Raw genomic sequence first — 109,868 nt, forward strand, 5'->3', positions numbered from 1 at the left:
GTGACCAGGCATCGCGCTCGGTAAATTCCGGCACCAGCAAAAGCACCACGATGTGGACGATGCCGGCGCCGAGCAGGCCGAGCAGGATGGCGTGCAGCAACCTACGCATTGCAGCCAGCCTTGACGATCCGGGGCAGCGACACGTCGGAAAGGCCGGTGCTTGAGGCAATCGGCGTGTCGTAGAAGGTGAGCACGAAATACATCCGGCCAAAACCTTCGGTCAGAAGCCAGTTGCCGGGGGCCGGACGGTTGCCGACGGCGATGATCACCGAATTGTCGGGCTGACGCAGCACCTGGTAGGATTGCAGCGCCGCCAGCCTCGGCTTGCCGGTGTCGACCACGCCGAGCGATTGATCCGCGGCATAGAGCGTCCAGAACCGGGCTGTGGGGAAACTGCCCTCGATCCTGTAGTCGCATTGCCGCTGAAGCTCATTGCCGGCCGCATCGCGCTCGGCGATGAAGGACAAGCCCTCGGCCTTGCCGAGCGCCAGCACGCCTTCACGCGCCACGCGCGCCTTCGAATAGGGGTCGGCATCTTGCGTGCCGATCTCGGGAAAGGCGGTCCATTCGCCGATGCTGATCGCGCCGACGCCGCTCTGCGCCTGCAGCGCATACCAGACGCTGCCGCCGCCGAGGCCGATGGCTATGGCAAGCGAAAGCAGCGTGAAAAAGGCGGTCTTGAGCATGAAGAACCGGGACGAGTGAATTATCGTTGGGGGATATAGCGGGGCAGGCCGCAGAGCAAGCAGCGCTGTGGAATCAAAGCGCCGACAGGGTCTCCGGTGTCTGCGGCGAGCCGAGCACGGGCGCGGCCTGGAACACCTTGGTCATCTCGCGCAGCGTCTGTGTCGTGCGGCTGGACAGCACCGCCGGGCGCTCGGCCGCGGCATCCGCTGCTGCCTGATCGGCATTTTTCTTCTCCGCTTCCTCGGCCTTGGCCGCGATCTCTTCGTCGACGAAGGGTTTGTCTAGGCCGGGGATCGGCTTCAGGTCGATATTCTGGTGCGCGTAGACCATCAGCCGCTGCCACACCATCGCCGGCAGCGTGCCGCCGGTCATGTTGCGGGTCGGGGTGAAGTCGTCATTGCCGAGCCAGACGGCAGCCGTGTAGTTGCCGGTGAAGCCGACGAACCAGGCGTCGCGGTAGGATTGCGTCGTCCCCGTCTTGCCAGCGACGACGATGTTGGGCAGCTGCGCGCGCCGCGCGGTGCCGATCGCCGGCACCGCAGCCAGCATGGTGTTCATGTATTTCAAAGCCTGTTCCGACAGAACCCGATGCGGCGCCGGCGCATCCTTGGCAAAGTCGTAGACGACATCGCCGGTGCGGGTGACGAGCTGGGTGATGCCGTGCCGCGAGCCGGCGAAGCCGTTCTGCGCGAACACGCTGTAGCCCGTCGCCTGGTCCATGACCGTCATGCCCGATGTGCCGAGCACCATGGTCTTGTGCGACTCCAGCGGCGATTCCACGCCGAATGATTCGGCCATCGCCTTGATCGGGCCGATGCCGAGATAGTCCTTGGCCAGCCGTACCGGCACGGTGTTGATCGATTTGGCGATCGCCGTGATCAGCGTCACATTGCCGGCCGAGCCGCCATTGTAATTGTGCGGTGACCAGCCGCCCCAGCTGATCGGCCCGCCTGAGACGACGGAGTCCGGGGTGAACCCGTGCTCCATGGCGGTGGCGTAGACGTAAGGTTTGAACGAGGAGCCGGTCTGGCGCAGCGCCTTGGTGGCGCGGTTGAACTGGCTTGCGCCATAGTCGCGGCCGCCGACAATGGCGCGTACCGCGCCATTGGTCTCGATCACTACAACGGCGCCCTCGGTGACGTTGTATTCCTTGCCGAACTGGCGGAGATGGAATTCGACGGATTCCTCCGCCGCTTTCTGGATGTTGGCGTCGAAAGTGGTGTGGGCGACCAGCGAATGCTGGCCGGGCTTGGCGATTTTCTTGACCTCATCGAAGGCCCAGTCGAGGTAATAATCCGGGCTCTTCTGCTCGCCGCGGTCGACGATCTCGGCTGGATGCAGCCTTGCCTGCAGCACCTGGCCTTCGGTCATGAAACCGGAATCGACGAGGTTCGACAGCACCACATTGGCGCGAGCACGGGCGGCGGGCAGGTTGATGTGCGGGGCGTATTTGGTCGGCGCCTTGAACAGGCCGGCCAGCATCGCCGCCTCGGCGAGGTTCAGATCCTTGACGCTCTTGCCGAAATAGAAATCCGCCGCCGCCTCGATGCCGAACGTGCCGCCGCCCATATAGGCGCGGTCGAGATAAAGCTGCAGGATCTCCTTCTTCGACAGATTGGCCTCCAGCCACAGCGACAGGAAGGCTTCCTTGATCTTGCGTTGGAAGGTCCGCTCATTCGACAGGAACAGGTTCTTGGCCAGCTGCTGGGTGATGCTGGAGCCGCCCTGGACGACGGAATTGGCCCGCACATTCTCGAAGATGGCGCGCGACAGGCCGAGCACGTCGATGCCGTAGTGCTCGAAGAAGCGCCGGTCCTCGGTCGCCAGCACTGCTTTGATGACATGGTCCGGCATCTCGTCGACAGGCACGGAATCGCGCTGGATGATGCCGCGCTGGCCAATCTCGTTGCCGTAGCGGTCGAGGAAGGTGACGGCGAAATCGCCCTGACTGCGCCAGTCGCCGGTGGTGATCTGGAAGGCCGGCATCGCGAGTGCGAGCAGCACGACGACGCCGCCGGCGCCCATCGTAAAACCTTCGCTCAGCACCTCGATGATGCCGCGTCGCCAGCCGGTGACTCGGAAGCGCCGCGAAAAAATGGTCGCCGATTCCCAGAACTGGCCGGCCTTGAAGCCGATTTCGTAGAGCGAGGAATCGATCCACGCGTCCACCGCCAGCAGTGCGGCGGCGATCGGACCTCTTCGTCTTGGACGTCGTTCTAAAGGACTGGCCATTCCCGAAACTCACCCCACCCACCTGAGAACCGCAAGCGGGCAATTTCAGGGCGGGCATACCCGGCGAAGACTATTCTTCCATTTCAGCCCGGCTCACAAGGGCAGCCAGGCCACACCGCACGGTTTGTTGAGCGCCGCCCGGATCGTGACGCTGGAGGTCGACGCCGTCGATGCCGACGCCAGTGGCTTCGAGCCAGTCTGGCACAAGGGCCGGCGCGTCGGCTTCGTCGCCTCAGCCGGCTATGGCTACACAATAGGCAAAAGCGTCGCGCTGACGTTGCTGGGCGACGAATTCGCCGGGGAGGGGACCGCGCTTTGGGTGCACATTGTCGGCGTCGAGCGGCCGGCGCGAATTATTCCGGCCTCGCCATACGACCCCGAGGGCAGGCGATGCGGCAATGAGGAGTTTTGGCCATGGTCGATGACATTATAAGGGAGACCAGGCGCGAGCGCCGGCGCGGGCACACCGGTGAGGCCGGCAGCGGGTCAAGCCGCCACCCGAACTATCGCTCGCTCAAGAACCCGTTCCTGCCGCAGCCGGTGTTTTCGGACGACCAGGTCGCGGCCATCCACGACACGGCGTTGCGCGTGCTGGAAGAGCTCGGCATCAAGGTGCTGCTGCCGGAGGCACGGGCGATCTACGCCAAAGCCGGTGCGCTGGTCGACGAGGACAGCCAGATGGTGCGCATCGGCCGCGATATTGTCACTGCGGCACTGGCCTCGGCGCCGAAATCCATCCGGGCGCTGGCGGGCAACCGTAGCCGCGATCTCATGCTGGAGCTCGGCTCGATGACGTTCCTGGCCGGAGCCGGGGCGCCCAACGTCACCGATCTCGAACGCGGACGGCGTCCGGGCACGCTCGCCGCTTTCGAAGAACTGACCAAGCTTGTTCAGAATTTCGACGTGCTGCATATGCTCGGCCCCTGGATCGAGCCGCAGGATGTCGACAACCATTTGCGCCACTATGCCGTCAACCGTGCGCAGCTGACCCTGTCGGACAAGTTCCCCTTCGTCTTCGCCCGCGGCACGCCGCAGGTCGAGGATGGGTTCGAGATGATCAGGCTGGCGCGCGGGCTCTCGCAGGACGAGTTCCTGGCCGGCGTCCATTGCTACACCGTGATCAACACCAATTCGCCGCGCCAGCTCGATATCCCGATGGCGCAAGGCATCATCGACTTCGCCAGCGCCGGCCAGGTCTCTGTCATCACGCCCTTCTGCCTGGCCGGCGCCATGGCGCCGATCACCGTCGCCGGCGCATTGACGCTGCAGCATGCCGAGGCGCTGGCTGGTCTCGCGCTGGCGCAGATGGTGCGGCCGGGCGCACCGGTGGTCTACGGATCCTTCTCCTCCAATGTCGACATGAAGTCCGGCGCACCGGCCTTCGGCACGCCCGAGCACGTCAAGGCGACGCTGGGCGCCGGCCAGCTGGCGCGCTTCACCGGCCTGCCTTGGCGGTCCGGCGGCGGCAGTGCGGCCAACATTTCCGATGTGCAGGCGGCGCACGAGACGCAGTTCGCGCTGTGGGGCTCGGTGCTTGCCGGCGCCACCGTCTGCATCCATGCCGCGGGCTGGCTGGAGGGTGGCCTCAGCGTCTCCTACGAGAAGCTGATCACCGATATCGAGGCATTGCAGACGGTTGCCGAACTCTGCGCTACGACCCCCGGCGACGAGGATTCGATCGGCTTCGAGGCGATCGCTGAAGTCCAGCCGGGCGGGCATTTCTTCTCCGCCGGCCACACCATGACGCGCTACCGCACCGCCTTCTACGAGCCGCTGGTCGCCGATTGGTCGAATTTCGGCAGCTGGACGCAGTCCGGTTCGAAGTCGGCCACCGAGCGCGCCACCGGCATCTGGAAGCGGACGCTGGCCGACTTCCAGCCGCCGGCGTCGGCCGTTGCCACATCCGATGTGCTCGACGAGTTCATTGCCCGCCGCACCGAAGAGGGCGGAGCGTTGCCGGTGTCGTGAGGTTGGCAGCCGTCACGTCGGCCGCTTGTCGCCGGTCTTCGACGGCTCGCGGCGAATCGGCCCGGCATCGGCCTGCCTGTGCTTGTCGGCGGCAATCCGGCGGATGCGATCGAAGCGGCTCTCCTCCGCCGGCTTGGTCGCGGATACAGCGTTTGGCTTCGGGGCGAATGTGATCATCTGTCGATCTCCCTGTCGTTGATGACAGTCTTGACTGACTGACGGAAATTCCTGGCTCGCCGGGGAAATGTCCCCGGCAGCCTGTTCTGATTTATGCCCGCCCAGATTCCAGCGGGCAATTTTCGGGCGATGGTCAGTAGCCGCCCATGCCGCCACCGCCGCCCGCAGGCGCCGCATCCTTGGCCGGAACGTCGGTGATCATCGCTTCGGCGGTGATCAGAAGGGCGGCGATCGAGCCGGCGTCCTGCAACGCGGTGCGCACCACTTTCGCCGGGTCGACGATGCCGGCCTTGATCATGTCGACATAGACCTCGTTCTGGGCGTCAAAGCCCTGATTCTGGTCCTTGCTGTCGGACAGCTTGCCGACGACGATCGAGCCTTCGACGCCGGAATTCTCGGCGATCTGGCGGATCGGCGCTTCAAGCGCCCTGAGCACGATCGAAATGCCGGCGGTCACATCGTCATTGGCGCCGGTCAGGCCGGCCAGAGCCGATCTTGCGCGCAGAAGCGCCACGCCACCGCCGGGCACGATGCCTTCTTCCACCGCCGCGCGCGTCGCATTCAGCGCGTCGTCGATGCGGTCCTTCTTTTCCTTCACTTCAGACTCGGTGACGCCGCCGACGCGGATCACGGCGACGCCGCCGGCGAGCTTGGCCAGCCGCTCCTGCAACTTCTCCTTATCGTAGTCGGACGTGGTCTCCTCGATCTGGCCCTTGATCTGCGCGATGCGCGCCTGGATGGTCGCCTTGGTGCCGGCGCCGTCGATGATCGTGGTGGTGTCCTTCTCGATCAGTACGCGCTTGGCGCGGCCAAGCATCTCGATGGTGACGTTTTCGAGCTTGATGCCGAGATCCTCGGAAATCATCTGGCCCGATGTCAGCACGGCGATGTCTTCCAGCATCGCCTTGCGGCGATCGCCGAAGCCCGGCGCCTTGACGGCCGCGACCTTGAGGCCGCCGCGCAGCTTGTTGACGACCAGCGTCGCCAGTGCTTCGCCTTCGACGTCTTCCGAGATGATCAGCAGCGGCCTGCCGCTCTGCACCACCGCCTCGAGGATCGGCAGCATCGCCTGCAGATTGCCGAGCTTCTTCTCGTGGATGAGCACGTAAGGCTCTTCCAGCTCGACGCGCATCTTGTCGGCATTGGTGACGAAATAGGGGCTGAGATAGCCGCGGTCGAACTGCATGCCTTCGACGACGTCGAGTTCGGTGTCGGCGGTCTTGGCCTCCTCGACGGTGATGACGCCGTCATTGCCGACCTTGTCCATCGCCTTGGCGATCATGGCGCCGACGCTGGCATCGCCATTGGCGGCGATGGTGCCGACCTGCGCGATCTCGGCCGACGACTTGACCTTCTTGGCCTTCGCCTTGATGTCCTTGACCACGGCGGCGACAGCCTGGTCGATGCCACGCTTGAGGTCCATCGGGTTCATGCCGGCGGCAACCAGCTTGGCGCCTTCGCGCAGGATCGATGCGGCCAGCACCGTGGCGGTGGTGGTGCCGTCACCGGCGAGGTCGTTGGTCTTCGAAGCCACTTCGCGCACCATCTGCGCGCCCATGTTCTCGAACTTGTCGGCAAGCTCGATTTCCTTGGCCACCGTCACACCGTCCTTGGTGATGCGCGGCGCGCCATAGGCCTTGTCGATGATGACGTTGCGGCCCTTGGGGCCGAGCGTGACCTTCACCGCATTGGTGAGGATCTCGACGCCGCGCAGCATGCGGTCGCGCGCGTCGGTGGCGAATTTGATTTCCTTGGCAGACATTTTTTTCAATCCCGTTGGTGTGGTGAAGCAAGCGGCTCGCCGGAGCCTGGCAAAGCCAGGCCGGTCAGGCGGCCTTCTTGGCTTTGACGCTTTTCTCGGTGACGACCGTCCCGCTCTTGCCGATAGCGGCCGTCTCGCTCTTGTCGATGACGCCCATAATGTCGGCTTCCTTCATGATCAGCAGGTCCTCGCCGTCGATCTTGACCTCGGTGCCCGACCATTTGCCGAACAGGATGAAGTCGCCGGCCTTGACGTCGAGCGGGACAAGCGCGCCGTTTTCGTCGCGTGCGCCCGGCCCAACGGCGATGACTTCGCCTTCCTGCGGCTTTTCCTTGGCATTGTCGGGAATGATGATGCCACCCTTGGATTTGACATCGCCTTCGGCGCGCCGGATGACGACGCGGTCGTGGAGTGGCCGAAACTTCATGAGAACTTCTTTCTGGGGCCGGCATAGGCGACCGCGCCGTTCTTATAGGCGTGTTGGCACTCGATAGATAGGAGTGCCAAAAATTATTCGTGGCCAAAATTTAATATTAAAAAGTATTATGATGTCTGCCGGGTTCGAAACGTCGCGAGGCGCCTAGATATTTCGAAAAATTGAATTTCGAGGCCAAAGCGACTATTTATATCGTAAGTTCGATTTCACAATTTCAGGCACGAGGAGATTTATGCGATGGCCGAAGGCAATCAGAGCATCATGGAAAAAGCTGAAGCCCGCTTCATGGACAAGCAGAAGAAGACGGCCGAGCGCAACAAGGCAACCTCCGACTACATGTCCGAAGCGAGGGCCAGGGAGATCAAGACGGCAAGGCTCAGGGAATTGCGCCTGGAGAAGGAAGAGGCCGACCGCGTCGCGGAAGCCTTGAACCCGACACCGAAGAAGAAGCGGGCTACCGTCAAGAAAGCCGCCGCCGCGCCGAAGGGGGGCACGTCATGAGCCTGACATTCCCCAATCCAAGCCGCTTCTATGACGAGGCCGGCAAGCGCATCCGCTTTGTCGGCCATGACGGCATGTTCCAGATTTCCTTCTCTGTCGCCGCCGATGCCCTCTCGAAGGCGCCATCAGGGACGGCGACCGCGGAAGCCACCTATCTGGCGGCCTTCGACACCGCGTCCAGCTCCATCCATGACATTGCCAGCAAGGCCTACGCCCGCACCCGCAAGAGCATTTATGTGCTCACAGCCGCGGATTTCGGCTAGCGCGCGTTCGTCTTGCATCAGAGCGGCTGAGATCAGCGTGCGTCAGGACTTGCGGTCGGCTTTTGCCCGCCGCTTGACGTCCCGGCTGTTCAGGCGGTCGGCCATCGCTTCCGCATCCCGCAAATTCATGGCCACCATTACCTGTTGCTTAAGCTCGACAGGCTGGCCGGTGAAGATGTCGAAGATAGTCCAGCTCTCGGGCTCGTCCATGCGCAACGCGTAGCGGTTTGCCATATCGGCATCAGGCCCTTGACATGAAAAATGCCGCCGCCAGGATCAGGATTGTCCAGGCCACCACCGACAGCTTCAAGGCCAGGCCGCCATGCATTGAAAGTATCTCGCGCATGCGCAGGGCCACGGTCCTCTTCGACAGGCGGGTGCTGCCGCAATCGCGACCGGGGGCTTGACGCCAAGCTTTCCAAAAGCCGGCAGCAGCGGTGGCGTTCGCATGAAATGACCTCGAATTGCCGGAGAAAACAGGGCTCCTCATAACACCCTTCTTGAAACTCCCCGCATGCCAAATAGAACCCGGTCCGTGAAAGGGCCATGCCGCCCGATTCGCCGCCTTCCATCAGGCGGATCGTCATCTGGCGAAATCCGTGCAACGCGGTTAGGTTGCGCGCGAAACTGAGGTTGTTCAAAGCGTGACAGGCGAACGGAGACGACGATGACGGCGCCCGGCGATTTGCTGCAAGCCTTGTTCATGAGATTGAAGAGCGATGCCTCGCTGACGGCGCTGCTCGGCGGCGCCGGGTTGCGCGAGCAGGCGGCCGACAGTGCCGCCTTCCCTTATGTGACCTATGGCAGGACCAGCGCATTCGATCTGGACACCGGCGCCGACAATGATGACGACCAGCTCATCACGCTGCATGTCTGGTCGAAGGCGCAAGGCGAGGCCGAGACGCGTCTGATTATGGACAGCATCCGGGCGCGCCTTGACGGCGCCGCTTTCGCCACCGGCTCGCGCGACCAGACCCGCCTGTCGCTGGAGTTCGCCGAGGCCCGCTACGACGAGGACCTGGCGCTCTACCACGGGGTGCTGCGGATACGCGCTCTCACCGAACAAAGTGATTGAAGCAACCTAGATCTGCGCCTGGATCTCGGCCTTGTCGATGACTGACCACACCTCGCGGATGCGACCCTCTCCGAATTCGTAGAAAACATTCTCAGCGAACGACACGCGCTTGCCGTTCACCGGCAGGCCGAACAGCACGCCCTTGGGATGACAGTCGAAATGCAGGCGCGCCGCCACGCGCGGCGGCTGGCAGACCAGCAGTTCGATGTTGAAGCGGAGGTCGGGAATCGCCTCGAAATCGCCTTCGAGCATACGGCGATAACCCGACAGGCCCAGCATTTCGCCATTGTGCTGCACCTCGTCGCCGACAAAGTCTCCAAGTTTCGCCCAGTCCTGGGCATTCAGGCAAGCGATATAGCCCCGGTAAAGGTCGGCAAGGTGTTTATCCGTCATGGCGCACTCCGATGATTTGACGTTTTCCCGCGCTATTTAGGGCGGCCCTTCAGAATGGTCTCGCCTTGACCTGTTCCCAATTTGGCTGCGAATTGAGAACCTGCGCGCAAAAACCATAGCCGCGCAGCCGGTTTTCCGGTTATGAATCCATTGCCCGGTCTGAGGGACTGGGCGGTAGGATCGCATTCATTCGTTGCGCGCGCAGGGGGTATTGCGGGGATGGATTTTCACCCGTTCACCGTTCACTTCACGTTCAGCACAGTTGCGTTACAACGCCGACCATGAAAACGCTTCGCTCTCATGTCAGTATCGCGATACTGGCGCTCACAGCGGCCGGCCTGTTGGCGTCGCAAGCGACGCCGGCAGCCGCGGCGGATTGCTACGCGATCGGCCAGCAGGTTGCCGAGCAGAATGGCGGCACGCTGGCCAAGGCTTCGCAGACGACGCGTGGCGGCCAGGAGGTCTGCGTCATCGTCGTGCTTGTGCCGGGCAAGGACGGCCAGCGTCCGCGCCGCTCCGAGATCGTCGTCCCGGCGAACTGATCCAATCTTCCCCCTTGCAGGGTCGTTTCCCAGACCACCGGAATCGGCCTATAGCTGACACATCAACAGGCCTGACCGATCATGCGCGTACTCGTCGTCGAAGATGACAAGGATCTCAACCGGCAACTGGCCGACGCGCTGGTCGATGCCGGCTATGTCGTCGACCGCTCCTATGACGGCGAGGAGGGGCATTTCCTCGGCGACACCGAGCCCTACGATGCCGTCGTGCTCGACATAGGCCTGCCGCAGATGGACGGCATCAGCGTCGTCGAGCGCTGGCGCCGCAACGGCCGCAAGATGCCGGTGCTGATCCTGACAGCGCGCGACCGCTGGAGCGACAAGGTGTCGGGCATCGATGCCGGCGCCGACGACTATGTCACCAAGCCGTTCCACATCGAGGAGGTGCTGGCCAGGGTGAGGGCGCTGATCCGCCGCGCCGCCGGCCATGCCTCGTCCGAGCTCACTTGCGGGCCGCTGCGCCTCGACACCAAGGCCTCCAAGGCCGATGTCAACGGCGTGCCGCTGAAGCTGACCTCGCATGAGTTCCGCCTGCTGGCCTATCTGATGCACCATATGGGCGAGGTGGTGTCGCGCACCGAGCTGGTCGAGCATCTTTACGACCAGGATTTCGACCGCGATTCCAACACCATCGAGGTCTTTGTCGGCCGGCTGCGCAAGAAGATGGGCATCGACATGATCGAAACCGTGCGCGGCATGGGCTATCGCATGCGTGAGCCGGAGGCGTAAGGCGGAACCGCTCCCCATACCAGCAAGGAAGCCTTTTTCGGCGCGGCTCTGGCCACGCTCGCTGGCCTTCCGCGTCATCGGCTTTTCCACGATCTGGGCGATCCTCACCCTGATCGTCATCTTCACTCTGATCACCACGCTCTACCGCCAGGCCAGCGAGCGCGGCTTCGACAGCCTGCTGTCGGCGCATCTGTTCAATCTGATCGGCTCGGTCGGCGTTTCCGAATCCGGCCAGCTCACCGGTGCTCCCGACCTCGGCGACCTCCGCTTCTCGGAGCCGAATTCGGGCTGGTACTGGTCGGTGGAGCCGGCTTCCGAAGGTGTGCACGGCGACCTTCATTCGTCCTCGATGACCACGACGATCCCGTCGCCGACCGTTGCCGAGGTGCCATTCAATTCGAGCTTCCAGCGTAGCTACTCCACCGACGGTATCGGCGACGAGCAGCTCGAAGTGTTCGAGAGCGAATTCGTCCTCGACGCCAAGAACCGCGCCGCGCGCTTCCGCGTGATGGGCAACAAGACCGAGCTCGAACAGGAGATCGCCACCTTCCAGGGCCGATTGCTGACCTATCTCAGCCTGTTCGGCGTCGGCATGATCGCCATCAATGCGATCGCCATCCTGCTCGGCCTGCAGCCCTTGCGCCGGGTTCGCAACGCACTTGCCCAAGTCCGCGAAGGCACGGCGCAGCGGCTCGATGGCCAGTTTCCCGCCGAGATCGAGCCGCTCGCCAACGAGACCAATGCGCTGATCGAAAACAACAAGCGCATCGTCGAGCGCTCGCGTACGCAGGTCGGCAACCTTGCCCATTCGCTGAAGACGCCGCTCGCCGTGCTGATCAATGAGGGCCGGGCTCTCGGCGGCGCCAAGGGCCAGCTCATCGCCGACCAGGCGGCGTCGATGCAGAAACAGGTCGACCACTACCTGCAGCGGGCACGGGTCGCGGCGCAGCGCGACAGCGTCGTCTACCGCACGCCGGTGACGCCGCTGGTGCAGCGCATGGTGCGCGTGCTGCAAAAACTCAAGCCTGATGTCAGCCTGTCGCTTACGCTGCCGGCGGCCGACATCGTCTTTGCTGGCGAGCGCGAGGATTTGGAGGAACTGCTCGGCAACCTTCTCGACAATGCGATGAAATGGGCGAAGAGCACTGTTGCCGTATCCGTCACGCCGGCCGCAGCCGGCCTGTTCGAGCTATCGATCGAGGATGACGGTCCCGGCATCCCCGAGGACAAGGCCCGCGATGTCTTGAAACGCGGCCGGCGCCTCGACGAGACAAAGCCGGGAACCGGGCTCGGACTTGCCATCGTTGCCGACCTCGTCAACGAGTATGGCGGGGCGCTGGCGCTGGAACGCTCCACGATGGGCGGGCTGAAGGCGGTTGTGCGCTTGCGGAGCTTGCAATGATGTACTGCCCAGGGCCAATCGACACGGCCGAATGCCTGTGTTATGGCGGCCCCTCGATTGCGCAAAAGCCGTTAAGAACGGCCAAATTTCCCCCGATGACGCGGCCCCCAGCGCATCCCGTTCAAGAAAACCGGTTGTTGGCATGAAGATTCGCGTTGCGCTCGTTTCCGCACTGCTCGCTCTTTCCGGCTGCGGAACGCTGGGCAAGGGCAGTGGCCCGGATATCTCCATCACCAACCCGCCCGCGTCGCCTCCTTCAGGGGCCAAAGTCGCGACGACGATCATCTCGGCCATGGCCGGCGGGCTCGTCGGCGGATCGATCGGCAGCGGCCTGAGCAGCACCGAGAAGCGCAAGGCGCTCGAGGCGGAATACAAGGCGCTCGAATATACGGCGAGCGGCCAGAAGGTGACCTGGAAGAGCGACAGTTCGGCTCATTCCGGCGAAGTCGTCGCGGCCCAGCCCTACCGCGTCGGCTCGCAGGATTGCCGCCAGTACACCCATACGGTGTTTACCGGCACGGCCGGCCAGACCGCGCGGGGCACCGCATGCCGCAACGCCGACGGCAGCTGGACGCCGCTGACCTGAACATTGGGCCGGGGTCGGAATCCCGTCAAAGCGTCGCAGCACCCTCATGTTGTGAGAGCAGGGCTCTCGCTCTATTGGAAGAACCATGCTGTTCTGGGTCATAGCCGCAATCCTCACGCTAGGCGCAAGCCTGACGGTGCTGCTGCCGCTGACCAGTGGCGGCAAGGACGCTCCGACCAGCAGCGACCACGACCTCGAAGTTTATCGCGACCAACTGGCCGAGCTTGAGCGTGACGCCGCGCGCGGGCTGATCCAGCCGGCGGAAGCCGAGGAGGCGCGCGCCGAAATCGCCCGCCGCATCCTTCGCCTGGGAGATGTTGGTCAAGCCAATGTCGGTCAAGCCGATGCGCCTGGCACGCGGCAGCCGTCAAAGGCGGCAAGGCTGGTGGCAACGGCTGCGGTACTGGCGGTCCCTCTGCTCAGCTGGGGCCTTTACAGCCAGCTCGGCTCGCCGGATCTGCCGTCGCAGCCGCTTGCCGAACGGCTGGCCAAGAACCCGGCCGATAGTTCGGTCGACGAGTTGGTGGCGCGCGCCGAGGCCCATCTTGCCGCCAACCCTGGCGATGGACGCGGCTGGGACGTGCTCGCCCCGATCTATCTGCGCCTGCAGCGCTTTCCCGATGCCGTGACCGCCTATCGCAATGCCATCCGCCTCGATGGCGACACGGCCGCCCGCGAGGCCGGCCTCGGCGAAGCGATTGCCAATGCGGCCGGCGGCATCGTTTCGGCCGATGCGCAATCCGCTTTCGAACAGGCGCTAAAACTCGACCCGGCAAACGCGAAAGCCTCGTTCTATTTGGCGATGGCGCTGGCCCAGGAAGGCCACATACCCGAGGCAACCACGGCTTGGCAGAAAATGCTCGATTCCCTGCCGCAGGATTCGCCATGGCGCGGAGCTGTCCAACAGGCACTGGCCGAGGCCGCCAACCGCAGCGTCGCGTCAGGAGAGCCCGCCAAAGGCCCCGATGCCGCAGCCGTCGATGCCTCGTCGATGGCGCCGCAGGACAGGCAGGCCATGATCGAAACCATGGTCGCCGGCCTCGACGAAAAACTGCGGCAGAATCCGCGCGACGCGGAAGGATGGATGCGGCTCATTCGTTCCTATGTTGTGCTGGGCAAGGCCGACCAGGCGCGCGACGCGCTGCATCGCGGTATCGCCGTGTTTGGCGCCGACAGTGAGGAAGCGAAGAAATTCACCGCCTTTGCCGCCTCGCTCGGCCTGACGGCGACGGAGTAGGACATGACGCGCAAGCAGAAGCGATTGTCGGTGATTGTCGGAGGTCTGGCCTTCCTCGGCGCCGCCACCGGGCTGACCTTCTATGCGTTGGGCCAGAAAGCCTCCTATTTCTATATGCCCGCCGATCTGACCACCGCCAGCTTGCAGCCGGGACAGCGCATCAGGCTCGGCGGCCTCGTCGAAAAGGGCACGGTCGTGCGCGGGCAGGGCGCGACGGTTGCGTTCTCGGTCACCGACACGCACAAATCGGTCAAGGTCACCTATACTGGCATCCTGCCCGATCTGTTCAGCGAGGAGCAGGGCGTCATCACCGAAGGCAGCTTTGGCGCCGACGGCGTTTTCGTCGCCGACAGCGTGCTGGCCAAGCATGACGAGCGCTACATGCCCAAGGAAGTCGCTGACGGGCTGAAGGCCAAGGGCGTGTGGCAAGAGAGCAAGAGCCAGTAATGGTTGAGACCGGACACTTCGCGCTCGTCCTCGCCTTTGTGCTGTCGCTGGTGCAGACGCTGGTGCCGATCATCGGCGCTCGTACCGGCAACCAGAGGCTGATGGCTGTCGGCGGTCCCGTCACGGTCACCGGCTTCGCGCTCACGGCGCTATCGTTCGCAGCACTCGCCGGCGCCTATGCAAGTTCCGATTTCTCGGTGGCGAGTGTGTGGGAAAACTCGCATTCGCTGCAGCCGCTCATCTACAAGATCACCGGAACCTGGGGCAATCACGAAGGCTCGATGCTGCTCTGGGTGCTGATCCTGACCTTCTTCGGTGCGCTGGTCGCCGTCTTCGGCTCCAATTTGCCGGCGACGCTGCGCGCCAATGTGCTGGCCGTGCAGGGGGCTATCGGCGCCACCTTCTTCCTGTTCATCCTGGCGACATCCAATCCGTTCACCCGGCTCAATCCGGCGCCGATCGAGGGCCGCGATCTCAACCCGGTCCTGCAGGATCTTGGCCTCGCCATCCATCCGCCGCTGCTCTATCTCGGCTATGTCGGTTTCTCCATCTGCTTTTCCTTCTCGGTCGCCGCCCTCATCGAAGGCCGCATCGATGCCTCCTGGGCGCGCTGGGTGCGGCCGTGGACGCTGGTCGCCTGGATGTTCCTCACCGGCGGCATCGCGATGGGCTCCTACTGGGCCTACTACGAGCTCGGCTGGGGCGGCTTCTGGTTCTGGGATCCGGTCGAAAACGCCTCCTTTATGCCGTGGCTGGCCGGCACGGCTCTTCTGCATTCGGCGATCGTCATGGAGAAGCGTTCGGCGCTCAAGATCTGGACGCTGCTGCTTGCCATCCTCACCTTCTCGCTGTCGCTGCTCGGCACCTTCCTGGTGCGCTCCGGCGTGCTGACCTCGGTGCATGCTTTCGCCACCGATCCGACCCGCGGCATCTTCATCCTGTGCATTTTGACGCTGTTCATCGGCGGCTCGCTGGCCCTGTTTGCGCTGCGCGCCTCACGGCTGACGGCCGGCGGCCTGTTCCACCCGATCTCGCGCGAAGGCGCGCTTGTCCTCAACAATCTGTTCCTGACCACGGCCACCGCAACCGTGCTGGTCGGCACACTCTATCCGCTCGCGGTCGAGGCGCTTTCGGCCGGCAAGATCTCGGTCGGCGCCCCGTTCTTCAACCTGACATTCGGCCCGCTGATGGTGCCGCTGCTGGTCGTGGTTCCCTTTGGGCCGCTGCTAGCCTGGAAGCGCGGCGACCTCTATGCCGTCGCTCAGCGCCTGATGGCGGCTTTCGGCGCCGCTCTCATGGCGATGCTGGTCACCGGGCTGTTCATCGACGGCGCGTCGGTGTTCGCCGCCCTTGGTGTCGGCCTCGCCTGCTGGCTGGTCTGCGGCGCGCTTACCGACCTCGCCGTCAAGTCCGGCTTTGGCAATGTGTCGCCCGCCATCATGCTGCGCCGTTTCGCCGGCCTGCCGCGTTCGGTGTTCGGCACTGCACTTGCCCATCTCGGCCTCGGGCTGACGACGCTCGGCATTGTCGGCACGCTGTGCTTCGGCACCGAAAGGATACTGTCGATGCATGCCGGCGAGAGCGTCGAACTCTCCGGCCACACGCTGCGTTTCGACGGCCTCTTCCCGGCGCAGGGTCCGAACTACAGCGAGCAGCGCGGCCGCTTTTCCCTGATCGGCGCCGATGGCGGCGTTTCAGCCGAAATCACCTCGGCCAAGCGCTTCTTTCCGGTGCGGCAGACGACGACGACCGAATCCGGCATCGAGACGATCGGCTTCAGCCAGCTCTATCTGTCGCTGGGCGATGAAGGCACCGATGGATCCGTCGTGGTGCGCCTGTGGTGGAAGCCGCTGGTGACGCTGATCTGGGGCGGAGCTCTGGTGATGATGGCGGGAGCCGCAATGTCGCTGCTCGACCGTCGCCTGCGGGTTGGCGCACCCTCGCGCCGCCGCAAGCAGGCAGCCTCCATGCCGTCGGCAGGCGCGCCGTGAGCACCAGGTCTCTGGCCTCGCTCGTGCTTTTGCTGGCGCTGCTGTTTGCCGGCGCGGCGCAAGCGGTGAAACCGGACGAGGTTCTCGCCGATGCGGCGCTCGAGGCGAGGGCGCGGCTGCTGTCGGAAGGCCTGCGCTGCATGGTCTGCCAGAACCAGTCCATCGACGAATCCGATGCTGACCTCGCCCGCGACCTGCGCATCCTGGTGCGCCAGCGTCTGGTTGCCGGCGATACCGACCAGCAGGTGATGGACTATATCGTGTCGCGCTACGGCGAGTTCGTGCTGTTGAAGCCGCGCTTCAGCCCGCGCAACGCCTTGCTTTGGGGCACGCCGGTGCTTCTGCTTCTGGTCGGCGGCATTTTCATTGTGCTGACCACACGCTCCCGCCGCTCGTTGGCAACCAAGGCGCTGAGCGCCGAGGAACAGGCGGCGCTGGACAAGATGCTGAGCGACTAGCTCGGCCATTCCTCCAAAGGCCAGTCCCGCGACGTGTGGATGGCGCGCAGGATAACAATGCTCTGACGGCCGGCGACCAGGCGCAATTCATAGGCAATGATGTAGGGCAGGCGGCCGATGGGCTTCTCATAAGTGCCTGTTACCCGGCCAGGTAGGCCCGTCGCCATATCACCAAGGCCCCGGCCCATTTCACGGATACGGTCCGCGAGGCGTCGGGCGGCGGCAGGATTGTCCTGAGCGATAAAGGCAACTTGCTGCGTGAGATCGTCCAGCGCTTCTCGCGACCAGGTGACGAACCGCTTCACGCCTTGCCTGCGCGCCTGGCTTTCGCTGCTTCGATCACCGCGTCGAGCTCCGCCATGGCGTCGTCGTGGGGCACGACACGGCCAGCCTCTGCGTCGGCCATGCCACGTTTTATGCCTTCGATGATATCCAGCTCGCGATCGACATAGGCTGAGACCGCCTCGGCGGCGAGGAACGATTTACTACGCCTGGTATCGGTAGCGATCTGCTCCAGCTTCAGCTTGGTCTCGGACGAGACTCGAATGGTCATGGTGGTGCTTGCTGTCATTGTGAAAGCCTTGTGCTGAGTTGTGTACACCATAGGGCAGCAGGCGAGCGCAACCAAGCGATTTGTGCGACCGCCCAACATTACAAAACTTTCATGCACCGGAAATGGCGCCGTAATGTGCGCCTCTCTATTTCTCTTGTCCGAGGATGCTCTGCCTGAGCCGCATCCAGTGAAAAGAGGATACGAGACCCATGACTATCGCCCCCAACCCATATTCCCGCACCCGCAAACGCCTGTTGGCCGCCGCCGCTTCGCTGGCCATTGCCGGCGGCATCGGTTTCGGCGCCGTTGCCACTGGTACAGCTCCCGTTCTGGCCGACGCCGTGCGGGTCGAAGCGCCCCAGGTGCCGGGCTTTGCCGATGTCGTCGAGCGCGTTTCGCCGGCCGTGGTCAGCGTCAAGGTCAAGGCCAAGATCGAGCCTGCCGCCGATGACGGCTCCGACCAGTCCGACGATCCGGACGGCATGAACAACCTGCCCGACAATCCGCAGCTGCGCCAGTTCTTCAAGCAATTCCGCGGCTTTGGTGATCAGAACGGCCATGAGGGCGGCAATCGTCGCTTCAGCCACCGCGACCATAACAACGACCAGCCGCGTCCGGTGGCGCAGGGTTCTGGCTTCTTCATCTCCGATGACGGCTATCTCGTCACCAACAACCATGTCGTCGAGGAAGGCTCCGCCTTCACAGTGGTGATGAATGACGGCAAGGAGCTTGACGCCAAGCTGATCGGCACCGATCCGCGCACCGATCTGGCGGTGCTCAAGGTCGATGGCGTCGGCAAGTTCACCTATGTCGATTTCGCCGACGATTCCAAGGTTCGCGTCGGCGACTGGGTGGTGGCCGTCGGCAATCCGTTCGGCCTCGGCGGCACCGTCACCGCCGGCATCGTCTCGGCCCGTGGCCGTGATATCGGCGCCGGTCCCTATGATGACTTTATCCAGATAGACGCTTCGGTCAACCGCGGCAATTCGGGCGGCCCGACCTTCAACCTTAACGGCCAGGTCGTCGGCATCAACACCGCGATCTTCTCGCCGTCGGGCGGAAGCGTCGGCATCGCCTTCGACATTCCGGCCTCGACCGCCAAGCAGGTGGTGCAGGATCTGATGAAGAGCGGCTCGGTGCAGCGTGGCTGGCTCGGCGTCGAAATCCAGCCGGTTACATCGGACATCGCCGAATCGCTGGGCCTGAAGTCGCAGAATGGGGCTCTAGTTTCGGGCGCCCAGGACGGTGGCCCCGGCAAGAAGGCCGGCATCACCGCCGGTGACGTGATCACCCAGGTCGAAGGCAAGGACGTCGCATCGCCGAAGGAACTGGCTCGTCTGATCGGCGCCTACCCACCCGGCAAGTCGGTCGACGTCACGGTGTGGCGCGACGGCAAGAGCCAGACCATCAAGGTCGATCTCGGCACGTTGCCATCCACCGACAAGCAGGCCTCGGCCGACCCGCAGCAGCCCGCGGCACCGGCAAAGCCCGCCGCGCTGGCCGATCTCGGCCTCACCGTCACCAAGTCGGAAAACGGCAAGGGCCTGGTGGTGACCGATGTCGATCCAGACAGCGATGCCGCCGACCGCGGCATCCAGCCCGGCGATGTCATCACCTCGGTCAATTCGACGGAGGTGAACGGCACCGAAGACGTCGCCAAGGCGATGGCCGATGCGGTCAAGTCCGGCCGCAAGGCGGTGCTGATGCAGATCACCCGCGACGATTCAAACCGCTTCGTCGCGCTGCCAGTCGCCAAAGGCTGACATCACACAGTTTCCAGTGCGGCGGTTTCAACACCCCCGAGCCGCCGCACGGGAAGCAAGGGGCCGAACGCGTTAGTCAGTCATCGTGTTCTGCCCCCGGCGGCAGCGGGCCCCCATCGCCCGCTGCCGCTCTAACATCGAAGCATGTCGCCCAAAAGTGCACGGCGGTTTTGGCAAAACGACATGCTTGAACGAAAGCTTTTGCGCTCATGGCGGCCCCTCAATCTTCCGGCGAAATCGCGTATAACGGCTCTATGAAGATTCTCGTCATAGAAGACGATCGCGAGGCGGCCGACTATATGCAGAAGGCCTTTGCCGAGGCTGGGCACACCGCCCATGTCGCCGGCGACGGCGAAACCGGCTTTGCGCTGGCCGATGCCGGCGACTATGACGTGATGGTCGTCGACCGCATGATGCCACGCCGCGACGGGCTCTCCGTCATTGCCGGCCTGCGCTCGCGCGGCAACACCACGCCGGTGCTGATCCTGTCGGCGCTGGGCGAAGTCGATGACCGCGTCACCGGTCTGCGCGCCGGCGGGGACGACTATCTGACCAAGCCCTATGCCTTTTCCGAATTGCTCGCCCGCGTCGAGGTGCTGAACCGCCGCGCCAGCGCCAGGGAGGCCGAAACCGTCTACCGGGTCGGCGATCTCGAGCTTGACCGGCTGTCCCATTCGGTCAAGCGCGCGGCGCGCGAGATCACGCTGCAGCCGCGCGAATTCCGCCTGCTCGAATATCTGATGCGCCATGCCGGCCAGGTGGTGACGCGCACCATGCTGCTCGAAAATGTCTGGGACTATCATTTCGATCCGCAGACCAACGTGATCGACGTTCACGTCTCGCGCCTGCGTGGCAAGATCGAGAAGGGTTTCGACAAGCCGATCCTGCATACGGTTCGCGGCGCCGGCTATATGCTGAAGAGCGGCTAGAGCATGATCCCAAAAAGTAGGTACCGGTTTTTGGAGAAGATCATGCTCCAACAAAGGGGTAGGTCATGATGAGATTTCAGCCAAATCTCATCATGAGCTAGAACTCGATGGCCCTTTCCCTGCCGGCCATCATGAGGACGACGGCGGCGCGGCTTTCAGCGCTTTATTTCCTGCTTTTCGCGCTATGTGCCGTGTTGCTGGTCTTCTACATGACGTCGTTGTCGGCCCGCATGCTGACCGGCCAGACCCAGCAGACCATCAATGACGAGGTGCTCGGCCTCGCCCGTGCCTATCAGAGCGGCGGCCTGCCGCGGCTGGTGCGCGTCGTCGAGCAGCGCTCGCGCCAGCCCGGCGCCAACCTCTATCTCATTGCCGACGTCAACGGCCAGATCCTCACCGGCAACGTGCAGAGCCTGGCACCGGGGGTGCTCGAGAGCGATGGCTGGACGACCGAACCCTTCTCCTATCGCCGTTTCGGCGAAGGTGAGCTCGAACGGCAGCGCAACCAGGCTTCTGACCCGAATGGCGCGCAGCCCGGCGAGACCGAAATTCAGTCCGAGGGCGAGAAGGGCCACAACGCCATCGCGCTGGTGCTGCGGCTGCCCAACCAGATGATCATGCTGGTCGGCCGCGATCTCGGCGAGCCCGAGCGCTTCCGCGCCGTCGTCCGCCGCGCCCTGATGCTGGCGCTGGGCATGATGGGCCTGGGCGGGCTGCTGATCTGGTTCCTTGTCGGCCGCGCCGCGCTGAAGCGCATCGACAGCGTCTCGGAGGCAAGCCGCCGCATCATGGGCGGCGATCTCACGGGACGGCTGCCGGTGACCGGCGCCGGCGATGAGTTCGACCGCCTGTCGGAAAACCTCAACACCATGCTGGCCAGGATAGCGACGCTCAACGAAGGGCTGAAGCAGGTCTCCGACAACATCGCCCATGATTTGAAGACGCCGCTGACCAGACTGCGCAACCGCGCTGAGGCGACACTTTCGGGCAAGCACAAGACCACCGACTACCGGCAGGCGCTGGAAGGCACCATCGCCGAATCCGACCAGCTGATAAAAACCTTCAACGCCATCCTGATGATCTCCAGGCTGGAGGCCGGCTATTCCTCGGAGAGCACCAGCAAGGTCGATCTCGCCGCCGCCGTCCGTGACGTTGTCGAGCTTTATGAGCCGGTGGCGGAGGAGGCTGGCGTGGTGCTCGAAACTGCCGCGGACGGGGATTTTTCCGTCGATGGCAACCGCGAGCTGATCGGCCAGGCACTGTCGAACATCGTCGACAACGCCATCAAATACTCGACCGATGCGGCGGAAAAGCCTGCCGTGCGCGTAGCCCTGCAGCGCGTCGGTCACGAAATCCGCCTTTCCGTTTCGGACAATGGCCATGGCATCCCCGATGACGCCGACCGCGCCAGGGCGACCGAGCGCTTCGTGCGGCTGGAAAAGAGCCGCTCCCAGCCGGGATCAGGCCTTGGTCTCAGCCTCGCCAAGGCGATCATGACTTTTCACAATGGCCGGCTTGAACTTCTGCCTGCCAATCCCGGATTGTCCGTTATCATGAGCTTCCCGGCGCGGGAGGACCATTGATGGCGGTGAGGATGGCTGCGAAACGGATCGAGACCGAATGGCGCCTGCAACTGGCGGCGCAGCTCGCGCCGCTGGATGAGACTCGCGCCCGGCGTGAACTGTCGGAGATCGCTGGCGATGCCAAGGACGAGAACCTGCCGCGTCTGGCGAAATTTCTAGGGGGCAAGGGCGCCGCACAGGAGTTTCTCGCTGCCGTCTTCGATCTCTCGCCCTTCCTCCGCGATGTCGCGCGCCGCCGGCCGCAAATCCTCGACGCGCTGTTTGATGACGGTGTCGAGGCCAGGCTGACCAGCATTGCCGAAGCGATCGGCAAGGCCGCCTTTGCCGAGACCGTTTCCGAATCCAGCCTGATGATGGAACTCAGGCAGTGGAAGGGTGAAGCTCACTTCCTGATCGCACTTGCAGACCTCTCCGGCGAGGCCGATACCGCGCTGACGGTAAGGCGCCTCAGCAATCTCGCCGATGCCTGTACCTGCGCGGCGGTCGACTTCCTGCTGCGCGACGCGCACAGCCAGGGCAAGCTCAAATTGCCCGATCCCGAAAATCCGTCACGGCAATCCGGCTGGATCCTGCTCGGCATGGGCAAGCTTGGCGCGCATGAACTGAATTTCTCCTCCGACATCGACCTCGTCGTCTTCTTCGATCCGGATGCGCCGGCGATCGTCGATCCGCTGGACGCCACCGAGCTGTTTGCGCGCCTGACCCGCAGGCTGGTCCGCATCCTGCAGGACCGCACCGGGCACGGCTATGTCTTCCGCACCGATTTGAGGCTTCGTCCCGATCCAGGCTCGACGCCGCTGGCGATCCCGGTCGAGGCAGCACTTCGCTACTATGAGGCGCGAGGCCAGAACTGGGAGCGCGCCGCCATGATCAAAGCGCGTCCCGTGGCCGGCGATCTCGATGCCGGGGATGCGTTCCTGCGGGAATTGCAGCCCTATGTCTGGCGCAAATACATGGACTATGCGGCGATCGCCGACGTTCATTCGATCAAGCGCCAGATCCATGCCCACAAGGGTCATGGCGAGATCGCGGTCAAAGGACACAACGTCAAGCTCGGCCGCGGCGGCATTCGCGAAATCGAGTTCTTCGTCCAGACCCAGCAACTGATCGCCGGCGGCCGTTTTCCGGAGCTGCGCGGCCGCGAGACGGTGCCGATGCTGGGTGCGCTGGCCGCGCGCAACTGGATCACCGCCGATGCACGCGACGCGCTCACGCAGCAATATTGGTTTCTGCGCCGCGTCGAACACGCCATCCAGATGGTCGCCGACGAGCAGACGCATATTCTGCCCGACGATGATGAGGGGCTGGAACGCATCGCCCATATGCTGGGCTTTGCCGATGCCGCCAGATTTGCCGAAACCTTTCGCGCGGCTTTGCATGAGGTCGAGCGCCATTACGCCGCGCTGTTCGAGACCGCGCCTGAATTGTCGGCCGGCGTCGGCAATCTGGTCTTCACCGGCGATGTCGACGATCCCGACACGCTGCAGACCTTGCACGGCCTTGGCTTCCAGCGGCCAAGCGACATCTGCCGCGTGATTCGAGGCTGGCATTTCGGCCGCTACCGCGTCACCCAGTCTGCGGAAGCGCGCGAGCGGCTGACCGAACTGACGCCGGCGCTGCTCAAAGCCTTCGGCCAGACGCGCCGGGCCGACGAGGCGCTGGTTCGCTTCGACGAATTCCTCGCCGGCCTGCCCGCCGGCATCCAGCTGTTTTCGCTGCTGCAGTCGAATCCCGCCCTGCTGAAACTAATGGCGACGATCATGGGCGCCGCGCCTCGGCTGGCGGCAATCATCACAAGGCGCCCGCATGTCTTCGACGGCCTGCTCGACCCGGCGCTGCTCGCCGAACTGCCCAACCGAGCCTATCTCTCAGCGCGGTTGGCCGCTTTCATCGAAGGCGACCGGGCTTATGAGGACGTGCTCGACCGTTTGCGCATCTTTGCCTCCGAGCAGAAATTCCTGATCGGTGTCAGGCTGCTCGCCGGCTCGATCGACCCGGCGCGCGCCGGCCGCGCCTTTTCCGATCTCGCCGACCTCACCATCGACGCCGCATTGCAGGCGGTGACCACCGAATTCGCGCTGCGTCATGGCCGCATCGCCGGCGGCACCGTGTCGCTGCTCGGCATGGGCAAACTCGGCAGCCGCGAGCTCACCGCCGGCTCCGATGTCGACCTCATTCTGCTCTACGACCACGACGCGAATGCCGACGAGTCCGACGGCGACAAGCCGCTCGCACCATCGCACTACTATACCAGGATGACGCAGCGGCTGATCGCGGCTGTCTCGGCGCCGACCGCCGAAGGCGTTCTCTACGAGCTCGACCTGCGCTTGCGGCCATCCGGCAACAAGGGGCCGGTGGCCACCCACATCGATGCCTTCAAGAAATACCAGCGCCAGGAGGCCTGGACCTGGGAGCACATGGCGCTGGCCCGGGGGCGCGCCATCGGCGGCGACGCGGCCCTTTGCGCCGAGGTCGAGGCCGAGGTGGCGGCACTTCTGGCCTTGCCGCGCGACGCCGCCAAGGTGAGGGCGGAGGCATCCGAGATGCGCGCGCTGATCGAGAAGGAAAAATCGCCGCGCGATCTCTGGGACATCAAGCTCATCTCCGGCGGCCTCATCGACCTCGAATTCATCGCGCAGGTGGCGGTTATAACCGGGCAGGTCGAAGCCGGCCGCAGGGTGACCGCGACCGGCGAAATCCTGGCGCATCTGTCGCCGGATTTCGCCGAGGCCGACGTCAGGCAGCAGCTTTGCGAAGCCTACCAGCTCTATCTGGCGCTGACCCAGATGACGCGGCTTTGCCTCACCGGCGCATTCGAACGCGATGACGTTCCGCCGGGATTGTCGGATCTGCTTCTGGCGGTGACTGACCTGCCGGATTTCGGTGTGCTGGAAGCACATCTCAAGGAGACGTCGCAAAAGGTCAGAAAGGATTTCGACCTTTTGCTTCGTACGAAACGGTTGTGAGGGCGTGAAGCGCTGGCGGCTGTTTCGGATCGCATCGGGGGTGACGATGCAACAGGAGATACCCATGAGAAAGACAACCGGACTTGCCCTTGCCTTCATCGCGCTTGCCGGCGCCGTCGGCACCACCGCCTATGCCGAGAACAATGCCAGCGCCAGAATGCGCGAGGGCACCATGATGCGCCTCGACAAGGCGATGAAGGATTCCAACGGCACCATCAGCTTCGACCAGTTTTCCGACGCCATGAACGCGCGGCTGAAGAAGCTGGTCGCCGATAATGGCGGCAAGCTGACAGTCGCCCAGCTCGCTGACGCGCTGGAGAAGGCGCGGTTCGAGGAAATGGCCAAGCGCATCGTTGCCCGCTACGACAGCAAGGGCGACGGCACGCTGACCACGGACGACATCACCGGGCGCGAGAAGAAGGTGTTCGCCATGCTCGACCGCAACAATGACGGCAAGATCGAGCGCAACGAACTCCCAAAGAAAGGCCGCATGGGCCGCCACCACCAATGGGACGGCGGCGACGACAGCATGGAGTGAAATGGCGATATGTCTCCGGCGGCGAAAGCCGCCGGAGCCCTTACATGACCGGGGCTACTCAGTCCTTGAACGCGGCGGAGAGCACCGCTCGCATTGGCGGGCCGTCAGGCCGCCGCCTTCACCGCCGGTTGCGCCTTCTTCACCGGGATGCGCACCGACACGATCGTGCCGACGCCTTCGGTCGAGCGGATTTTCAGCGCTCCTCCTTGCAACTCGGCCAGCGAGCGCGAGATGGCAAGGCCGAGGCCGGAACCGGCGTGGTTCTTCGAAAACTGGTTCTGCACCTGTTCGAAGGGGCGGCCAAGCTTGCTCAGTGCCTCCTTCGGAATGCCGCAGCCATTGTCCTCGATGGTCAGCACCAGCGCGCCTGACGTGTTGCGGGCGCGCACCGAGATATGGCCGCCCTGGCCGGTGAACTTCACCGCATTCGACAGCAGATTGATGGCGATCTGCTTGATCGCCCGGCGGTCGGCGAACAGCGTCATCGTATCGGCGATGCGGGTTTCGACCGTGATCGATTTCTCCGCCGCCTGCAGCGAGATCACCCGCACCGTCTCGCGGATCAGCGGGCAGAGATCGATTTCCTCGCGGTCCACCGAGAATTGGCCGGCTTCGATCTTCGACATATCGAGTATGTCGTTGATGACGCCGAGCAGATATTTGCCGCTGCCGTTGATGTCGTTGGCATATTCCTCGTAGCGCGGCGAACCGAGCGGCCCGAACAGGCCTTGTTCCATCAGTTCGGAGAACCCGATGATGGCGTTGAGCGGCGTGCGCAGCTCGTGCGACATGTTGGCCAGGAATTCGGATTTGGCCCGATTGGCGGCCTCGGCGCGCTCGGTTTCCTTCATATATTCGCGGTTGAGCTCGACCAGTTCCTTGGCGCGCTCTTCCTCGGCCCGGCGGGCGAGGCTGAGGTCGTGGATGGTCGCCATCAGCCGGCGCTCGCTGTCGACCAGCTTTTCCTGGTGCAGCTTGATCTGGGTGATGTCGGAGCCGACGGAGACCGTGCCGCCGTCCCGGGTCCTCAGTTCGTTGACCTGCAGCCAGCGGCCGTCGGAGAGCTGCCGCTCGAAGGTTGCGCCCCCTTGCGGCCCGTTGGTGTTGGCCAGCCGCCGTTCAGAGGCGAAGGCCAGCATGCGCTCTTCAAGCACGGCGCGCGCAGCGCCCGGCATGACGTCGCGGTCCGACAGGCCGTTGTCCTTCTGGTATTTGGAATTGCACATGATCAGGCGCTGGGCGGCATCCCACAGCACGAAGGACTCGTTGATGTTTTCGATCGCGGTCCGCAGGCGCAGGTCGGCCGCCTCCGAGCGCAGCGCCAGATGCCGCTGCTCGGTGACGTCGACGGCAATGCCGATCAGCTGGATCTCAGGCGCTTCCGGGTCGATCACCTGGGCCCTGGCGCGCATCCACACCCACTGGCCGTCGGCGTGACGCATCCGGAACACCTGGTCGATATGGTCGATCTCGCGCTCGACGATTTTGTTGGCCAGCTCGAACAGGTCGCCGTCCTCGGGGTGGATGATGTCGTCGACCTCGCCGAACGACAGCATCGAGTTGCAGGGCTCGTAGCCCAGCATGTCGTACATCGAGCGCGACCAGTACATCTTGCCGCGCACCATGTCCCAGTCCCACAGGCCGCAGCGACCGCGAACCAGCGCCATGTCGATGCGCTGATGGGCTTCGAGATAGATGCGGTCGGCTGTCTGGGCGCGCGATGCCTGGCCGAAATAGGCGTAGAGGATGATGATCAGCACGCCGGCTGTCAGCACAAACAGCGTGACGTTGAGCGAGACGGTCTTGCGCCAGTTGTCGAACGCCGCTTCCTGCGGCACCAGCACGGCCGCGGCGTTCTTGCGGTCCCGGGTCAGGCTCACCGCCGCGTACCAGTCCTGGCCGCCGATGCTGACATCCATGACCCCGGCGCGGTCGCCGAACATGAACAGCGGCTGGCCGTCCAGCACCAGGCTGTCCAGCGATCGCCCTTGCCAGCCGGTCGACAGCGGCGACACGGCAATGATCTTGAAGGCGCTGTCGGTGATCACAAGCACATGGCTTCTGCCCATGGCGCCCTGGCGGCTCGTGCTTTCCAGAAGATCAATTGCACCGCTGGATGCCGCGGTCGGGTCGGCCGAGATTGCGTTCGCCATCTGGCCGGCGGCGAGACCTAGCACCGCCTTGCCGTCGCGCTCGGCCTCGTCGCGCTCGTTCATCAGCGACAGCACGCGCAGTGCGGCGATGACGATCAGGAAGATGATGATGAGAGCCGGTATCGAACGGCGCAGAAGGGGTTCGGCAGCCAGGAGCCGCCGGTAGGCTGGTTCAGCGATGAGCCGCGTATTGCCGGCGAGGCCGTCGCCTCGCGCCTTGCGCCGCTCAAAAGCCGTCCCTTCGGGCGCGCCCCACGCGTCCGCCTTGGCCATAAATGGCACTCCCCGAATTTCCGTACGCTTGACGATCCGGCAACACCGCACATCCGAATCGTCTGTAAAGAATCAAAGGTGATTCGCCTTGTCCAGAGGCGCGGCCGAAAAACATTAAAAATTGATTGAAATAACGCTGAAATCCCTCCCCTTGAGGGGAGGGTGGCCCGAAGGGCCGGGTGGGGTCCTCGGCGAAGCGCTCGACTCTCTCAATCACGGTCGAAGTTGGTCGAGGTCGCGCACTGCCGCAACGACCCCACCCGTCCATCCGCCTTCGGCGGCTGTCCACCGTCCCCTCAAGGGGGAGGGATCAGGCCAGCGTTCGCTCCACAATGTCCCGCAAATCCGCCGACAGGTTCTCGGCACCGGCGATGGCCAGCAGCGCTTCCCTGGCCTTGGCTTGCCTGCCCGGCTCCAGCGAGCGCCACGAGCGCAGCGCTGTCGCCAGCCTGGCCGCCACTTGCGGATTGCGTTTTTCAACCTCGAGTACGGTCTGGGTAAAAAACCGGTAGCCTTCGCCATCGGCGCGGTGGAAGCCGGTCTGGTTGGCGCTGGCGAATGTGCCGACCAGCGAGCGCACCCGGTTCGGATTGGCCATCGAGAAAGCTGCGTGACCAGTCAGCTCGCGTACCGTGTCGACTGTCCGGCGTCCCGGCACGCTGGCCTGGATCTGGAACCATTTGTCCATGACCAGCGGATCGGCGCCATAACGCGCCTCGAAATCGGCCAGCGCCTTGATCGCCTCCGGCGAACCGTCATGGCGGTGCGCAAGGACGGTCAGCGCTGCGGCGCGGTCGGTCATGTTGGTCGCGGTTTCGAAATGCCGGGCGGCGAGCGCAGCACCTTTCGGCAGCAGCGAGAGGTAGTCGAGCAGGATGTTGCGCAGCGCGCGGCGTCCCGCACTTGCCGCGTCGGGGCTGAACGGCCCGTCGCCGGCGAGGCGGCCGTATAGGTCGGTGAACGTTTGCTGATTGGCGCGCGCGATTGCCAGCGCCAACGCCTCGCGAGCGGCAAAGATGGCGTCGGGATCGATGTTCGTGCCGATGTCGCGGGCAATGTCGGCCTCGCCCGGAAGTGACAGCGCCAGCGCCCGGTAGGCAGGTTCCAGGGTCTCGTCGCCGGCGATCTTGCCGGCAAGTCCGGTCAGCCTGGCGGTGAAAGCCGGCTTCGCGCCGCCGAGGATCTGGCGGAAGGCCGCTATCAGCGCATCGGTGAGCAGCGTGTTGAACGCCTGCCAGCGCGCGAAGGCATCGCTGTCATGGCCGGCGAGGAAGAACTGGTCGTCGGCCTTCTGCTCGACCGAAAGTGTGATCGGCGCCGAAAAGCCGCGATTGAGCGACACCGCCGGCCGCTCGGCGACGCCTGAGAAGCGCACCATATGTCGGCGCTTGCGGATATGGATGACACCGTCTTCGACGGTGGCGCCTTCGACGCCGCCATAGGCGACCGGTTCGCCGCCGGCGCCGACCAAGCCGAAGGCGAGCGGAATGTGCATCAGGCGCTTGCGGCTCTCCGACGGTGTCGGCGGCACCGACTGCTCGATCTCGAGGGTAAACTCGCGCGTCGCCGGATTGTGCGTCGAACTGACGGTCAGGTTCGGGGTGCCCGCCTGGTGATACCAGAGCGCGAACTGAGACAGGTCGCGCCCGGAGGCGTCCTCGAACACCTTCAGGAAGTCCTCGATCGTCGCGGCCTCGCCATCATGGCGCTCGAAATAGAGGTCCATGCCGGCGCGGAAAGCCTCGGCCCCGAGAATCGTGCGGATCATGCGCACGACTTCCGAGCCTTTTTCGTAGACCGTCGCCGTGTAGAAATTGTTGATCTCGCGGTAGCGGCGCGGCCGTACCGGATGCGCCAGCGGTCCCTGGTCCTCGGGGAACTGGTGCGCCCTGAGCGTGCGCACTTCGGCGATGCGCTTGACCGCACGCGAGCGCTGGTCGGCGGAGAATTCATGGTCGCGAAAGACCGTCAGCCCTTCCTTAAGGCAGAGCTGGAACCAGTCGCGGCAGGTGATCCTGTTGCCGGTCCAGTTGTGGAAATACTCATGCGCGATGATCGCCTCGATATTGGCGAAATCGGCATCGGTGGCGGTTTCCCGGTCGGCCAGCACATACTTGTCGTTGAAGATATTGAGGCCCTTGTTCTCCATGGCCCCCATGTTGAAGTCGGAAACGGCGACGATGTTGAAGACGTCGAGGTCGTATTCGCGGCCGAAGGCCTGCTCGTCCCATTGCATCGAGCGCTTCAGCGCGTCCATGGCGTAGCCGGCAAGCCCCTCCTTGCCTGGCTCGACATAGATGCCGAGTTCGACCTCGCGCCCGGACATGGTGACGAAACTGTCCGCAACCTTGCCGAGATTGCCGGCCACGAGCGCAAACAGATAGGACGGCTTGGGGAAGGGGTCGTCCCAGACTGCAAAGTGCCAGCCGTCGGCAAGCGCGCCGCTTTCGACCGGATTGCCGTTGGAAAGCAACAGCGGCGCTTCGTCCAACCTTGCCTCGATACGCACGGTATAGACCGACAGGATGTCGGGGCGGTCGAGGAAATAGGTGATGCGGCGAAAGCCCTCGGCCTCGCATTGCGTGCAATAGACATTGCTGGAGCGGTAGAGGCCCATCAGCGCCTCATTGCTGGCCGGCGCGATCTCGGTCTCGAGCAGCAGCTGGAAACGGGCCGGCGGCCTCAAAATGGTCAGCTGGTCCGGCGTGGCGAGATACTCGGCCGGGGCAAGCTCGCGACCGTCGATGGCAATGCGCTTGAGCACCAGCCCGTCGCCGTCCAGCACCAGCGACGTCGAGACGGCGGCGCCATCGCGGCGTTCGATCGTCAGCACTGCGGTGACACGCGTTGCGTCTGGCGAAAGGCGGAAGGTGAGGCCGGTTTGCGGGATGGAAAAGTCGTTGGGGCGGTAGTCTTCGAGCTTGAAGACCTGGCCGGTATCGGTTCGCATTCCCTTGGGTTTCCCTGTCGCTATCGGAGCCGCTGACGTGTCCTGGCCCATTAAATCTAAAGTTGCGCGCTCTTTACACGAAACGGTCACTCGACAAAACTGCGCCAATGCCTATTTCGGGGCGTTCCCCTTCCGCCATTATCGTGAGGCCTTGATGACCGTCGTCACATCGAAGTTCGGCATGGGCGCCTGTTTACCGCGTCGTTCGACGCGCATCTCAGCGGAGATCCGGGAAGCAACAAAACAGTGAAAGCCGGCCCTGGAGACGAAGCGGGCGGGAAACTGTCCGATCATCCCGGCGCGCATCGGCCCAATAATCGATGTCGATTTTTGGAAAGCACGATGCGCAGATTTAAAGTGTCAGAGCGTCCTTTACGCGTCGAAGACGACGCGCGGCGCTCTAATGTTCTCACCGGGATCATGCTCAAGGTCATGTCGGTGGCGGTCTTTGTCGGCATGCAAACCTGCATCAAGGCCGCCGGCACTTTGCCGGCCGGCCAGATCGTCTTCTTCCGCTCCTTCTTCGCCATCTTCCCGATCATCGCCTTCCTGGCCTTCAAGAGAAAACTGGGCACGGCGTTCGCCACCAAACGCCCGCTGAACCACATTGCGCGCGGTGTCGTCGGCGTTTGCGCCATGGGGCTCGGCTTCTTTGCGCTGACCCGGCTGCCGCTGCCTGAGGCGATCACGCTGAACTATGCCCAGCCTTTGCTGGTGGTGGTGTTCTCCTCGCTATTCCTCGGCGAAGCCATTCGCGTCTATCGCTGGAGCGCGGTTGCGGTCGGTCTGGTCGGCGTGCTGATCATCTCCTGGCCGGAGCTGACGCTGCTCACGTCGGGCGTCGCGCTCGGCGACCAGGAGGTGCTGGGCGTCATCGCTGCTCTTGTTTCTGCAGCAATCTCCGCCAATGCCATCCTGCTCGTGCGCAATCTTGTCCAGACTGAACGAACAGCGACCATCGTGTTGTGGTTCTCGGCGACGGCGAGTGTCATGGCGCTGCTTACGCTGCCCTTCGGCTGGCAGGCGCTGACGCCGCTGCAGGCCGGTCTGCTGGTCGCAGCAGGGTTCTGTGGCGGGCTGGCGCAGATTTTGATGACGGCGGCGTACCGCCATGCCGAAGCTTCGGTGGTGGCGCCGTTCGAATACACCTCGATGATCCTCGGCGTGGTCGTCGGCTATTTCGCCTTTGGCGATATCGCCACCATCAACACGCTCGTCGGCGGTGTGATCGTCGTTGCCGCCGGCATGTTCATCATCTGGCGCGAGCGCCAACTCGGCCTGGAACGCACCCGAACGCGCAAGGCAGCGCCACCACAGGGGTGAGGAGGTCCGCGGGGTTGGCTCAGTTAGCTTCCGCACGTTCCTTCGCCAGCCGCACCAGCACCGCTCGCGTCTGCTCGTCGGCCGGGAAGAAAGACTCGATCGCCAGTTCCGACAGCGTCACGTCAAGCGGCGTGCCGAAGACGGTGATGGTGCTGATGAAGGACAGCACCTGGTCGCCATGCGCCAGCCGCAGCGGATGGACGATGCCGTTGGGCTCGACCGGCACCGGCCGCGCACCCTTGAGCCCGGACGGATAGGTTCGCAATTCGCGCTCCAGCTCGACCAGGACGGGATCGCCGGCGGCATCGTTCTGGTGTTTCAGCCGCTCCAGCAGATGCGCCCGCCATTCCGCGAGATTGACGATGCGCGGTGCGATGCCGTTCGGGTGCAGGCTGAGGCGCAGCACATTGACCGGCGGCTGGAGCAGCGACGGCTCGGCAACATCGGCCAGAAACGGGCCGATGGCGGCATTGGCGGAAATCAGGTTCCAGTGCCGGTCGACGGCCAGGGCGGGGAACGGCTCATGCCCTTTGAGCACGCTCTCGACCGCGGCAAGCGCCGGCGCCAGCGTCGCATCTGTGAGTGGCCGCTCGCTGAAGCTCGGGGCAAAGCCGGCAGTCAGCAACAGCTGATTACGCTGCCGCAGCGGAATCTCAAGCTGCTCGGCCAGATGCAGCACCATCTCGCGCGAGGGCGCGGCGCGGCCGCTTTCGACGAAGGAGAGATGACGCTGGGAAATCTCAGCCTCCATTGCGAGATCAAGCTGGCTCATGCGCCGGCGCGTGCGCCATTCGCGGATCAGGCTGCCGGCGGAGGTTTGGGCTGTTGTCATGGGGGATGAGTAGGCCGGGGAGAGGCGTATTTCAATTACCTGGGAGGTCATTGGCGCGGTTCTCCCTTCTCCCCCTGTGGGAGAAGGTGGCCGAGCGAAGCTCGGTCGGATGAGGGGTGTTCCAGGGAACGCCAACGTCTCACTCCGCTGGAACACCCCTCATCCGTCTCGGCGCTGCGCGCCGATCCACCTTCCCCCACAAGGGTGGAAGGAAGAGGCGCGCTTCACCCCAGCTCCCGCAACTTCGCCTTCACCTCGAGAAAATCCCGCCACGCCAGTTTCTTGTGCGCCGGCGTCCGCAAGAGATAGGCCGGGTGCAGCGTCGGCATGGCCGGAATGGCAGTGCCCGACACCGTCGTGTGCACCTGCCAATTGCCGCGCAGGCGCAGAATGCCCTCGGTCGTGTTGAGCAGGGTTTTGGCCGAAGGGCCGCCGAGATTGACCAGCACCTTCGGATTGACCAGCTCGATCTGCCGCTCGATGAAGGGGCGGCAGATTTCGGTCTCGTGCGGCGTCGGCGTGCGGTTGCCGGGCGGCCGCCAGGGAATGACGTTGGCGATATAGACCGAAGTCCGGTCAAGCCCGATCGCCCCCAGCATGCGGTCGAGCAGCCGGCCGGAGCGGCCGACGAAGGGCAGGCCCTCAATATCCTCGTCGCGGCCGGGCGCCTCGCCGACCAACATCACCAAACCTTCCGGATTGCCGTCGGCAAAGACCAGGTTCTTGGCGGTGAATTTGAGGTTGCAGCCATCGAACGACGCCATGTGCTGGCGCAGTTCGTCGAGCGTCGAGGCACTTGCCGCCATTTGCCGGGCCAGGGCCGCCTGTGCCTCGTCGGGCACCGTCGCCATGGCCGGAACGGAACGCGCCGGCGCGTCCGGCACCCGGCTTGCGTCCAGCCCGGGGCTGGCGGCGGCTTGTTCCGGAAACTTGTTTTCGCGAGGCGGCGCGGCAGGCGCCGTTGTGCGCTCGGGGCGCTCCGGTGCTGCCCCGGCAAACCGGTTCACCGGCGCGTCCTCCAACGCTTCGTCGACACCGGCAGAGGCGTAGAAGGCGAGCAACTCGGCCAGGTCGGATCGGTTGTTGGGGGAGGCGGCAGTCATGCCGGGCACATTCGTCCGCCGAGAGGTGATTTGCAAGGTTGGGCGGTTAGTAATCTCCCCCTCAAGGAGGGAGATTACGCGCTCGTCGGCTTTCGCCAATCACGAAGGGCATTTCGTGGCGATTTTCACGGCGTCTGCCGCTTACCCCGTCGGTATCCGCGGATCCTGCACCAGATAGAACGTCCAGCGCGGCGTGTAGTCGGTGATCAGAAACTCGAAGCGTCCCCTCTTCAGCGGGTCGATCTGTCCACTCTTGAACAAGAGCCGGTCATAGGGTTCGAAATCGCGGTCGAAATCGGCGTACGCGCTCGACAGGATGTTGTCGGGCGTCTTGTTGCGCTGGTCGAAGGACAGGCCGTCGCCGAACACGCTCGGCTGGTTGAGTATCTCCTGCAGCTCGAACTGGAATTCAACCCAGGCCTGGCCGCTGTTGTTGAGCACCTCGATACGCATGTACAGGATGCCGCTGGCGAATTCGCCGTTGGTGCTGAACGGCTGGATCGGTTTGGTGGTGCGGATGGTGAGCGTCACCGGCGTCGACGAATTCAGCTCCTCGGAGATGACCAACGGATCTTCCTTGGTGCCGGTGCCCGAGGCGCCGGTGATGTGGAAACCGCCAAGCTCGTCGGAAAAGGAATAGGCGCCGGTCGCCCACACCTTCACCGGCTCGGCCTGAGCGCGAACCGGCGTAAGCATTGAAAGGGCGAGAAGGATCGCTCGGCAGGTCCGGCCGGGCGGAAGGGGGAAGCGCGTCAATGAATAGCCGGACGGCGTGCGCATGGAAATAAGTATGGCCGATAAGAGAGCCGTCGAACAATTAAAATATGGGACGCTGAGCGCGGCCGCGCGCAAAACGCTTGCGGCAGAGTTGTCATCCGCGACTTTTTGTCGAAATCGGCATTGTCACGTCAGCGCCGGTTTCCTGTCGCGGATTGATGCGCTATGCAGCGCAGGAGCCAGCAAAATGCCCGGAAACGGTCGGCCAGTGCGGAGGGGTTGATGAGCGAGATCGAACGCGAGAGCATGGAATTCGACGTGGTCATCGTCGGGGCCGGCCCGGCGGGCCTTGCCGCAGCGATCCGTCTCAAGCAGGTCAATCCCGAGCTTTCCGTCGTGGTGTTGGAAAAGGGCGGCGAGGTTGGTGCCCACATTCTGTCAGGCGCCGTCGTCGATCCCATAGGCATCGACCGCCTGTTGCCGGGCTGGCGCGAGGAAGATGGCCACCCCTTCAAGACGCCGGTTACGGCCGACGATTTCCTGGTGCTCGGCCCCGCCGGCTCGTTCCGTCTGCCCAATATCCTGATGCCGCCGCTGATGAGCAATCACGGCAACTACATCGTCTCGCTCGGCAATGTCTGCCGCTGGCTGGCAACCAAGGCTGAAGCGCTAGGCGTCGAAATCTATCCGGGCTTTGCTGCCGTCAGCCTCGTCTACAACGATGCCGGCGCCGTCACGGGCGTCATCACCGGCGACATGGGCGTCGAAAAAGACGGCACACATGGCCCGGGCTTTGCGCCGGGCATGGCGCTGATGGGCAAATACGTGCTGATCGGCGAGGGCGCGCGCGGTTCGCTGTCCAAGCAGCTGATCGCAAAATACAAACTGTCCGACGGCCGTGAGCCCGGCAAATACGGCATCGGCCTCAAGGAGCTGTGGCAGGTCAAGCCCGAGAACCACCGGCCGGGTCTGGTGCAGCACTCCTTCGGCTGGCCGCTCGACCTGAAGACAGGCGGCGGCTCCTTCCTCTACCACCTCGAGGATAACCAGGTCGCGGTCGGCTTCGTCCTGCATCTCAACTACAAGAACCCCTGGCTGTCGCCCTTCGAGGAATTCCAACGCTTCAAGACGCATCCGGCGATATCGCGCACCTTCGAGGGCGCCAAGCGCATCGGCTACGGCGCGCGCGCCATTACCGAAGGCGGCTGGCAGTCGGTGCCGAAACTCTCCTTCCCCGGCGGCGTGCTGATGGGGTGTGCGGCGGGCTTCGTCAACGTGCCGCGCATCAAGGGTTCGCACAATGCGGTGCTGTCCGGCATGCTGGCGGCCGAGCATGTCGCGCAAGCGATCGGCTCCGGCCGCGCCAATGACGAACTGTCGTCTTATGAGGACGCCTGGCGCGCGACCGATATCGGCAAGGATTTGAAGAAGGTCCGCAACGTCAAGCCGCTCTGGTCGCGCTTCGGCACCATTATCGGCGTCGGCCTCGGTGGTCTCGACATGTGGCTGAACACGCTGTTCGGCTTCTCGCCCTTCGGCACGCTGAAACATGGCAAGGCCGATTATGCCACGCTTGAGCCCGCGGCCAAGCACAAGAAGATCGCCTATCCCAAAGCGGACGGCGTGCTGACCTTCGACCGCCTGTCCTCGGTGTTCCTGTCCAACACCAATCACGAGGAAAACGAGCCGGTGCATCTCATCGTCGGCGACATGGAGTTGCAGAAGCGTTCCGAGCATGATGTCTTTGCCGGGCCTTCGACCCGCTATTGCCCGGCCGGTGTTTACGAATGGGTCGACAAGGACGGCAACGCCGCCGCCGATCCGTCTGACAAGGATGTGCGTTTCGTCATCAACGCGCAGAACTGCGTGCACTGCAAGACCTGCGACATCAAGGATCCCAACCAGAACATCAACTGGGTGCCGCCACAAGGCGGCGAAGGCCCGGTCTATCAGGGCATGTGAGCCTCACCGACCGGGGCCGTCTCAACCAGCAAAAATGGCGGCGATGGCCGGGTTTACCAAGGCATGTAAGGCGCTCGGCGCCAAAGATTGTTGAAACCGTCGTCTGCTTGTGGTCTCATTGCCGCGTCCATGGGGAAAATGGCATGCGCGTGGTGGTCTTGTTTTGCGTCGCCGTCGTAAGCGCGGCCTGCGGCGTCGTCGGGACGGCGTCGGCGGGGGTGAAAACCGTCGTCAAGACGCGAACCTATGACATCACCGGCACGACAGGTGCCGGTCTGGTTATCGCCATGAACCGCAGGGGCCCCAAGCACGGTTTCATGACCCACGCCATCGCGCAGACAAGCTACACCGCCGACTGGAGCCTGGACGTGGGTCAGGTCAACGGCGTCTGCCGCCTGCGCCAGGCCAATGGAACGCTCAACATCGCCTACACCTACCCGCGCGTCGCCTCGGCCGTCACGCCGGCGCTGCGCAAACGCTGGAACCGGTTTTTCACAGGCGTTCTCGCTCATGAAGGAACCCATGGCCGTATCGCCGGGCAGATGATGCAGGCTGCCGAGCGGTCGGTTCGCGGCCTGAAATTTGCCAACGATCCGCAATGCAACAAAACGCGCGTCGAAGCCACGCGGCGCTTGCAAGCCACTTCCAAGCTCTATGAGGCAAAACAGATCGCGTTCGACGCGCGCGAGCACAGTGAAGGCGGCCATGTCGAGCGCATCATCGAGGCCTTGGTAGGCTTGTGAAACCGTAAGCCCCGTGGCGTACGATCTAGCCGCCCATGCTGGGCTGGATCAGCGACACAGTCGCGGTAGAATCCTCGTCGACCGGCTTGGTCTCGTCGCGCATTAATGAAAATTCCACCATCACCGGCAGATGGTCGGAGCCGGTCTCTTCCATCTGCGTCGACGACAGGATGGTCACCCCGCCCTTCGAAAACACCTGGTCGATCGGCAGGCCCGCATAGCGCCGCAGGAAATCGGGCAGGGTCCGGTGGATCCAGGTCGGTCCGGCCGACGGCATCACGGTCAGTCCGCCGAGCGAGGCAACGCGCCGTACCGCGGCGCTCCACGGCACGGCGTTGCAGTCGCCGGCCATGATCGCCGTCTCGCCGAGCGAGGTGAGCGTCTCGGTCAACTCGCCGATCTGCCAGTATTGTTCCTTCGGCCACGGCCAGCTCAAATGGATCGCCGCGACATCGACCGGAGTGCCGCCGAAATCGACGGTGGCGGCCGCCATCGCGCCGCGCGGTTCGCAATGCGGCTCGGTGCCGGCCGCAAAAGGTCGCCGGGACAAAAGCGCCACGCCCCACACGCCGTCGGGATGGGCGCACAGGATGCGATAGGGATAAGCGTTCTGGATATAGCCGAGTTCGGTCGCCCACATGGCCGATACTTCGTCGAGCGTGATCACGTCTGGGTTCGTCCTGGCGATCAGCGAAAGAACCTTCTTGGGTGTCGGATTGTTGAAACGCAGGTTCATCTGCAGCAGCCGGTAGACCGGTTCGTTGCCGGGCGCGGCGTCATTGGCGGCCTGCACCGGCCACAGGCGCGGCAAGGTGCTCAACGTGCTGGCGAAGGCGGCCACGGCCAGCAGCAGGCCCACGCCCGCCTGCAGGCGAAACGAGGTGGCGAGCAGCGGCAGCGCAATCAGCCCCATCAGCACGGCAAAATGGATGCGGAAATGGGCGAAGGAATCGAAGGCCGGATGCAGTGCGCCAAAGAACCCGGCTACAAGCGCGGCCGAGAGGCCGAGCATTGCCAGGAACGCCATTGAAGCCATCATCTTTCGCACGCGTGCCATCAGACCGGGTTTTGCCCATAGACCGGGTAATACATTGCCGAGGTATCAGGCCTTTATCGGCTGAAATGCGGCCCAATCAAGATGACGAAACGCCTCGCGGCAAACATTTACGGCAAGCCGGTCTACTGAAAGGCCGTCTCCGAAAAGCTTCTCAGCTTGCGCGAATGCAACCGTTCCATCGGCATTTCCGCCAGCTTCTCCATCGCCTTGATGCCGATGGTCAGATGCTGCGCCACTTGCCGCTTGTAGAATTCGGTCGCCATGCCGGGCAGCTTCAACTCGCCATGAAGCGGCTTGTCGGAGACGCAAAGCAGCGTGCCGTAGGGCACGCGGAAGCGGAAGCCATTGGCGGCGATCGTGGCCGATTCCATATCGAGCGCGATGGCGCGCGACTGCGACAGCCGCTGCACCGGTCCGCGCTGGTCGCGCAGTTCCCAGTTGCGGTTGTCGATGGTGGCGACGGTGCCGGTGCGCATGATGCGCTTGAGATCGTAGCCGGAAAGTCCGGTGACTTCGGCGACCGCCTCCTGCAGCGCCACCTGGATCTCGGCCAGCGGCGGTATCGGCACCCACACCGGCAGGTCATCGTCCAGCACATGGTCTTCCCGGACATAGGCATGCGCCAGCACATAGTCGCCCAGCGCCTGAGTGTTGCGCAGGCCGGCGCAATGGCCGAGCATCAGCCATGCATGTGGCCGCAGCACCGCGACATGGTCGGTGATCGTCTTGGCGTTGGACGGGCCGACGCCGATGTTGACCATGGTGATGCCGCCATGGTTCGGCTTCTTCAGATGATAGGCTGGCATCTGAGGCAGGCGCGGCGCCGCCACGCCTTCGCTGGGTGCGTTTTGCCCTGCCTTGGTGATGACATTGCCCGGTTCGACGAATTCGGTATAGCCGTGGCCGCCTTCAGCCATCTGGGCCCGCGCGCGGGCGACGAACTCGTCGATGTAGAACTGGTAGTTGGTGAACAGCACGAAGTTCTGGAAATGCTGCGGGCTGGTCGCCGTGTAGTGCGTCATGCGGTGCAGCGAATAGTCGATGCGCTGCGCCGTGAACGGCGCCAGCGGCCTTGGTTCGCCGAACGCGACCTCGAAGGTGCCGTTGGCGATCTGGTCGTCGGTGCCGTCAAGATCCGGCACGTCGAACAGGTCGCGGATCGGCCGTTTGATGCGGTCGGCGGCGGCGCCATCGACATGGGTTCCTTCAAGGAACGCGAAATGCAGCGGGATCGGCGTGGTCGATTCCGAAACCGTTACCGGCACACCGTGATTGCGCATGATCAGGCGAAGCTGCTCTACGAGATAGCGTTCGAACAGCACCGGCTGGGTGATGGTGGTCGAGAAATGCCCGGGGGTCGGCATGTGGCCGTAAGCCTGGCGCGAGTCGATCTGGGTGAACGAATTGGTGGTGACGCCGATCTCTGGGTAGAAGGCGCGGTAGCGCTTGCTTTCGTCGCCGCCGGCGGCAAGCGTGGCAAAGGAGTCGCGCAGAAACTTGGTGTTGCGGTCGTAGAGCACCTGCAAGGCGGCCACGGCCTTTTTGGCGTCGTCGAAGCTCTGCTTGCCGAAAGGCTCCGGCATGACGACCGATTCGATAGCTTGTGGGTAGATTCGCTTTTCCATGGCTCAATATAGAGACTTGAGGCCGCACTTGGGAGGGGAGGGTGGCCGCCAAGTGGTCGATTTATTCGTCGACGCCCAAGGTGTGCTGAGATTCAGGTAACGCTGAGCCGGAGTCGAGGACGGGCGCGAAGCGACCAAACTGGCTGGCTTCGAGAACCGGAGCGGAGCGTACTCGAAGCATGTGAGCACCAAGGCCGCCACTTGCAGGCCGGCATCACCTTAATACCGGCACACCTTACCCGCGCTGCAGACTGACCAGCAAGACAAAGCCGACGCCATGCTTCTTCGTCGCCGGCGCGTCGATCGTCGTGTCGGCATTGGCCCGCATCATCGGCATGACCAGGACCGGCGCCGACAGCACGACCAGGACGAGCGCCGCCCGCGGCAGGAGCCGAAGGGTCTGGAGGGCGTTGATGGCGATGCGGTTCATGGCTTTTGCTTTTCTGTTTGGATCTATGTCTTTGTCGTCTCAGGGGCGAAAATGGTTCATGCAATCGAATTGGCAGGAACTGGCTGCATCCCAGGAACGGGCCGGGCGGCCGGCTTCGGCCACGAGGATGGCGAAGAGCATCCCGAACAGGCTCATCAACAGGCAGACGATGGTGAAGCGGCGAGCGAGCATTTGCGTAGTGTCTCCTTGAACACGCCATCAAAATGCCCTGATGCGACTGAACCGGCGCTGATGCCGACGTTCATCTGCGGTTCAAAGTGATTGACGAGGTCTTAGAGAGAGCGTCGGTTCGGGTTTGCGCCGCCGCAAACGGCACGGTCGTCGCTATGGCGCGGACCGTCCTGCAAAAGAAAACGGGCCCTGTGAAGGCCCCGTTGGTCAACTCAAAGCAGCAAGATCAGAGCTTGTGCCAGGTCTGGCTCTTGCAGATCAGCCCGCCGAGCACGCAGCCGCTCATTTTGAGCGAGGTGCCCGACAGTGTTGCCTTGCCCGAATAGGTCTTGTCGTTTGCCGGATCGGTGATGTTGCCGGCATATTTGTTGGCCCCGGCCGCCTTGAGCGAACCGATGGTCTTCCCGGCATATTTGCCGGTCTTCAGGGTGATGGAGAATGAACCGCTGCCGCCGATAACTGCTGTGTCGCCGGCTTGTGTCTTCCAATTGCCTTCGATCGGATCGGCCCAAGCCGCACCAGCCATCATCACGGCGGCCGCCAGGGCCAAGCTCACTTTGCGAAACATATCTGTCCTCCCTGGTTTAGATGGGGCAGCCGCCTCTCTGCCCCTTACGCAAACGTAAGCTAATCCAGCTCCTGGCAAAACAAAAGCGTACCGCCACGGAAGGTTTCGCAATTTTCATGCAGGGTCGGGAGAGTGCAGCCCGTGGAAATGAAACGATCGAGGCGTTGGCTTTGGTTCGCGTGGTTAGCAGAGTGTTGATCGGCGCCTTGCAAATTTTCGTCAAATCGGTCGAGAAACGGCGGGATTGCTGACTTTGTATCCTTAACGAATTTCCGCGTTTACCTCTTGTTTTAGCTTTGTTTTCTCCAAATTAAGCACGCCATTTAACGACGGATTCAAGGCTCGGCCTCATTCTCGGAAGCATCGAAAGAGCGGCTCCCCAGGGAACACCGGGGGACAGAAGAGGCCCGCTCTCGGGAGCCAGACAGGGGACTAAAATGGCACGTTTTGAAATGCTTGAAGCCGGCTTCGGCGCCATGGGGGCAACTGCCCAGGCCGACATTCTTTTCGAACTGGGCATGATGTATGCGACCGGCCGCGATTGCGAGACCGATGTCGTTGCCGCCCACAAATGGTTCAACATCGCCGCCATCAAGGGCTCGGTCCGCGCCGCGGAACTGCGCTCGGAACTGTCGGCCGCAATGTCCAAGGTCGAGATCGCCAAGGCGCTGCGCGAAGCCCGCGAATGGATGACGATGCACTGAGATCGCGAGCAGATTATCGCAGGCAGATTATCGAAAACAGGGAAGCCCCGGGATCAAGACCGCAAAGACGGTCGGAACCGGTGAAACGACAAGGCCGCGACAAGACGGCCGACCATGAAAGAACAAGAACGCGGCAGGCCGGCACGGTCCAGTCGTGCACAATGGGGACGGCGGGCAGGTTTTCGTGGCGCGGGGGCGCATGGGGACTGCTACGAGCAAAAAGCCACGACCGGCCGGAACAGGCTGGCGTGGCTTTTTGCGTTGATGAGGCCCAATCGAGCGGCGCCGATGCGCCTAGACAGGCCCAATGAAGGATGAAATTGTCCCGCCTTCGGAAAAAAGCGCGGCCAGAGCGGCTGCGCGAGTGTGGGAGGAGTTCTATCACCATGAAAAAAATGGGTATTTTGAGCGCGGCCGTATTTGGCCTGATGATGAGCGCGCCGGTTGCCTTTGCCGATGACATCACCATTTCGGTGGTCGGCCCGATGACCGGACAGCTCGCCACGATCGGCGACCAGTTCAAGCAGGGCGCAACGGCAGCCGCCGACGCGATCAACGCCGCCGGCGGTGTCAACGGCTCGATGATCAAGCTCGACATCGAGGACGACCAGTGCGATCCCAAGCAGGCGGTTTCGGTGGCCAACCGGATCGTTGCCAACAGCGTCAAGTTTATTGACGGCCATGCCTGTTCAGGTTCGAGCATCCCGGCTTCCGCCGTCTACGCCGAGGCCGGCGCGCTGATGATGAGCCCGGCCTCTTCAAATCCCGAGCTGACCGATGCCGCCGCCAAGGCCGGCTGGCCGACGATCATGCGTCTCTATACGCGTGACGATGCGCAGGGCGCCTTCATTGGCCCGTGGATCGCCAAGAAATATGCCGGCAAGAATGTCGTTATCCTGCATGACAAGAGCGCCTACGGTCAGGGCGTTGCCGATGCCGTGAAGGCGACGATGAATGCCGGTGGCCTCAAGGAGATCGACTATGAAGGCATCAATGCCGGCGAGAAGGATTATTCGGCTCTCGTCACCAAGCTGAAGGACCTCAAGGCCGACGTTGTCTATTTCGGCGGCTATCACCCGGAAGCCGGGCTTATCCTGCGTCAGTCGGCCGAGCAGAGCGTCAAGTTCCAGCTGATCATGCCGGATTCGATCGCCTCGCCAGAATTCTGGCAGGTCGCCGGCCCCGCCGGTGAAGGCACCCTGTTCGTCTTCCCGTCGGACCCGCAGGCCAAGCCGGAAGCCAAGGAGGCCATCGCCAAGATCAAGGCGGGCGGCTTCGTGCCGGAAGGCTTTACGCTGTTCTCCTACGCCGTCGTTCAGGCGTTTGCAGAGGGCGTCAAGCGCGCCGGAACGGACGATCCGGTCAAGGTAGCCGAAGCGCTGAAGAACGGCACGCCGTTCAGCACCGTGGTCGGCGACGTGACCTTCGACGAGAAGGGCGATCTGAAGAACGCCAGCTACGACATCAACCAGTGGCACGACGGCAAATACGCACCGATCGCGCAGTAAGCGGCCGCGTACTCATGGAAATGGCCGGGCTTGTCCCGGCCATTTTTGTTCAAGCCTCCAGCCGGCTATGCAGCCTCTTCAACGAAGCGCACCAGCACCGTTCCGTCGGTGACCTGCGCGCCCTCGGTGGCGATTTCCGCGATCACGCCGTCATGGCTGGCCGCGATCGTGTGCTCCATCTTCATCGCTTCCAGGATCAGTAGCGGCTGGCCCTTAATCACCCTTTCGCCCTTTGCCGCGCGCACCAGCTTGACCAGGCCCGGCATCGGCGCGCGCAGGCTGCCGGAAGCGGCGGCCGCCTCGTCGGTTCGCGCCAGCGGATCCGGGACGAGGAAACTGTAGCCGACCGCGCCTTCGAACACGGTGACGTGGCCTGGCCAGCGGGCAAGGCGAGGGGCGGCGCGAAGATCATGCGAATTGACGCTGTCATAGGGCGCGTCCAGCGCCACCTCGAAGCGCCCGTCCGGCCGCACTGAAACACGCGCCAGTATATCGTCCTCGCCATGGCGCAGGCGCGTGCGGCGCGCAACGCTGTGGAAATGCGCATAGCCGGCAAGTGACGACCACGGGTCGTCCGACGGCGGCAAAGCACCGGCCCCGGCCGCTGCAAGGGCTGCCGCGGCAACGATCCCGCAGCTCGGCGGGGCGACCGCGGTCAGCGCTTCCTGATGCCTGCCGATCAGGCCGGTATCGACATCACCGGCCGAAAAATCGGCGTTCGCAGCAAGTGCCGCGAGAAAGGCGGTGTTGACGGTCGAGCCGGCAATCTCGGTCTGCGACAACGCAGTCCCGAGCGCATCGAGCGCCGCCTGCCTGTCCTTGGCGTGGACGACCAGCTTGGCGATCATCGGATCGTAGAAGGGCGAGATCGCATCGCCAGCCCGCACGCCGGTCTCGATGCGCATGCTGGCGCCTTCGGGCGCGTTGTCGGGAAACGCCAGGTGATGCAGCGTGCCGGTCGCCGGCAGAAACCCTTTCGCCGCGTCCTCGGCATAGATGCGCGCCTCGAAGGCGTGGCCGGAAAGCGTGATTTCGCTCTGCGTCTTCGGCAGCTTTTCGCCGGCGGCTACCCGCAACTGCCATTCGACGAGGTCGGTGCCGGTGACCATTTCGGTGACGGGATGCTCGACCTGCAGGCGGGTGTTCATTTCCATGAACCAGAAACGGTCGGCCTTCAGCCCTTGCGAGGCATCCACGATGAATTCGATGGTGCCGGCGCCCGAATAGCTGATCGCCTTGACGGCCTTGACCGCCGCTTCCGTCATCGCCTTGCGCAGCGCCGGCGTCATGCCGGGCGCCGGCGCTTCCTCGATCACCTTCTGGTGGCGGCGCTGCGCCGAGCAGTCGCGCTCATAGAGATGCACGGCATTGCCAAAATTGTCGCCGAACACCTGGACCTCGATGTGGCGCGGCTTGTCGACATATTTTTCGACCAGCACGCGGTCGTCGCCGAACGCGGCCTTGGCCTCGCGCCGTGCGCCTGACAGCGCTTCCGAAAAATCTTCGGGATGTTCGACGCGGCGCATGCCCTTGCCGCCGCCGCCTGCGCGCGCCTTGATCAGCACGGGATAGCCGATCTCACGCGCCTTGGACGCCAGCAGCACGATCTCCTGCGCCTCGCCATGATAGCCCGGCACCACCGGCACGCCGGCCTTTTCCATCAGCCGCTTGGCCGCATCCTTCAGCCCCATGGCGCGGATCGAGGCGGCCGACGGGCCGATGAATGTGAGCCCCGCCGCCACCATCTGGTCGACGAAATCGGGGTTTTCCGAGAGGAAGCCGTAGCCGGGGTGGATTGCTTCGGCGCCGGTCGCCAGCGCCGCCGCAACAATCCTGTCGCCGCGCAGATAGCTTTCGCCGACCGGCGAGGAACCGATATGCACTGCCTCGTCGGCCATTTCGACATGCAGGGCCTTGGCATCGGCGTCGGAATAGACGGCGACGGTGCGCACACCGAGCCTGCGTGCGGTGCGGATCACACGGCAGGCGATCTCGCCGCGATTGGCGATCAGGATCTTGGCGAACATGGAGCCTCCCGGGTTTGTCTCGGGCGGCGCCGGTCTGGCAGGAATGAGCCTATTTCGAAGCCGCGATTTTGCAGCCGCCGCTCGCGATCTGAACCTTCCACTTTTTCAGGCCAACCTGACAGCTTCGCAACGCCAACTCTTCCGCGGCCTTCTGAGATGGCGCGTTCAGCCGCGCACCGCAGATGATGTAAAGATCGTCGACGCGCGAGTAGAATGTGGTCGCGTAGGCCGAGTGGCCACTCGCCGCGACATAGGCGTTGTACGACTTCGTGCAGGGCTCCTTTGGATTCAGTGACAACGGAGGCCAGAATCGGGTGTCTCCCTTGCTGCCCGCCAGCGATCCAGCCGCCCCGATACCGGGTGCCGTAAATACGAGCAGGCCGGCAAGCATCGATACAGTAATTCGTTTGATGCGTGTCGATTTCATCTTGCGCCGCCCATTTGAAAAATGCCCAAGCCGATGCTTGTCGGCCTACTTCGATGCCGCAACTTCGCAGCCCGCCCCTGTAATGACCTTGTAATGGCTGCGGGCGGACTCGCAGGATTTCATCGCCCGTTCTTCGGCAGCCTTCTGTGACGGTGCATTCAAGCCCGAGCCGCAGATGATGTACAACGAACGGATCCGGGCATAGGGCGTGGTCGCATAGGCCGAATGGCCGCCGGCGGCCACATAGGCGTTGTAAGCCATGGTGCACTGGTCTTTCGGGCTTTTCGGCAAATACGGATAGAAATGGATGTCGCCTTTGCTTCCCGCCAGCGATGCCGCGGCGCCAACGCCGGGTACCGCAAATATAAGCAAGACTGCAAGTACCGACGCAGTCGTTTTTCCCGAATATTTCGGCCTCATCTTTACCCCATCCCCGTTGCCCAATGCGGAATGAACAATAGCGTCTATTCTCCAGTGCCGCCAGCCTGCTCACCGAAAATTTATTTTGCGTAGGTGGATGAACCATCTTATCCATGCAGACTAGCATCCTTCAATGGCAGCAACGGCTTGTCGGTATAGTTGAGCTGTTGGCTCGTCGAAGCAGCAGAAAATAACTGTTTCGGGCGTTGAGTTCTGTCCGACGAAGGTACCTGCGATGCCAACGGCAATCTGCGTCGCCTCATTTTTCGGGTAACGGTAGATGCCGGTGGAGATCGCCGGAAATGCCACGGTCCGGCAATCCCTGGCGGCGGTGATTTCGAGCGACCTGATATAGCAGGAGGCGAGCAGCCCGGCTTCGCCTTTTCCGCCGCCTTGCCAGACAGGTCCGACCGTGTGGATGATGTAACGTGCCGGCAGGTGATAGCCCTTGGTAAGCTTTGCTTCGCCGACCTTGCAGCCGTTCAGCATCCGGCATTCGAATTCGAGCTCCGGGCCTGCGGCGCGGTGAATGGCGCCGTCGACGCCGCCGCCGCCCAGCAGCGAGGAATTGGCGGCGTTGACGATGGCATCGACCGCAAGCCTGGTGATGTCGCCGGTGTGGACATGTATCCGTTCGCCGAACTTGCTCATCTCACATCCTGAACACGCCGAACTTCGTTTCCTCGATTCCGGCGTTGAGCGCGGCCGACAGGCTGAGCGCCAGCACCTCGCGCGTTTTCGCCGGGTCGATGATGCCGTCGTCCCACAGCCGCGCCGAGGAGTAGAGCGGGTGGCCCTCATGCTCGTATTTCATCAGGATCGGCTTCTTGAATTTCGCTTCCTCGTCCGCGCTCCACTCACCGCCCTTGCGCTCGATGCCCTCGCGCTTGACCACCGCCAGCACGGTCGCCGCCTGTTCGCCGCCCATCACCGAAATGCGCGCATTCGGCCACATCCACAGGAACCGCGGCGAGTAGGCGCGTCCGCACATGCCGTAATTGCCGGCGCCGAACGAGCCGCCGATGATCATGGTCACCTTCGGCACGCGAGCGGTGGCGACCGCCATCACCAGCTTGGCGCCGTCCTTGGCGATGCCGCCGGCCTCGTATTTCCGCCCGACCATGAAGCCGGTGATGTTCTGCAGGAAGATCAGCGGGATCTTGCGCTGGCAGCACAGTTCGATGAAATGCGCGCCCTTGACAGCACTTTCGGAAAACAGCACGCCATTATTGGCGATGATGCCGACCGGCATGCCCTGAAGATGGGCAAAGCCGGTGACCAGCGTGGTGCCGTAATTCTGCTTGAACTCGTCGAACTCGGAGCCGTCGACGACGCGCGCGATCACCTCGCGCACATCATAGGGCTGGCGCAAATCCGTCGGCACGACGCCATAGAGTTCACGCGGATCGTGAAGCGGCGGCGCGGGTTCCTGTAAGCTCAGGCTTACGGTCTTGCGCCGGTTGAGGTTCTTGACGATGCGCCGGCAAATCGCGAGCGCATGTTCGTCGTCCAGCGCATAGTGGTCGGCGACACCGGACAGCCTGGTGTGCACGTCGGCGCCGCCAAGCTCCTCGGCGCTGACATCTTCGCCCGTAGCCGCCTTCACCAGAGGCGGGCCGCCGAGAAAAATGGTCGCCTGGTTGCGCACCATGATCGTCTCGTCCGACATTGCCGGCACATAGGCGCCGCCCGCAGTACATGAGCCCATGACGCAGGCGATCTGCGGAATGCCGGCCGCCGACATGTTGGCCTGGTTGTAGAAGATGCGGCCGAAATGCTCGCGGTCGGGAAACACCTCGTCCTGGTTGGGCAGGTTGGCGCCGCCGCTGTCGACCAGATAGACGCAAGGCAGATTGTTTTGCAGCGCGATCTCCTGCGCGCGCAAATGCTTCTTCACCGTGAGCGGATAATAGGTGCCGCCCTTCACCGTGGCGTCGTTGACCACGACCATCACCTCGGTCCCTTCGACACGGCCGACGCCGGCGATGATGCCGGCCGAGGAAATCTCCTCGCCATACATGGACCATGCCGCGAACTGGCCGATCTCGAGGAAAGGCGAGCCGGTGTCGAGCAATTGCGCCAGCCGCTCGCGCGGCAACAGCTTGCCGCGCGAAACATGACGCTCGCGCGCCTCCTCCGAGCCACCGCGCTCGACGGTTGCCGCCTTGTCCGCAATGTCGGCAACCAGCGCCCGCATGCGCTCGGCATTGGCGAGGTAGGTTTCGGAGGAGGGCGAGATCTGGGTTTGGAGTACGGCCACATCGGTTCCTATTGCTCTGCCACGACTTGCAGCTTGCCGTCACGGCGCTCGAAAATGTACTCGGAGAGAAGATCAGGTTCGGTCTTGAAAACCTTGTCGATAAATGAGCGAGCAAACTGAACCGCATTGGGAAGCCGCTTGTCTACAACGACGATGGCATCGCGTTTTGGAATGGCTATGAAAACGCCGTTGGGGAATTGCGGTCCAAGCGTGGCCCAGAATTTTTCGGTCAGGAGGAGAGCGGGTGAGATGGCCTCATCCCCTTCGACGGTGAAGATCGATATCCCGTCGAGGATACGCTCCTGCTTGACCTTCGTAATCTGCTTGTTGATGTTTTCCAGAGCAAGCTGGCGAAGCTGTGCGAGTGAGCGGTCTCCAACATCGTCAAGCCGGACGCTGGCGAGCGAGTCCTCATTGTCGATCTGGTAAAGGATCACGACGTCACCCGCCAAGGTTTCAAACGCCGGTCCTTTGTCGGGCTCTGTGCCATCGCCTTTGAAAGCGTCGAGATGTTCGCGCGGTCGAATGTTGGCAATCAGTAGATCGGCCTGGAAGCCGCTTTCGCTATCGCTGAGCACGAGCGTGGTTAGAAAACGTTCGATTTCGGTTTCCGCCTCTCCCGCCGGCAGGTCGCGAATGCGGCCTAGCAGGTTCGTAACGTCCACCTGAAGATGAATATCCTTGCCGGTAGAACCGACCCTGGTTACGTCAAGACGCGCCGGATCGGCGGGGTTGGGAATTGCTTGCTTGACTCGGCTGTCAGCCTTCAGGCGGGAAATGACTTCAACCCGCAGTGCTGCAACATCTCGAAATTGCGGCATATCTGAAGAGGCGGCATTCGCAAATCCCGACAATGGGATCAATGCGACGATAGTCCGTGCTAATACTCCAAGGTATTTTGGCAAACCAGGCATTGAAATCGCTCACACCCCTTCCGCCATGATCTCGCGCCCGATCAGCCAGCGGCGAATCTCGCTGGTGCCGGCGCCGATTTCGTAGAGCTTGGCGTCGCGCAACAGCCGGCCGGTCGGATACTCGTTGGTATAGCCGTTGCCGCCAAGCAGCTGGATGGCGTCGAGCGCCATCAGCGTCGCTTTTTCGGCGGCAAACAGCACGCAGCCGGCGGCATCCTTGCGTGTCGTCTGGCCGCGATCGCAGGCAGCCGCGACAGCATAAACGTACGCGCGCGCGGCGTTCATCGTCGAATACATGTCGGCGAGCTTGCCCTGCACGAGCTGGAACTCGCCGATCGGCTGGCCGAACTGCTTGCGCTCATGCACATAGGGGATCGCCACGTCGAGACAGGCCGCCATGAGCCCGAGCGGGCCGCCGGCGAGCACGGTGCGCTCGTAGTCGAGGCCCGACATCAGGACCTCGACGCCGCGGCCCTCCTCATGCAGCACATTGTCATAGGGCACCTCGACATTGTCGAACACCAGTTCGCCGGTGTTGGAGCCGCGCATGCCGAGCTTGTCGAGCTTTGGCGATGCCGAGAAGCCGGCCATGGTCTTTTCGACGATGAAGGCGGTGATGCCGTGCGATTTCCGCTCCGGATCGGTCTTGGCATAGACCACCAGCGTTTCAGCGTCGGGGCCGTTGGTGATCCACATTTTCGAGCCGTTGAGCACATAGCGGTCGTTGCGCTTTTCGGCGCGCAGCTTGAGCGAGACGACGTCGGAGCCGGCGCCCGATTCCGACATGGCCAGCGCACCTGCCCTTTCGCCCGAGCACAATGCCGGCAGGAATTTCTCCTTCTGCGCAGGCGTCGCCCAGCGGTTGATCTGGTTGACGCAGAGGTTCGAATGGGCGCCGTAGGAAAGGCCGACCGAGCCCGAGGCGCGCGAAATCTCTTCCACCGCAATGACATGGGCGAGGTAGCCCATGCCGCTACCGCCGAAATCGGGATCGGCGGTGATTCCAAGCAGGCCGAGCGCGCCGAGTTCTTTCCACAGATGCGCGGGGAACTGGTTGCTGCGGTCGATCTCGGCGGCGATCGGCGCTATTTTCTCCTGGGCAAAGCGGCGCACCAGATCGCGCAGCGCCTCGATGTCCTCGTCATGCCCGAAGCTGAGTGTGTTCGTGTACATGCCGTTCCCTCCTGCCGCATGACCCCGAAATCAACTTTGATTTTCGGAAAGGATCATGCGCGAAATCAAAATGCTACAGCGTCATTTGCGCGTCCGAAGGGACGCGCGGCGCTGTAAGTCTTGCCGTCTATGTTCGCGCCAACCAGGCGCATTGTCATTGAAAGATATGTCGCCGTGACTTCAGCCATCGACAGCCGCTCGCCCGGCCGGAACCAGACGATGACGCCGGTCATCATCTGGATCAGCGCCATGGCAGTGAGCCCGGTGTCATCGACACTGAAGGCGCCGGCCTCCGCGCCGTCGCGCAGGATGGCGCGCAACTCCTTCTCATAGGCGGTGCGCATGCGAAGGATCTGCGTCAGCCGGTCATGTGACAGGCTGCGCAATTCCATGTTCGAGACATGGGTGGAGTGGCGGCGCTCGATGTGGAAAGCGATGTGGTTTTCGACATAGGCGGCAAGCCGCGTTGCCGGATCGGCAGCGTCGGGGCGTGCGGCGTCCCACGCTTCGATCAGCCCTTCCATATGTTCGCGCATCAGCGTGAACAGCAGGTCTTCCTTGGTCGGAAAATAGCGGTAGAGCGCGGCCGCCTGGACGCCGACCTCGGCGGCAAGCTGCCGCATCGACGTCGCCTCATAGCCGAAGCGGGCGATCAGGCTGACCGCTGCCTCGCGGATGGCCGCTTCAGTTTTTTCGCCGTCGGATCCCGTTGTGCGTGCCATGATCGTCTCCCGGTATTTAGTAATAAAACGAACGTTCAATTAATTCAAGCGGCAATAAAGTGGTTCCGTCTAGACAATGATCCGAAAGTCGATGGGCGCGTCGAGGAGTTCGAATTCTTCGATCTCGACCCTCGAAACCGAAGCTCCCCTTGGCCCTTGCCGGAGCCGTTCGATCATTGTGGAAACCGCAGCATCGGCACCGGCAATCGAGGCCGTCACCGTGCCGTCTCGTTCATTGCGTACCCAACCTACGAGGCCAAGCCTTATCGCTTCGCGTCGCGCCCACATCCGGTAGCCGACGCCTTGCACCTTACCATGCATGCGCGCCTGCACCGCCTTTTGCCGGTCGTTATCTCCCATGCTCAAGAACTGGCGCGGGATCGGACGAAAGCAACAGCCTTGAACGGTTGGATTGTTGTTGGATCGACGGAAGCCGGGGGCCCGGCTGGTTCTGTCTTGGCCTTTGGCGGCATTGGCAGGCCGTGTCGCGACGGCAATCGGCCGGTCTAGTTTCCCCGTGCCGCGGCGAGCGCGCCGGGCAGTTCCTCGGCAAAGATGTCGAGCTCATGATCGAGGCCGACGCTGACCCTTATGCAACGGTCGAGCCCTGGCGCCATCGGTTTGCGAATGAACACGTCGCGCGACAAAAGATTTTGCAGCACCTTGAGCGCGAAGACGCCATCCTTGCCGCAGTCGATGGTGACGAAATTGGTCGCCGATGGCAGCGGCTTCAGGCCGTTCGTCTCCGCAATCCCGGCGATGCGTGTGCGGCCGGCCGCGACCCGCGCCACCACGCTGTGCAGCCAGGCCTGGTCGGCCAGCGCCTCGACGCCGGCGATCTGCGCCATGCGGCTGACGCCGTAATGGTTGCGGATCTTCTCGAAATCGCGGATCACCTCAGCCTCGGCCACCGCATAGCCGCAGCGTATGCCGGCCAGCCCATAGGCCTTGGAGAAGGTGCGCATGCGGATGACGTTGGGCCGCGCGACATCGATCGGCGGCAGCGCCGAGGCCGGCCCCAATTCGCAATAGGCCTCGTCGAGCACCAGCATGGTGGTTTCCGGCAAGGCTTCGATAAAGCCGATGATCTCGCTCGCTTCCCACCAGCTGCCCATCGGATTGTCCGGGTTGGAGAGATAGACCAGCGGCGCCTTCTCCTTGATAACTGCCTTGAGCAGTCCGTCCAGACTTTCCTTGTCGTTCTCGTAAGGCACCGTGACCAGCCGGCCGCCGACGCCGGCAACGTGGAAGTTGAAGGTCGGATAGGCGCCGAGCGAGGTGACCACCGCGTCGCCAAGCGCGACATACATGCGCGCCACCAGGCTAAGCAGCCCGTCTATGCCTTCGCCGACCACGACGTTTTCGGCGCCGATGCCGAGATGGGCGGCCGCAGCCTGCTTCAGCTCGTAATTGTCGGGATCGCAATACATCCACTGGTCACGCGCGACGCGCTCCATACGGGCGATAACGCGCGGCGAAGGCCCGAAGCTGCTTTCATTGGCGCCGATGCGGGCGCGAAAAGCACGTCCGCGCTCGCGCTCCTGCGCTTCCGGTCCGACAAACGGCACCGTCGAGGGAAGCGCGCCGACAAGCGGCGTGAGGGCAGGGCGCTGGCGCATGGCAAAGGCTCACGAGAAAATGGGCCTTCTTGCTAGCGTGGAGGCATGTTGGGCGCAAGATGACAATGCCGCACTGGATTTCGCCGATCCGTTTTGCTAGCGAGATAGAATGAGCAACCGATTGCCGCCCGCTTGGGCCAAGCACCTTAAAACCCAACCAGCACCGAAGGGCGCACCGCCGAAGGTTGGGCAACCGAAACTTCAGCCCGCAATGGCGGCTCCGTCTCGCGCTCAGGCCAATGATATGTTGTTGAGGCAGGCGCTCGAGTTCCAGCAACAGAATCGATTGCCTGAGGCGGAAGAACTCTGTCATCGCGTTCTGGCGAGAACGCCCGAACATCCACTGGCCCTCTACGTACTAGGTACGCTGGGCATCGGGTACGACGACGAGAAGGTCCTGCGGTATTTTGGTCGGGCGATCGCGCAGGAGCCTCTAAATCCCTACTACCACCTTAGCCTCGGTCAAGCCTATTTGAGGCTCAGCGAGTTTACGCCGGCGATCAAACACATTCAGCACGCACTGGCTTTGAAGCCGGATCTTGTGGAAGCGCTTTGCGCCTTGGGTGATGCATACAATTCGTTTGACAAGGGGGAAATGGCGCTGCCTCTCTACGAGAAGGCGCTCAGGGTCGATCGGGATCATCCCGCAGCCCGGTTAGGGTTGCCTCGCGCGCTGGCAAGTCTCGGCCGTATGGACGAAGCCGCGACTCATCTGAAAGAGGCAATAGAACGACGCATTGCGATACCTGCTGCCTACAACGCGCTTGTACGCACGCGCAAATTCGCCGAAGAGCCGCCAGAACTTGAGGCGATCCTGACGGAACTTCAAGACCCCCACCACGGATCGGAAGGGGCGCCGGCGCTTCATCACGCCGCCGGAAAACTGCTCAACGACCTCCGCCGCTACAAGGAGGCGATGGATCACTTCAAAAAAGGAAATCAGGCCGGCGGCCAGAGATTCGATCTGCAATCCTACCGTCGCTGGGTCGACGCCCTGATCGAAACCTTTACACCGGAACTGGTGGCTTCAAGGTCTGCTCGCGGTAATACCTCGGAGGTCCCTGTGTTCGTGGTCGGTATGCCCCGCTCGGGCACAACACTGACTGAGCAGATCTGCGCCAGCCACCCCGCTGTTCATGGCGCTGGAGAGTTAACCAAGCTTAGACGCATATCGAATGGGATCGATCTTGGGTATGGTTCCGACGTAAACCCCAGGGAAGCGCTCGCATTGATGACGCCTGAGTTGTCGACGATGCTGGCTGCGGAGCACGTTGCCTACCTGCGCGAGCGAGCGCCCGATGCGCTTCGAATTGTCGACAAGATGCCGCATAATTTCGAGTTGGTCGGCCTGATTGGCATTCTTTTTCCCAATGCGCGTGTCATTCATTGTCGCCGCGACGCCATCGACAACTGCATCTCTTGCTTTGTCCTGCAGTTCAGTACGGCGCATAGCTATAGCGCCGATCTTGAGACGCTGGGACTTTACTACAGGGAGTACGATCGCCTGATGCGGCATTGGGACAAGATTTTCCCGGGCCGTATCTTTGAAAACCGGTACGAGACGTTGATTGAAAATCAAGAGAAGCAGTCGCGCCGGCTCATAGATTATCTCGGACTGCCTTGGCACGATGCCTGCTTGCGCTTTTTTGACAGGGGGGGCTCTGTAAACACCTACAGCGATTGGCAGGTCCGCCAGCCTATCTATACGTCGTCCGTCAAGCGGTGGAAGAACTACGAAAGCGAGATCCAGCCGCTGATTGAGGCCCTCGGCGATTTGGCTCATATCTGATCTGAATCTGGAATCCAGACATCATGAGCACACCGCGTCGCCTTTCCGGCAATCTGGGCAGCCGTTGAGAAGGTCGACACCTGCAACGTCTGAAAAAGGCGCGACGGACCAAAAAACCCGGCGGCGCCCGCCGGGTTCGATTTTGAGCCAGGCTCTGCCTGTTAGAACGAGCGCTGGAAGCGCAGCAGGCCGCCAATGCTGCTCTTCTTGTCGGCGTTGGTGAAGTTGGAGAAATTGGCGTCGTCGAACTTGCCTGCATTGAGGTAGTCGACTTCGGCCGTGACCGTGAAGCCGGGAACAACGTCGTAGGCGATGTTGGCGGCAACACCGAGATTCTTCCATTCGTCATACGAGACCTGGGCATTGAACGAGGTCTTCTCGTTGATGGTGTAGGTGCCGCCACCCCAGAATGCCCAGTTACCGCCCCACTGCTTGTAGAAGCCGCGGCCGCCGGCGTCGATCGCATAGCTCGAGTCCGTCAAATTGTCGTCGGTGCCGTAGCCGCCCATGATGAACAGCGACAGGTTCTGCATCGGGGTGACGTCCAAACGCACCTTGCCGGCGACTTCTTCATAGTTGCTGTCGTACGCGACGACGCCGGTGATGGCGCCCCAGCCCTGCGTGTACTTCAGACCGCCGACGACATGCGGAACGTAGCTGTCGATCGTGTCGAAGCCCGAGCCCTCTTCGAGAGAGACGACAGCCGAGAAGCCGTTGCCCGCATCGAAGTAGTACTGGACCACGTTGGTATCGAAATCGCCGTAGGGAACGAGCGTATCCTGAAGGACGTTGCCGGCGTAGCCGATGAACGTGTCGAAGGCCGATTCGTCCTTACCGACGCGCAGGCCACCGAGCTGGATCCAGGCGAAGTTCAGCGAAACGTTCTTGTTGCCGGCAGGGTTGGAGTTGAACTCGTCTGCTTCCGTTGCCGGATCGTCTGCCGACGGGTAGCCGTTGCGGTTGCCGAAGTTGAAGCGGGTCTCGGTGTAGGTCTTCAAGGTGCCGAGTTCGGTTTCCTGGCCGGTCCAGGTCTTCAGCGTGAAACGGGCGTTCTTGTAGAAGGTATCCTGCTCGTCGCCATCCTTATGGTCGAAGGACCTCGCACCGTCGAACGAGCCGACGTCGCCGGCGCCGATGTCGTAACGGACATAGCCGCCGATGCGCAGGCAGGTTTCGGTGCCGGGAATGTAGAAGTAGCCCGAGCCGTAAACGTCGCAAATCTTGACGTATTCAGCCGGTTCCGGCTCGGCGACGACGACGGCGTCGGCGGCGCGCGCACCGGAAACTGCGATCAAGGCCGCAGCGGAGCCGAGAAGAAGGCTCTTAATGTTCATTTTCTGACCTCCAGTCAGAATCGAACAAGATAGTCAAGCCGGCGACAAGCGTTTTCGCTGTAATCAATTGTTATTGTTGAAGTTATTGAAAAGATGGACCTTTGCGGCAGGTGATGCGGCCATCACCACAGGCGCTTGTTGGCGAAAGCATGCCCTGAACCGGATTTGAGATAGCGCTCGAATGAAGCTGCCTTGGCCTGGTTCGAAAAGGCCATATAGGTGACGATCCGCCACGGCAGAAACTTGGATGTATGGCTGGATTTCCCCGCATTGTGCTCGACAAGCCGCCGTTTCAGGTCCGTCGTTATGCCGATATAGCGTTCGCCTTCCGCAGCCGTACTCTCCAGAAGATACACATACCACATGAGCTGCTCTCCTTTGCCGGGGCTTCGGAGGGCATCCTCTCCGCCATCCTGCTTCGCGCTGAGGTGGGCTTGTCCTGCGAAGCTCGAAGAGCGAAGCAGGACTGCCAATCGAATTTGCAAGGGATTCTCTGGGCTTACGCTGTGCGGCACGTAGCACACCACACGGTCCGGCCCTCCTACGCCAAGGCTTCGGAGGGCATCCTCTCCGCCATCCTGCTTCGCGCTGAGGGTTGGGCTTGTCCTGCGAAGCTCGAAGAGCGAAGCAGGATGGCGGAGAGGATGGGATTCGAACCCACGAGAAGCTTTTGACCTCTACTCCCTTAGCAGGGGAGCGCCTTCGACCACTCGGCCACCTCTCCGTTGCGCCGCTGGATAGAGAAAAGCGCCGGCACAATCAACAAGCCGGCGCGATAATCGTTGAAAAATCCGCATTCGGCCGCAGCGCCGCCTTTTGCATGCGGCGATTCTGCGGCGGTTCCTGGCTGGCGAGTCGGCGACATGGCCGCAATTCTGGCCGGCCATCGCCAGATTCGGCCGCATTGCGCGGCGCTGGAAAAGGCTTGCGGGCCCTTCGATAGTTAATGAGAGCTTTCTGACTGAGGCCAAATCGTGTCATTTGTGCAACAACGCATGGGGATAGCGCCCGCATAGCCCTTTCGCCGGTACGATCGTGGTTGAACGCCGCCGCCTCATGGGTAATGTCGATTTCGAAGGAGCGGCGCGGTGCGCATCTTTTTCGGTAGTGGGGATGGGGCAGGGAACGCTGTCCTTCAGCAAAGAATACCCAGACCCGTTTTTTAACTTTTGACTGGAGGTCAGAAAATGAACATTAAGAGCCTTCTTCTCGGCTCCGCTGCGGCCTTGATCGCAGTTTCCGGTGCGCGCGCCGCCGACGCCGTCGTCGTCGCTGAGCCGGAACCGGCTGAATACGTCAAGATCTGCGACGTTTACGGCTCGGGCTATTTCTACATCCCCGGCACCGAAACCTGCCTGCGCATCGGCGGCTATATCCGTTACGACATCAGTGGTGGCGACGTCGGCTCGTTCGACGGTGCGAGGACCCGTGATGTAGAGGATGGCGGCGAGAACGACACCTGGCGCAAGAAGGCCCGCTTCGCGCTGAAGACCTGGACCGGCCAGGAAACCGAACTCGGCACCTTGAAGACCTACACCGAGACCCGTTTCAACTTCCAGAATGGCAATCGCTATGCCACCCTATATGGCAACCCTGCTGGCAACACCGGTGCTTCGCTGAACTTCGCCTGGATCCAGCTTGGTGGCCTGCGCGTCGGTAAGGACGAATCGGCCTTCAATACGTTCATCGGCTATGCCGGCAACGTCATCCAGGATACGCTCGTTCCCTATGGCGATTTCGACACCAACGTCATCCAGTACTACTTCGATGCGGGCAACGGCTTCTCGGCCGTCCTCTCGCTTGAAGAAGGCTCGGGCGGGGGCGTATTTGGGCGCTACGGCGCAGGCACCATCGACAGCTACGTTCCGCATGTTGTAGGCGGTCTGAAGTACACGCAGGGCTGGGGCGCCATCACCGGCGTCATCGCTTACGACAGCAACTATGAAGAAGTCGCCGGCAAGGTTCGTTTGGACATCACCCCGATGCAGAACCTGTCGCTGTTCATCATGGGCGGCTATGGCACCGACGACAATCTGACGGATCAGTCCTATGTCTTCAATGCTGGTGGCCGCGGCTTCTACAAGCAGTGGGATGGCAACTGGGCGGTCTGGGGTGGTGGCACCTACACCATCAACGAGAAGACCTCATTCAACGTCCAGGTCTCGTATGACGAAGGTGAGAACCTCGGCATCGCAGCGAACATCGCCTACGATGTGGTTCCCGGCTTCACTGTCACGGCCGAGGTCGACTACCTCAATGCGGGCAGTTTGGATGACGATGCCTTTGGCGCGAATCACAACTGGACCAATGCTGACGACGAGAGCCAGATTGGCGGTATGCTCCGCTTCCAGCGCTCGTTCTAAGGGCTGGCTTTAAACAAATGAATACCAGCCCGGGCGTTTCAACGCCCGGGCTGTTTTGTTTCGCGACTGGGTCAAGACAAGCAGAAGGAACAGGGGGAATCGGCAGCTGAACAGTCCGTAGGGTGAGTTCGTGGGATCCGCTGATGGGCGGATGAATTCACAACTGCGTGATTAAATCTCTTGAAAGGACGCTTCCAAGCGGGTAGGTCTGACTCTATCCACTCGGGGGTGTGGCAATTTATGACCATCGACGCGATACAAGAGGGTGACCCCTCCGAACATTTCTCAATGTTCTCTTCTCAAAATGCTAAGATAAAATACAGCTACAACAAGATCAGAGAAGTAAAGTCGCACCGGGTCGGAGAGCTTTTTTCAGCGTACCGAGACATACTCTGGGATGACGGGCGACATAAATACAATGTCAGCTCCTTCATCGGCGAAATAGACGAGATTCTCCTCGGAGAACGGTTCAGCGCCTTTGACCAGGGCACCCTTGATAATCTTATCGGCACCTTGCGCCAGCGCGGCAACAGCAACGCAACCATCAATCGAAAGATGGCTGCCCTCAGCAAACTGCTGCGCAAGGCTTACAAGATGGGGGATATCCACAGCCTGCCCGAGTTCCGCCGCCAGAAGGAGCGGGCGGGACGGATTCGTTTCCTCGAAAGGGACGAAGAAGCAAGGCTGTTTGCCGCCATCAGGACCCGCAGCGAAGATGCCTACCGTCTCTCGGTCTTTCTTGTCGACAGCGGCTGCCGCCTCGGCGAGGCGCTCGGACTGATCTGGAACGACATCCAGGAACACCGCGTCTCGTTCTGGATCACCAAATCCGGCCGCAGCCGCACCATCCCGATGACCGAGCGGGTCAAGGAGGTCATCAAACTGCCTCCGTCAGTGGGCCGCCGGCCCAAGGGCCCGTTCACCAAACTTAGCCAGGCGCAGTTTCGCGCCATCTGGAACGATGCCAAGGCCGAAGTCGGCCTCGGCGCCGACGACCAGGTGGTGCCGCATATCTTGCGTCACACCTGTGCCTCACGTCTGGTCCAGGGCGGCATCGACATCCGCCGCGTGCAGATGTGGCTCGGCCACCAGACGCTTTCGATGACCATGCGCTATGCGCATCTGGCCACCAACGATCTCGACGGCTGCGTTGTCGTGCTGGAAACGCCCCGCGGCGAGGGGTTATCCGGCGATGGAAAAAACTCCGCCTTCGCATCGCCGCTGACCACGGCCTCAGTGCCGGCACCTGCCCAAAAGAGCAAAGCGGCAGCTGCGAAGGCACCCAAGACGCCCCGGAAAAGCTCGAAAGCCAAATAGTTACCCAAGGCTTTCATATACTGCCATGGCAACCCCAGGATCATATGATCTTGGGGTTTACTTATCCTGGGCCGTATTTAGTACTCCATCCAGGAAGGCCGCGATAGCGCCCGGCAGGTTGCCTGTCTCCAGGAAGGGGGCATGGCCTTGGCCCTCGACGGTGGTCGCTTCCATGCCGGGATGACGCTTTTGCATCTCGTCGAGTGTGTCGGCCGACAAGAGTTTCGAGTTGGCGCCGCGAATGGCAAGCAAAGATATCGCCGCCAGCGCCTCGAACTGTGGCCACAGATCCGGCAACGGCTTGCTGAGGTCGAGGCCCGCCACCGTCTCGACCAGTTGGGGGTCGAAATCCGGCAACAGGAGGCCTTCGTCCGTCTCGCGGTAGAGGGCCGACACCATCCGCTCCCAATCCGCCGCGGTCAGAGCGGGAAAATCCGCTCCGTGCGCGACGCGTTGCGCATCGATCGCCTCATGGCGGCTCTTCGGTTTCGGTGCCGGGTCGAGATAGGTTTGGATATGGGCCAGCCCCGCGGCCTCGATCACGGGTCCGATGTCGTTCAGCACTATGGCTTTCAGTATGGCTGGCCGCAGCGCGCCGAGCACGTGGATGATCAGTCCGCCACGCGATGTGCCGATGAAGGCCGCTTCCTCGACGTCCAGGGCAGCCAGCCCGGCGAGGACATCGCCGGCCTCGATGGCGATAGTGTAGTGGCCGATATCAGGGTCGTAAGCGGACTGGCCGCGGCCACGGTAGTCGAAGGCGATGACCTTGCGCGGATTGTCGGCCCGCTGTGACAAATAAAGCGCCAACTCATGAAAGTCGCGCGCGTTGCGGGTCAGGCCGGGCAGGCAGACCACCGGCCAGTTTCCCGAGTTTGTCTCACCGTAGATGCGAGCGTGAAGTCTGAGGCCGTCCGGCGCTGTGTAGAAGAAATCGGAAAAGCCGTCGGTGCTCGACATATTGAAAGGACTCCCTGGCCGGATTGTCTCCGTCTGCTACAGGCGAGGGTGGGAGCGGTCAAATCGAGGGTTGTCGGCAAGCTGACACTCTTGGAAATGTCGGAGGGACAGCGCCCCCCTCTGTCCTGCCGGACATCTCCCCCACGAGGGGGGAGATTGGCGGTTCAGGCGCTACGCCCTTCCTTCGACGTTGGAGATTGGCGAAATCGGCAACGACAGCTGATCTCCCCACTCGTGGGGGAGATGGCCGGCAGGCCAGAGGGGGGCGCGAAGGATCGCCAACGTCTGCCCATGGCGACAGCTCTGCCGCCTCAACCCCGCCCGTTCACCAAATCCCCAACGATGTCGTACTTCCCCGAAATACGCATCTTGTAGACCTCGTAATTCTCCATCACGCGCTGCACGTAACTTCTTGTTTCGGTGTAGGGAATCCGCTCGATCCAGTCGACGACGGCGTCGATGCCCTTGCCGCGCGGGTCGCCGTACTTGGCTACCCATTGGCTGGCGCGGTTGGGGCCGGCATTGTAGCCGGCGAAGGTCAGCACATAGGAGCCGCCGAAGCGGTCGAGCTGCTCGCCGAGGAAGGCAGCCCCCAACGTCGCATTGTAGCCGGCATCGCTGGTCAGCCGATCCTGGGAAAAGCTCAGTCCTGCCTTCTTCGCCAATTGCTTGGCGGTGCCCGGCATCAGCTGCAGCAGGCCGCGCGCGCCGGCGCTGGAGACGGCGCCGACATTGAATTCGCTTTCCTGGCGGGCGATCGCGTAGGCCAGCGCCTTGCCCGAGCCGGAAATGTCGGCGGTGTCGGGAATGACGCCCAGCGGATGCGACAGCGCGCCGACATCGATGCCGCGCGCGCCGGCGATCTTGCCGATCTTCAGCGCCATGAAATGATTGCCCTGCTTTTCCGCCAGCAAGGCAAGCAGCGCCAGCTCGCCGGGGCTGGTCAACTGCCCGGCGAGGTCGCGGTAAAGCGTCTCGGCATAGCGGTCGTAGCCCGCCTCCTGCAGCCGCTTGATGGCGCTGACGGCTTCGCGGCCGTCAAAGCTTTGGCGGTCGACAGTGCTTGGCTCGGGATAGGCGATGTTCAGCGTGCGCAAGCCAACCCGTTCCGCCGCCAACTGCCCGTAGAAAGTGGTGCCATAGGCTGCCGCCTTGGTGAAATAATCCTTCGCATTGCCGGGACCGCCGACTTCCGCCGCGCGGCCAAGCCAGTAATAGGCGCGTGACAGCGACATCGGTCCCTGCGCGAGATCGGCGATGCGGGCAAAATGGGTCGAGGCCGTCGCAGGATCGTTGAGGCCGCGCAGCGCATACCAGCCGGCGTGGAATTCAGCCTCGGCGGCGCTGGCGGGACTTTCGGCGGCGTGCGCGGCAACGATCTTGTAGGCGGTCTTCCAGTCGCTCTGATCGACCAGCGCGCGCGACAGCACGCGGCGTTCTACCCACCAGGCATCGGGATCGACCAACGCGTCGCGGTTCGTTGGCGCTTTCATCATCACCGCGGCGGCGTCCGCAAACTTCCGCTGCTTGCGCAGATATTCGGCTTGCGCGAAGAAATAGCCGGCCGATTGCTGTGCGGCAGGCACTGCTTTCAACAGCTTGGCCGCGTTCTTGTCGCCACGCGAGGCGGCGGCCCAGGCATCGGCCAGCGGTTGCGCGCCGGCAAGTGCTGCGACCCGCAGTGCCGAATTCTCCCGGTCGGCATAAAACATCCGTTCCATGCGGAAACGATGGTCGGCAGCCGGAATGATGGCGCCAAACTCCTTGCTGACGGCCGCCTCGTCCCTGGCTTCCAGCTTCTCGGTGCGCCAGAATGGCGACAGCACGGAAAGCGCAGCCTTGGTGTTGCCAAGAGCTACATAAGAACGGGCAAGGATGACCACGCCTTGAAAGGTCAGCGGCTGGCTGCCGTCAAAGGCTTTCACCACGGTCTGCGGCGAGGGGTTTTCGCGATAAAGCGCGCGCTCGCTGTTCTTGCGCAGAGCGATGGTGCCCGGCCAATTCGGCAACATCTTTGCGGTATCGGCAATCTCGCTGCTCGGCACACGGTCGCCGCCATAGAGCGCGATCGCCCAGGCCAGGATATGGCGGTCCAGCGAACTGGCCGGCAATGTTTCGCGCACCGCTCGTGCCGCGGCGATATCGCCGGTCGCCAACGCGTCGAGACCGCTTTTCAGCACGGCGATATTGGCGGAGGGCGCATCGGTCTGCGCTCCATCTTGCATGTCAGGCATCGGGATCGATGAGGTCGTCTGCTCGTCGACGCTCTCGTTTGCCGCCGTCCCCACTATCAGCAGGGCAACGGCGCCAAGCAATATGAAGCGGAGTGGCCGACTGGCCGGCATGATCCTGCTTTCCCTGTTGCGGCACTTTAGGTGGCAAGCCCAGGTGCCCGAGAGCCTAGACTTAGGTCGTGAAGAGCTCGTAAACAAAGGGTTATCGAGGCCGTTCGAATTGCGCTTGCTGGCACCATCGGCATGCTTGCCGCGCAACAGTGTCGAGACTATGGTGCGCGGCTTCGCTTTCGGCTAGAAGGCGCCCGATGCATGTCGCCCAAAAGCGGGAACCGGTTTTGGGACGATGATACGCATAAACAAACAAGTTCCAAGGAGTTGGACGACATGCTGAGAGGCTCGCTTACTGCGCTCGTGACACCGTTCGAAAAGAGCGGGCGTTTCGACGAGAAAGCCTTTCGCGCCTTCGTCGAATGGCAACTTGGCGAGGGCACGACGGGCCTCGTCCCGGTCGGCACCACCGGCGAGTCGCCGACGCTGTCGCATGACGAGCATCGCCATGTCGTCAAGGTCTGCATCGAGGTGGCCAAGGGGCGCGCTCCGGTCGTCGCCGGCGCCGGCTCCAACAACACCGCGGAAGCGGTCGGTCTGGTGCAATATGCCGAGCAGGCGGGCGCCGACGCCGCTCTGGTGGTCACGCCTTATTACAACAAGCCAACACAGCGCGGCTTGTACGAGCATTTCGCCGCTGTCGCCAGGGCGACCAAGCTGCCGATCATCATCTACAACATCCCGCCGCGCTCGGTGATCGACATGATGCCGGAGACGATGGGCAGGCTGGCGCACGACTTCCAGAACATCGTCGGCGTCAAGGATGCCACCGGCAAGGTCGAGCGCGTGTCCGAACAGCGCGCCACCTGCGGCAAGGATTTCATCCAGCTTTCAGGGGAGGATGCCTCGGCGCTCGGCTTCAACGCCCATGGCGGCGTCGGCTGCATCTCGGTGACGTCGAATGTCGCGCCGCGGCTGTGCGCCGAATTCCAGGAAGCCACACTGTCCGGTGACAGCGCCAAGGCGCTGGAATTGCAGGACCGTCTGTTGCCGCTGCACAAGGCGATCTTCCTTGAGCCCGGCCTGTGCGGCGTCAAATACGCGCTGTCGAAGATTGGCAAGGTCGAGAACGTGGTGCGCTCGCCGCTGGTGACCATCGAGGCGTCGACCGCCGAGAAGATCGATGCGGCGATGAAGCACGCCGGCTTGATAAACTAGGGATGAGGCGCCACCTCTCCACATCATGAACCAGGTCAGAAAAGCCGATCCAAACAACAAAACCGTTGCGGAAAACCGCAAGGCGCGGTTTTCCTATGAGGTGCTCGACACGGTCGAGGCCGGCCTGGTGCTGACCGGCACCGAGGTCAAGTCGCTGCGCCAGGGCCAGGCCAACATCCAGGACAGCTACGCCTCGGTCGAGGGTGGCGAGATCTGGCTGATCAATTCCTATCTGCCGGAATACCTGCAGGCCAACCGCTTCAACCACGAGCCCAGGCGGCGTCGCAAGCTTCTGCTCAACAAGCGCGAGATGGCAAAACTGGCGCAGAGCATCGACCGCGAAGGCATGACGCTGGTGCCGCTGAAAATCTACTTCAACGACCAGGGCCGCGCCAAGCTGCTGCTTGCCGTCGGCCGCGGCAAGAAACTGCACGACAAGCGCGAGAGCGAAAAGCAGCGCGACTGGTCGCGCGAAAAGGGCCGGCTCATGAAGGAACGCGGCTAGAACCTCGGGCAGTCCCAGAAAAGCCAGACGTCGGCTTTCAGGTTTCGAACAGCTGCAGCAGCAAAACACGATGGGGGAAGGCTTGAAGAACCGGATCATCCTCTGGGGTGCGGCCAGTCTGGTCTTTGCGGGTCTTGTCGGGGCAGGCGGCTTCTTCTATTTCCGGGCCTTCTCGCCGGATCGTGACAGCTATCCGGTCAGGGGTATCGACGTTTCCCATCATCAGGGTGAGATCGACTGGCGGCGCGTTGCCGCCGACGATGTCGCCTTCGCGGTCATCAAGGCGACCGAGGGCGGCGACCATGTCGACGATGCCTTCGCCAAGAATCTGCGCGAGGCGCGCGCGGCCGGCCTCGCCGTCGGCGCCTATCACTTCTTCACCTTCTGCCGGCCGGGCGCCGACCAGGCGAAAAATTTCATCGCGGTGGTGCCGCACGACCAGCCGCTGCTGCCACCGGTCGTCGACATCGAATTCGGCGGCAACTGCCCGCAACGCCCGTCGCCGGAACAGCTGAGCGCGGAACTCCAGGCCTTCCTCGGACCGGTTGAAGCTGCGTTCGGCAAGCCGGCGATCATCTACCTGACCGACGAGGCTGAGGACGCCTATGCCGGACAGATGGCTGTGCGGCAGCGCTGGCTGCGCTCGCTGGCGTTCAAGCCGAGCGAGGACGGCTGGATTTACTGGCAGTACCACAATATGGGCCGTGTCGACGGGATCGAGGGCGATGTCGATCTCAACGTCCTGCAGGGTGGGCAGCAAACGCTGGCCGAGCTATTTGCTGCGCCCGCATCGCTCTCTTCGCAAAAGCCTCCATCGCCTGAACGAATCATCTGGCCTTGAGTTTGGCATCCGCAGTCTTACGCAGGCTTGGGAACAGGCCTGGAAAGAGCCGAAAAAGCCATCCCCGCGGCCATGATCAGTATGGCGGCGAACTGGGCGCGGGTCGGCGTCTCGCCGAGCACCGTCATCGCGATCAGCACGGTTGCGATCGGCACGCATGGCATGAACAGCGATGCCGCCTGCGACCCCAGCTGCCGGACGATATAGGTGTACAGGAACATGGCGGCCGCACCTGCCAAAAACCCTTGAATGACGATCTGGCTGGCAATCTCGGCCACTGATGCCGCGCGGAGGCCGCTTGGGGCAAAGAAATAGAGCAACGGCAGCGGCACGCATGACAGCAGCACCACCGTTGCGGTCGCCGCAACCGGATCGACGCGCCAGCGCCGCACGAGAACGGCATAGGCGGCAAACATCGCGCCCGATGCGATGAACAGCAGATCACCGGAGAAGACATCCTTCATACCGCCACCGGTGTGCGCTGGCGCAATGAACAGGATCAGCCCGGCGATGATGGCGGCGACGCCGATGGTTTGCTGGCGCGAGGTTTTCTCCCTCGTGGCGATGCGCGACAGCACGAATGAGAAGAACACGATCGAGGCAGGGCAAAGTGCGGCACCATGCGCTGCCGGCGCATAGGTCAGTCCCCAATTGATGATGATAGGGTAGGGCAGTCCGGCCAGTGCCGCCAGCGTCAAGGCACGCCTCCAGCCCAATGCCTTGCCAGTCGCCCGGCCGTTTCTCCAGACGACCAGCAGCATGACCATGCCGGCGCCGGCAAAGCGCAACGTTGCCAAATCGGTCGCGGTCAGATGTTCCCGCAGGCTGAAGCGGGCGGCGACGAACTGCACGGCGTAGATGCCGATCATGGCCAGGCCAGCAAGGATTGCCGGCTTCGTGTTTCGGTCCTCTGTCACGCGCATTCTTGTCCCGCTCGATCCTGCCAGCGGAAGGGTACTTCCTCCAGACGGCTTTCGTTGAAAACGCAGCCTATTGTCGAAAATGGTGCGTCAAAATATGCTGTTTTCGCAATGTGGAAGTGAAAGTCACGCGATATGGGCGCTGCAAACGTGAATCATGAATCCGATCAGCTCGACGCCATCGATCGCAGCCTGCTTCGGTTGCTGCAGGAGGACGGGCGTCGCACGACGCTTGACCTAGCAGCCCGTGTCGGCCTGTCGCCGACCGGCACCAGCCAGCGGGTGAAGCGCCTGTTTCGTGACGGTTTAATCACCGCGGTCCGGGCTGTGCTCAACCCGCAAAAGATCGGCCGCGGCACGCTTGTCTTCATCGAAGTCAGGCTCGACCAGGCGGCGCCGCATGTGTTCGACCGTTTCGCCGAAGCGGTGGCGAAAGCTCCCGAAGTGCTGGAATGCCACATGGTCGTTGGCGGCTTCGACTATCTGGTGAAGGCGCGCATTTCAGAAATGGCCGCTTATCAGGATTTTTTGAAGCGCGTGATCCTGCCGCTGCCCGGTGTCAGGGAAACGCACACCTATACGTCGATATCGGATATAAAGCCGGACGCGCTGCTGCCGGTGTGAGACGGGCCGGACCAACGCAAGCGGTTGCCACGCCTCCGCTTCAAGCGGCCTGGGAAACCTCCGGCGCCAGCGTCACATTCCCATCGCCCCAGACCTTCAGCGCGGTGATCACGGGCTCCAGGCTTCGGCCACGAGGCGTCAGGCTGTACTCGACCTTCGGCGGCATCTGCGCATAGACCTTGCGGGCGATGAGCCCAGTCTGGCTCGCTCGGCTATGCGCACGCGGCAGCGCTGCCGCCGACGGCGATCACAGCCTTCGAGGCGTTGTTCGACCGCCTCAATGTGAAGAAGCTAGTCATCGGCGCCGCGAACACCATCCTGATCGTCGGCGGCGCCGGCGGCGTCGGGTCGATCGCGGTCCAGCTCGCGCGCCAGCTGACCGATCTGACGATGATCGCCACCGCATCGCGGCCCGAAACCCGCGACTGGGTCGCAAGAGCGTTTCGGTCCACTGGGAGCCGATGTTCACCCGCTCGCTGTATGAAACGCCCGATATGGCCGCGCAGGGCGAACATCTCAACGAACTGGCGCGCCTTGTCGACGCCGGCACCATCCGCACCACGCTGGGCGAGACGTTCGGCCCAATCAATGCCGCCAATCTGAAGCGCGCCCATGCGCTGATCGAGACCGGCAAGGCCAAGGGCAAGATCGTGCTCGAGGGATTTTGAGAGGCAGCGTCTAGTTCCGCAGGAACGACGCGATCTCGCTGAATACCTTGACGAACATCGCTTCGGTCAGCACCCCAGTGTTGGTGTTGTAGCGCGAGCAGTGATAGCTGGAAAACAGCGTGACGCCGCCGGCCGGCAACTGACCGCCGTGCTTGAACGGATAGGCGGCGACGCGCTGGCCCAGCGCCCTGACGGTCGACTGGTGGGCGATGGAGCCCAGCGCCAGCAGGGCGCGCAGTTTGGGAAAGCGTGCAATCGTCGGCACCAGAAAGCTGCGGCAAGTGGCGATCTCGGCGCCGACCGGCTTGTTTTCAGGCGGCACGCAGCGCACCGCATTGGTGATCGCGGTGCCGATCAGTTCGAGCCCGTCATCCGGCCGCGCCTTGAACTCGCCGCGGGCAAGACCGTGAGCGATCATCGTTGAGTAGAGCAGGTCGCCGGCATAGTCGCCGGTGAACGGTCGCCCGGTGCGGTTGGCGCCGCGCAGGCCGGGCGCCAGCCCGACGATCAGCAGCTCGACGGCGTCCTCGCCATCAGGCGGCAGGAAAGTCGGCACCGGCGCATTGAACCACGACGGCTCGCGCTGCCGCCAGTCTGCGATGAAATCATGCAGGCGCGGGCAGAGCGGGCAGTCGCGGTCGGGTTCGGGAGCGGCGTCCAAGGCCGCCGCCGTCAATAGTCTTCCTCTTCGACTTCGGCCGGCTCGGGCCTGCGCACCGGCCGTTCGGAGGGATCGCGGCCGACCTCGTTCTTCAGCGAGGTCAAATCGATGAAATGGTCGGCCTGGCGGCGCAGATCGTCCGAGATCATCGGTGGTTGCGAGGCCATGGTGGAGACGATCGAGACCTTGCGGCCGCGCCGCTGTAGCGCTTCGACCAGTGTGCGGAAATCGCCGTCGCCGGAGAAGATGACATAGTGGTCGACGACATCGGCAAGTTCGAGCGCATCGACGGTCAGTTCGATGTCCATATTGCCCTTGATCTTGCGGCGGCCGGTCGAGTCGGTGAACTCCTTGGCCGGCTTGGTCACCACCTTGAAGCCATTATAGTCGAGCCAGTCGATCAGGGGACGGATCGAAGAGTATTCCTGATCCTCGACCAGAGCGGTGTAGTAATAGGCCCGCAGCAAATAGCCGCGCTTCTGGAAGCTGGACAGCAGTTTGCGGTAGTCTATGTCGAAGCCGAGTGCGCGCGAGGTGGCGTAGAGATTGGCGCCGTCTATGAAAAGAGCGATTTTTTCACGGGGGTCGAACATGGCAATATTCCTTTTTCGAAATAGGTGGCGGACTAATCGAAATGGGTCGTTTATAACGCTCGGCTCGTAAATAAACCGGCTGACCTTTCGTCAACCGAGATAGCGCCAGTTTTACGGCAATCCAAGGGTGCCGGGGCGCACTGCAAGCAATTGTGATCGGAGCCGTGTCGTCGCCCGGTAGGCGGGCTTCGCCGGCAAGGCATTCAGCGGCGCCAGAAGCTGGCATTCGCCAGCCCATGGGCCACAGAGCCATAATGCTTGTATTTTGGCGGCGTTCGGGTTATGGACCGCGCCTGTTTTCCATCAAATCCAGGCATGAAAGGGGCAATCAATGGCCCGCGTAACCGTTGAAGACTGCATCGACAAGGTCGACAACCGCTTCGAGCTCGTGCTGCTTGCCGGCCATCGCGCCCGCCAGATCAGCCAGGGCGCGCCGATCACCGTGCCGCGCGACAACGACAAGAACCCGGTCGTGGCGCTGCGCGAGATCGCCGACGAGACGCTGTCGCCCGACGACCTCAAGGAAGATCTGATCCACTCGCTGCAGAAGCATGTCGAGGTTGACGAGCCCGAGGCCGACGGCGAGGCGATCGCCGACCAGACCGGCAACGCAGTTGCAGCTACCGACGCCGACGACGCGGAAGAAAACGTCACCTTCGATCGCATGACCGAGGAAGACCTTTTGGCCGGCATCGAGGGCCTGGTTCCCCCGGAAAAGAGCGACGACTACTAATCGCTGCCCTGGACCTGCCGGGAATATGGTTCCGGCACTTCCGTCCCGTGAGTTTCGTGGCTATCTATGAGATGCGCCGTACATCAGTGCGGCGCATCAATCATTTCAGCACCGTGAGAACCCGCCCATGATGCGTCAGTATGAGCTTGTCGAGCGCGTTGCGCGCTACAAGCCTGACGTCAACGAGGCGCTGCTCAACAAGGCCTATGTCTACGCCATGCAGAAGCATGGCCACCAGAAGCGAGCTTCCGGCGATCCCTATTTCTCGCATCCGCTCGAAGTCGCCGCCATCCTCACCGAAATGCACATGGACGAGGCGACGATCGCCGTCGCCTTGCTGCATGACACGATCGAGGACACCACCGCGACGCGGGCCGAGATCGACGATCTGTTCGGCCCCGAAATGGGCAAGCTGGTCGAAGGCCTGACCAAGCTGAAGAAGCTCGATCTCGTCTCCAAGAAGGCCGAGCAGGCGGAAAACCTGCGCAAGCTGTTGCTGGCCATCTCGGAGGATGTCCGCGTTCTGCTGGTCAAGCTCGCCGACCGTTTGCACAACATGCGCACCCTCGACCATATGCCCGAGGCCAAGCGCCTGCGCATCGCCGAGGAGACGATGGATATCTACGCGCCGCTGGCCGGGCGCATGGGCATGCAAGGCATGCGCGAGGAACTGGAAGAGATCGCCTTCCGCTTCATCAATCCGGAAGCCTATCGCGCCGTCACAGCCAGGCTTGCCGAGATATTCGAGCGCAACAAGGGTGTGCTGACCGACATCGAAAAGGCGCTGTCGGCGCTGTTCGAAAAGCATGCCATCAACGCCGGCGTGAAGAGCCGGCAGAAGAAGCCTTGGTCGGTGTTCCGCAAAATGGAGGCCAAGGCGCTGTCCTTCGAGCAGCTCTCGGACATCTTCGGCTTCCGCGTCGTCGTCGACAGCGTCGAAGACTGTTACCGTGCGCTCGGCGCCATCCACACCACATGGTCGATGGTGCCTGGCCGCTTCAAGGACTACATCTCGACGCCCAAGCAGAACGACTACCGTTCGATCCACACCACCATTGTCGGCCCCTCGCGTCAGCGCGTCGAACTGCAGATCCGCACCCGCGAGATGAACAAGATCGCCGAATATGGCGTCGCCGCCCATTCGATCTACAAGGACACCGGCGGCAAGACGAACGGCGCCGCCCATGCGATCTCGAAGGAGACCAACGCCTATGCCTGGCTGCGGCGCACCATCGAGCAACTGGCAGAAGGCGACAACCCGGAAGACTTCCTCGAAAATACCAAGCTGGAGCTGTTCCAGGACCAGGTGTTCTGCTTCACGCCGAAAGGCATGCTGATCGCTCTGCCGCGCGGCGCCACCCCCATCGACTTCGCCTATGCCGTGCACACCGACGTCGGCGACACCTGCGTCGGCGCCAAGGTCAACGGCCGCATCATGCCGCTAATGACGGAACTTAAGAATGGCGACGAGGTCGAGATCATCCGCTCCAAGGCGCAAGTGCCGCCGGCGGCGTGGGAGTCGGTGGTGGTCACCGGCAAGGCGCGTTCAGCCATCCGCCGCGCCACCAAGAACGCCATTCGCAAGCAATATTCAGGTCTTGGTGCCCGCATTCTCGAGCGCGCCTTCGAGCGCGCCGGCAAGACTTTCACCAAGGAAAGCCTGAAGCCGGTGCTGCACCGGCTGGCGCGCAAGGACATCGAGGATGTGCTAGCCTCGGTCGGGCGCGGCGAACTCGCCTCGACCGACGTCATGAAGGCCGTCTTCCCAGACTACAAGGACGAGCGCGTCACCGTCAGCGCCCCCAAGCAGCGCGAGGAGGGCTGGTCGAAGATCCGCAACGCCGCCGGCATGCTGTTCCAGATGCCCGGCACCCGAGCCGCGCGCAAGGACAAGGACCAGCCGCGCGATGGCGCGGTACCGATCCGCGGCGTGCGCGGCGACCTGCCGGTGCGTTTCGCGCCGGAAGGGGCCGTGCCCGGCGACCGCATCGTCGGCATCGTCCAGCCGGGCACCGGCATCACCATCTATCCCATCCAGTCGCCGGCGCTGCAGGCCTTCGACGACCAGCCGGAGCGCTGGATCGACGTGCGCTGGGACATTGACGAGCAGACCAAGGAGCGCTTTCCGGCGCGCGTCTCGGTCACCGCCATCAACGCGCCGGGCTCGCTCGCCGATATCGCCCAGGTCGTTGCCTCCAACGACGCCAACATTCATACGCTGTCTATGGTGCGCACCGCGCCCGACTTCACCGAAATGCTGATCGATCTCGAAGTCTGGGATCTGAAGCACCTCAACCGGCTGCTGTCGCAGCTCAAGGATAATTCGAGCGTCAGCGATGCGCGGCGTGTGAATGGGTGAATAGTGAATAGTGAATAGTGAATGGTGTAGTGAATAGTGAATAGTGAAAGAAGGCGCTCTCACCACCATTCACCATTCACCATTAACCATTCACCATGGACATGGGGCGAGTTATGAATACCGACGAAGTTCTGGGCATTTTCCGCGAGGCGGGCGCTGTTCTGGAGGGGCATTTCATCCTGACGTCCGGCCTGCGCAGCCCGGTCTTCTTGCAGAAGGCGCGCGTCTTCATGCATGCCGACAAGACCGAGCGGCTTTGCAAGGCGCTGGCCGAGAAGATTCAAAAGGCGGTGCCGGGCAAGATCGACTACGTCGTCGGCCCGGCGATCGGCGGCCTGATCCCGGCCTATGAGACGTCGCGCCATCTCGGTGTGCCAGCAATCTGGGTGGAGCGCGAAGGCGGCGAGTTCAGGCTGCGCCGTTTCGAGATCGCGCCGGGATCGCGCGTCGTCATCGTCGAGGACATCGTCACCACCGGCCTGTCGATTCGCGAAACCATCGACTGCCTGCGCGCGATTGGCGCCGAGGTCGTGGCGGCGGCCTGCATCATCGACCGCTCGGCCGGCAAGACCAATGTCGGCGTGCCGCTGATCGCGCTTGCCGAATATGAGGTGCCGGCCTATCCCGCCGACCGCCTGCCGCCCGAACTTGCCGCCATCCCGGCGATCAAGCCGGGTAGCCGCAACATTTAGGGGACATCACGATGATCGCCGGCATCGATCATTTCGTGCTGACGGTCCGCTCGGTGGAGGACAGCTGCGCCTTCTACCAGCGGGTGCTTGGCCTGAAGCGTCACGACGAGCCGAACCGGCCGACGGCGTTGCTGTTCGGATCGCAGAAGATCAACCTGCATCAGGCAACGCACACTTTTGAACCGAAAGCCAAGACGCCGATGCCTGGGTCCGGCGATTTCTGCCTGATCGCCGCAAGGCCGCTTGCCGAGATTTGCGCCAGTCTCGAAGCCAATGGCGTTGCCATCGAAGTCGGTCCGGTCGAGCGCACCGGCGCCCGCGGCACGATGATGTCGGTCTATTTCCGCGATCCGGACAGCAATTTGGTCGAAGTCAGCGAATATCGGGAATAGTCTATCCGCCTCGGCGTCGTCTTCGCGCGGACCTTGCCGTCGTCGGGGAGCTTTCATCGATATTGTCCTCAGTTTCGCCCCAATGGCGCTCTTGTTACCCGCCTGCGGCAGACCATCGCGGCGGCGTTTCATTGTTCCGCCGCAAGGCAGTCGCTATATCAAAGTCGTTGTTGCCTTTCTGCGCCCTCGAAGCGCAAGATGGAGCGACCGCGCCCGGCCAGGGATGGTTGCAATTTGGGCGTGATGAACCGGGAACTGGAACAGAGTGCTTTTTCGACGCCGAAAGCCTGATGGCATTCTGGAGCGGGTGCGTACCTATCTGTGGCCGCGCCGCTCGTTTTCGCGCTCGTTGCAATATTTCTCCAAGCGCATCCTGCGGCTGAAGGCGACACCGCATGCGGTGGCGGCCGGCGTCGCGGCCGGCGTTTTCGCCTCCTTCTTTCCGCTCGGCTTCCATTTCGCCGTCGCCGCCGTGCTCTGCTGGGTGGTCGCCGGCAATCTGGTGGCCGCCGCCCTCGGCGCGGTATTCTTCGGCAATCCGCTGACTTTCCCGCTGCTGTGGGGAGCGTCCTGGGAAGTCGGCAAGCTGATCCTGCATGAGCGCCTGCCCAAGAACGGACCGCCTGCGCATCTTGGTGAGATGATGCACACGCTGTCGTTTGCAAAACTGTGGCATCCGGTGCTGGAGCCGATGCTGATCGGCGCTGTGCCGCTCGGCCTGATCTTCGGGCTGATCTTCTACGGCATCACCCGCTGGGGGATGACAGCCTTTCGCGAGCAGCGCAGGAAGCGCATGGCAGAGCGGGCGCATAAGGCCGGGCACCGCGGACGGGAAGTTCCGGCGGAATGATCATCGGCATCGGCAGCGACCTGATCGACATCAGACGCATCGAAAAGTCGCTGGAACGGCATGGTCAGCGCTTCATCCAGCGCATCTACACCGAGGTCGAACAGGTCCGCTCGGAAGGCCGCAAAGGCCGCGCAGCCTCCTATGCCAAGCGCTTCGCCGCCAAGGAGGCCTGCGCCAAGGCGCTTGGCACCGGCCTCGCGCAGGGCGTGTTCTGGCGCGACATGGGGGTCGCCAACCTGCCCAGCGGCGCGCCGACGATGGCGCTGACCGGGGGAGCGGCGGCACGGCTGGCCAAAATCCTGCCACAGGGGCACAGAGCGGCGATCCACCTCACAATCACCGATGATTTCCCGCTTGCTCAAGCCTTTGTGATCATCGAGGCGTTGCCCGCCGAACAAGCGCCACATTGATTGCATCAGACGACCGCTATCTAACGCCGACTTGACGTTGCCCAGCGCGCGCCGAGACTCTATACCATCCAACGCACAATCGAGGACGACATGAGCGTGGCTGAAAAATCCGAGAAGAAATCCGGCGGGCTTGGCGAAATCGTCAGCGTCATCATCCAGGCTTTGCTGCTGGCCATGGTCATCCGCACGTTGCTGTTCCAGCCCTTCTCGATCCCGTCCGGCTCTATGCGGCCGACCTTGCTCGAAGGCGACTATCTGTTCGTCACCAAATGGTCCTACGGCTTCTCGCGCTATTCGCTGCCATTCGGCCCCGACATCTTTTCCGGCCGCATCTGGGGTTCCGATCCGAAGCGCGGCGACGTGGTGGTCTTCAAGTTCCCGCCGGATCCGTCGCTCGACTACATCAAGCGCGTCGTCGGCCTGCCGGGGGACAAGATCCAGATGAAGGACGGCCAATTGTTCATCAACGGCCAGGGCGTGCCTCGTGTGAAAACCGGCCAGATCCAAAATCCTGATATCACGGAAGTGCCTGAGCCGGTCGACGTCTATCGCGAGACCCTGCCCAACGGCGTCAGCTACGACACGCTCGACCTGACACCGAATTCGATCACCGACAACACCCGCGAGTTCGTCGTGCCCCCCGGCAACTATTTCATGATGGGCGACAACCGCGACAATTCCTCCGACAGCCGCCTCAGCGTCGGCTACGTGCCGGCGGAGAACCTTGTCGGCCGCGCTAACATCGTCTTCTTCTCGATCGCCGGGAAGGCGAGCCCGCTCGAGATCTGGAAATGGCCGTCGCTGGTGCGCCTGTCGCGCCTGTTCCATTTCGTGAATTGATGGCTTTGAAGCGCCCGACGGGTGAAACTCTGGCCGATTTGGTGACAGCCAAAACCGGCCATTCCTTCCGGGACGTCCGTTTGCTCGAGACCGCGCTGACGCATTCCAGCGCGGTCAAGGCAAGCAGCAACAACCAGCGCCTCGAATTCCTTGGCGACCGCGTGCTCGGCCTGATCGTTGCCGACCTGCTTTTTGAAAAGTTTCCTGAGGCGCCGGAAGGTGAAATCGCCCCGCGCTTCAATGCCCTGGTCGATGCGCGGACATGCTCCGAGATCGGCATTGAAATGCAGCTCGAAGATCTGGTTCGGGCCGACGCTGCCTTGAAGGCGCGCTCGCGTGGCTCGGGCGGAAACTATCTGGCGGATGCAGTCGAAGCGCTGATCGCGGCGGTCTATATCGATGGCGGCCTCGATGCGGCAAGGCAATTCGTCCTGCGTTACTGGGAGCCGCGCTCGCAAAAGGTGGTGGCCAAGCCGCCCAATCCGAAATCCGACCTGCAGGAATGGATCGCCAAGACCAGCGATGTCAGGCCCGAATACGCGATCGAGAAACGAGAAGGACCTGAACATCAACCGGTTTTCACGGTGTCCGTGAAGGTCGGCGGTTTTGCGCCGGCGAGCGGCACGGGCGGCTCTCGCCGCGCAGCCGAAGAAGCGGCGGCATCGGCGTTTCTTACGCGCGAAGGCATCTGGGCCAACCAAGGGAGTGCGGCATGACCGGCAGCGAAGATCTCCCTCCGGCAGCGGAGGCCACTGCCACACACTCCGGCTTCGTCGCCCTGATCGGTGCCCCCAATGCCGGCAAGTCGACGCTGGTCAACCAGCTGGTCGGCGCCAAGGTGTCGATCGTCACCCACAAGGTGCAGACCACCCGCGCCATCGTGCGCGGCATCGCCACGCATGACAACGCGCAGATCGTCTTTGTCGACACGCCCGGCATCTTCAAGCCGAAGCGCCGGCTCGACACCGCCATGGTGACCACCGCCTGGGGTGGCGCCAAGGACGCCGATATCGTGTTGCTGCTGATCGATGCCGAGCGCGGCATCAGGGGTGACGCCGACGCCATCCTCGAGCGGCTGAAGGACGTCCGCCAACCGATGGTGCTGATCCTCAACAAGGTCGATCGGGTCAAGCACGAGGCGCTGCTGGCCCTGGCCGCGGCAGCAAACGAAAAGGTGCCGTTCAAGCGCACCTTCATGGTCTCGGCGCTGACCGGCTCCGGCTGCAAGGATCTGCTCGACTATCTCGCCGAGGCGCTTCCGGCTGGCCCCTGGTACTATCCGGAGGATCAGATATCGGACCTGCCGATGCGCCAGCTGGCGGCCGAGATCACCCGCGAGAAACTGTATCTGCGGCTGCATCAGGAGTTGCCCTATTCCTCGCATATCGAGACCGAGAAATGGGAAGAGAAACCGGATGGCTCGGTACGCATCGACCAGACCATCTATGTCGAGCGCGACAGCCAGAAGAAGATCGTGCTCGGCCACAAGGGCGAGACGATCCGCGCCATCGGCCAGTCGGCGCGCATGGAGATAGCCGGCATTCTCGAGCAGAAAGTGCACCTGTTCTTGTTCGTCAAAGTGCGTGAAAACTGGGGCGACGACCCCGAGCGCTACCGTGAGATGGGGCTTGAGTTTCCCCATTGAGCTTCATCGTCTAGAAGTGCCGCCCGGCAGTTTGAGACGATGACATGCCTGATCCAAAACCGACCATCGATACCGATCTCGTGCGCCGGCTGGTCAACGCGCAGTTTCCGCAATGGCGGCATCTGCCGGTGAGCCCGGTGACGTTTGGCGGTTGGGACAACCGAACCTTCCACCTCGGCAATGATATGACTCTGCGGCTGCCGAGTGCCGCACCATATGCCTTGCAGGTCGAAAAGGAGCACCGCTGGCTGCCCAGGCTGGCGCCGCTTCTGCCGCTGCCGATCCCGGTTCCACTGACGATGGGCGAGCCCGGGGAGGGCTACCCCTGGCATTGGTCCGTCTACCGCTGGATCGACGGCGAAACAGCCAAGACCGCCGAAATCGCCGATCGCCCACAGTTCGCGGTCGATCTGGCCAAGTTCCTCATTGCGCTCCGGCGGATCGATCCGGCGGGCGGGCCGCCCGCGGGCCAGCACAATTTCTTCCGCGGCGGATCGCCGAGCGTGTATGACAACCAGACAAGGGAAGCACTCCAGGCGCTGGAGGGGCAGATCGACACCCAGGCGGCCACCGCTGTCTGGGATGCGGCCCTTGCCGCCACCTGGCAAGGGTCGCCCGTCTGGTTTCACGGCGACGTCGCCTGGGGCAACCTTCTGGTCCAAAACGGCCGCCTGAGCGCCGTCATCGACTTCGGCACCTCCGGCATCGGCGATCCATCCTGCGACCTGGCGATCGCCTGGACATTCTTCCAGGGCGAGAGCCGGGAGGCATTCCGGGCTGCCATCGACGTCGATGAAGCGACCTGGGCGCGCGGCCGCGGCTGGACGCTGTGGAAAGCGCTGATCACGGTTGCCGGACACGACGCCAACCAAGCCGAAGCCGAGCGATCGCGCCGCGTCATCGACGACGTCCTGGCCGATCACCGGGAATTCGCGTGATCAGAGCCTTTCGACGATGTGTGGGGATCCAATGTCAGCACAGATCGCACGCGGCGCGCCAAAATCTTGATTTAGCCACGCAACCGGTGACAAGCTCCTGCCATGGAATGGCGCGACGAGGGAATCATACTCGGCACCCGCAAGCATGGCGAAACCAGCGCCATTCTCGAGGTAATGACGCGTGCGCATGGCCGCCATCTCGGCCTGGTGCGCGGCGGGCGCTCGCGCAAGCAGCAGCCGGTGCTGCAGCCCGGCAACCGCGTCGACCTTTTGTGGCGGGCACGCCTCGACGAGCATCTCGGCACCTTCCAGGCCGAGGCGATCGAGATGAATGCCGCCCGGTTGATGGACAGCGCTGTCGCCGTCTACGGCCTGCAGACCATGGCCGCGCATCTCAGACTCCTGCCCGAGCGCGACGCCCATGGCGGCCTGTATGAGACGCTTGCTGTGATGATCGCCCATCTGGACGATTCGGATGCCGCCGGGGAACTGGTGGCGCGCTTCGAACTGCTCATCCTCGACGAACTCGGCTTCGGCCTCGATCTCAGCCAGTGCGCGGCGACCGGCGCCAGGCAGGATCTGGCCTATGTCTCGCCGAAATCCGGCCGCGCGGTTTCGCGCCAGGCCGGCGCGCCATGGCGCGACAAGATGCTGGCGCTGCCGGCCTTCCTGCGGCGCGGCTCCGGCTTGCGGGCGGACCACGCGGCACTCGAGGACGCCTTCCATCTGACCGGTTTCTTTTTCACCCGCCATGTCTACGAGCCGCGCGGCATCGAACAGCCCGATGCCCGTGCCGGCTTCCTCGCCGCCTTGCGCAAGCATCATTCGGGCGGCAAGGCCGCCCTTACGGCAGACGCTGCGCCAGAAGGGGGAGGGAGACTCGGTGGGTGCTGACCTCCGCAAACCGTCCAGGTTCACACCAAAAGCTGCATGCGGCAGCATTCCCTCCCCCTTGTGGGGAGGGTTAGGGTGGGGGTACTCGTAGGGCAAGAGCCTCAGCCGGCTTTGCGATGCTCCATGAAATCATCGAGGATGGCGCGCTGACCGCCGAGGATCTTGAGGCTGGCCTCCGCGAAGGAAAACCAGCCGGCCCTGTCGATTTCGGGAAATTCCCTGGTCACGCCTGACCTGGGCGGCCATTCCATCGTGAACATGTTGCTTTTAACGGCATCGGGATCGAAATCGGCTTCGACACTCCAGGCGATCACGATCTTGCCGCCGGCTTGCCGATAGCTGCCGACAGGCTCGAAATCACCCTCGATGCTGACTCCGAGTTCTTCCCCAGCCTCGCGCCGGGCGGCGGCCAACTCATCTTCATTGTCCTCGACGAGGCCCTTGGGGATCGACCAAGCGCCTTCATCCTTCCTTGCCCAGAATGGGCCGCCGGGATGGACGAGCAGAAATTCGAGAATGCCGGCCCTTGTCCGGTGGATCAGCAGCCCTGCACTTCGTTTCGGCATTCGATTTCCTCGTAGTTCATCCGAGGATAGCATGGCTCCTGGGCAAGTGGCGGCGGCATGCCATTCCTGGCTATCTCAGATGATGGGTGAGGAGAAAGACCGTAGGCCGCTGGAATTTGCCGACGAAACATGCTCGATAACTTCTTTTCGGCCACCATTGCGGTGGCGTGACTTGAATAGCCGTCTGGGGTGGCCGTGTGGCCGCCGCAATTGTCAGTGAAAACTGGCCTGGTTTGGGGGAACCGCCATGTTTGAAAGCCTGATTGGCGCCGTCGTCGTTATCGTGCTTTTTGTCCTCGTCTTGCGCCAGCAGGGCCGCGTCAGTCTGATCGAGCGCGAGCTCGGAGCGCTGCGCAGCCTGGTTCTGTCCGGAGTGCATGCGACACCGCCCGTTGCCAAACCGGCCGAGCAGGCTGCAAGCGCACCGGCGGATGCCGCTCACGCTAGCGCACCAGTTGCCGACATAGCTTCGCCAACAACAGCAGACGCGGCACATGCCCAGGCACCGGCCGCCGAAGCCGATGCGGCCACCAGCGAGGCCGTGCCAGAACTGTCGGCCGCGGCCAAGGCGGCATTCACCGGATCCGCGCCTGCCGCCACGTCGAAGGCAGCCCGCCAGTCAGAGGTCGAAACGGCGCTCGGCACCCGTTGGGCGGTCTGGGTCGGCGGCGTCGCGCTGGCCCTGGGCGGCCTGTTCCTGATCCGCTACACCATCGAGGCCGGCATTTTCGGCCCTGAAGTGCGGCTGTCCCTGGCGGCGCTGCTCGGCCTGGTGCTGATCGGCGGCGGCGAGTTCATCCGCCGCACCGGCTTCAAGGTGCCGGTGCAAGGGGCTGCAGGCGCCTATATTCCGGCGATCCTGACGGCTGCCGGCGCCTTCATCCTGTTCGGTACGGTCTATGCCGCGCATGCCATTTACGGTTTCGTCGGGCCGGCCTTCGCCTTCACCGTGCTCGGCGCCATCGGCGTGGCGACCATTGTCGCCGCCCTCGTCCACGGCCAGGCCCTGGCCGGCATCGGTCTCGTCGGCTCGATGGCGACGCCGGCGCTTGTGTCCTCGCAGGCGCCCAACCCATGGGCGCTGTTCGTCTACCTGGCGATCGTGCTTGCCGCTACAGCCGTGATCGCCCGCATTCGCGACTGGAAATTCCTGATTGCGGCGGCCTTCTTCGGCACCGGCGCCTGGACCATCGTCTACATGATGAGCACGCTAGTCGCCGACCTTGCCGTCATCCTGTTCATCGACGCGGTGACGCTGGCGGTGCTTGCCTTTGTCTGGCTGGGCACACGTGACAGCGAAGCGGAGACGGCGAAGACCGGCTTCGACTGGCCCTCGATCGTGCCAGGCGTTTTCGTTGCGTTTTCAGCGCTAGGCCTGTCCGTCGACACGACGCTGGTCGCCGCCGGTGGCGCCTTGCCGGGCGCCTTCGTCCTCGTCGCCCTTGTCGCCACCGCACTCTACCGGCCGCGCGCGCTGCCGCTGCTGCATGCCGCCGGCGTGGTGAGCGTGATGATCCATCTCGGCATCATTCCGCCCACCACCATCGGCTCCGACATAACCCAGGGGAATATCGGCTTTGACGGCATGCCGGTGGCGGCCGGAAATCCGTTGACGCTGCGCATCGGCATTGCCCTCGGCCTGGTTTTCATCGGCGCCGGCTTCTGGGCCGCACGCCGCTTCGCCGCCTCAGCACGGGTCCGCGCGGCATGCTGGGCGGCATGGGGCGTCGCTTCGCCGCTGCTTATTCTGCTGACGCTGTGGCTCGCCTACGGCAATCTCGACCGCGACCTTGTCTACGCAGCGATAGCTGCCCTTCTGGTCGTCGTCTTCGCCGCCGGCGGCGAATGGATTGCGCGCGCCGAACAGCCGCCGCTCAAGGGCGACGTCGCCGTCTCCTTCGCGCTTTGCGGCTCGGCTCTGGCCGGGCTCCTGATGCTGCACATGGCCTTCGGTTCCGGCTGGACCACGTTGCTTGCCGGCGTTGCCGCCATCGTGCCGGCGCTGGCGACGCGTTGGCGTTCTTATCCGGTGCTGGGCTGGATTTCGGTCGGCGCGGTCGTCGCCGTGCTCGGCCGCGTCGCCTTCGATCCGACCATCGTCGGCGCCGAGTTCCTGACGACGACGCGGGTGTTCAACTGGCTGCTGCCGGGATACGGCGTACCGGCGCTAGCCTTCGGCTTTGCCGCCTGGCAACTCGCGCGTACCACCCCCGCACTACCAACAGCTGGTAATGGCCGGCCGCGCCTAGCGATGGAGGCGGGTGCAGCCCTGTTTGCGCTGCTCACCGTCGCCATGCTGGTGCGCCACGCCATGCATGGCGGCGTCATCGACACCGGTCCGGTGACGCTCGCCGAACAGGCGATCTATACGCTGATCGCCATCGGCGCCGGCGCGATACTGGTGGCCATCGACATGCGCTCGCCAAGCTCTGTGCTGCGCTACGGCTCGATGGCTGCCGGCGTGCTCTCGGTCGCCTTCATCGTCCTCCAGCATTTCCTGGTGCTCAATCCGCTGTTCACCGACGAATCGACCGGCCAGATCCCGGTGTTCAACCTCTTGTTCCTGGCTTATCTCCTGCCGGCCATCGCTGTCGGCGGGCTGGCGCTCTATGCCAGGGACAAGCGGCCGCCATGGTATGCGCAGATGCTGGCGGTGGTGGCGGCATTGCTTGTCTTCGCCTACGCCACACTGTCGGTCAGGCGCGTGTTCAAGGGCGAGTTCATCGGCCTGTGGAGCGGCCTCGGCCAGCTCGAGACCTACACCTATTCGGCGCTCTGGCTGGTCATTGGCGTCGTGCTGCTCACCGCCGGCGTCTGGCTGAAGTCGCAGGTGCTGCGCATCGCCTCGGCGGCGCTGATCGCGATTGCCGTGGTAAAAGTCTTCCTGTTCGACATGTCGGAACTGGAAGGCGTGCTCAGGGCGCTGTCCTTCATCGGTCTTGGCGCCGTGCTGATCGGCATCGGCCTGTTCTACCAGCGGCTGCTGACGCGGGCGGCGAGGGAGGCCAACGCTGCAACTTGAAGTGATATACGAGATGGAATATATCAATATCCAACGGAGGATATTCGATGCCGCTCTATATCCGCGACGACGAAGTGGATGCGCTGGCCAGCAGATTGCAACGCGAGACGAACGCTCCGAGCAAAACGGAGGCGGTGCGGGTCGCGCTCGTGCACGAACTTGAGCGCAATCGGGCGAAGGTGCCGCTGCGCGATCGGATCGCCAGTCTTCAGGACAGGGCCAGGAAGCTTGGCCTGCCCAATCCCGATTTCGATATGAAGAAGTTCACCGACGAGATGTGGGAAGACTGATGTTTGTCGACGCGTCGGTGATCGTCGCCATTCTCAACCAGGAACCTGGGTGGGAGGAATTGCTGAAGCAGCTATCCGGTTTTTCCGGGCAGGTCTGGGTTTCTCCGTTGGTTCACTTCGAAGCAACACAGGCATTGGCAAGGGCCGGCGCCGGCCCGCGCAGACCCAGCGCTGAAGCCCTTCTCCATGCCCGCGATCTGATCGATGAGTTCATTGTGGAGATCATGGGAGAGAGTCTGGCCATTGACGACAACATCGGCTCTCGGGCCATTGACGCGAGTGCCCGTTACGGCAAAGCCGTTGGCCACAAGGCGGATCTGAATCTCGGGGACTGTTTTGCTTACGCCTGCGCGAAAAGCCGCGATCTTCCACTGCTATACAAAGGCCATGATTTCGCACAGACCGATTTAGGATAATTCGGCCCTTTTGTTGATTGCGGGGAATAATTTAGCCGATCAACTCGTTATCTCACTGCTTGGGTGACCGGGGCGGCAGACCGCTTCGCGCTGGCCGCTTGCGCCGCGCCGGGAAGGCGCGTTCAATCGGGTTAAACAAGGGCGACCTCAGAACCAGCGGTCATGGACGAAAAGAAGGCAGCAATCCTTGGCGAAATACCGCGCCTGCGCCGCTACGCACGCTCGCTTCTGCGCGACCGCGAATCCGCTGACGATCTCGTCCAGGATTGCCTCGAACGAGCGCTCTTGCGGCTTGAAAGCTGGCAGACGGGAGAAAGCCCCCGGAGGTGGCTGTTTACGATCATGCATCATTTGTTCATCGATCAGATGCGCAAGGTGAACCGGCGCGGTGAGGCGGCGATCCTGCCGCTTGACGCAAACGAGGCGCAGGCAGTCCCCGCCGAGCAGGCCGAGAACGCCGCCTCGCGCGAGATCATCGACGCATTGCAGGCGATCAGCCCCGACCGCCGCGCCGCTCTAGTCATGGTCGCCATCGAAGGATTCTCCTATGCCGAAGCCGCCAACATTCTCGGCGTGCCCGCCGGCACGCTGATGTCGCGCATAGCGCGCGGACGCGAGGAGCTGCGCAGCCTGCTCGATGACACGGCGCGCCGCCGCTCGATAAGGATCGTCGAGAAATGACCCGCCGCGATTTTTCCGAACGCGATATCCACATGGCTCTCGACGGCGAGCTGCCGGGCGACGAGCGCGCCGCCTACGACGCCTGGATCGACGCCAATCCCGAAATGAAGGCGAAAAGCGCCCGCTACACCGCCGACCGCGCCGCGTTGCGCGCCGCCTTTGCCGGTGTGCTCGACGAGCCCGTGCCGGTGCTGTTCAAGCAGATCGTTAGCGGTGAAGGCGCGACCAAAGCGGCGGCGCGGCAGTCGCGCTGGTGGCTTGCGGCCGCGGCGGCCGCAGTGCTCGTCATCGGCGGTCTTGGCGGCTATTTTGCCGGCATCGACGGCATCGGCAGGGAAGATGGCGCCGATGACCAACTGGCCGAAGAGGCGATCGCCGCCCATGTCATCTATGCCGCCGAACAGCGCCATGCGGTGGAAGTGCCGGCAAGCGACAAGGATCACCTGCAGACCTGGCTGTCCAACCGCGTCGGCCTGAAACTGGTGGCGCCGGATCTGGTGGCGGAAGGCTTCCAGCTGGTTGGCGGCCGGCTGCTGCCCGCCGGCCAGGGCAAGGCAGCGATGCTGCTTTACGAGGACGCCAAGGGTCAGCGCATCTCCTTGTTCGTTACCGCTGATTCCTCAGCCAAGTCCAAGGGCACCTACATGGCGGACGCCGACGGCCCCGAGGCGGTCTACTGGCTGGACAAGGGCTATGCCTGCGCCGTCGTCGGCTCGCTGCCGCGAGAGCAGCTGGCCGCGGTCGCCAAGCGCGCCTACGGTCAGCTTCTGGCCGGTATCGCCAGTTGAGCACATTCGGTTTTGGCGTCATGCGCCGAGGCGGCGCCGCACCTGGCGGTGCCGCGGTCACCGCCCGCCACTCGCGGTGGAACTGTCACAATTCGGCCCTATTCAAGGTGCGATAGCGCTTGGCTGATATCGGCGTTTCGGCTGATGTTTGCGACGTTTTTGACCGCGGCCTTTTCCTCCACCCAATCGAGGTTTTCCAAACCCGCATGCCTGCCGAGATTCGCAAGGCCCGCGCGTCCGACGTCGATGACCTCGCCGCCATCGAGAAGGCGGTCTTTTCCAGTGACCGCATTTCCCGGCGCTCCTTCCGCTTGTTGATCGAACGCGAGACAGCCGAGATGCTGGTCGCCGAAAGCGATGGCCGTGTCGCCGGCTACGCCATCGTGCTGTTTCGCAAGGGCAGCGGCGTCGCCCGGCTCTATTCGCTTGCCACCAGCCCGTTTTTCAGCGGCCGCGGCATTGGCCGCATGCTGCTTGCAGCGGCCGAAGAAGCTGCCTTCGAGCATGACCGCATGATGTTGCGTCTCGAAGTGCGCGAGGACAATCTTCGCGCCATTGGCATCTATGAGCAGAGCGGCTACCGCAAGATCGGTCGTGAGCCTCACTATTACGAGGATGGCGCCACCGCGCTGCGCTACGAAAAGACCTTGCGCGGCGATATTCCGGTCGCCACCAAAGTCCCGTTCTACCAGCAGACCTGCGAGTTCACCTGCGGTCCATGCTGCCTGATGATGGCGATGGCCAATTTCGATTCCGGCTTCGTGCCCGATCCGGTCATGGAAATCCGCCTATGGCGCGAGGCAACGACCGTGTTCATGATGTCCGGCCCGGGCGGCTGCGAGCCCTTCGGCCTTGCGGTTTCCGGCTACGAAAGCGGGCTTGCGGCGGAAATCTTCGTGTCCTTCTATGGCGCGCTGTTCTTGCAATCGGTGCGCAGCGACGACAAGCGCCGGGTGATGGAACTTGCCCAGGTGGACTTTCGCCGCCGCGCGGAACTTTACGGCATCCCGGTGAATTACCGTCCATTCACCATCGACGATATCCGCGGCGCCCTGGCTCAGGGAAAACTGGTGCTGGTGCTGATCAGCGGCTTCCTGATGTTCGGCAAGAAGGTGCCGCATTGGGTGCTGGCTATCGGCGACGATGGCGACCACATCCTGATCCACGATCCCTGGGTCGAGGACGAAAGACAGGAGACCATCCTCGATGCCGCCAACATTCCCGTGCCGCACGGCATCTTCATGAACATGGCGCAATTTGGCCGCGACGGACTGCGTGCTGCCATCACTCTTGGGAAACGCTGATAACAATGACCTGGGTCATCCTCACCGGCCGTCAGAACGATCTCGACCCGGCGGCGACGCCGCACAAGATCATCACCAACCGTGACTATCTTGCGCATCCGGCGCTGTTTCGCGGCCAGCAGCCGAAGGTCATCAACCTGTCGAACAATTACGCCTACCAGAGCCGCGGCTATTATGCCTCTCTGCTCGCCGGTTCGCGCGGCCACAAGGTCATCCCGACGGTCGAGACGATGATCGACCTGTCCGAGCGCAAGCTCTACGAGCACGCGCTGCCGGAACTGGAGCTGGCGCTCAACAAATGTCGCAAGGATCTCGGTGGCGTATTCCCGCAAAAAATCTGCATCTTCTTCGGCATCGGACCGTCGAAGGTCTGGGACCGCTTCGCCAAGCTGTTGTTCGACTGGTTCCGCGCTCCGGCGCTTGAGGTTCACATCAAGGACAGCGCCGAATGGGCTTCGATCCGCAAGATCGGCTTCCTGCCGCTGGCCAGGATGGCCGAGGAGGAAGAAGCCCTCTTCGTGCAGGCGCTCGAGACGTACACCAACCGCGAGTGGCGCGACACCAAGGGCCGCACGCCGGCACGCTACACCTTCGCCACGCTGGTCGATCCGCATGAGGAACTGCCGCCGTCGGAGATTTCCTCGCTGCGTTACTGGGCCAAGATCGCCGAAAAGATGGGCGTCGAAATCGAGCCGATCACCAGGAAGGACCTGGCCAAGCTCGCCAATTACGACGCGCTGTTCATCCGCGAGACCACCTCGATCTCAAACCACACCTACCGCTTCGCGCGCCGCGCCCAGCAGGAAGGCATGCCGGTGATAGACGACCCGCTGTCGATGATCCGCTGCACCAACAAAGTCTATCTCAACGAACTGATGGCCTACAACAAGGTGCCGGTGCCGCCGACGGTGATGATAGCCGGCACCTCGGACCTCGAACTGGCGGCGCAGACGCTGGGCTTTCCGCTGGTGCTGAAGATCCCGGATTCATCGTTCTCGCGCGGCGTCAAGAAATGCGGCAACTTCGAAGAACTGAAGACGCTCGCCACCGAGTGGCTGGAGGATTCCGATCTCCTGATCGCGCAGAAATTCATCCCGACCGAATATGACTGGCGCGTCGGCGTGCTCGGCGGGCAGCCGCTGTTTGCCGTGCATTATCTGATGGCGAAAAAACACTGGCAGATCGTCAACCACAAGGCCAGCGGCAAGCCCGACCAGGGCGGCATCAAGACCTTCACGCTGAAAGAGACGCCGCCGCATGTCGTCGACACCGCGGTGAAGGCGGCGCGCTGCATCGGCGACGGGCTTTACGGCGTCGATCTCAAGGAAACCAAGGATGGCGTCTTCGTCATCGAGGTCAACGACAACCCGAACCTCGACCATGGCTGGGAGGATTCCGGCGAAAAGGACGAAGTCTGGGTGCGGCTGACGCAATGGTTCCTGGAGCGGCTGGACCGTCCCGGGCGTTAGTTTGCCGTCCCGGGCGGCAATTCAACCGAGGGGGAAAAATGCAGTTCATCGTCATCGAGGATTTCACCGGCTGCGACCGCAAGGAGATCTACCGCCGTTTCGGCGAGCGCGGCAGATTGAAGCCGGACGCGCTTGTCGTGCACCACTCCTGGATCGCGGCTGATATGAGCCGCTGCTTCCTTTTGGTCGAGGCCGATGACGTCACGCTGCTGCAGCGCTGGGTCATCGAATGGTCTGACCTGGTGGAGTTCGAGATCATTCCCGTGGCGACGAACAAGGACATGGTCGCCGCACTGGCCGGCCATCTCTGAGCAGTTCGGTCCATCAGCCGAGCACCGGCGAACCCACCGACCGCCGGCATTCCTCAATCAGCCAATTGCGAAACGCCGCCACCAGGTCGCGCCTTGCACTGCGTTCCGGGATCGTCAGGCAATATGGCTGACGCAGCGCGATCGATAGGGCATTCGCCCGGACCAAACGGCCGTCTTCCAGCGCCCCGGCGCAATAAATGCCTTGCGCCAGCGCCACGCCCAGCCCTGAAATGACAAGGTCGAGCGCTGCCCGCGACGAGTTCGCCGACAGGCCGCGCTGCACTGCGCGGCCGGGTTCTATGCCCGCCGCCTCGAACCAGGTGCGCCAAGACGGAAACGACGCGCCGGTCGGTCCCCAGTCGGTGTGAATCAGTGGCAGGCCGGCGAGGCTGTCGGTTTTGGCGGTGAGTTCTGGCGCGCAGACGGGGTAGACGGCGTCCCTGACAATGTCTTCGGTCGGGTGTTCACGATAGTGCGGGCCGAAGGACAGCCGGATGTCGATCAGTTCGCGGTCGAACGGCACCGGATCGTCATCGCCGCGCAGGGATATGTCGACGGCGCCGTGGCTGGCCACAAAGCCGGCGAGACGTTCGGAAAGCCAGCCCATCGCCATGGACGGCGGCACCGATATGACAAGCCGCGGGCGGAAGGCATCGCTGCCACGCGCGATGCTGCCGATCTCCCGAAAAGCCAGGGTCAGCCGGGGCAGCATCTCGACGCCGGCTTCCGTCAGCACCACGCGGCGGTTGACGCGATGGAACAGTTTTCGACCCATCTGCTCCTCGACGGTGCGAATGAGCTGGCTGACCGCAGCCGCCGAGATCGAGAGCTCATCCGCCGCTGCGCGAAACTCCCCGAGCGCGCCGCCGCCTCGAAGGCTTGAAGTCCTCTCAGGGAAGGAAGCGCGGTCATTGGGTGATCCGATAGGAAGGTCAGCTTATCCATGTCGCAGAAATCCTCGTCTTTCGAAAGCTTTCTTATTCGAGTAGCTTGGCGCCATGACCGTATCGGCCCAGTTTGAACCCAGAGACCATCGCGACGGCATCGCGTTCCTGACCAATGAGCAGCGCAGCCGCCTGACCGGCAAGTCGGACGGGCCGGGTCTGGTCCAACTCGCCTTCCATCTCGGCGCGATTGTGGCTATCGGCGGGCTGATTGCGGCCAAGGTGTCGTACTGGCCGCTGTTGATGTTGCCGCAAGGCATTCTCATCGTCTTTCTGTTCACGCTGCTGCATGAGACGGTGCACAGGACGGCGTTCGAGACGCAGTGGCTCAACGATGCCGCCGCAAGGGTCTGCAGCCTGGCGATCGCGCTGCCCGCCGACTGGTTTCGCTATTTCCACTTCGCCCATCACCGTTTCACCCAGGATCCCGAGAACGATCCGGAACTCGCCTTCCCGAAACCGGAGACGATGCGGCAATACATCGTCCACGTCTCGGGCCTGCCGGTGTGGTGGGGGCATTTGCAGACACTCTACACCAACGCGATTGGCGGCTGCCACGACAGCTACGTGCCGCCGAAAGGCCTGCCCAAGGTGCGCACTGAAGCCCGCGCCATGATCGCTTTCTATGTCGTGGTCGCCGCGCTAGCCCTGTGGTTCGAGGCAAGTGTACTGCTCTATGTCTGGATCGTGCCGGCGCTGCTCGGCCAGCCCTTCCTCAGGCTCTATCTGCTGGCCGAGCATGGCCGCTGCCCGCTTGTCGCCAACATGCTGGAAAACACCCGCACCACGCTGACCAACTGGCTGGTGCGCAAAGTCGCCTGGAACATGCCGTATCACGCCGAGCACCACGCCTATCCCGGCGTGCCCTTCCATCAGCTGCCGGCCTTCCACCAGCTGATCGAGCCCCATCTCAAAGTCGTCGAACCCGGCTATGTCAGCTTCCACGAGAAATACGTCGAGACCTTGCGCTGAGGCGCTCGGCCGTCAGCGTAGCGTCTGCTCAACGAGCGTGACGAAATAGCGGAGCACGGTGGGGACGATGGCGTCGTTGAAGACATAGCGATCGCCGTGCAGCCCTTCGCCCGGTCTGACCGCTCCTGCGCCGACCCAGGCATAGCAGCCGCCGGCTTCGCGGACCATGTAGGCAAAATCCTCGCAGCCGAGGCTCGGGTTGGATGCGGTCTCGACCTGCTCGCGGCCGACAACCGCGGTTGCCGCCTGGACGGCCCGGTCAGTGGCAGCCGACGTGTTGACCAGCGGCGGGTAGCCTTTCTTGTAGGCGAGCTTGGCGGTGAGTGCATGCGCCGAGGCAATGCCTTGCGCGATGTCGCCGATCAGCCTTTCGCAATGGTCCGACAAAGTGGGCTCGAAGAAGCGGCAGGTTCCCTGCAGCCAGACCTTGCCCGGCACGATGTTGCCGACATTGCCGCCATGGATCTGGGTGATCGAAACGACCAGCGCCATTTGCGGGTCGACCGAACGGCTGACGATGCGCTGCACGGCTTGAACGAAGGCGCCGGCCGCGAGCACGGGATCGTCGCCTAGCTGCGGCATGGCGGCATGCGCGCCGGTCCCCTCAAAGTTCAGTTCGAAAGTGTCGACGGCCGCCATCATCGACCCGGCACGGGCCGCGATCTTTCCGAGCGGCAGCCCCGGCCAGTTGTGGACGGCGTAGACGGCTTCCACGGGGAAGCGCTCGAACAGTCCGTCCTCGATCATCCGCATGGCGCCGCCTTCATTTTCTTCCGCCGGCTGGAAGATGAAACAGACGGTGCCGTCGAAGGCTCTGTTGTCGGCGAGCAGCTTGGCGGCGCCGAGCAGCATCGCGATGTGCCCGTCGTGGCCGCAGGCATGCATCACGCCGTCTTTCTTCGACGCATATGGCAATCCTGTCTTCTCCAGCACGGGCAAGGCATCGAGTTCGGCCCGAAGCCCGATGGCGCGCACGCCTGGTCGTCCTCTGAGGACGCCAACCACGCCGGTGCCGCCTTTGCCTTCATGAACCTCGTCGAGCCCGAAGGTGCGCAGCTTGTCGGCGACGAAGCGCGCGGTCTCATACTCTTGGAAACCGAGTTCGGGGTTGGCGTGGATGTGATGCCGCCATTCCACCACCTGCGGGGTGAGGGCGGCGATGGGGTCGTTGTGCAGCATTGCGCTCTCCTTGCCGGCTATCGTAAATTCGGCCTTGTCGATGCCAGCACGTAAAGGATTTGCGCCGGCAGCGTCTTGAACAGGATTGACCGTGTCTGGAATTCAACAGCCTCAGGAGACGACGCAGTTCTGGCGTCATCCGCGCTTTCGCGATCTTGGCATGATCAAGGCGCGCTTCACGCGGCATCGCTACCAGCTGCACACGCACCCGACCTATGTCGTCGCCCTGATCACGCAAGGGTGCGAGCGGGTCCGCATCGGCAACGAGACTGTCCTCGCGCCGTCGGGCACGGTTCTGCTCGTCAATCCGGAGATATGGCATGACGGCGAGGCGGGTGCCGACCAGGGTTGGGCTTACTGCACCTTCTATCCGTCGGCCTCGCTCATGGGTGCGATCGCGGACGAACTCGGGCAGGATCGCCCGCCGTTGTTTTCGCAAGCGATCGTCGATGATGCCGATCTCGTCCAGGCAGTAGGCGTCGCGCACTTGGCTTCGACATCGGGTGATGCCACGAGCGCCGAAACATCCATGCTGATCGCCTTGCGCAAGCTCATCCTGCGCCATGGCGATTGGGGCGGCCGGCGGCGCGAGGCGGTCGAAAGCTTCGGATCGAAAAGCCGGCTCCGGGTCTATGAACAGGTCATCGAAGACCATCTGAACTCGGACCTCGATTTGCAGCGGCTCGCTGAAGCCGCAGGCGTGACGCGCTTTCAAGTTATCCGCGATTTCAGGAAAGTGCTGGGTCTCACCCCTGCTGCCTTCATCCGTGACCGCAGGCTGCGCCGTGCCGATCTGCTGATCCGGCAAGGTTCAGATCTCGCCGGTGCCGCCTTTGCGGCCGGCTTCTCCGACCAAAGCCATCTCTCGCGCACCTTCCGCGCCGCGCATGGAATGACGCCGGGGATGTTCAGGCGCGCCGGGACGCTGCCCTCGTCTTGAGAAGTCGAGCCATGTCGGCGGCCTTTGACGGCATGCCGATCAGAAAGCCCTGCGCCTCGACGCAGCCAGCCTTGCGCAATATGTCGAGCTGCGCTTCGGTCTCGACGCCTTCGGCGGTGACAGTGATGCCAAGTTCGGCACCAAGCCCGATGATCGTGCGCACGATCGCCGCCGTGTCCTTGTTGTCGATATCGTGGATGAAGGAGCGGTCGATCTTGATCTTGTCGACGGGAAAACGCCTGAGATAGCCGAGCGACGAATAGCCGGTGCCGAAATCGTCGAGCGCGATGCGGATACCGAGTTCGCGCAGCTGTCTCAGCGTCTTCAGCACCGTCTCGCTCTCATCCATCAGCACGGTCTCGGTGATTTCCAGTTCGAGCCGGCTGGCCGGCACGCCGGAAACGGCCAGCGCCGAAATCACGCTGCGGGCAAAGTCGGCGCTTCTGATCTGCACTGCCGAGACATTGACGGCGATGCGCATTCCAGGCGGCCAGCCGGCGGCCACGCTGCAGGCCTGTTTCAGCGCCCATTCGCCCAGCGGAACGATCAGCCCGCTGTCTTCGGCGGCTGCGATGAAATCATCGGGCGCCACCAGGCCGCGCGTCGGTGAATTCCACCGCATCAACGCTTCGGCGCCGACGATCTTGCCCGACGCGATGTTGGTGATCGGCTGGAACTCCAGCACGAACTCCCGCCGCTTCAGTGCCGTCTCGAGATCGGTTTCGAGCGCCAGGCGCGCCCGCACCAAGGCATCCATGCCGGGCTCGAAAAAGCGGTAGACGTTGCGGCCTTCGCTCTTGCCGCTGTAAAGCGCCATGTCAGCGTTCTTCAAAAGCGTGTCGGCGTCCTTGCCGTCACCGGGATACAGCGCGATGCCAAGGCTGATGCCGACATGCATGTCGCGGCCCTTGTCGCGAAACGGCTGGCTGACGACAGCGACGATGCGTTTTGCCAGTTGTTCCGCATCGGTGGCGCCTTTGGGATTGAACTGCAGGATGGCGAACTCGTCGCCACCGAGGCGGGCGACCACATCGGTGTCGCTGCGCAGGCTGTGCCGCAACCGCTCCGCCACGCATTTCAGCAGCCAGTCACCGGCCGGGTGTCCCCAGGTGTCGTTGACGGCCTTGAAGCGATCGAGGTCGAGCGAGAAGATCGCCAACGGTGTATCGCCGGCCATCGCCTGGTCGAGCCGTTCGCGAAACATCGAGCGGTTGGGCAGGTCGGTCAGCGTGTCGTAATGGGCAAGGTGGCTCATGCGCTCTTCGGCGCGCCGGCGCTCGGTGATGTCTTCGAAGGTCGCCACCCAGCCGCCACCGGCAAGCGGCCGGCGCGCAACCAGCAGCGTTCGGCCATCGGCAAGGCTGCGGTCTGTCGAACGCTCCTCACCGGCCTGCAGGCTGGCTCTGGTGTTGGCGATCTCGCCGTCGATGTCCATCGACGGATAGATGCGCAGTCGCACCATCTGTTCGAGCAGGGCGCGCTGGCTCATGCCGAGCGGGAAGTCGTCAGGCGTGACCTTGTAGAGGTCGAGGAAGCGCTGGTTGCGCACGATCAGCGTGCCTTCGGCGTCGTACATCAACAGGCCTTGCGACATGTTGGCGAGCGCCGCATCGAAGCGGCGGTGCTGCTCCTTCAGTTCCTGCTCGGCCCGCCTTTGCTCCGTAATGTCCTCATAGATCGACACCCAGCCGCCTGAGGCCAGCGGCCGGTGCGTGATGGAAACGATGCGTCCGTCCGACAGTATTTCCTCGTAGGTCGAGGCTTGCGCGCGCTCGATATAGGGCTTGCGGATGGCATACAGGTCTTCGGCGCTCTGTGAGGCGACACCGATGTCGACGCTGTGCTTTAGAATGTCCAGGAACGCGATGCCGGGCCGCACGATCTTCGCGTCGAGGGAGAAGATGCTGATATAGTTGCCGTTGCAGATGATCATCCGCTCGTCGGCGTCGAACATGCACAGCCCATGCGACATATTCTCGACGGCCGCGGAAAAGCGCTCGTTCTGGTGGCGCAGTTCGTCGGCGATCTGCCGTGGCGCGGCGACGCCTCCGGCTCCCCGTCTGCGGACGGGCGAACCACCCTTGACGTGCGCAACGGACATGAGGCGTGCCTGCTGACCGTGATCGAAACCCGGTACTGTGGTTACCGCTGGTTAATTTAGCGTATGTTCACTGCGCCGAATGCACGGCAACCGTTGCCTGGCGTTGCTTTTCAAGCGTTGCGTAGCGTTTGAGGAAGGCAGCTTGCGCCGAGGTCACCGAGTGCGGCTTAAAGTCGAAGCGGTCGGCATTGAACCCGCGCGGCCGGCCGAAGAACTCGGTTGCTTCCGCGGTCGAGAAACCGGCAAGCAGCGTTGCCTCGTAATAGGCGGCGATCTGGTCGGCGCGCTTGATCTCCTTGCGCAAGCCGACGCCGAGTTCGGGCGGCAGCGAAAAGCGCTGATGGATGGCGCGCTGGAGACGCAGCTCACACTCCTTGTAGGAGCCGCCCATTACCGATTTGAACGGCGAGATCATGTCGCCGATGACATATTCCGGCGCGTCATGCAGCAGTGCTGCCAACTGAGCATTGGCCGAGGCGTCCGGCTGCAACTCGCTGAACAGCGCCTCGACCAGCAGCGAATGCTGGGCGACCGAAAAGGCGTGATCGCCGCGGGTCTGCCCGTTCCAGCGGGCAACGCGGGCAAGCCCGTGGGCGATGTCGGAAATTTCGATGTCGAGCGGCGAGGGATCTAGCAGGTCGAGCCGCCGTCCCGACAGCATGCGCTGCCACGCGCGCGGTGGCGCTCCGACGCGATCGGCAGCCATCAGGCGTCCTCCGCGCCGATGGCTTCCCTGGGAAAGCTGAACTGCGCCCAGGCCGGGATGGCGAGCGAGACGGTGACATCACCGGCCAGTACCGGCTGGCCAGCGTCGAGCGCCGCCTTGGCCCGGTCGATGCGGGCAATGGCGAGTCCGGCCGTGCCCGCGGTCGAGCCGAGCGTGCCGACCGGCCGCCCCGCAACCGTCAGCTCCGTGCCGGGCGCGGGTAAGGCGCGGTCGGCCGAAACGATCAGCACGCGGCGCCTGGCGGTGCCGCGATGCTGCATGCGCGAGACCACTTCCTGGCCGACATAGCAGCCTTTCTTGAAGCCGACGCCGCCGGTCTCGTCGAGCAGCACGTCGTGAGGGAAGGCATCGCCGAGCTGATAATCGGAACCGCTTTCGGCAATGCCGTTGGCGATGCGGAGCGCCTGCCACGCAGCCGGGTCGCCACCTACGGATGCGCCGCCATAGGAGCGGCTCACAGCCACCTCGCGGAAGCGGGCATCGGCAAGTACCGTTGAATCAGACTGTGAAGCGCTTGAATCATCGCCCCACGCAACCGTCACAAGCACTTGATCCTGCCTGGCAATCTCGGCCTTGGCGCGCAGCTTGTAAAGCATCAGCCGGCGCAGGAAATCGTCTGCGATGTCGGCACGGCAATCCAGCCGGAATGCGTTCTCGCCGCTACGCGAGATCAGGAAATCGAACAGGATCTTGCCTTGCGGCGAAAGCAGCGCACCTGGCTTTGCCGCGTCGACGGCCAGCGTGTCGAGGTCGGTGGTGAGGATATTCTGCAAAAAATGCTCGGCATCCGGGCCTGACACGGAAATGAGGGCGCGGTCTTTGAACAGGGCAAAAGGCATGGGCGGCAAAGAACCTGATCTTGCAAAACAGTCGGCCTTTACGTAAGCCGACGATACTCCCCCCGCAAGAGACCGAACGCCCATGGCCACCACCTACGACCTCATCCTGACAGGCGGCACTGTGGTCAACCATGATGGCGAAGCCGCGCGCGATGTCGGCGTCAAGGGTGGTCGCATCATCGCAATAGACGATCTTCGCCAAGCTTCGGCCGGCGAAGCGATCGACTGTCGCGGGCTGCACGTCCTGCCAGGCGTCGTCGACAGTCAGGTGCATTTTCGCGAGCCGGGGCTGGAGCACAAGGAAGATCTGGAGACGGGCTCGCGCGCGGCTGTGCTGGGCGGGGTCACCGCCGTCTTCGAAATGCCCAACACCAATCCGCTGACCACCAGCGAGGCGGCGCTTGCCGACAAGGTGCGCCGCGCCACTAGCCGGATGCATTGCGACTTCGCCTTCTGGGTTGGCGGCACGCGCGAGAATGCCGATGATGTCGGTGAGCTCGAGCGGCTGCCGGGTGCTGCCGGGATAAAGGTGTTCATGGGCTCGTCCACCGGCGACCTGCTGGTCGAGGACGACGAGGGTGTCGCATCGATCCTGCGCAACACCCGCCGCCGTGCCGCCTTTCACTCGGAGGACGAGTTCCGGCTGCGCGAGCGCCTGGGCCTGCGCGTCGAGGGCGACCCGTCATCGCATCCCGTCTGGCGCGACGAGATCGCGGCGCTTCGCTGTACCGAGCGGCTGGTGCGCATCGCGCGAAACACCCGCGCCCGCATCCATGTGCTGCATATCTCCACTGCCGAGGAAATCATCTTCCTCCAACAGCACAAGGATGTCGCCACCTGCGAGGCGACGCCGCACCATTTGACACTCGCCGCCGACGACTATGCGCGGCTGGGCACGCTGATCCAGATGAATCCGCCGGTTCGCGCGGCCCGCCATCGCGACGGCGTCTGGCACGGCATTGCGCAAGGCATTGTCGATGTGCTCGGCTCCGACCACGCCCCCCACACGCTGGCCGAAAAGGCAAAGCCCTATCCGGCCTCACCGTCTGGCATGACCGGGGTGCAGACGCTGGTGCCGATCATGCTCGACCACGTCAATTCAGGCCGGCTGACCCTGCAGCGCTTCGTCGACCTCTCCAGCCATGGCCCACAGCGCATCTTCGGCATGGCCCGGAAAGGCCGTATCGCCGCAGGCTATGACGCCGATTTCACCGTTGTCGACATGAAGTGCCGCGAGACCATCACCAATGCGCAGGCCGGCTCCAAGGCCGGCTGGACGCCCTATGACGGCAAGGAAGTCACCGGCTGGCCGGTCGGCACCATCGTGCGCGGTCGTCGCGTGATGTGGGAAGGCGAGATCGTCACGCCAGGACAGGGCAGGCCGGTGGAGTTTTCCGAGGCGCTGCCGGCTTAGGCGGTTTCTTGCTGCGTTGGATTTTTTAAGCGCTATCCACTACGTTAAGGGCATTATGAACGCAGATATCGCGCCCATGATTGTCCCTGCGGAGTTTCCGGAGCTCCAGGCGCTCGCCTGGAACCGCGATGCGGCACGCCCGATTCCGGCCGAAGAGGCATTTGCGCTGTATGAGCGTAATTGGCGGTTTGTCGATCAAAAGCGTCTTACTGTGCGTGAGAAGATGCTTATCCAAAGTTTGGCAGACAAATTCGGTCACGGCGTGCTCTTGACCGCCGGCTGATTTCCCTCACCTGATCGTTCCTCGCAGCCGGAATATCAACAGGACACACCGCGAGCGTCATGATGGAATTCAAGAGGCCCGAGCACCAGATCATTGCCGAAGCGCTCGGGTTGATGGATCGCCATTTCCTGACCGCAAACCAGTGCTGGTTCGGCGGTGGCACTGCGATCGTTATGAAATTCGGGGAATATCGCCGCTCACTGGATGTGGACTTCCTGTGTGCCGACAGTGATGGCTATCGCGAATTGCGGACCTCCGCAGCCGAACGTGGCGTCAGAGCATTCTTTCCTGAGCCGGTCGAGGCTGTTCGGGACTTCCTGATCGATCAATATGGCTTGCGGACGATCGTGCGGTTGAAAGGCCAAACGATCAAGTTTGAAGTCATCCGCGAAGGCCGCATAAAACTGCGAGGCCATTTCGACGACGATCTGAATGTATCCGCCCTGGTCCCGGCGGATATGTTTGCCGAGAAGTTACTGGCGAACGCGGATCGATGTCAGGACCGTGCAATTGCATATCGCGATGCCATCGATCTTGGAGTGCTGGTTGGCATCTATAAGGAAATCCCGAGCGACGCTGTTGGCAAGGCGAAGGCGGCCTATGGCGTGGATATCGAGCGCAAGGTGGCTTGGGTGGTAAACAGGCTGCGGGACAAGGAAGAATTGCGGCATGCCGCCGAGGTGCTGCAAATGGATCCCAACGCGGCGGTCGAAGCGATTTCGGCCCTTCGAAATGAAGGTATCCGCATATGGCCTGACACAGGTCTCGAGCTTTCTAGCCCTAGCCAGTAGCCATCCCAGGGGGATCGCCGTTCAATCCCCGGCGACGAAAAACGTCCACTGCCCGGTGGGAGTAATGCCGACGCGGTAGAAGATGTAGGCTCCGAACTGCTTCATGTCGTCATAGTCGCCGGCGGTGACGATCTTGAACAGTTCGACCCGCTGCCTGGCGTTGAGCTTGTCAAGCGGCAGGGCGAAGAAATACGGCCAGACATAGAGTTCCTGCGGTGTGCCGACGTCTACATGGACATAGCCGGCATTGAGCACCTCTTCCAGGATAGCGAGGATTTCCTGACCTTCCTTGTCGCCCGATAGCCCTTTCAGGAACGCGATCGGGTCGCCCTCGATTTCGCCCAGCGACAATTGGGTCATGGTGTCGCCCTTGCCGATCAGCGGCCGCAGCTTCTCGATGTCGCCGCTGACGCAGGCCTCGACCATCAGATCGCGCATGCGCCTGACGGGCTCCGGCAATTTGGAAAGGTCGTAGACGACTTCGGGCACCGGCGCTTCTGGATCGGCACGCGGGTTGGCCACGCCGCCATCGTTGGCGGGGGCTTCCGGTTGGCTTTGTTCGGGCTCCGTGGGCGATTTCGGCTGGCTGGCGGCCGGTGGCGCCGTGCCGGGCAGATCGGGCATTGGCACTGAATTTTCAGACGGCGCCGTCTCACCATTGGCTGGTGGCCCGGCAGGAGCTGGAAGCTCCTCGCGCTTGATCTCGCTCAGCGCATAGGCAGGGTTGCTGGTCAGGACAAGCGCCAGCGGAACCGCGGCGCAGGAAGCGGCAAGCCAGATGCTGAGGACCACGCCGCGAGGCCGGCCTGACATCGAAAAATTCACCGCTTGTCTCTCCTCGGGCCTAGGCTCTTCAGGCATGATGCCCAAACGACTCGCCGTCGTCAAAGAACCGGTAAGCTGGCAGTGCACCCTCTGAGACGCGCGACGCCTAGTGCCGAAACCGCTCCGGCTCGAAGGCGCCGGCGATCACCTTTTCACGCATGCGATCGAGCAGGGCAAGGGCCGAGGTTTCGCCATTGGCTCGCAGCATCTCGCCGAACGCGGTTTCAAGCGCTGCCTCGGCGATGATTTCAGGTTCTATGCCGGCCGACAGACCTTCCGCCCAGGCCTCGCTATGGCTTTCCACCGCGGTCAGGCGCTTTTCTTCCCTGACCAGCGCGTCGATGTCGTTGACGCCATGTTCCATTTGCGATGTCCACCTTTCAAGCGGCGGTCCGACGGGTCGGATCCGGCTTGGCTGCCCCTATCTCACGCAGGCTAAGTAAGTGTCTGTAAATACGACATTTTTTTGATCGTCTTTACAAACTTCGTCGCCTGCGTTCGGTCCGATTCAAACTTAGCCGATTAGACCGGTGAGCGGGATGAAAACCTTCAGTTTGAGTTAATTCCGCATTCGCGCGCTAACGTTTCGTTAATACTGTTGCGCAAGTGCAACACCAAGATTGCATCAACGTGCCGTGGATACAAGGCGGGTGCTCGAAAAGGCGTGGCTAAACGCCGTCTGGCGCTCGTCAGTTGCCGTAACGCGAGGCGATGTCGCGCGACAGCGTCTCGCCTTCCTTCATGTAGCGGCTGATGGCTTCGGTCGCTGACGGCGTGCATTGGGTATAGGTGCCGCCGAAGGAACGGTAGCCGCGGTTGAAGCTGGCGATGAAGCGGGCGCGCCGCTCGGGATCGGGATTTTCCGAATAGATCAGCTTTTCCATCTCGGTGCGCCACTGGTCGCCCTTTTCGCCGCACAGATTGCGCAGGAAATGCAGCGACCCCAGCACCTCGGCCAGTCGCATCAGCCCGGGCTCGAACGGCGACTCGGCGGCCAGCGCCGGCTGCACGGCAAAAGCCGTGGCGGTGGCGATGCATGCGGCAAGGAACAGCGAGGTGCGGGTCATAAGTCTATCTGACGAAACATTTTGTCGCCTGCAAGGCGATTCTCGGAGCGGGCAGATATGGGCCTGCTTCAGGCCAAAAGCTCTTCAGCCACCTCCATGACGTCACCCGCGAGCGGCAGCGTCGCCATTTCATCAAGACTATAGAAGGCGGCGGTCTCGGCATCGTCGCTGGCCGTCGCTTCGCCGCCGGCATAAACGGCGCCGAACACGGTCAGCAGATAGTCGACCGGGTGATTCTCGCCGCTGCCGTCGATGTGGATGTCGCGAAGCGGACGATAGTCCTGCGCCCGCAGCCCGGTTTCCTCCAGCAATTCGCGCACTGCTGCTTCTTGCAGCGTCTCGCCGGGCTCGACCTTGCCGCCGGGAAAGGCATAAAGCCCCTGCGACGGCGGCCGCGCCCGTTTGACCAGCAGCACCGTCCTGCCGCGCACGACGGCGACCGAGACTGCGGGAAGTGTCTTGCGCTGCTCGTTCATCGATATCGATTCGCTTATGTGAGGCCCACCCTGTGGACCGGCTGGCAGCGAGCAGCTTTAGCCGTTGCGCAGCGCCGGTTCCATCGCCACGTTCGCGATCGGATCAATTCATCGAGCTTGCCAATGTGCGGACGCTTTGCCCTGACCGCGACGCCCGACCAGACCGCCGCCTTGCTCGGCCTGGCGGAGCTGGACGATTTTCCGGCCCGCTACAACATCGCGCCGACGCAGCCGGTGCTGATGGCGCTGTCGGGACCGCCGCGCATGCCGGGCTCGAATTTCCCGGATCGCCAGGCGATGCTGGTGCGCTGGGGGCTGATCCCCACCTGGGTCAAGGACACCAGGGAATTTCCGTTGCTCATCAACGCGCGTTCGGAAGGCGCTATTGAAAAAGCCTCGTTCAAAGCCGCCATGCGCCATCGCCGTGCCTTGGTGCCGGCCTCCGGCTTCTATGAGTGGCAGCAATCCGGCAGCGGCAAGAAGGGCCAGCCCTACTGGATACGGCCGAGGCATGGCGGGTTGATCGCCTTTGCCGGGCTGATTGAAACCTATGCCGAGCCGGGCGGTTCGGAAATGAACACCGGCGCCATTCTTACCATCAACGCCAATGCCGGCATCGCCCATATCCATGACCGGATGCCGGTGGTGATCGCGCCTGAAGACTTTGCCCGCTGGCTGGACTGCCGCACGCTCGAACCGCGCGATGTGGCCGACCTGCTCAAACCCGCGCTGCCCGATTTCTTCGAGGCAATTCCGGTCTCCGACCGCGTCAACAAGGTCGCCAACACCGGGCCGGAGATACAGGACATGGGCATCGTCGAGCCCGACAAGGTCAGGCGCCAGAAGCCCGGCGCGGACGACAGTCAGATGACGCTGTTTTAGAGCGCGCTCCCAAGAAGCCAGGTCCGGTCTTCGGGAAGAACCTGCTCAATAGGAAGAGCTGTTGTTTTCAGGCGCGCTATGGGCGCCTCAGCCTTCCGTTCCGGCGCACGCCTTGTCGGCGGCCGGCACGATGCCTGTTCAGGCAGCGCGGGGCGAAGTGATTTTCGGCGCCGGCTTTTTATTCTTCGCGGTATGGAGAAGGGCGGCGACGATCGCGGCCGGGCCGATCGCACGGTAGTGGTTGGCGAGCGCCGGTTGCTTGGCGCGGCTCGATTCCTGCTTGGTTCGTGACATCGATCTCTTCCCTGGTAACATTTCCGTGTCTGCGTTTGCCGGCCGAATCTGGCCGAATCGTGACCTATGGTGGACTAGCCGGCGAATGTTTCATGACTGTGCCGACATGTTTAATAAAATGTTTCAGCGGCTCCTGACCTATTATCCAGCGACGCTTTTGCCGGAAGTTGCGACTTGACGGCAACACCGGCCAAGGCGATAAAGCCGCCGATGAAAACGTTTTCCGCCATTTGTGGCATTTGCATTATTGGCTAGCTTCGCGCTGGTCCGGACGTTTTCGCCTCATCTTTCCCCAGAGTGGACAAACGCCCCGGCCAGCAGGCTGGAGCCGATTTGTGCCTTGGCACAGGTTAGGCTCCATCCAGAACTTAACGGACCGGAAGGGCACGCATGTCTGACGCATCGAAGGGTCTCAGCCTCTACAACACGCTAACGCGGACGAAGGACGTGTTCGTCCCGATCGACCCGTCGAATGTGCGCATTTATGTCTGCGGTCCGACCGTCTACGACTTTGCCCATATCGGCAATGCGCGTCCGGCGATCGTCTTCGACGTGCTGTTCCGTTTGCTGCGTCACCTCTACGGCGAGGCTGGTGTCACGTATGTGCGCAACATCACAGATGTCGACGACAAGATTAACGCCCGCGCGCTGCGCGATTTCGGCGCCGAGATCGCGTCGGGAAACCTGACGCTCAACGAGGCGATCCGCCGCGTCACCGAAAAGACCGCCGATCAGTACTACAAGGATGTCGCCGCGCTCGGCTGCTTGCCGCCGACGGTCGAGCCGCGCGCCACCGAGTTCGTCGCGCGGCGCGCCGACGGCAAGGTTGACATGATCACCCTCATCGAACGTTTGATCGAACGCGGCCACGCCTATGTCGCCGCCGGCGAAGTGCTGTTCGACACCGCCTCGATGCCGGATTATGGCGAGCTGTCGAAGCGCAATCTCGACGAACAGCAGGCCGGTGCGCGAATTGCCGTCGACGCTCACAAGAAGAACCCGGGCGATTTCGTGCTGTGGAAATTGTCGTCACCGGAAGAGCCCGGCTGGGACAGCCCATGGGGCAGGGGCCGGCCCGGTTGGCACATCGAATGCTCGGCCATGTCGGCCGCCTATCTCGGCGATGTCTTCGATATCCATGGCGGCGGCTTGGACCTGATCTTCCCCCACCATGAGAACGAGATCGCCCAGTCGCGTTGCGCCCACGGCACCGACGTCATGGCCAATGTCTGGATGCACAACGGCTTCCTGCAGGTCGAGGGCCAGAAAATGTCGAAGAGCCTCGGCAATTTCTACGCCATCGCCGAACTGCTGGAGACCGACACTTTCGGCGGCCGCAAATGGCCGGGCGAGGTGCTGCGGCTGGCGATGCTGATGACGCATTACCGCGAGCCGATCGACTTTTCCGTACGCAAGCTGGAAGAGGCCGAGAATACGCTGCGCAAATGGAAGCGCGCCGCCGATCTCGCCCCGTCGGCAGGGCAAGTTCCGGCGGAGGTTGTGGCGGCGCTGTCTGACGACCTCGCCACCTATGCCGCCTTCCAGCAGCTCACGCAGCTTGCCGGTGAGGCCGCGGAGGGCAACGAAGCGGCCGCATCGCTGAATGCATCGCTGTTGTTCCTCGGCTTCGATATAGGCGCGGCCAAGGTCGACGAGGTTGCGGTCGCCAAGGCGATCGCCAAGCGCTTGGAACTGATCGCAGCGAAAAACTGGGCCGAAGCCGATCGCATCCGCGATGAGCTTCTGGCGCAGGGCGTGCAGCTGAAAGACGGCAAGGATCCTATCACTGGCGAACGCGTGACGACGTGGGAGGTAAAGCGGTGAGGGTGGCGCGAGACACCGTTGTAAGATTGGCGAAGGCCGGAGCGACAGCCAATCTCCCCCCTTGCGGGGGAGATGTCCGGCAGGACAGAGGGGGGTGTGAAGGAACGCCAGCGTTCCTTCTTGCCCACTTTCATTTCGGTCACTTTCTGAGAACGCAATGGCTGCCGGTTGAGACGCTGGCGGGACAGCACTCCCCTCTGTCCTGCCGGACATCTCCCCCGCAAGGGGGGAGATCAGCCCTCGCCTCGGTTTTCGCTAATCGCCAGCGCGGAGTGGCCTGAGCATGGGTCACGACCTCGTTCCATCGCGTCAGCGCAAGAATGCAAAGTCCATGCGTCGCGTCATGACCGATGCCGAGCTGAAACTGTGGAATGAGTTGCGGGCTCACCGGCTGATGAGGATGAGCTTTCGCCGACAGGTACCGATTAGGCCCTACATTGTCGACTTCGCCTGTTCGGCCCACCACCTCGTAGTCGAGGTTGATGGCAGTCAGCATGCCGACGTAGAAGATGCAGAACGCGACAAGGCACGCAGCGCTCAATTGAGTGCCAGTGGCTGGACCATCCTGCGCTTCTGGAACGACGACGTCATCCGCGATATCGACAATGTCTGCCAGCACATCGTGATCGAGGCCGGCTTGGCCGGCGCCGACGTGCCGGCGCCAGCAAGGGAGGAGCTTGTTTCATGATCGACCATCTCGGCATCAATGTCGCCGATTTCGGCGCGTCGAAAGCCTTTTATGACCAGGCGATGGCGCCGCTTGGCGCCTCGCTGATTTACATGGTGCCACTGGAATATACCGGCGGCGCCAAGGTCGGCGGTTATGGCCGCGACCGGCCGGTGTTCTGGCTGCAGGCCAGCGATGACAAGCCGAGGACCCATCAGCACGTCGCCTTCACCGCGCGCAGCCGCGCCGAGGTCGACGCCTTCCATGCCGCGGCGCTCGCCGCCGGCGGCAAGGACAATGGCGGGCCGGGGCTGCGCCCGCATTATCACCCGGACTATTACGGCGCCTTCGTCTTGGATCCCGACGGCAACAATGTCGAGGCCGTCTGCCATGCGCCCGAATGACTATGAAACGGAGTGAAACGCCATGAGCCTCGACAACCGGCCGATCTACACCGGCGGCTGCCAGTGCGGCGCGGTGCGCTTTCGCGTCGAGGGTGCGCTAGGTGACGCCTCGATCTGCCATTGCCGCATGTGCCAGAAGGCGTTCGGCTCATTTTACGCGCCCCTGGTCTCGGTGCGTGGCGCCAAACTCGACTGGACGCGCGGCGAACCGAAATATTTCGCCTCGTCCAGCCACGTCGATCGTGGCTTTTGCGGCAATTGCGGCACGCCGCTGACCTTTACCGCGCCCGACGGCGTCGGCCTTGCCATTGGCGCCTTCGACAATCCGGCCGAAATCGTGCCGCTGATCCAGTGGGGCACCGAGGCAAAACTGCCTTATGTCGACACCCTTCCGCAATTGCCGGGCGAGGACACGATGGCCGACATGTCGTCGGCGCCTTATCTTGCCGAGCTTGTCTCCTACCAGCATCCCGATCATGACACCGAACAATGGCCGCCAGAGGAAAAGTTATGACCGATGAAGTTCGAACCGGCGGCTGCCAGTGCGGCGCCGTCCGTTTCCGCATCAAGGGCAAGCTTGGCCGGGCGTCCATCTGCCATTGCCGCATGTGCCAGAAACAGTTCGGGTCGTTTTTCGGCGCCCTGGTGACAGTGCCCAAGGATGGCGTCGAATGGGTGCGCGAGGAGCCGACCTACTTCCAGTCGTCGGTCAACATCGATCGCGGCTTCTGTGCCCGCTGCGGTACACCGCTGACCTATCGCCAACCTGGCGCACTGGAGATCGCCATCGGCGCCTTCGACGACCGCTCCGATCTGGCGCCGCAGATCCAGGTCAACTACGCGGTCCGATTGCCTTGGGTGGAAACGATCTTTGACCAGCCCGTGCATCAGGATCCGGATTTCTACTCCCGCCAGGAGCAGATCATCTCCTTCCAGCATCCCGACCACGAAACCACGGACTGGCCCGCGAACGGCCTGAAGATATGAGCAATGAAATGAACAGTGAGCTTCGTACTCTTTATCCAGAGATCGAGGCGTTCGAGTCCGGCATGCTCGATGTCGGCGACGGCCATCATATCTACTGGGAGCGCTCCGGAACCAGGGGCGCCAAGCCGGCCGTTTTCCTGCATGGCGGTCCCGGCGGCGGCTTCTCGCCAAAACATCGGCAATTGTTCGACCCGAAGCTTTACGACGTCATCCTGTTCGACCAGCGCGGCTGCGGGAAATCGACACCCAACGCCTCGCTCGAGGCCAACACCACCTGGCACCTGGTTGCCGACATCGAGCGGCTGCGTGAGATGTGCGGCTTCGAAAAATGGCTGGTGTTCGGCGGCTCGTGGGGCTCGACGCTGGCGCTGGCCTATGCCGAGACGCATCCTAATCGCGTCAGCGAGCTTGTCGTGCGCGGCATCTACACGCTGACCCGCGCCGAACTCGAATGGTACTATCAGTTCGGCGTCTCCGAGATGTTCCCCGACAAATGGGAGCGTTTCCTGGCGCCAATTCCTGAAGCCGAGCGCGGCGACATGATGGCCGCTTACCGCAGGCGGTTGGTCGGCGCCGATGGCAAGGCGCAGCTGGAAGCCGCCCTTGCCTGGAGCCTGTGGGAAGGTGAGACGATCACGCTGCTACCGGAGCCGGAGACCAGCGACAAGTTCGGCGAGGACCACTTCGCCATCGCCTTTGCCCGCATCGAGAACCACTATTTCGTCCACGCCGGCTGGCTGGAGGAGGGGCAGCTTCTGCGCGATGCCCATAAGCTCGCGGATATTCCCGGCACAATCGTCCACGGCCGCTACGACATGCCGTGCCCGGCGCGCTATGCCTGGGCCCTGCACAAGGCCTGGCCGAAGGCGGATTTCCACCTCATCGAAGGCGCCGGCCATTCCTATTCGGAGCCGGGGATTCTGGATCGGCTGATACGCGCGACGGATGGGTTTGCGGGGAAATGACAGCGCGTGGCACCCCCCTCTGTCCTGCCGGACATCTCCCCCTCAAGGGGGGAGATTGGCTGTCATCGGCGCTTTCGCAAATCTCCGTCGCTGCAGGAAACGATCCGACGCTAAAGCTGCCGATCTTCCCCCTTGAGGGGGAGATGGCCGGCAGGCCAGAGGGGGGTGCTCGCGCGCCAACAGAACAATGACCAAACAACGCCTCTATCTCTTCGACACAACCCTCCGCGATGGCCAGCAGACGCCGGGCATCGACTTTTCCGTCGAGGACAAGATCGCGATTGCCAAGCTGCTCGATGAGTTCGGCATGGACTATGTCGAAGGCGGCTATCCCGGCGCCAATCCGACCGACACCGCCTTCTTCCAGCAGAAGCGCACGGCGAAGGCAAAGTTCGTCGCCTTCGGCATGACCAAGCGGGCAGGCGTGTCGGCATCCAACGACCCGGGCCTGGCAGCGCTCGTGCAGTCCAAGTCCGACGCCATCTGCTTCGTCGCCAAGAGCTGGGACTATCATGTCCGCGTCGCGCTCGGCTGCACCAATGAGGAAAACCTCGACTCGATCAACGCGTCGGTCGAAGCAGCTGTTGCCGCCGGCAAGGAAGCGATGGTCGATTGCGAGCATTTCTTCGACGGCTTCAAGGCCAATCCGGACTACGCACTGGCCTGCGCCAGGACCGCCTATGATGCCGGCGCGCGCTGGGTGGTGTTGTGCGACACCAATGGTGGCACGCAGCCCTCGGAAGTGCGCGCCATCGTCGACAAGGTCATTGTTTCAGGTATTCCGGGCGGCCATCTCGGCATCCATGCCCATGACGACACCGGCCAAGCGGTGGCCAATTCGCTTGCCGCCGTCGAGGCCGGCGTGCGCCAGATCCAAGGCACGCTGAACGGCATCGGCGAGCGCTGCGGCAACGCTAATCTGGTCTCGATCGTACCGACGCTGGCGCTGAAGCCGGCCTTCGCCGATCGGTTTGAAACCGGCATCTCGGCCGAGGCGCTGACCGGGATATCCCGGCTTTCCCGCGCCTTCGACGAATTGCTGAACCGTGCTCCGGAAGCGCAGGCGCCCTATGTCGGCGCCTCAGCCTTCGCCACCAAGGCCGGCATCCATGCCTCCGCACTGGCCAAGGAGCCGGCGACCTATGAACATGTACCGCCCGAGGCGGTAGGCAACCGCCGCCGCGTTATGGTTTCGGACCAGGGCGGCAAGGCCAATTTCCTCGCCGAGCTGAAGCGGCGCGGCATCGATGTGCCCAGAGACGACCATCGTCTCGATGCGCTGATCTCGGTGGTCAAGGAGCGCGAGGCCGAGGGCTACGCCTATGAGGGCGCCGATGCCTCCTTCGAGCTGTTGGCGCGCAAAATGCTGCACGGCCTGCCGGAGTTCTTCAACGTCACTTCGTTCCGCTGCATGGTCGAGCGCCGCTTCGATGCCAACGGCCAGTTGAAGACGGTCTCCGAAGCCATCGTCAAGGTGATGGTCGAGGGCGAGGAGAAGATGTCGGTGGCCGAAGGCCACGGCCCGGTCAACGCGCTCGACATCGCGTTGCGCAAGGACCTCGGCAAATTCCAGAGCGAGATCGCCGACATGGAGCTCGCCGATTTCAAGGTGCGTATCCTCAATGGCGGCACCGAGGCGATCACTCGCGTCCTGATCGAATCGCATGACGGCACCGGCGCACGCTGGTGGACGGTCGGCGTGTCGGAAAACATAATCGACGCCTCCTTCCAGGCGCTGATGGATTCGATCGTCTACAAGCTGATGAAGAACCGCGACATGGCGGGATTGGTGGCGGCGGAGTAGGGTTGCAAGACGTGGGTTTCCTCGCCCCCCGAAGTGGGGCGAGGAACTGGCGCCGCCCCTTGAGCCATCAGCGGAAGTCCATTGATCCATCATAATTTTGCGATGGTTTTGGATGGCCCACTGGGCCATAGCGTTTGCCATGGCCAGCGACACGATCCAGCCCGACGCCGACTCCAAAGCCCGCAGCGGCTTTCTCCTCGCGCTCGGCGCTTATCTGCTATGGGGCCTGTTGCCCTTCTACATGAAGGCGGTTGCGCATCTGCCGCTGATCGAGGTGATCGCCCACCGCATCGTCTGGTCGGTGCCGATTGCCGCCGCGGTGCTGGTCTGGGCCGGCCGCACAGCCGATTTCAAGGCGGCGATCCGCTCGCCGCGCAGCATCGCCATGGCGGCGCTGACGGCGACCCTGATCTCCGTCAACTGGGCCATCTATGTCTGGGCGATCTCGGTCGACCGCACCGTCGAGACCGCGCTCGGATACTACATCAACCCATTAGTTAGCATCGTCGTCGGCGCGTTGTTGCTCGGCGAGAAGCTCGACCGGCTGCAGATCGCGGCCGTGTTGCTGGCGGCGATCGCCGTTGCCGTGCTCACCGTCGACGCCGGCAAATTGCCCTGGGTGTCGCTGGCGCTGGCCTTTTCCTTCGCCGCCTACGGCTTCTTCCGCAAGACGATGCCGATCGGCCCGAGCCAGGGCTTTCTGCTCGAAGTCCTTTTGCTCTCGGTGCCGGCGCTTGCCTACATCGTCTTCCTGCTCGTCAACGGCCAGGACCATTTCATCTCCAGCAACGGCACCGATATGGCTTTGCTCATCGGCTGCGGCCCAGTCACCTCGGTGCCGCTGCTTCTGTTCGCCTTCGGCGCCAAGCTTCTGCGCCTCTCCACCATCGGCATCATGCAGTACATCGCACCGACCATGGTGTTCCTGATAGCCGTGCTGATTTTCGACGAGCCGTTCGGCACCACGCAAGCAATTGCCTTCGCGCTGATCTGGGCGGCATTGGCGATGTATTCCTGGTCGATGTTTCGTGGCCGTGAAATCCGCCCGGTGGCGTTGGCCCCGAAGTAGGGAGCCTTTCGATGTACGTGCTGCATATCGCCAACAAGAACTATTCGTCATGGTCGCTGCGGCCATGGGTGCTGATGCGCACCCTCGACATTCCGTTCGAGGAGCAATTGACGCCGTTTCCGACCGGGCCCAGTTTCGATCTTTACCGGGCGTTCTCACCCAGCGGGCGCGTGCCTTGCCTGGTGGATGACGGCTGGGCTGTCTGGGATTCGCTGGCTATTGCCGAGTATCTCGCCGAGCGCCACCATGGTGTGTGGCCTGCCGAGGCCAATGCGCGAGCCTGGGCGCGCTCGGCCGCCGCCGAAATGCATTCTGGTTTCACGGCCTTGCGCGGCGCATGCCCGATGAATTGCGGCTTGCGGGTGAAACCGTTGCCGATGTCGGACGCGCTGAAGCAGGATCTGTTCCGTTTGGGCGATCTCTGGAACGATGGCCTTGCCCTGTTCGGCGGGCCGTTCCTTGCCGGCGGCCATTTTACCGCCGTCGACGCCTTCTTTGCTCCGGTGGCGTTCCGTGTGCTATCCTATGGGCTGTCTTTCGAAGGGGCAGCTGCAGCCTATCCCCCGCAATTGCTTGGCCTGCCGGCCATGCAGGAATGGTATGCGGCGGGTCTCGCCGAGACCTGGCGGGAGCCGGACCATGAGGCGGAGGTCGCTGCCGCCGGCACCATCGTCGAGGATCTTCGCGCTACGGCGTGATGGGCATTCCAGGAAAAGCGCGTCGCGTTCCCTTGGGAATTGAGTGAAAACAAAGGGATCGAGGCGTTACGTTCGCCCGAGCCGCCTTACGAACATGTAG

General features: G+C 63.0%; 114 protein-coding genes, 1 tRNA gene and 3 pseudogenes (2 of these 118 running past the window's edge). 66 read left to right on the top strand and 52 right to left on the bottom strand.

Annotation, left to right across the window (positions count from 1 at the left end):
* The 3 genes from ACYG97_RS02090 to ACYG97_RS02100 all read right to left on the bottom strand — a co-directional run.
* Positions 1-109 carry the beginning of a DUF1254 domain-containing protein gene (locus ACYG97_RS02090; protein WP_023732034.1) on the bottom strand. 440 nt of this gene lie to the left of the window's left edge, so only the first 109 of its 549 coding nucleotides appear in the window; the start codon lies at positions 107-109; its stop codon lies beyond the left edge, outside the window.
* Positions 102-686 (bottom strand): DUF1214 domain-containing protein, encoded by a 585-nt coding sequence (locus tag ACYG97_RS02095; protein ID WP_023732033.1) that lies wholly within the window; start codon positions 684-686, stop codon positions 102-104. Before ACYG97_RS02095 ends, ACYG97_RS02090 begins: the two co-directional genes overlap by 8 nt.
* 73 nt (positions 687-759) lie before the next feature.
* Positions 760-2,919, bottom strand: a complete 2,160-nt coding sequence (locus tag ACYG97_RS02100; protein WP_023684539.1) for a transglycosylase domain-containing protein — start codon at positions 2,917-2,919, stop codon at positions 760-762.
* Positions 2,920-3,046: 127 nt separating this feature from the next.
* Here ACYG97_RS02100 and ACYG97_RS02105 point away from each other — a divergent pair, with 127 nt between their 5' ends.
* Both ACYG97_RS02105 and ACYG97_RS02110 read left to right on the top strand, forming a co-directional pair.
* Positions 3,047-3,352, top strand: a complete 306-nt coding sequence (locus ACYG97_RS02105; RefSeq protein ID WP_023727644.1) for a glycine cleavage T C-terminal barrel domain-containing protein — start codon at positions 3,047-3,049, stop codon at positions 3,350-3,352.
* Entirely contained in the window at positions 3,334-4,887 is a 1,554-nt protein-coding gene (locus ACYG97_RS02110) for a trimethylamine methyltransferase family protein (RefSeq protein ID WP_023732032.1), read from the top strand. The genes ACYG97_RS02105 and ACYG97_RS02110 overlap by 19 nt, the downstream gene beginning before the upstream one ends.
* 12 nt (positions 4,888-4,899) lie before the next feature.
* Here the strand turns inward: ACYG97_RS02110 and ACYG97_RS02115 are convergent, their stop codons facing one another.
* The 3 genes from ACYG97_RS02115 to ACYG97_RS02125 all read right to left on the bottom strand — a co-directional run bounded on the left by ACYG97_RS02115 (position 4,900) and on the right by ACYG97_RS02125 (position 7,253).
* Positions 4,900-5,064, bottom strand: a complete 165-nt coding sequence (locus ACYG97_RS02115; RefSeq protein ID WP_023687237.1) for a hypothetical protein — start codon at positions 5,062-5,064, stop codon at positions 4,900-4,902.
* 133 nt (positions 5,065-5,197) lie between these two features.
* Positions 5,198-6,826 carry a chaperonin GroEL gene (gene groL / locus ACYG97_RS02120; protein ID WP_023687238.1) on the bottom strand — a complete coding sequence of 543 codons (1,629 nt, stop codon included), beginning with the start codon at positions 6,824-6,826 and terminating at the stop codon, positions 5,198-5,200.
* A gap of 64 nt (positions 6,827-6,890) precedes the next feature.
* The gene (locus ACYG97_RS02125; RefSeq protein WP_023698577.1) at positions 6,891-7,253 is read right to left on the bottom strand and encodes a co-chaperone GroES; all 363 of its coding nucleotides are present in this window, start codon (positions 7,251-7,253) and stop codon (positions 6,891-6,893) included.
* A gap of 246 nt (positions 7,254-7,499) precedes the next feature.
* Between ACYG97_RS02125 and ACYG97_RS02130 the strand changes: the two genes are divergently transcribed.
* Complete coding sequence (locus ACYG97_RS02130) at positions 7,500-7,763, top strand: hypothetical protein (RefSeq protein ID WP_023732031.1); 264 nt, start codon at positions 7,500-7,502, stop codon at positions 7,761-7,763.
* Positions 7,760-8,026, top strand: a complete 267-nt coding sequence (locus ACYG97_RS02135) for a DUF1488 family protein (protein ID WP_023670170.1) — start codon at positions 7,760-7,762, stop codon at positions 8,024-8,026. Before ACYG97_RS02130 ends, ACYG97_RS02135 begins: the two co-directional genes overlap by 4 nt.
* 42 nt (positions 8,027-8,068) lie before the next feature.
* Here the strand turns inward: ACYG97_RS02135 and ACYG97_RS02140 are convergent, their stop codons facing one another.
* Entirely contained in the window at positions 8,069-8,260 is a 192-nt protein-coding gene (locus ACYG97_RS02140; protein ID WP_023670171.1) for a hypothetical protein, read from the bottom strand.
* A 433-nt stretch (positions 8,261-8,693) separates the two neighbouring features.
* Here ACYG97_RS02140 and ACYG97_RS02145 point away from each other — a divergent pair, with 433 nt between their 5' ends.
* Positions 8,694-9,101 (top strand): DUF3168 domain-containing protein, encoded by a 408-nt coding sequence (locus tag ACYG97_RS02145; RefSeq protein WP_023670173.1) that lies wholly within the window; start codon positions 8,694-8,696, stop codon positions 9,099-9,101.
* Between the two features lie 6 nt (positions 9,102-9,107).
* Here ACYG97_RS02145 and ACYG97_RS02150 read toward each other — a convergent pair whose 3' ends face one another.
* Entirely contained in the window at positions 9,108-9,494 is a 387-nt protein-coding gene (locus tag ACYG97_RS02150) for an ester cyclase (protein ID WP_023732030.1), read from the bottom strand.
* 281 nt (positions 9,495-9,775) lie between these two features.
* Here ACYG97_RS02150 and ACYG97_RS02155 point away from each other — a divergent pair, with 281 nt between their 5' ends.
* From ACYG97_RS02155 to ACYG97_RS02190, 8 genes are all read left to right on the top strand, one after another.
* Positions 9,776-10,036: a hypothetical protein gene (locus tag ACYG97_RS02155; RefSeq protein ID WP_023732029.1), complete on the top strand. Its 261-nt coding sequence runs from the start codon at positions 9,776-9,778 to the stop codon at positions 10,034-10,036.
* Between the two features lie 81 nt (positions 10,037-10,117).
* A complete protein-coding gene (locus ACYG97_RS02160; RefSeq protein WP_023670175.1) occupies positions 10,118-10,783 on the top strand; it encodes a response regulator transcription factor in 666 nt (221 codons plus the stop codon).
* A complete protein-coding gene (locus ACYG97_RS02165) occupies positions 10,767-12,185 on the top strand; it encodes an ATP-binding protein (protein ID WP_023732028.1) in 1,419 nt (472 codons plus the stop codon). The genes ACYG97_RS02160 and ACYG97_RS02165 overlap by 17 nt, the downstream gene beginning before the upstream one ends.
* 142 nt (positions 12,186-12,327) lie before the next feature.
* Entirely contained in the window at positions 12,328-12,771 is a 444-nt protein-coding gene (locus ACYG97_RS02170) for a hypothetical protein (RefSeq protein WP_023732027.1), read from the top strand.
* Positions 12,772-12,856: 85 nt separating this feature from the next.
* The gene (gene ccmI / locus ACYG97_RS02175; protein ID WP_023732026.1) at positions 12,857-14,008 is read left to right on the top strand and encodes a c-type cytochrome biogenesis protein CcmI; all 1,152 of its coding nucleotides are present in this window, start codon (positions 12,857-12,859) and stop codon (positions 14,006-14,008) included.
* 3 nt (positions 14,009-14,011) lie between these two features.
* Positions 14,012-14,455 (top strand): cytochrome c maturation protein CcmE, encoded by a 444-nt coding sequence (gene ccmE / locus ACYG97_RS02180; protein WP_023732025.1) that lies wholly within the window; start codon positions 14,012-14,014, stop codon positions 14,453-14,455.
* The gene (locus ACYG97_RS02185) at positions 14,455-16,446 is read left to right on the top strand and encodes a heme lyase CcmF/NrfE family subunit (protein WP_023732024.1); all 1,992 of its coding nucleotides are present in this window, start codon (positions 14,455-14,457) and stop codon (positions 16,444-16,446) included. The genes ccmE and ACYG97_RS02185 overlap by 1 nt, the downstream gene beginning before the upstream one ends.
* Positions 16,443-16,904 (top strand): cytochrome c-type biogenesis protein, encoded by a 462-nt coding sequence (locus ACYG97_RS02190; protein WP_023732023.1) that lies wholly within the window; start codon positions 16,443-16,445, stop codon positions 16,902-16,904. The genes ACYG97_RS02185 and ACYG97_RS02190 overlap by 4 nt, the downstream gene beginning before the upstream one ends.
* On the opposite strand, the gene ACYG97_RS02195 is transcribed toward ACYG97_RS02190, so the two are convergent.
* Positions 16,901-17,209, bottom strand: a complete 309-nt coding sequence (locus ACYG97_RS02195; protein ID WP_023732022.1) for a type II toxin-antitoxin system RelE/ParE family toxin — start codon at positions 17,207-17,209, stop codon at positions 16,901-16,903. The genes ACYG97_RS02190 and ACYG97_RS02195 overlap by 4 nt on opposite strands.
* Entirely contained in the window at positions 17,206-17,475 is a 270-nt protein-coding gene (locus tag ACYG97_RS02200) for a CopG family ribbon-helix-helix protein (RefSeq protein WP_023684527.1), read from the bottom strand. Before ACYG97_RS02200 ends, ACYG97_RS02195 begins: the two co-directional genes overlap by 4 nt.
* Positions 17,476-17,666: 191 nt before the next feature.
* On the opposite strand from ACYG97_RS02200, the gene ACYG97_RS02205 reads away from it, so the two are divergent.
* The 5 genes from ACYG97_RS02205 (at position 17,667) to ACYG97_RS02225 (ending at position 25,236) form a co-directional block, all read left to right on the top strand.
* Positions 17,667-19,220 (top strand): Do family serine endopeptidase, encoded by a 1,554-nt coding sequence (locus tag ACYG97_RS02205; protein ID WP_023732021.1) that lies wholly within the window; start codon positions 17,667-17,669, stop codon positions 19,218-19,220.
* A 254-nt stretch (positions 19,221-19,474) separates the two neighbouring features.
* Positions 19,475-20,149, top strand: a complete 675-nt coding sequence (locus ACYG97_RS02210) for a response regulator transcription factor (RefSeq protein WP_023670185.1) — start codon at positions 19,475-19,477, stop codon at positions 20,147-20,149.
* Positions 20,150-20,256: 107 nt separating this feature from the next.
* Complete coding sequence (locus ACYG97_RS02215; RefSeq protein WP_023732020.1) at positions 20,257-21,732, top strand: sensor histidine kinase; 1,476 nt, start codon at positions 20,257-20,259, stop codon at positions 21,730-21,732.
* Between the two features lie 11 nt (positions 21,733-21,743).
* Positions 21,744-24,698, top strand: coding sequence for a bifunctional [glutamine synthetase] adenylyltransferase/[glutamine synthetase]-adenylyl-L-tyrosine phosphorylase (locus ACYG97_RS02220; RefSeq protein ID WP_023732019.1), 2,955 nt, complete (start codon positions 21,744-21,746; stop codon positions 24,696-24,698).
* Between the two features lie 64 nt (positions 24,699-24,762).
* On the top strand, positions 24,763-25,236 hold the full coding sequence (locus ACYG97_RS02225; RefSeq protein WP_023732018.1) for an EF-hand domain-containing protein: 474 nt from the start codon (positions 24,763-24,765) through the stop codon (positions 25,234-25,236).
* 104 nt (positions 25,237-25,340) lie between these two features.
* On the opposite strand, the gene ACYG97_RS02230 is transcribed toward ACYG97_RS02225, so the two are convergent.
* Complete coding sequence (locus tag ACYG97_RS02230; protein WP_023684522.1) at positions 25,341-27,662, bottom strand: PAS domain-containing sensor histidine kinase; 2,322 nt, start codon at positions 27,660-27,662, stop codon at positions 25,341-25,343.
* Positions 27,663-27,972: 310 nt separating this feature from the next.
* A complete protein-coding gene (gene pepN, locus ACYG97_RS02235) occupies positions 27,973-30,612 on the bottom strand; it encodes an aminopeptidase N (protein WP_023732017.1) in 2,640 nt (879 codons plus the stop codon).
* A 37-nt stretch (positions 30,613-30,649) separates the two neighbouring features.
* On the opposite strand from pepN, the gene ACYG97_RS02240 reads away from it, so the two are divergent.
* On the top strand, positions 30,650-30,862 hold the full coding sequence (locus ACYG97_RS02240) for a hypothetical protein (protein WP_155921555.1): 213 nt from the start codon (positions 30,650-30,652) through the stop codon (positions 30,860-30,862).
* Positions 30,863-31,032: 170 nt separating this feature from the next.
* Positions 31,033-31,935: a DMT family transporter gene (locus ACYG97_RS02245; protein WP_023687251.1), complete on the top strand. Its 903-nt coding sequence runs from the start codon at positions 31,033-31,035 to the stop codon at positions 31,933-31,935.
* Positions 31,936-31,954: 19 nt separating this feature from the next.
* Here ACYG97_RS02245 and ACYG97_RS02250 read toward each other — a convergent pair whose 3' ends face one another.
* The 3 genes from ACYG97_RS02250 to ACYG97_RS02260 all read right to left on the bottom strand — a co-directional run bounded on the left by ACYG97_RS02250 (position 31,955) and on the right by ACYG97_RS02260 (position 34,566).
* Positions 31,955-32,767, bottom strand: a complete 813-nt coding sequence (locus ACYG97_RS02250; RefSeq protein ID WP_023732015.1) for a helix-turn-helix domain-containing protein — start codon at positions 32,765-32,767, stop codon at positions 31,955-31,957.
* A gap of 224 nt (positions 32,768-32,991) precedes the next feature.
* Positions 32,992-33,870 (bottom strand): uracil-DNA glycosylase, encoded by an 879-nt coding sequence (locus ACYG97_RS02255; RefSeq protein WP_023731830.1) that lies wholly within the window; start codon positions 33,868-33,870, stop codon positions 32,992-32,994.
* A 141-nt stretch (positions 33,871-34,011) separates the two neighbouring features.
* Positions 34,012-34,566, bottom strand: coding sequence for a hypothetical protein (locus tag ACYG97_RS02260; RefSeq protein ID WP_033003810.1), 555 nt, complete (start codon positions 34,564-34,566; stop codon positions 34,012-34,014).
* A 303-nt stretch (positions 34,567-34,869) separates the two neighbouring features.
* Between ACYG97_RS02260 and ACYG97_RS02265 the strand changes: the two genes are divergently transcribed.
* Together ACYG97_RS02265 and ACYG97_RS02270 are read left to right on the top strand one after the other, a co-directional pair.
* A complete protein-coding gene (locus ACYG97_RS02265; protein WP_023732013.1) occupies positions 34,870-36,549 on the top strand; it encodes an electron transfer flavoprotein-ubiquinone oxidoreductase in 1,680 nt (559 codons plus the stop codon).
* Positions 36,546-37,292 (top strand): DUF922 domain-containing protein, encoded by a 747-nt coding sequence (locus ACYG97_RS02270; protein ID WP_348625725.1) that lies wholly within the window; start codon positions 36,546-36,548, stop codon positions 37,290-37,292. Before ACYG97_RS02265 ends, ACYG97_RS02270 begins: the two co-directional genes overlap by 4 nt.
* A 25-nt stretch (positions 37,293-37,317) precedes the next feature.
* Here ACYG97_RS02270 and ACYG97_RS02275 read toward each other — a convergent pair whose 3' ends face one another.
* From ACYG97_RS02275 to ACYG97_RS02295, 5 genes are all read right to left on the bottom strand, one after another.
* Positions 37,318-38,331 carry an endonuclease/exonuclease/phosphatase family protein gene (locus tag ACYG97_RS02275; RefSeq protein WP_155922474.1) on the bottom strand — a complete coding sequence of 338 codons (1,014 nt, stop codon included), beginning with the start codon at positions 38,329-38,331 and terminating at the stop codon, positions 37,318-37,320.
* A gap of 140 nt (positions 38,332-38,471) precedes the next feature.
* Entirely contained in the window at positions 38,472-39,932 is a 1,461-nt protein-coding gene (locus tag ACYG97_RS02280) for an AMP nucleosidase (protein WP_023731828.1), read from the bottom strand.
* A 277-nt stretch (positions 39,933-40,209) separates the two neighbouring features.
* Positions 40,210-40,404: a hypothetical protein gene (locus ACYG97_RS02285; RefSeq protein WP_023702175.1), complete on the bottom strand. Its 195-nt coding sequence runs from the start codon at positions 40,402-40,404 to the stop codon at positions 40,210-40,212.
* Between the two features lie 39 nt (positions 40,405-40,443).
* The gene (locus tag ACYG97_RS02290) at positions 40,444-40,596 is read right to left on the bottom strand and encodes a hypothetical protein (protein ID WP_023692826.1); all 153 of its coding nucleotides are present in this window, start codon (positions 40,594-40,596) and stop codon (positions 40,444-40,446) included.
* Between the two features lie 226 nt (positions 40,597-40,822).
* Entirely contained in the window at positions 40,823-41,164 is a 342-nt protein-coding gene (locus ACYG97_RS02295; RefSeq protein WP_023687258.1) for a DUF2147 domain-containing protein, read from the bottom strand.
* A 437-nt stretch (positions 41,165-41,601) separates the two neighbouring features.
* Here ACYG97_RS02295 and ACYG97_RS02300 point away from each other — a divergent pair, with 437 nt between their 5' ends.
* Positions 41,602-41,868, top strand: a complete 267-nt coding sequence (locus tag ACYG97_RS02300) for an SEL1-like repeat protein (protein ID WP_006199745.1) — start codon at positions 41,602-41,604, stop codon at positions 41,866-41,868.
* Between the two features lie 386 nt (positions 41,869-42,254).
* A complete protein-coding gene (locus ACYG97_RS02305) occupies positions 42,255-43,376 on the top strand; it encodes an ABC transporter substrate-binding protein (protein WP_023670204.1) in 1,122 nt (373 codons plus the stop codon).
* Between the two features lie 65 nt (positions 43,377-43,441).
* Here ACYG97_RS02305 and ACYG97_RS02310 read toward each other — a convergent pair whose 3' ends face one another.
* The 10 genes from ACYG97_RS02310 to ACYG97_RS02355 form a co-directional block, all read right to left on the bottom strand.
* Positions 43,442-45,403, bottom strand: coding sequence for an acetyl/propionyl/methylcrotonyl-CoA carboxylase subunit alpha (locus ACYG97_RS02310; RefSeq protein ID WP_023732012.1), 1,962 nt, complete (start codon positions 45,401-45,403; stop codon positions 43,442-43,444).
* Between the two features lie 49 nt (positions 45,404-45,452).
* Positions 45,453-45,830 (bottom strand): hypothetical protein, encoded by a 378-nt coding sequence (locus ACYG97_RS02315; protein WP_023670206.1) that lies wholly within the window; start codon positions 45,828-45,830, stop codon positions 45,453-45,455.
* A 45-nt stretch (positions 45,831-45,875) separates the two neighbouring features.
* Entirely contained in the window at positions 45,876-46,250 is a 375-nt protein-coding gene (locus ACYG97_RS02320; protein WP_023670207.1) for a hypothetical protein, read from the bottom strand.
* A 120-nt stretch (positions 46,251-46,370) separates the two neighbouring features.
* Positions 46,371-46,901: an O-acetyl-ADP-ribose deacetylase gene (locus ACYG97_RS02325; protein ID WP_023732011.1), complete on the bottom strand. Its 531-nt coding sequence runs from the start codon at positions 46,899-46,901 to the stop codon at positions 46,371-46,373.
* A gap of 1 nt (position 46,902) precedes the next feature.
* On the bottom strand, positions 46,903-48,510 hold the full coding sequence (locus tag ACYG97_RS02330; protein ID WP_023732010.1) for a carboxyl transferase domain-containing protein: 1,608 nt from the start codon (positions 48,508-48,510) through the stop codon (positions 46,903-46,905).
* An 8-nt stretch (positions 48,511-48,518) separates the two neighbouring features.
* The gene (locus tag ACYG97_RS02335; protein ID WP_155922473.1) at positions 48,519-49,424 is read right to left on the bottom strand and encodes a hypothetical protein; all 906 of its coding nucleotides are present in this window, start codon (positions 49,422-49,424) and stop codon (positions 48,519-48,521) included.
* 9 nt (positions 49,425-49,433) lie between these two features.
* Positions 49,434-50,597, bottom strand: coding sequence for an isovaleryl-CoA dehydrogenase (locus tag ACYG97_RS02340; protein ID WP_023709798.1), 1,164 nt, complete (start codon positions 50,595-50,597; stop codon positions 49,434-49,436).
* 65 nt (positions 50,598-50,662) lie between these two features.
* Positions 50,663-51,319, bottom strand: a complete 657-nt coding sequence (locus ACYG97_RS02345; RefSeq protein WP_023732009.1) for a TetR/AcrR family transcriptional regulator — start codon at positions 51,317-51,319, stop codon at positions 50,663-50,665.
* A gap of 69 nt (positions 51,320-51,388) precedes the next feature.
* Positions 51,389-51,679: an acylphosphatase gene (locus tag ACYG97_RS02350; RefSeq protein WP_023732008.1), complete on the bottom strand. Its 291-nt coding sequence runs from the start codon at positions 51,677-51,679 to the stop codon at positions 51,389-51,391.
* Between the two features lie 146 nt (positions 51,680-51,825).
* A complete protein-coding gene (locus tag ACYG97_RS02355) occupies positions 51,826-52,938 on the bottom strand; it encodes a pyridoxal phosphate-dependent aminotransferase (RefSeq protein WP_023732007.1) in 1,113 nt (370 codons plus the stop codon).
* A 109-nt stretch (positions 52,939-53,047) separates the two neighbouring features.
* Between ACYG97_RS02355 and ACYG97_RS02360 the strand changes: the two genes are divergently transcribed.
* A complete protein-coding gene (locus tag ACYG97_RS02360) occupies positions 53,048-54,727 on the top strand; it encodes a tetratricopeptide repeat-containing sulfotransferase family protein (protein ID WP_023732006.1) in 1,680 nt (559 codons plus the stop codon).
* Positions 54,728-54,888: 161 nt separating this feature from the next.
* On the opposite strand, the gene ACYG97_RS02365 is transcribed toward ACYG97_RS02360, so the two are convergent.
* The 4 genes from ACYG97_RS02365 to ACYG97_RS02380 form a co-directional block, all read right to left on the bottom strand.
* On the bottom strand, positions 54,889-56,061 hold the full coding sequence (locus tag ACYG97_RS02365) for a porin (protein WP_023732005.1): 1,173 nt from the start codon (positions 56,059-56,061) through the stop codon (positions 54,889-54,891).
* Positions 56,062-56,183: 122 nt separating this feature from the next.
* A complete protein-coding gene (locus ACYG97_RS02370; RefSeq protein WP_023670218.1) occupies positions 56,184-56,426 on the bottom strand; it encodes a GIY-YIG nuclease family protein in 243 nt (80 codons plus the stop codon).
* Between the two features lie 268 nt (positions 56,427-56,694).
* A tRNA-Ser gene (locus tag ACYG97_RS02375) sits at positions 56,695-56,785 on the bottom strand.
* Positions 56,747-56,926 carry a hypothetical protein gene (locus ACYG97_RS02380; protein ID WP_084014292.1) on the bottom strand — a complete coding sequence of 60 codons (180 nt, stop codon included), beginning with the start codon at positions 56,924-56,926 and terminating at the stop codon, positions 56,747-56,749. Before ACYG97_RS02380 ends, ACYG97_RS02375 begins: the two co-directional genes overlap by 39 nt.
* 322 nt (positions 56,927-57,248) lie before the next feature.
* On the opposite strand from ACYG97_RS02380, the gene ACYG97_RS02385 reads away from it, so the two are divergent.
* Positions 57,249-58,424: a porin gene (locus ACYG97_RS02385; RefSeq protein WP_023738562.1), complete on the top strand. Its 1,176-nt coding sequence runs from the start codon at positions 57,249-57,251 to the stop codon at positions 58,422-58,424.
* 240 nt (positions 58,425-58,664) lie between these two features.
* Positions 58,665-59,741, top strand: a complete 1,077-nt coding sequence (locus tag ACYG97_RS02390) for a tyrosine-type recombinase/integrase (protein WP_023732003.1) — start codon at positions 58,665-58,667, stop codon at positions 59,739-59,741.
* Between the two features lie 57 nt (positions 59,742-59,798).
* Here ACYG97_RS02390 and ACYG97_RS02395 read toward each other — a convergent pair whose 3' ends face one another.
* Positions 59,799-60,701 (bottom strand): alpha/beta fold hydrolase, encoded by a 903-nt coding sequence (locus ACYG97_RS02395; protein WP_023732002.1) that lies wholly within the window; start codon positions 60,699-60,701, stop codon positions 59,799-59,801.
* A gap of 311 nt (positions 60,702-61,012) precedes the next feature.
* A complete protein-coding gene (locus ACYG97_RS02400; RefSeq protein ID WP_023732001.1) occupies positions 61,013-63,046 on the bottom strand; it encodes a lytic transglycosylase domain-containing protein in 2,034 nt (677 codons plus the stop codon).
* 276 nt (positions 63,047-63,322) lie between these two features.
* On the opposite strand from ACYG97_RS02400, the gene dapA reads away from it, so the two are divergent.
* From dapA to ACYG97_RS02415, 3 genes are all read left to right on the top strand, one after another.
* On the top strand, positions 63,323-64,204 hold the full coding sequence (gene dapA, locus ACYG97_RS02405) for a 4-hydroxy-tetrahydrodipicolinate synthase (RefSeq protein ID WP_023732000.1): 882 nt from the start codon (positions 63,323-63,325) through the stop codon (positions 64,202-64,204).
* Between the two features lie 25 nt (positions 64,205-64,229).
* Positions 64,230-64,709 carry an SsrA-binding protein SmpB gene (smpB, locus tag ACYG97_RS02410; RefSeq protein ID WP_023687280.1) on the top strand — a complete coding sequence of 160 codons (480 nt, stop codon included), beginning with the start codon at positions 64,230-64,232 and terminating at the stop codon, positions 64,707-64,709.
* 70 nt (positions 64,710-64,779) lie between these two features.
* Positions 64,780-65,550 carry a glycoside hydrolase family 25 protein gene (locus ACYG97_RS02415; protein ID WP_245260712.1) on the top strand — a complete coding sequence of 257 codons (771 nt, stop codon included), beginning with the start codon at positions 64,780-64,782 and terminating at the stop codon, positions 65,548-65,550.
* 17 nt (positions 65,551-65,567) lie between these two features.
* Here the strand turns inward: ACYG97_RS02415 and ACYG97_RS02420 are convergent, their stop codons facing one another.
* A complete protein-coding gene (locus ACYG97_RS02420; RefSeq protein WP_023731998.1) occupies positions 65,568-66,473 on the bottom strand; it encodes a DMT family transporter in 906 nt (301 codons plus the stop codon).
* A gap of 132 nt (positions 66,474-66,605) precedes the next feature.
* On the opposite strand from ACYG97_RS02420, the gene ACYG97_RS02425 reads away from it, so the two are divergent.
* Positions 66,606-67,094, top strand: coding sequence for an Lrp/AsnC family transcriptional regulator (locus ACYG97_RS02425; protein ID WP_031261805.1), 489 nt, complete (start codon positions 66,606-66,608; stop codon positions 67,092-67,094).
* 40 nt (positions 67,095-67,134) lie between these two features.
* On the opposite strand, the pseudogene ACYG97_RS02430 reads toward ACYG97_RS02425, so the two are convergent.
* Positions 67,135-67,290: pseudogene (locus ACYG97_RS02430) on the bottom strand (winged helix-turn-helix transcriptional regulator); the annotation flags it as partial.
* Positions 67,291-67,298: 8 nt separating this feature from the next.
* Here ACYG97_RS02430 and ACYG97_RS02435 point away from each other — a divergent pair.
* Positions 67,299-67,762, top strand: a pseudogene (locus ACYG97_RS02435) (zinc-binding dehydrogenase); the annotation flags it as partial.
* Positions 67,763-67,772: 10 nt separating this feature from the next.
* Here ACYG97_RS02435 and ACYG97_RS02440 read toward each other — a convergent pair.
* Complete coding sequence (locus ACYG97_RS02440) at positions 67,773-68,438, bottom strand: uracil-DNA glycosylase (RefSeq protein WP_023731417.1); 666 nt, start codon at positions 68,436-68,438, stop codon at positions 67,773-67,775.
* Positions 68,435-69,016 (bottom strand): LabA-like NYN domain-containing protein, encoded by a 582-nt coding sequence (locus tag ACYG97_RS02445; RefSeq protein WP_023670234.1) that lies wholly within the window; start codon positions 69,014-69,016, stop codon positions 68,435-68,437. Before ACYG97_RS02445 ends, ACYG97_RS02440 begins: the two co-directional genes overlap by 4 nt.
* A 331-nt stretch (positions 69,017-69,347) precedes the next feature.
* Here ACYG97_RS02445 and rpoZ point away from each other — a divergent pair, with 331 nt between their 5' ends.
* The 11 genes from rpoZ to recO all read left to right on the top strand — a co-directional run bounded on the left by rpoZ (position 69,348) and on the right by recO (position 78,769).
* On the top strand, positions 69,348-69,749 hold the full coding sequence (rpoZ, locus tag ACYG97_RS02450; RefSeq protein WP_023670235.1) for a DNA-directed RNA polymerase subunit omega: 402 nt from the start codon (positions 69,348-69,350) through the stop codon (positions 69,747-69,749).
* 127 nt (positions 69,750-69,876) lie between these two features.
* The gene (locus ACYG97_RS02455; RefSeq protein WP_023670236.1) at positions 69,877-72,108 is read left to right on the top strand and encodes a RelA/SpoT family protein; all 2,232 of its coding nucleotides are present in this window, start codon (positions 69,877-69,879) and stop codon (positions 72,106-72,108) included.
* A gap of 113 nt (positions 72,109-72,221) precedes the next feature.
* Positions 72,222-72,800, top strand: a complete 579-nt coding sequence (gene pyrE / locus ACYG97_RS02460) for an orotate phosphoribosyltransferase (RefSeq protein WP_023684495.1) — start codon at positions 72,222-72,224, stop codon at positions 72,798-72,800.
* A gap of 11 nt (positions 72,801-72,811) precedes the next feature.
* Positions 72,812-73,192, top strand: coding sequence for a VOC family protein (locus ACYG97_RS02465; protein WP_023684494.1), 381 nt, complete (start codon positions 72,812-72,814; stop codon positions 73,190-73,192).
* 265 nt (positions 73,193-73,457) lie between these two features.
* Positions 73,458-74,042 carry a DUF2062 domain-containing protein gene (locus tag ACYG97_RS02470; protein WP_023670239.1) on the top strand — a complete coding sequence of 195 codons (585 nt, stop codon included), beginning with the start codon at positions 73,458-73,460 and terminating at the stop codon, positions 74,040-74,042.
* Complete coding sequence (gene acpS / locus ACYG97_RS02475) at positions 74,039-74,452, top strand: holo-ACP synthase (RefSeq protein WP_023670240.1); 414 nt, start codon at positions 74,039-74,041, stop codon at positions 74,450-74,452. Before ACYG97_RS02470 ends, acpS begins: the two co-directional genes overlap by 4 nt.
* Before the next feature lie 90 nt (positions 74,453-74,542).
* Positions 74,543-75,292, top strand: coding sequence for a signal peptidase I (lepB, locus tag ACYG97_RS02480; protein WP_023670241.1), 750 nt, complete (start codon positions 74,543-74,545; stop codon positions 75,290-75,292).
* Positions 75,292-76,008 carry a ribonuclease III gene (rnc, locus tag ACYG97_RS02485; protein WP_023684493.1) on the top strand — a complete coding sequence of 239 codons (717 nt, stop codon included), beginning with the start codon at positions 75,292-75,294 and terminating at the stop codon, positions 76,006-76,008. The genes lepB and rnc overlap by 1 nt, the downstream gene beginning before the upstream one ends.
* Positions 76,005-76,937, top strand: a complete 933-nt coding sequence (gene era, locus ACYG97_RS02490) for a GTPase Era (RefSeq protein ID WP_023731994.1) — start codon at positions 76,005-76,007, stop codon at positions 76,935-76,937. The genes rnc and era overlap by 4 nt, the downstream gene beginning before the upstream one ends.
* A 44-nt stretch (positions 76,938-76,981) precedes the next feature.
* Positions 76,982-77,875, top strand: a complete 894-nt coding sequence (locus ACYG97_RS02495) for an aminoglycoside phosphotransferase family protein (protein ID WP_023731993.1) — start codon at positions 76,982-76,984, stop codon at positions 77,873-77,875.
* A 102-nt stretch (positions 77,876-77,977) separates the two neighbouring features.
* A complete protein-coding gene (gene recO / locus ACYG97_RS02500; protein WP_023670245.1) occupies positions 77,978-78,769 on the top strand; it encodes a DNA repair protein RecO in 792 nt (263 codons plus the stop codon).
* Positions 78,770-78,870: 101 nt separating this feature from the next.
* Here the strand turns inward: recO and ACYG97_RS02505 are convergent, their stop codons facing one another.
* Entirely contained in the window at positions 78,871-79,335 is a 465-nt protein-coding gene (locus ACYG97_RS02505; protein WP_023687287.1) for an NUDIX domain-containing protein, read from the bottom strand.
* A 247-nt stretch (positions 79,336-79,582) separates the two neighbouring features.
* Between ACYG97_RS02505 and ACYG97_RS02510 the strand changes: the two genes are divergently transcribed.
* The 8 genes from ACYG97_RS02510 to ACYG97_RS02545 all read left to right on the top strand — a co-directional run bounded on the left by ACYG97_RS02510 (position 79,583) and on the right by ACYG97_RS02545 (position 87,616).
* Positions 79,583-82,357, top strand: a complete 2,775-nt coding sequence (locus tag ACYG97_RS02510; RefSeq protein ID WP_023731992.1) for a DUF2339 domain-containing protein — start codon at positions 79,583-79,585, stop codon at positions 82,355-82,357.
* 47 nt (positions 82,358-82,404) lie between these two features.
* Positions 82,405-82,647: a type II toxin-antitoxin system VapB family antitoxin gene (locus ACYG97_RS02515; protein WP_023670248.1), complete on the top strand. Its 243-nt coding sequence runs from the start codon at positions 82,405-82,407 to the stop codon at positions 82,645-82,647.
* Positions 82,647-83,063, top strand: coding sequence for a type II toxin-antitoxin system VapC family toxin (locus ACYG97_RS02520; protein ID WP_023670249.1), 417 nt, complete (start codon positions 82,647-82,649; stop codon positions 83,061-83,063). The genes ACYG97_RS02515 and ACYG97_RS02520 overlap by 1 nt, the downstream gene beginning before the upstream one ends.
* Positions 83,064-83,225: 162 nt before the next feature.
* Positions 83,226-83,744 (top strand): RNA polymerase sigma factor, encoded by a 519-nt coding sequence (locus ACYG97_RS02525; RefSeq protein ID WP_023670250.1) that lies wholly within the window; start codon positions 83,226-83,228, stop codon positions 83,742-83,744.
* Positions 83,741-84,532 (top strand): anti-sigma factor family protein, encoded by a 792-nt coding sequence (locus ACYG97_RS02530; protein ID WP_023687291.1) that lies wholly within the window; start codon positions 83,741-83,743, stop codon positions 84,530-84,532. Before ACYG97_RS02525 ends, ACYG97_RS02530 begins: the two co-directional genes overlap by 4 nt.
* 206 nt (positions 84,533-84,738) lie before the next feature.
* Positions 84,739-85,836, top strand: a complete 1,098-nt coding sequence (locus ACYG97_RS02535) for a peptidase C39 family protein (RefSeq protein WP_023692865.1) — start codon at positions 84,739-84,741, stop codon at positions 85,834-85,836.
* A 5-nt stretch (positions 85,837-85,841) separates the two neighbouring features.
* Positions 85,842-87,305, top strand: coding sequence for a RimK family protein (locus ACYG97_RS02540; RefSeq protein ID WP_023692866.1), 1,464 nt, complete (start codon positions 85,842-85,844; stop codon positions 87,303-87,305).
* A 38-nt stretch (positions 87,306-87,343) separates the two neighbouring features.
* The gene (locus tag ACYG97_RS02545) at positions 87,344-87,616 is read left to right on the top strand and encodes a DUF3303 domain-containing protein (protein ID WP_023670254.1); all 273 of its coding nucleotides are present in this window, start codon (positions 87,344-87,346) and stop codon (positions 87,614-87,616) included.
* A 13-nt stretch (positions 87,617-87,629) separates the two neighbouring features.
* Here the strand turns inward: ACYG97_RS02545 and ACYG97_RS02550 are convergent.
* Positions 87,630-88,528 (bottom strand): annotated as a pseudogene (locus ACYG97_RS02550) (LysR substrate-binding domain-containing protein).
* A gap of 86 nt (positions 88,529-88,614) precedes the next feature.
* Between ACYG97_RS02550 and ACYG97_RS02555 the strand changes: the two are divergent.
* Positions 88,615-89,532, top strand: a complete 918-nt coding sequence (locus ACYG97_RS02555) for a fatty acid desaturase family protein (protein WP_023731991.1) — start codon at positions 88,615-88,617, stop codon at positions 89,530-89,532.
* A 12-nt stretch (positions 89,533-89,544) separates the two neighbouring features.
* On the opposite strand, the gene ACYG97_RS02560 is transcribed toward ACYG97_RS02555, so the two are convergent.
* On the bottom strand, positions 89,545-90,711 hold the full coding sequence (locus tag ACYG97_RS02560) for an amidohydrolase (RefSeq protein WP_023731990.1): 1,167 nt from the start codon (positions 90,709-90,711) through the stop codon (positions 89,545-89,547).
* Between the two features lie 91 nt (positions 90,712-90,802).
* Between ACYG97_RS02560 and ACYG97_RS02565 the strand changes: the two genes are divergently transcribed.
* Positions 90,803-91,651, top strand: coding sequence for an AraC family transcriptional regulator (locus ACYG97_RS02565; protein ID WP_245260710.1), 849 nt, complete (start codon positions 90,803-90,805; stop codon positions 91,649-91,651).
* On the opposite strand, the gene ACYG97_RS02570 is transcribed toward ACYG97_RS02565, so the two are convergent.
* From ACYG97_RS02570 to ygfZ, 3 genes are all read right to left on the bottom strand, one after another.
* Complete coding sequence (locus tag ACYG97_RS02570; protein WP_023670259.1) at positions 91,620-93,752, bottom strand: putative bifunctional diguanylate cyclase/phosphodiesterase; 2,133 nt, start codon at positions 93,750-93,752, stop codon at positions 91,620-91,622. The genes ACYG97_RS02565 and ACYG97_RS02570 overlap by 32 nt on opposite strands.
* 67 nt (positions 93,753-93,819) lie before the next feature.
* The gene (locus tag ACYG97_RS02575; RefSeq protein ID WP_023670260.1) at positions 93,820-94,458 is read right to left on the bottom strand and encodes an HD domain-containing protein; all 639 of its coding nucleotides are present in this window, start codon (positions 94,456-94,458) and stop codon (positions 93,820-93,822) included.
* On the bottom strand, positions 94,458-95,318 hold the full coding sequence (gene ygfZ, locus ACYG97_RS02580; protein WP_023731988.1) for a CAF17-like 4Fe-4S cluster assembly/insertion protein YgfZ: 861 nt from the start codon (positions 95,316-95,318) through the stop codon (positions 94,458-94,460). The genes ACYG97_RS02575 and ygfZ overlap by 1 nt, the downstream gene beginning before the upstream one ends.
* A gap of 82 nt (positions 95,319-95,400) precedes the next feature.
* On the opposite strand from ygfZ, the gene ACYG97_RS02585 reads away from it, so the two are divergent.
* The 3 genes from ACYG97_RS02585 (at position 95,401) to ACYG97_RS02595 (ending at position 97,806) form a co-directional block, all read left to right on the top strand.
* Positions 95,401-96,732, top strand: coding sequence for a dihydroorotase (locus tag ACYG97_RS02585; RefSeq protein ID WP_023731987.1), 1,332 nt, complete (start codon positions 95,401-95,403; stop codon positions 96,730-96,732).
* 55 nt (positions 96,733-96,787) lie between these two features.
* On the top strand, positions 96,788-97,015 hold the full coding sequence (locus ACYG97_RS02590) for a hypothetical protein (protein ID WP_027049982.1): 228 nt from the start codon (positions 96,788-96,790) through the stop codon (positions 97,013-97,015).
* 62 nt (positions 97,016-97,077) lie between these two features.
* Positions 97,078-97,806 carry a nucleotidyl transferase AbiEii/AbiGii toxin family protein gene (locus ACYG97_RS02595; RefSeq protein WP_023731986.1) on the top strand — a complete coding sequence of 243 codons (729 nt, stop codon included), beginning with the start codon at positions 97,078-97,080 and terminating at the stop codon, positions 97,804-97,806.
* A gap of 21 nt (positions 97,807-97,827) precedes the next feature.
* Here the strand turns inward: ACYG97_RS02595 and ACYG97_RS02600 are convergent, their stop codons facing one another.
* The 4 genes from ACYG97_RS02600 to ACYG97_RS02615 form a co-directional block, all read right to left on the bottom strand.
* The gene (locus ACYG97_RS02600) at positions 97,828-98,631 is read right to left on the bottom strand and encodes a hypothetical protein (RefSeq protein WP_023731985.1); all 804 of its coding nucleotides are present in this window, start codon (positions 98,629-98,631) and stop codon (positions 97,828-97,830) included.
* Positions 98,632-98,737: 106 nt separating this feature from the next.
* Positions 98,738-98,995, bottom strand: a complete 258-nt coding sequence (locus ACYG97_RS02605) for a hypothetical protein (protein WP_023673564.1) — start codon at positions 98,993-98,995, stop codon at positions 98,738-98,740.
* A 325-nt stretch (positions 98,996-99,320) separates the two neighbouring features.
* Entirely contained in the window at positions 99,321-99,698 is a 378-nt protein-coding gene (locus ACYG97_RS02610; RefSeq protein WP_023731984.1) for a TIGR02301 family protein, read from the bottom strand.
* Between the two features lie 68 nt (positions 99,699-99,766).
* The gene (locus tag ACYG97_RS02615) at positions 99,767-100,174 is read right to left on the bottom strand and encodes an NUDIX hydrolase (RefSeq protein ID WP_023698665.1); all 408 of its coding nucleotides are present in this window, start codon (positions 100,172-100,174) and stop codon (positions 99,767-99,769) included.
* 123 nt (positions 100,175-100,297) lie between these two features.
* Here ACYG97_RS02615 and ACYG97_RS02620 point away from each other — a divergent pair, with 123 nt between their 5' ends.
* Positions 100,298-101,056, top strand: a complete 759-nt coding sequence (locus tag ACYG97_RS02620) for an SOS response-associated peptidase (RefSeq protein WP_023731983.1) — start codon at positions 100,298-100,300, stop codon at positions 101,054-101,056.
* A gap of 138 nt (positions 101,057-101,194) precedes the next feature.
* Here the strand turns inward: ACYG97_RS02620 and ACYG97_RS02625 are convergent, their stop codons facing one another.
* A complete protein-coding gene (locus ACYG97_RS02625; protein WP_023673568.1) occupies positions 101,195-101,350 on the bottom strand; it encodes a hypothetical protein in 156 nt (51 codons plus the stop codon).
* Positions 101,351-101,740: 390 nt separating this feature from the next.
* Between ACYG97_RS02625 and cysS the strand changes: the two genes are divergently transcribed.
* From cysS to ACYG97_RS02670, 9 genes are all read left to right on the top strand, one after another.
* Positions 101,741-103,174, top strand: a complete 1,434-nt coding sequence (cysS, locus tag ACYG97_RS02630) for a cysteine--tRNA ligase (protein WP_023731981.1) — start codon at positions 101,741-101,743, stop codon at positions 103,172-103,174.
* 283 nt (positions 103,175-103,457) lie between these two features.
* Entirely contained in the window at positions 103,458-103,862 is a 405-nt protein-coding gene (locus ACYG97_RS02635) for an endonuclease domain-containing protein (RefSeq protein ID WP_023731980.1), read from the top strand.
* Positions 103,859-104,245 carry a VOC family protein gene (locus tag ACYG97_RS02640; RefSeq protein WP_023684472.1) on the top strand — a complete coding sequence of 129 codons (387 nt, stop codon included), beginning with the start codon at positions 103,859-103,861 and terminating at the stop codon, positions 104,243-104,245. The genes ACYG97_RS02635 and ACYG97_RS02640 overlap by 4 nt, the downstream gene beginning before the upstream one ends.
* Positions 104,246-104,267: 22 nt before the next feature.
* Positions 104,268-104,759: a GFA family protein gene (locus tag ACYG97_RS02645; protein WP_023727579.1), complete on the top strand. Its 492-nt coding sequence runs from the start codon at positions 104,268-104,270 to the stop codon at positions 104,757-104,759.
* Positions 104,756-105,232, top strand: coding sequence for a GFA family protein (locus ACYG97_RS02650; protein WP_023731979.1), 477 nt, complete (start codon positions 104,756-104,758; stop codon positions 105,230-105,232). The genes ACYG97_RS02645 and ACYG97_RS02650 overlap by 4 nt, the downstream gene beginning before the upstream one ends.
* 8 nt (positions 105,233-105,240) lie before the next feature.
* Positions 105,241-106,197 (top strand): prolyl aminopeptidase, encoded by a 957-nt coding sequence (pip, locus tag ACYG97_RS02655; RefSeq protein ID WP_023684469.1) that lies wholly within the window; start codon positions 105,241-105,243, stop codon positions 106,195-106,197.
* Between the two features lie 187 nt (positions 106,198-106,384).
* Positions 106,385-108,001 carry a citramalate synthase gene (cimA, locus tag ACYG97_RS02660; protein WP_023684468.1) on the top strand — a complete coding sequence of 539 codons (1,617 nt, stop codon included), beginning with the start codon at positions 106,385-106,387 and terminating at the stop codon, positions 107,999-108,001.
* A gap of 139 nt (positions 108,002-108,140) precedes the next feature.
* A complete protein-coding gene (rarD, locus tag ACYG97_RS02665) occupies positions 108,141-109,070 on the top strand; it encodes an EamA family transporter RarD (RefSeq protein ID WP_023731977.1) in 930 nt (309 codons plus the stop codon).
* 11 nt (positions 109,071-109,081) lie between these two features.
* A complete protein-coding gene (locus tag ACYG97_RS02670; protein WP_023731976.1) occupies positions 109,082-109,768 on the top strand; it encodes a glutathione S-transferase family protein in 687 nt (228 codons plus the stop codon).
* Between the two features lie 66 nt (positions 109,769-109,834).
* Here the strand turns inward: ACYG97_RS02670 and ACYG97_RS02675 are convergent, their stop codons facing one another.
* Positions 109,835-109,868 carry the end of a transporter gene (locus tag ACYG97_RS02675; protein ID WP_023684466.1) on the bottom strand. 959 nt of this gene lie beyond the right edge of the window, so 34 of the gene's 993 nt are visible here — the last part of the coding sequence; the start codon falls outside the window, past its right edge; the stop codon is at positions 109,835-109,837.

The sequence above is a fragment of the Mesorhizobium sp. W067 genome (assembly GCF_054719525.1).

What these genes read in the sequence shown, in the direction of transcription:
- ACYG97_RS02095 (WP_023732033.1), bottom strand. Translation starts at nt 686, where the DNA reads ATGCTCAAGACCGCCTTTTTCACGCTGCTTTCGCTTGCCATAGCCATC.
- ACYG97_RS02100 (WP_023684539.1), bottom strand. Translation starts at nt 2,919, where the DNA reads ATGGCCAGTCCTTTAGAACGACGTCCAAGACGAAGAGGTCCGATCGCC.
- ACYG97_RS02110 (WP_023732032.1), top strand. Translation starts at nt 3,334, where the DNA reads ATGGTCGATGACATTATAAGGGAGACCAGGCGCGAGCGCCGGCGCGGG.
- ACYG97_RS02115 (WP_023687237.1), bottom strand. Translation starts at nt 5,064, where the DNA reads ATGATCACATTCGCCCCGAAGCCAAACGCTGTATCCGCGACCAAGCCG.
- groL (WP_023687238.1), bottom strand. Translation starts at nt 6,826, where the DNA reads ATGTCTGCCAAGGAAATCAAATTCGCCACCGACGCGCGCGACCGCATG.
- ACYG97_RS02125 (WP_023698577.1), bottom strand. Translation starts at nt 7,253, where the DNA reads ATGAAGTTTCGGCCACTCCACGACCGCGTCGTCATCCGGCGCGCCGAA.
- ACYG97_RS02130 (WP_023732031.1), top strand. Translation starts at nt 7,500, where the DNA reads ATGGCCGAAGGCAATCAGAGCATCATGGAAAAAGCTGAAGCCCGCTTC.
- ACYG97_RS02135 (WP_023670170.1), top strand. Translation starts at nt 7,760, where the DNA reads ATGAGCCTGACATTCCCCAATCCAAGCCGCTTCTATGACGAGGCCGGC.
- ACYG97_RS02140 (WP_023670171.1), bottom strand. Translation starts at nt 8,260, where the DNA reads ATGGCAAACCGCTACGCGTTGCGCATGGACGAGCCCGAGAGCTGGACT.
- ACYG97_RS02145 (WP_023670173.1), top strand. Translation starts at nt 8,694, where the DNA reads ATGACGGCGCCCGGCGATTTGCTGCAAGCCTTGTTCATGAGATTGAAG.
- ACYG97_RS02150 (WP_023732030.1), bottom strand. Translation starts at nt 9,494, where the DNA reads ATGACGGATAAACACCTTGCCGACCTTTACCGGGGCTATATCGCTTGC.
- ACYG97_RS02155 (WP_023732029.1), top strand. Translation starts at nt 9,776, where the DNA reads ATGAAAACGCTTCGCTCTCATGTCAGTATCGCGATACTGGCGCTCACA.
- ACYG97_RS02160 (WP_023670175.1), top strand. Translation starts at nt 10,118, where the DNA reads ATGCGCGTACTCGTCGTCGAAGATGACAAGGATCTCAACCGGCAACTG.
- ACYG97_RS02170 (WP_023732027.1), top strand. Translation starts at nt 12,328, where the DNA reads ATGAAGATTCGCGTTGCGCTCGTTTCCGCACTGCTCGCTCTTTCCGGC.
- ccmI (WP_023732026.1), top strand. Translation starts at nt 12,857, where the DNA reads ATGCTGTTCTGGGTCATAGCCGCAATCCTCACGCTAGGCGCAAGCCTG.
- ccmE (WP_023732025.1), top strand. Translation starts at nt 14,012, where the DNA reads ATGACGCGCAAGCAGAAGCGATTGTCGGTGATTGTCGGAGGTCTGGCC.
- ACYG97_RS02185 (WP_023732024.1), top strand. Translation starts at nt 14,455, where the DNA reads ATGGTTGAGACCGGACACTTCGCGCTCGTCCTCGCCTTTGTGCTGTCG.
- ACYG97_RS02200 (WP_023684527.1), bottom strand. Translation starts at nt 17,475, where the DNA reads ATGACAGCAAGCACCACCATGACCATTCGAGTCTCGTCCGAGACCAAG.
- ACYG97_RS02205 (WP_023732021.1), top strand. Translation starts at nt 17,667, where the DNA reads ATGACTATCGCCCCCAACCCATATTCCCGCACCCGCAAACGCCTGTTG.
- ACYG97_RS02210 (WP_023670185.1), top strand. Translation starts at nt 19,475, where the DNA reads ATGAAGATTCTCGTCATAGAAGACGATCGCGAGGCGGCCGACTATATG.
- ACYG97_RS02215 (WP_023732020.1), top strand. Translation starts at nt 20,257, where the DNA reads ATGGCCCTTTCCCTGCCGGCCATCATGAGGACGACGGCGGCGCGGCTT.
- ACYG97_RS02220 (WP_023732019.1), top strand. Translation starts at nt 21,744, where the DNA reads ATGGCTGCGAAACGGATCGAGACCGAATGGCGCCTGCAACTGGCGGCG.
- ACYG97_RS02225 (WP_023732018.1), top strand. Translation starts at nt 24,763, where the DNA reads ATGAGAAAGACAACCGGACTTGCCCTTGCCTTCATCGCGCTTGCCGGC.
- ACYG97_RS02230 (WP_023684522.1), bottom strand. Translation starts at nt 27,662, where the DNA reads ATGGCCAAGGCGGACGCGTGGGGCGCGCCCGAAGGGACGGCTTTTGAG.
- pepN (WP_023732017.1), bottom strand. Translation starts at nt 30,612, where the DNA reads ATGCGAACCGATACCGGCCAGGTCTTCAAGCTCGAAGACTACCGCCCC.
- ACYG97_RS02245 (WP_023687251.1), top strand. Translation starts at nt 31,033, where the DNA reads ATGCTCAAGGTCATGTCGGTGGCGGTCTTTGTCGGCATGCAAACCTGC.
- ACYG97_RS02250 (WP_023732015.1), bottom strand. Translation starts at nt 32,767, where the DNA reads ATGACAACAGCCCAAACCTCCGCCGGCAGCCTGATCCGCGAATGGCGC.
- ACYG97_RS02255 (WP_023731830.1), bottom strand. Translation starts at nt 33,870, where the DNA reads ATGACTGCCGCCTCCCCCAACAACCGATCCGACCTGGCCGAGTTGCTC.
- ACYG97_RS02260 (WP_033003810.1), bottom strand. Translation starts at nt 34,566, where the DNA reads ATGCTTACGCCGGTTCGCGCTCAGGCCGAGCCGGTGAAGGTGTGGGCG.
- ACYG97_RS02265 (WP_023732013.1), top strand. Translation starts at nt 34,870, where the DNA reads ATGAGCGAGATCGAACGCGAGAGCATGGAATTCGACGTGGTCATCGTC.
- ACYG97_RS02275 (WP_155922474.1), bottom strand. Translation starts at nt 38,331, where the DNA reads ATGATGGCTTCAATGGCGTTCCTGGCAATGCTCGGCCTCTCGGCCGCG.
- ACYG97_RS02280 (WP_023731828.1), bottom strand. Translation starts at nt 39,932, where the DNA reads ATGCCGGAGCCTTTCGGCAAGCAGAGCTTCGACGACGCCAAAAAGGCC.
- ACYG97_RS02285 (WP_023702175.1), bottom strand. Translation starts at nt 40,404, where the DNA reads ATGAACCGCATCGCCATCAACGCCCTCCAGACCCTTCGGCTCCTGCCG.
- ACYG97_RS02290 (WP_023692826.1), bottom strand. Translation starts at nt 40,596, where the DNA reads ATGCTCGCTCGCCGCTTCACCATCGTCTGCCTGTTGATGAGCCTGTTC.
- ACYG97_RS02295 (WP_023687258.1), bottom strand. Translation starts at nt 41,164, where the DNA reads ATGTTTCGCAAAGTGAGCTTGGCCCTGGCGGCCGCCGTGATGATGGCT.
- ACYG97_RS02300 (WP_006199745.1), top strand. Translation starts at nt 41,602, where the DNA reads ATGGCACGTTTTGAAATGCTTGAAGCCGGCTTCGGCGCCATGGGGGCA.
- ACYG97_RS02305 (WP_023670204.1), top strand. Translation starts at nt 42,255, where the DNA reads ATGAAAAAAATGGGTATTTTGAGCGCGGCCGTATTTGGCCTGATGATG.
- ACYG97_RS02310 (WP_023732012.1), bottom strand. Translation starts at nt 45,403, where the DNA reads ATGTTCGCCAAGATCCTGATCGCCAATCGCGGCGAGATCGCCTGCCGT.
- ACYG97_RS02315 (WP_023670206.1), bottom strand. Translation starts at nt 45,830, where the DNA reads ATGAAATCGACACGCATCAAACGAATTACTGTATCGATGCTTGCCGGC.
- ACYG97_RS02320 (WP_023670207.1), bottom strand. Translation starts at nt 46,250, where the DNA reads ATGAGGCCGAAATATTCGGGAAAAACGACTGCGTCGGTACTTGCAGTC.
- ACYG97_RS02325 (WP_023732011.1), bottom strand. Translation starts at nt 46,901, where the DNA reads ATGAGCAAGTTCGGCGAACGGATACATGTCCACACCGGCGACATCACC.
- ACYG97_RS02335 (WP_155922473.1), bottom strand. Translation starts at nt 49,424, where the DNA reads ATGCCTGGTTTGCCAAAATACCTTGGAGTATTAGCACGGACTATCGTC.
- ACYG97_RS02340 (WP_023709798.1), bottom strand. Translation starts at nt 50,597, where the DNA reads ATGTACACGAACACACTCAGCTTCGGGCATGACGAGGACATCGAGGCG.
- ACYG97_RS02345 (WP_023732009.1), bottom strand. Translation starts at nt 51,319, where the DNA reads ATGGCACGCACAACGGGATCCGACGGCGAAAAAACTGAAGCGGCCATC.
- ACYG97_RS02350 (WP_023732008.1), bottom strand. Translation starts at nt 51,679, where the DNA reads ATGGGAGATAACGACCGGCAAAAGGCGGTGCAGGCGCGCATGCATGGT.
- ACYG97_RS02355 (WP_023732007.1), bottom strand. Translation starts at nt 52,938, where the DNA reads ATGCGCCAGCGCCCTGCCCTCACGCCGCTTGTCGGCGCGCTTCCCTCG.
- ACYG97_RS02360 (WP_023732006.1), top strand. Translation starts at nt 53,048, where the DNA reads ATGAGCAACCGATTGCCGCCCGCTTGGGCCAAGCACCTTAAAACCCAA.
- ACYG97_RS02365 (WP_023732005.1), bottom strand. Translation starts at nt 56,061, where the DNA reads ATGAACATTAAGAGCCTTCTTCTCGGCTCCGCTGCGGCCTTGATCGCA.
- ACYG97_RS02370 (WP_023670218.1), bottom strand. Translation starts at nt 56,426, where the DNA reads ATGTGGTATGTGTATCTTCTGGAGAGTACGGCTGCGGAAGGCGAACGC.
- ACYG97_RS02380 (WP_084014292.1), bottom strand. Translation starts at nt 56,926, where the DNA reads ATGTCGCCGACTCGCCAGCCAGGAACCGCCGCAGAATCGCCGCATGCA.
- ACYG97_RS02385 (WP_023738562.1), top strand. Translation starts at nt 57,249, where the DNA reads ATGAACATTAAGAGCCTTCTTCTCGGCTCCGCTGCGGCCTTGATCGCA.
- ACYG97_RS02390 (WP_023732003.1), top strand. Translation starts at nt 58,665, where the DNA reads ATGACCATCGACGCGATACAAGAGGGTGACCCCTCCGAACATTTCTCA.
- ACYG97_RS02395 (WP_023732002.1), bottom strand. Translation starts at nt 60,701, where the DNA reads ATGTCGAGCACCGACGGCTTTTCCGATTTCTTCTACACAGCGCCGGAC.
- ACYG97_RS02400 (WP_023732001.1), bottom strand. Translation starts at nt 63,046, where the DNA reads ATGCCGGCCAGTCGGCCACTCCGCTTCATATTGCTTGGCGCCGTTGCC.
- dapA (WP_023732000.1), top strand. Translation starts at nt 63,323, where the DNA reads ATGCTGAGAGGCTCGCTTACTGCGCTCGTGACACCGTTCGAAAAGAGC.
- smpB (WP_023687280.1), top strand. Translation starts at nt 64,230, where the DNA reads ATGAACCAGGTCAGAAAAGCCGATCCAAACAACAAAACCGTTGCGGAA.
- ACYG97_RS02415 (WP_245260712.1), top strand. Translation starts at nt 64,780, where the DNA reads ATGGGGGAAGGCTTGAAGAACCGGATCATCCTCTGGGGTGCGGCCAGT.
- ACYG97_RS02420 (WP_023731998.1), bottom strand. Translation starts at nt 66,473, where the DNA reads ATGCGCGTGACAGAGGACCGAAACACGAAGCCGGCAATCCTTGCTGGC.
- ACYG97_RS02425 (WP_031261805.1), top strand. Translation starts at nt 66,606, where the DNA reads ATGGGCGCTGCAAACGTGAATCATGAATCCGATCAGCTCGACGCCATC.
- ACYG97_RS02445 (WP_023670234.1), bottom strand. Translation starts at nt 69,016, where the DNA reads ATGTTCGACCCCCGTGAAAAAATCGCTCTTTTCATAGACGGCGCCAAT.
- rpoZ (WP_023670235.1), top strand. Translation starts at nt 69,348, where the DNA reads ATGGCCCGCGTAACCGTTGAAGACTGCATCGACAAGGTCGACAACCGC.
- ACYG97_RS02455 (WP_023670236.1), top strand. Translation starts at nt 69,877, where the DNA reads ATGATGCGTCAGTATGAGCTTGTCGAGCGCGTTGCGCGCTACAAGCCT.
- pyrE (WP_023684495.1), top strand. Translation starts at nt 72,222, where the DNA reads ATGAATACCGACGAAGTTCTGGGCATTTTCCGCGAGGCGGGCGCTGTT.
- ACYG97_RS02465 (WP_023684494.1), top strand. Translation starts at nt 72,812, where the DNA reads ATGATCGCCGGCATCGATCATTTCGTGCTGACGGTCCGCTCGGTGGAG.
- acpS (WP_023670240.1), top strand. Translation starts at nt 74,039, where the DNA reads ATGATCATCGGCATCGGCAGCGACCTGATCGACATCAGACGCATCGAA.
- lepB (WP_023670241.1), top strand. Translation starts at nt 74,543, where the DNA reads ATGAGCGTGGCTGAAAAATCCGAGAAGAAATCCGGCGGGCTTGGCGAA.
- rnc (WP_023684493.1), top strand. Translation starts at nt 75,292, where the DNA reads ATGGCTTTGAAGCGCCCGACGGGTGAAACTCTGGCCGATTTGGTGACA.
- era (WP_023731994.1), top strand. Translation starts at nt 76,005, where the DNA reads ATGACCGGCAGCGAAGATCTCCCTCCGGCAGCGGAGGCCACTGCCACA.
- ACYG97_RS02495 (WP_023731993.1), top strand. Translation starts at nt 76,982, where the DNA reads ATGCCTGATCCAAAACCGACCATCGATACCGATCTCGTGCGCCGGCTG.
- recO (WP_023670245.1), top strand. Translation starts at nt 77,978, where the DNA reads ATGGAATGGCGCGACGAGGGAATCATACTCGGCACCCGCAAGCATGGC.
- ACYG97_RS02505 (WP_023687287.1), bottom strand. Translation starts at nt 79,335, where the DNA reads ATGCCGAAACGAAGTGCAGGGCTGCTGATCCACCGGACAAGGGCCGGC.
- ACYG97_RS02510 (WP_023731992.1), top strand. Translation starts at nt 79,583, where the DNA reads ATGTTTGAAAGCCTGATTGGCGCCGTCGTCGTTATCGTGCTTTTTGTC.
- ACYG97_RS02515 (WP_023670248.1), top strand. Translation starts at nt 82,405, where the DNA reads ATGCCGCTCTATATCCGCGACGACGAAGTGGATGCGCTGGCCAGCAGA.
- ACYG97_RS02520 (WP_023670249.1), top strand. Translation starts at nt 82,647, where the DNA reads ATGTTTGTCGACGCGTCGGTGATCGTCGCCATTCTCAACCAGGAACCT.
- ACYG97_RS02525 (WP_023670250.1), top strand. Translation starts at nt 83,226, where the DNA reads ATGGACGAAAAGAAGGCAGCAATCCTTGGCGAAATACCGCGCCTGCGC.
- ACYG97_RS02530 (WP_023687291.1), top strand. Translation starts at nt 83,741, where the DNA reads ATGACCCGCCGCGATTTTTCCGAACGCGATATCCACATGGCTCTCGAC.
- ACYG97_RS02535 (WP_023692865.1), top strand. Translation starts at nt 84,739, where the DNA reads ATGCCTGCCGAGATTCGCAAGGCCCGCGCGTCCGACGTCGATGACCTC.
- ACYG97_RS02540 (WP_023692866.1), top strand. Translation starts at nt 85,842, where the DNA reads ATGACCTGGGTCATCCTCACCGGCCGTCAGAACGATCTCGACCCGGCG.
- ACYG97_RS02545 (WP_023670254.1), top strand. Translation starts at nt 87,344, where the DNA reads ATGCAGTTCATCGTCATCGAGGATTTCACCGGCTGCGACCGCAAGGAG.
- ACYG97_RS02555 (WP_023731991.1), top strand. Translation starts at nt 88,615, where the DNA reads ATGACCGTATCGGCCCAGTTTGAACCCAGAGACCATCGCGACGGCATC.
- ACYG97_RS02560 (WP_023731990.1), bottom strand. Translation starts at nt 90,711, where the DNA reads ATGCTGCACAACGACCCCATCGCCGCCCTCACCCCGCAGGTGGTGGAA.
- ACYG97_RS02570 (WP_023670259.1), bottom strand. Translation starts at nt 93,752, where the DNA reads ATGTCCGTTGCGCACGTCAAGGGTGGTTCGCCCGTCCGCAGACGGGGA.
- ACYG97_RS02575 (WP_023670260.1), bottom strand. Translation starts at nt 94,458, where the DNA reads ATGGCTGCCGATCGCGTCGGAGCGCCACCGCGCGCGTGGCAGCGCATG.
- ygfZ (WP_023731988.1), bottom strand. Translation starts at nt 95,318, where the DNA reads ATGCCTTTTGCCCTGTTCAAAGACCGCGCCCTCATTTCCGTGTCAGGC.
- ACYG97_RS02585 (WP_023731987.1), top strand. Translation starts at nt 95,401, where the DNA reads ATGGCCACCACCTACGACCTCATCCTGACAGGCGGCACTGTGGTCAAC.
- ACYG97_RS02590 (WP_027049982.1), top strand. Translation starts at nt 96,788, where the DNA reads ATGAACGCAGATATCGCGCCCATGATTGTCCCTGCGGAGTTTCCGGAG.
- ACYG97_RS02595 (WP_023731986.1), top strand. Translation starts at nt 97,078, where the DNA reads ATGGAATTCAAGAGGCCCGAGCACCAGATCATTGCCGAAGCGCTCGGG.
- ACYG97_RS02605 (WP_023673564.1), bottom strand. Translation starts at nt 98,995, where the DNA reads ATGGAACATGGCGTCAACGACATCGACGCGCTGGTCAGGGAAGAAAAG.
- ACYG97_RS02610 (WP_023731984.1), bottom strand. Translation starts at nt 99,698, where the DNA reads ATGACCCGCACCTCGCTGTTCCTTGCCGCATGCATCGCCACCGCCACG.
- ACYG97_RS02615 (WP_023698665.1), bottom strand. Translation starts at nt 100,174, where the DNA reads ATGAACGAGCAGCGCAAGACACTTCCCGCAGTCTCGGTCGCCGTCGTG.
- ACYG97_RS02620 (WP_023731983.1), top strand. Translation starts at nt 100,298, where the DNA reads ATGTGCGGACGCTTTGCCCTGACCGCGACGCCCGACCAGACCGCCGCC.
- ACYG97_RS02625 (WP_023673568.1), bottom strand. Translation starts at nt 101,350, where the DNA reads ATGTCACGAACCAAGCAGGAATCGAGCCGCGCCAAGCAACCGGCGCTC.
- cysS (WP_023731981.1), top strand. Translation starts at nt 101,741, where the DNA reads ATGTCTGACGCATCGAAGGGTCTCAGCCTCTACAACACGCTAACGCGG.
- ACYG97_RS02635 (WP_023731980.1), top strand. Translation starts at nt 103,458, where the DNA reads ATGGGTCACGACCTCGTTCCATCGCGTCAGCGCAAGAATGCAAAGTCC.
- ACYG97_RS02640 (WP_023684472.1), top strand. Translation starts at nt 103,859, where the DNA reads ATGATCGACCATCTCGGCATCAATGTCGCCGATTTCGGCGCGTCGAAA.
- ACYG97_RS02645 (WP_023727579.1), top strand. Translation starts at nt 104,268, where the DNA reads ATGAGCCTCGACAACCGGCCGATCTACACCGGCGGCTGCCAGTGCGGC.
- ACYG97_RS02650 (WP_023731979.1), top strand. Translation starts at nt 104,756, where the DNA reads ATGACCGATGAAGTTCGAACCGGCGGCTGCCAGTGCGGCGCCGTCCGT.
- pip (WP_023684469.1), top strand. Translation starts at nt 105,241, where the DNA reads ATGAACAGTGAGCTTCGTACTCTTTATCCAGAGATCGAGGCGTTCGAG.
- cimA (WP_023684468.1), top strand. Translation starts at nt 106,385, where the DNA reads ATGACCAAACAACGCCTCTATCTCTTCGACACAACCCTCCGCGATGGC.
- rarD (WP_023731977.1), top strand. Translation starts at nt 108,141, where the DNA reads ATGGCCAGCGACACGATCCAGCCCGACGCCGACTCCAAAGCCCGCAGC.
- ACYG97_RS02670 (WP_023731976.1), top strand. Translation starts at nt 109,082, where the DNA reads ATGTACGTGCTGCATATCGCCAACAAGAACTATTCGTCATGGTCGCTG.